102 protein-coding genes, 2 pseudogenes and 4 riboswitches (1 of these 108 only partly in view) are annotated in these 113907 nt (G+C 60.3%); of the genes and pseudogenes, 68 read left to right on the forward strand and 36 right to left on the reverse strand.

The annotated features are described in order from the left end of the window. Both AC06G8_RS01760 and AC06G8_RS01765 read left to right on the forward strand, forming a co-directional pair. Window positions 1-540, forward strand: partial view of a hypothetical protein gene (locus AC06G8_RS01760; RefSeq protein WP_480284222.1) — the 3' portion only. Its footprint begins 21 nt before the window's first position; only the last 540 of its 561 coding nucleotides appear in the window; the start codon falls outside the window, past its left edge; its stop codon occupies window positions 538-540. A 171-nt stretch (window positions 541-711) separates the two neighbouring features. Further along, complete coding sequence (locus AC06G8_RS01765) at window positions 712-2637, forward strand: M28 family metallopeptidase (protein WP_480284223.1); 1926 nt, start codon at window positions 712-714, stop codon at window positions 2635-2637. 258 nt (window positions 2638-2895) lie between these two features. Here the strand turns inward: AC06G8_RS01765 and AC06G8_RS01770 are convergent, their stop codons facing one another. From AC06G8_RS01770 to AC06G8_RS01780, 3 genes are read right to left on the reverse strand one after another with little or no spacing between them, the layout of a single operon-like run. Further along, window positions 2896-3684, reverse strand: a complete 789-nt coding sequence (locus AC06G8_RS01770) for an energy-coupling factor transporter transmembrane component T family protein (RefSeq protein WP_447663501.1) — start codon at window positions 3682-3684, stop codon at window positions 2896-2898. After that, complete coding sequence (locus AC06G8_RS01775; RefSeq protein WP_480284224.1) at window positions 3675-5360, reverse strand: ABC transporter ATP-binding protein; 1686 nt, start codon at window positions 5358-5360, stop codon at window positions 3675-3677. Before AC06G8_RS01775 ends, AC06G8_RS01770 begins: the two co-directional genes overlap by 10 nt. Window positions 5361-5364: 4 nt before the next feature. Next, entirely contained in the window at window positions 5365-5970 is a 606-nt protein-coding gene (locus tag AC06G8_RS01780) for an ECF transporter S component (RefSeq protein WP_447663503.1), read from the reverse strand. A gap of 154 nt (window positions 5971-6124) precedes the next feature. Then, a riboswitch (TPP riboswitch) is annotated at window positions 6125-6234 on the reverse strand. Window positions 6235-6383: 149 nt separating this feature from the next. Between AC06G8_RS01780 and AC06G8_RS01785 the strand changes: the two genes are divergently transcribed. Further along, the gene (locus AC06G8_RS01785) at window positions 6384-7313 is read left to right on the forward strand and encodes an aldo/keto reductase (protein ID WP_480284225.1); all 930 of its coding nucleotides are present in this window, start codon (window positions 6384-6386) and stop codon (window positions 7311-7313) included. A gap of 124 nt (window positions 7314-7437) precedes the next feature. Here the strand turns inward: AC06G8_RS01785 and AC06G8_RS01790 are convergent, their stop codons facing one another. Beyond that, window positions 7438-9927, reverse strand: coding sequence for a family 43 glycosylhydrolase (locus AC06G8_RS01790; RefSeq protein ID WP_480284226.1), 2490 nt, complete (start codon window positions 9925-9927; stop codon window positions 7438-7440). A 273-nt stretch (window positions 9928-10200) separates the two neighbouring features. Between AC06G8_RS01790 and AC06G8_RS01795 the strand changes: the two genes are divergently transcribed. The 6 genes from AC06G8_RS01795 to AC06G8_RS01820 all read left to right on the forward strand — a co-directional run bounded on the left by AC06G8_RS01795 (window position 10201) and on the right by AC06G8_RS01820 (window position 19011). Further along, entirely contained in the window at window positions 10201-11124 is a 924-nt protein-coding gene (locus AC06G8_RS01795) for an ArsR/SmtB family transcription factor (RefSeq protein ID WP_447663506.1), read from the forward strand. A gap of 300 nt (window positions 11125-11424) precedes the next feature. Then, window positions 11425-12807: an ABC transporter substrate-binding protein gene (locus tag AC06G8_RS01800; protein WP_447663507.1), complete on the forward strand. Its 1383-nt coding sequence runs from the start codon at window positions 11425-11427 to the stop codon at window positions 12805-12807. 179 nt (window positions 12808-12986) lie between these two features. Continuing rightward, entirely contained in the window at window positions 12987-13868 is an 882-nt protein-coding gene (locus AC06G8_RS01805) for a carbohydrate ABC transporter permease (RefSeq protein ID WP_447663508.1), read from the forward strand. A 24-nt stretch (window positions 13869-13892) separates the two neighbouring features. After that, window positions 13893-14732 carry a carbohydrate ABC transporter permease gene (locus tag AC06G8_RS01810; RefSeq protein ID WP_480284227.1) on the forward strand — a complete coding sequence of 280 codons (840 nt, stop codon included), beginning with the start codon at window positions 13893-13895 and terminating at the stop codon, window positions 14730-14732. 107 nt (window positions 14733-14839) lie between these two features. Next, window positions 14840-17203 (forward strand): glycoside hydrolase family 43 protein, encoded by a 2364-nt coding sequence (locus AC06G8_RS01815; protein ID WP_480284228.1) that lies wholly within the window; start codon window positions 14840-14842, stop codon window positions 17201-17203. A 47-nt stretch (window positions 17204-17250) separates the two neighbouring features. Next, entirely contained in the window at window positions 17251-19011 is a 1761-nt protein-coding gene (locus AC06G8_RS01820) for a glycoside hydrolase family 2 protein (RefSeq protein ID WP_480284229.1), read from the forward strand. A gap of 112 nt (window positions 19012-19123) precedes the next feature. On the opposite strand, the gene AC06G8_RS01825 is transcribed toward AC06G8_RS01820, so the two are convergent. Both AC06G8_RS01825 and AC06G8_RS01830 read right to left on the reverse strand, forming a co-directional pair. After that, window positions 19124-19336, reverse strand: a complete 213-nt coding sequence (locus tag AC06G8_RS01825) for a sensor histidine kinase (protein WP_447663512.1) — start codon at window positions 19334-19336, stop codon at window positions 19124-19126. A gap of 66 nt (window positions 19337-19402) precedes the next feature. Further along, window positions 19403-20605 (reverse strand): stalk domain-containing protein, encoded by a 1203-nt coding sequence (locus AC06G8_RS01830; RefSeq protein WP_480284230.1) that lies wholly within the window; start codon window positions 20603-20605, stop codon window positions 19403-19405. Window positions 20606-20780: 175 nt separating this feature from the next. On the opposite strand from AC06G8_RS01830, the gene AC06G8_RS01835 reads away from it, so the two are divergent. The 5 genes from AC06G8_RS01835 to AC06G8_RS01855 all read left to right on the forward strand — a co-directional run bounded on the left by AC06G8_RS01835 (window position 20781) and on the right by AC06G8_RS01855 (window position 25412). Continuing rightward, a complete protein-coding gene (locus tag AC06G8_RS01835; protein WP_480284231.1) occupies window positions 20781-21440 on the forward strand; it encodes a helix-turn-helix transcriptional regulator in 660 nt (219 codons plus the stop codon). After that, complete coding sequence (locus AC06G8_RS01840) at window positions 21440-22846, forward strand: alanine racemase (RefSeq protein WP_480284232.1); 1407 nt, start codon at window positions 21440-21442, stop codon at window positions 22844-22846. Before AC06G8_RS01835 ends, AC06G8_RS01840 begins: the two co-directional genes overlap by 1 nt. Window positions 22847-22864: 18 nt before the next feature. After that, a complete protein-coding gene (locus AC06G8_RS01845) occupies window positions 22865-24484 on the forward strand; it encodes an N-acyl-D-amino-acid deacylase family protein (protein WP_480284233.1) in 1620 nt (539 codons plus the stop codon). Between the two features lie 90 nt (window positions 24485-24574). Continuing rightward, window positions 24575-25039, forward strand: coding sequence for a RidA family protein (locus AC06G8_RS01850; RefSeq protein WP_480284234.1), 465 nt, complete (start codon window positions 24575-24577; stop codon window positions 25037-25039). A 199-nt stretch (window positions 25040-25238) separates the two neighbouring features. Beyond that, complete coding sequence (locus tag AC06G8_RS01855) at window positions 25239-25412, forward strand: hypothetical protein (RefSeq protein WP_447663518.1); 174 nt, start codon at window positions 25239-25241, stop codon at window positions 25410-25412. 403 nt (window positions 25413-25815) lie between these two features. On the opposite strand, the gene AC06G8_RS01860 is transcribed toward AC06G8_RS01855, so the two are convergent. Further along, window positions 25816-26259 carry a TetR-like C-terminal domain-containing protein gene (locus AC06G8_RS01860; RefSeq protein ID WP_480284235.1) on the reverse strand — a complete coding sequence of 148 codons (444 nt, stop codon included), beginning with the start codon at window positions 26257-26259 and terminating at the stop codon, window positions 25816-25818. Then, the gene (locus tag AC06G8_RS01865) at window positions 26249-26431 is read right to left on the reverse strand and encodes a TetR/AcrR family transcriptional regulator (RefSeq protein WP_480284236.1); all 183 of its coding nucleotides are present in this window, start codon (window positions 26429-26431) and stop codon (window positions 26249-26251) included. The genes AC06G8_RS01860 and AC06G8_RS01865 overlap by 11 nt, the downstream gene beginning before the upstream one ends. Window positions 26432-26842: 411 nt before the next feature. On the opposite strand from AC06G8_RS01865, the gene AC06G8_RS01870 reads away from it, so the two are divergent. After that, window positions 26843-27529 carry a response regulator transcription factor gene (locus AC06G8_RS01870; protein ID WP_480284237.1) on the forward strand — a complete coding sequence of 229 codons (687 nt, stop codon included), beginning with the start codon at window positions 26843-26845 and terminating at the stop codon, window positions 27527-27529. Further along, complete coding sequence (locus AC06G8_RS01875) at window positions 27526-28920, forward strand: sensor histidine kinase (RefSeq protein WP_480284238.1); 1395 nt, start codon at window positions 27526-27528, stop codon at window positions 28918-28920. Before AC06G8_RS01870 ends, AC06G8_RS01875 begins: the two co-directional genes overlap by 4 nt. 296 nt (window positions 28921-29216) lie before the next feature. Here AC06G8_RS01875 and AC06G8_RS01880 read toward each other — a convergent pair whose 3' ends face one another. After that, complete coding sequence (locus tag AC06G8_RS01880) at window positions 29217-31079, reverse strand: ABC transporter substrate-binding protein (protein ID WP_480284239.1); 1863 nt, start codon at window positions 31077-31079, stop codon at window positions 29217-29219. Between the two features lie 123 nt (window positions 31080-31202). Here AC06G8_RS01880 and AC06G8_RS01885 point away from each other — a divergent pair, with 123 nt between their 5' ends. The 3 genes from AC06G8_RS01885 to AC06G8_RS01895 all read left to right on the forward strand — a co-directional run bounded on the left by AC06G8_RS01885 (window position 31203) and on the right by AC06G8_RS01895 (window position 32303). Continuing rightward, window positions 31203-31379: a hypothetical protein gene (locus tag AC06G8_RS01885; protein ID WP_447663523.1), complete on the forward strand. Its 177-nt coding sequence runs from the start codon at window positions 31203-31205 to the stop codon at window positions 31377-31379. A 271-nt stretch (window positions 31380-31650) separates the two neighbouring features. Then, entirely contained in the window at window positions 31651-31773 is a 123-nt protein-coding gene (locus tag AC06G8_RS01890; RefSeq protein ID WP_480284240.1) for a hypothetical protein, read from the forward strand. Between the two features lie 80 nt (window positions 31774-31853). Beyond that, window positions 31854-32303: a DinB family protein gene (locus tag AC06G8_RS01895; RefSeq protein WP_480284241.1), complete on the forward strand. Its 450-nt coding sequence runs from the start codon at window positions 31854-31856 to the stop codon at window positions 32301-32303. 326 nt (window positions 32304-32629) lie between these two features. Here AC06G8_RS01895 and AC06G8_RS01900 read toward each other — a convergent pair whose 3' ends face one another. Both AC06G8_RS01900 and AC06G8_RS01905 read right to left on the reverse strand, forming a co-directional pair. Next, window positions 32630-33922, reverse strand: coding sequence for an MDR family MFS transporter (locus tag AC06G8_RS01900; RefSeq protein ID WP_480284242.1), 1293 nt, complete (start codon window positions 33920-33922; stop codon window positions 32630-32632). Between the two features lie 143 nt (window positions 33923-34065). After that, on the reverse strand, window positions 34066-35466 hold the full coding sequence (locus AC06G8_RS01905; protein WP_447663527.1) for an MDR family MFS transporter: 1401 nt from the start codon (window positions 35464-35466) through the stop codon (window positions 34066-34068). A 138-nt stretch (window positions 35467-35604) separates the two neighbouring features. Here AC06G8_RS01905 and AC06G8_RS01910 point away from each other — a divergent pair, with 138 nt between their 5' ends. Then, a complete protein-coding gene (locus AC06G8_RS01910) occupies window positions 35605-36300 on the forward strand; it encodes a helix-turn-helix transcriptional regulator (protein WP_447663528.1) in 696 nt (231 codons plus the stop codon). Window positions 36301-36539: 239 nt separating this feature from the next. Here the strand turns inward: AC06G8_RS01910 and AC06G8_RS01915 are convergent, their stop codons facing one another. Next, the gene (locus AC06G8_RS01915; protein WP_447663529.1) at window positions 36540-36956 is read right to left on the reverse strand and encodes an ImmA/IrrE family metallo-endopeptidase; all 417 of its coding nucleotides are present in this window, start codon (window positions 36954-36956) and stop codon (window positions 36540-36542) included. Window positions 36957-36975: 19 nt separating this feature from the next. Next, entirely contained in the window at window positions 36976-37404 is a 429-nt protein-coding gene (locus AC06G8_RS01920) for a helix-turn-helix domain-containing protein (RefSeq protein ID WP_480284243.1), read from the reverse strand. Window positions 37405-37676: 272 nt separating this feature from the next. On the opposite strand from AC06G8_RS01920, the gene AC06G8_RS01925 reads away from it, so the two are divergent. Both AC06G8_RS01925 and AC06G8_RS01930 read left to right on the forward strand, forming a co-directional pair. Further along, window positions 37677-37973, forward strand: a complete 297-nt coding sequence (locus AC06G8_RS01925) for a hypothetical protein (protein WP_447663531.1) — start codon at window positions 37677-37679, stop codon at window positions 37971-37973. Between the two features lie 5 nt (window positions 37974-37978). Further along, entirely contained in the window at window positions 37979-38386 is a 408-nt protein-coding gene (locus tag AC06G8_RS01930) for a hypothetical protein (protein ID WP_480284244.1), read from the forward strand. Between the two features lie 113 nt (window positions 38387-38499). Here the strand turns inward: AC06G8_RS01930 and AC06G8_RS01935 are convergent, their stop codons facing one another. Further along, on the reverse strand, window positions 38500-39231 hold the full coding sequence (locus tag AC06G8_RS01935) for an MBL fold metallo-hydrolase (protein ID WP_447663533.1): 732 nt from the start codon (window positions 39229-39231) through the stop codon (window positions 38500-38502). Between the two features lie 81 nt (window positions 39232-39312). Then, window positions 39313-39495, reverse strand: a complete 183-nt coding sequence (locus AC06G8_RS01940) for a hypothetical protein (protein WP_480284245.1) — start codon at window positions 39493-39495, stop codon at window positions 39313-39315. A gap of 230 nt (window positions 39496-39725) precedes the next feature. On the opposite strand from AC06G8_RS01940, the gene AC06G8_RS01945 reads away from it, so the two are divergent. The 4 genes from AC06G8_RS01945 (at window position 39726) to AC06G8_RS01960 (ending at window position 42953) form a co-directional block, all read left to right on the forward strand. Then, the gene (locus AC06G8_RS01945) at window positions 39726-40046 is read left to right on the forward strand and encodes a transcriptional repressor (protein ID WP_480284246.1); all 321 of its coding nucleotides are present in this window, start codon (window positions 39726-39728) and stop codon (window positions 40044-40046) included. A 351-nt stretch (window positions 40047-40397) separates the two neighbouring features. Then, a complete protein-coding gene (locus AC06G8_RS01950; protein WP_480284247.1) occupies window positions 40398-41183 on the forward strand; it encodes an AraC family transcriptional regulator in 786 nt (261 codons plus the stop codon). Between the two features lie 69 nt (window positions 41184-41252). Further along, window positions 41253-41528 carry a GNAT family N-acetyltransferase gene (locus AC06G8_RS01955; protein ID WP_447663536.1) on the forward strand — a complete coding sequence of 92 codons (276 nt, stop codon included), beginning with the start codon at window positions 41253-41255 and terminating at the stop codon, window positions 41526-41528. 294 nt (window positions 41529-41822) lie between these two features. Beyond that, on the forward strand, window positions 41823-42953 hold the full coding sequence (locus AC06G8_RS01960; RefSeq protein WP_447663537.1) for a tetratricopeptide repeat protein: 1131 nt from the start codon (window positions 41823-41825) through the stop codon (window positions 42951-42953). A gap of 107 nt (window positions 42954-43060) precedes the next feature. Here AC06G8_RS01960 and modB read toward each other — a convergent pair whose 3' ends face one another. Continuing rightward, window positions 43061-43738 (reverse strand): molybdate ABC transporter permease subunit, encoded by a 678-nt coding sequence (modB, locus tag AC06G8_RS01965; RefSeq protein WP_480284248.1) that lies wholly within the window; start codon window positions 43736-43738, stop codon window positions 43061-43063. Next, on the reverse strand, window positions 43738-44589 hold the full coding sequence (gene modA, locus AC06G8_RS01970) for a molybdate ABC transporter substrate-binding protein (protein WP_480284249.1): 852 nt from the start codon (window positions 44587-44589) through the stop codon (window positions 43738-43740). Before modA ends, modB begins: the two co-directional genes overlap by 1 nt. A 150-nt stretch (window positions 44590-44739) precedes the next feature. Here modA and AC06G8_RS01975 point away from each other — a divergent pair, with 150 nt between their 5' ends. The 3 genes from AC06G8_RS01975 to AC06G8_RS01985 all read left to right on the forward strand — a co-directional run bounded on the left by AC06G8_RS01975 (window position 44740) and on the right by AC06G8_RS01985 (window position 48228). Further along, window positions 44740-45822, forward strand: coding sequence for a substrate-binding domain-containing protein (locus tag AC06G8_RS01975; protein WP_480284250.1), 1083 nt, complete (start codon window positions 44740-44742; stop codon window positions 45820-45822). A 224-nt stretch (window positions 45823-46046) separates the two neighbouring features. Beyond that, entirely contained in the window at window positions 46047-46547 is a 501-nt protein-coding gene (locus tag AC06G8_RS01980; protein ID WP_480284251.1) for a DinB family protein, read from the forward strand. A 343-nt stretch (window positions 46548-46890) separates the two neighbouring features. Beyond that, complete coding sequence (locus AC06G8_RS01985; RefSeq protein ID WP_480284252.1) at window positions 46891-48228, forward strand: MFS transporter; 1338 nt, start codon at window positions 46891-46893, stop codon at window positions 48226-48228. Window positions 48229-48347: 119 nt separating this feature from the next. Here AC06G8_RS01985 and AC06G8_RS01990 read toward each other — a convergent pair whose 3' ends face one another. From AC06G8_RS01990 to AC06G8_RS02010, 5 genes are all read right to left on the reverse strand, one after another. Then, window positions 48348-49223: a hypothetical protein gene (locus tag AC06G8_RS01990; protein ID WP_480284253.1), complete on the reverse strand. Its 876-nt coding sequence runs from the start codon at window positions 49221-49223 to the stop codon at window positions 48348-48350. Between the two features lie 320 nt (window positions 49224-49543). After that, entirely contained in the window at window positions 49544-50158 is a 615-nt protein-coding gene (locus tag AC06G8_RS01995; RefSeq protein WP_480284254.1) for a DUF975 family protein, read from the reverse strand. A gap of 72 nt (window positions 50159-50230) precedes the next feature. Continuing rightward, the gene (locus AC06G8_RS02000) at window positions 50231-51124 is read right to left on the reverse strand and encodes a hypothetical protein (protein WP_480284255.1); all 894 of its coding nucleotides are present in this window, start codon (window positions 51122-51124) and stop codon (window positions 50231-50233) included. 84 nt (window positions 51125-51208) lie between these two features. After that, complete coding sequence (locus AC06G8_RS02005; RefSeq protein ID WP_480284256.1) at window positions 51209-52165, reverse strand: TRM11 family SAM-dependent methyltransferase; 957 nt, start codon at window positions 52163-52165, stop codon at window positions 51209-51211. Between the two features lie 55 nt (window positions 52166-52220). After that, a complete protein-coding gene (locus AC06G8_RS02010; RefSeq protein ID WP_480284257.1) occupies window positions 52221-53483 on the reverse strand; it encodes a WYL domain-containing transcriptional regulator in 1263 nt (420 codons plus the stop codon). Window positions 53484-53629: 146 nt separating this feature from the next. Here AC06G8_RS02010 and AC06G8_RS02015 point away from each other — a divergent pair, with 146 nt between their 5' ends. The 7 genes from AC06G8_RS02015 to AC06G8_RS02045 all read left to right on the forward strand — a co-directional run bounded on the left by AC06G8_RS02015 (window position 53630) and on the right by AC06G8_RS02045 (window position 64151). Further along, the gene (locus AC06G8_RS02015) at window positions 53630-58906 is read left to right on the forward strand and encodes an S-layer homology domain-containing protein (RefSeq protein ID WP_480284258.1); all 5277 of its coding nucleotides are present in this window, start codon (window positions 53630-53632) and stop codon (window positions 58904-58906) included. Between the two features lie 282 nt (window positions 58907-59188). After that, window positions 59189-59869 carry a response regulator transcription factor gene (locus tag AC06G8_RS02020; protein WP_480284259.1) on the forward strand — a complete coding sequence of 227 codons (681 nt, stop codon included), beginning with the start codon at window positions 59189-59191 and terminating at the stop codon, window positions 59867-59869. Then, the gene (locus AC06G8_RS02025) at window positions 59866-61287 is read left to right on the forward strand and encodes a sensor histidine kinase (RefSeq protein ID WP_480284260.1); all 1422 of its coding nucleotides are present in this window, start codon (window positions 59866-59868) and stop codon (window positions 61285-61287) included. The genes AC06G8_RS02020 and AC06G8_RS02025 overlap by 4 nt, the downstream gene beginning before the upstream one ends. 4 nt (window positions 61288-61291) lie before the next feature. Further along, window positions 61292-61633 (forward strand): hypothetical protein, encoded by a 342-nt coding sequence (locus tag AC06G8_RS02030; protein ID WP_447663552.1) that lies wholly within the window; start codon window positions 61292-61294, stop codon window positions 61631-61633. Window positions 61634-61775: 142 nt separating this feature from the next. After that, window positions 61776-62711 (forward strand): ABC transporter ATP-binding protein, encoded by a 936-nt coding sequence (locus AC06G8_RS02035; protein WP_480284261.1) that lies wholly within the window; start codon window positions 61776-61778, stop codon window positions 62709-62711. Beyond that, window positions 62708-63421, forward strand: a complete 714-nt coding sequence (locus tag AC06G8_RS02040) for an ABC transporter permease (protein ID WP_480284262.1) — start codon at window positions 62708-62710, stop codon at window positions 63419-63421. The genes AC06G8_RS02035 and AC06G8_RS02040 overlap by 4 nt, the downstream gene beginning before the upstream one ends. A 1-nt stretch (window position 63422) precedes the next feature. Then, on the forward strand, window positions 63423-64151 hold the full coding sequence (locus AC06G8_RS02045; RefSeq protein WP_480284263.1) for an ABC transporter permease: 729 nt from the start codon (window positions 63423-63425) through the stop codon (window positions 64149-64151). 220 nt (window positions 64152-64371) lie between these two features. Here the strand turns inward: AC06G8_RS02045 and AC06G8_RS02050 are convergent, their stop codons facing one another. After that, window positions 64372-65739, reverse strand: a complete 1368-nt coding sequence (locus AC06G8_RS02050; protein ID WP_480284264.1) for a carbohydrate-binding protein — start codon at window positions 65737-65739, stop codon at window positions 64372-64374. Between the two features lie 212 nt (window positions 65740-65951). Here AC06G8_RS02050 and AC06G8_RS02055 point away from each other — a divergent pair, with 212 nt between their 5' ends. Continuing rightward, on the forward strand, window positions 65952-66881 hold the full coding sequence (locus AC06G8_RS02055) for an aromatic acid exporter family protein (RefSeq protein WP_447663557.1): 930 nt from the start codon (window positions 65952-65954) through the stop codon (window positions 66879-66881). Between the two features lie 417 nt (window positions 66882-67298). On the opposite strand, the gene AC06G8_RS02060 is transcribed toward AC06G8_RS02055, so the two are convergent. Then, window positions 67299-68213: a LysR family transcriptional regulator gene (locus tag AC06G8_RS02060; protein WP_447663558.1), complete on the reverse strand. Its 915-nt coding sequence runs from the start codon at window positions 68211-68213 to the stop codon at window positions 67299-67301. Window positions 68214-68410: 197 nt separating this feature from the next. Here AC06G8_RS02060 and AC06G8_RS02065 point away from each other — a divergent pair, with 197 nt between their 5' ends. Beyond that, window positions 68411-69478, forward strand: coding sequence for a branched-chain amino acid aminotransferase (locus tag AC06G8_RS02065; protein ID WP_480284265.1), 1068 nt, complete (start codon window positions 68411-68413; stop codon window positions 69476-69478). A 444-nt stretch (window positions 69479-69922) separates the two neighbouring features. On the opposite strand, the gene AC06G8_RS02070 is transcribed toward AC06G8_RS02065, so the two are convergent. After that, window positions 69923-71167 (reverse strand): MFS transporter, encoded by a 1245-nt coding sequence (locus AC06G8_RS02070; protein WP_480284266.1) that lies wholly within the window; start codon window positions 71165-71167, stop codon window positions 69923-69925. Between the two features lie 331 nt (window positions 71168-71498). On the opposite strand from AC06G8_RS02070, the gene AC06G8_RS02075 reads away from it, so the two are divergent. The 11 genes from AC06G8_RS02075 (at window position 71499) to AC06G8_RS02125 (ending at window position 84302) form a co-directional block, all read left to right on the forward strand. Further along, the gene (locus AC06G8_RS02075) at window positions 71499-72395 is read left to right on the forward strand and encodes an ABC transporter ATP-binding protein (protein ID WP_480284267.1); all 897 of its coding nucleotides are present in this window, start codon (window positions 71499-71501) and stop codon (window positions 72393-72395) included. Window positions 72396-72432: 37 nt separating this feature from the next. Beyond that, the gene (locus AC06G8_RS02080; protein WP_480284268.1) at window positions 72433-73176 is read left to right on the forward strand and encodes an ABC transporter permease; all 744 of its coding nucleotides are present in this window, start codon (window positions 72433-72435) and stop codon (window positions 73174-73176) included. 1 nt (window position 73177) lies between these two features. Next, entirely contained in the window at window positions 73178-73594 is a 417-nt protein-coding gene (locus tag AC06G8_RS02085) for a hypothetical protein (protein WP_480284269.1), read from the forward strand. Further along, window positions 73510-74310: a sensor histidine kinase gene (locus AC06G8_RS02090; protein ID WP_480285368.1), complete on the forward strand. Its 801-nt coding sequence runs from the start codon at window positions 73510-73512 to the stop codon at window positions 74308-74310. Before AC06G8_RS02085 ends, AC06G8_RS02090 begins: the two co-directional genes overlap by 85 nt. Further along, the gene (locus AC06G8_RS02095; protein WP_480284270.1) at window positions 74307-74909 is read left to right on the forward strand and encodes a response regulator transcription factor; all 603 of its coding nucleotides are present in this window, start codon (window positions 74307-74309) and stop codon (window positions 74907-74909) included. Before AC06G8_RS02090 ends, AC06G8_RS02095 begins: the two co-directional genes overlap by 4 nt. A gap of 165 nt (window positions 74910-75074) precedes the next feature. Next, window positions 75075-80363, forward strand: coding sequence for a hemoblobin-interacting domain-containing protein (locus AC06G8_RS02100; RefSeq protein ID WP_480284271.1), 5289 nt, complete (start codon window positions 75075-75077; stop codon window positions 80361-80363). Between the two features lie 188 nt (window positions 80364-80551). Next, window positions 80552-81379 carry a cupin domain-containing protein gene (locus AC06G8_RS02105; RefSeq protein WP_480284272.1) on the forward strand — a complete coding sequence of 276 codons (828 nt, stop codon included), beginning with the start codon at window positions 80552-80554 and terminating at the stop codon, window positions 81377-81379. A 249-nt stretch (window positions 81380-81628) separates the two neighbouring features. Continuing rightward, the gene (locus tag AC06G8_RS02110) at window positions 81629-82720 is read left to right on the forward strand and encodes a hypothetical protein (protein ID WP_480284273.1); all 1092 of its coding nucleotides are present in this window, start codon (window positions 81629-81631) and stop codon (window positions 82718-82720) included. Window positions 82721-82796: 76 nt separating this feature from the next. Then, window positions 82797-82928 (forward strand): hypothetical protein, encoded by a 132-nt coding sequence (locus AC06G8_RS02115; RefSeq protein WP_480284274.1) that lies wholly within the window; start codon window positions 82797-82799, stop codon window positions 82926-82928. A gap of 89 nt (window positions 82929-83017) precedes the next feature. After that, a complete protein-coding gene (locus tag AC06G8_RS02120; RefSeq protein ID WP_480284275.1) occupies window positions 83018-83779 on the forward strand; it encodes an RNA polymerase sigma factor in 762 nt (253 codons plus the stop codon). Window positions 83780-83864: 85 nt separating this feature from the next. Beyond that, window positions 83865-84302 carry a VOC family protein gene (locus AC06G8_RS02125; protein ID WP_447663570.1) on the forward strand — a complete coding sequence of 146 codons (438 nt, stop codon included), beginning with the start codon at window positions 83865-83867 and terminating at the stop codon, window positions 84300-84302. 159 nt (window positions 84303-84461) lie between these two features. On the opposite strand, the gene AC06G8_RS02130 is transcribed toward AC06G8_RS02125, so the two are convergent. Together AC06G8_RS02130 and AC06G8_RS02135 are read right to left on the reverse strand one after the other, a co-directional pair. Further along, a complete protein-coding gene (locus AC06G8_RS02130; RefSeq protein ID WP_480284276.1) occupies window positions 84462-84776 on the reverse strand; it encodes a DMT family transporter in 315 nt (104 codons plus the stop codon). Between the two features lies 1 nt (window position 84777). After that, entirely contained in the window at window positions 84778-85122 is a 345-nt protein-coding gene (locus AC06G8_RS02135; RefSeq protein WP_480284277.1) for a DMT family transporter, read from the reverse strand. Window positions 85123-85250: 128 nt separating this feature from the next. Further along, window positions 85251-85359, reverse strand: a riboswitch (guanidine-I (ykkC/yxkD leader). A gap of 545 nt (window positions 85360-85904) precedes the next feature. Between AC06G8_RS02135 and AC06G8_RS02140 the strand changes: the two genes are divergently transcribed. Continuing rightward, window positions 85905-86378, forward strand: a complete 474-nt coding sequence (locus AC06G8_RS02140; RefSeq protein ID WP_480284278.1) for a hypothetical protein — start codon at window positions 85905-85907, stop codon at window positions 86376-86378. A 169-nt stretch (window positions 86379-86547) separates the two neighbouring features. Here AC06G8_RS02140 and AC06G8_RS02145 read toward each other — a convergent pair whose 3' ends face one another. Then, entirely contained in the window at window positions 86548-86790 is a 243-nt protein-coding gene (locus tag AC06G8_RS02145) for a hypothetical protein (protein ID WP_480284279.1), read from the reverse strand. A 65-nt stretch (window positions 86791-86855) separates the two neighbouring features. After that, window positions 86856-87443 carry an ATP-dependent Clp endopeptidase proteolytic subunit ClpP gene (clpP, locus tag AC06G8_RS02150; protein ID WP_480284280.1) on the reverse strand — a complete coding sequence of 196 codons (588 nt, stop codon included), beginning with the start codon at window positions 87441-87443 and terminating at the stop codon, window positions 86856-86858. A gap of 181 nt (window positions 87444-87624) precedes the next feature. Here clpP and AC06G8_RS02155 point away from each other — a divergent pair, with 181 nt between their 5' ends. The 8 genes and pseudogenes from AC06G8_RS02155 to AC06G8_RS02190 all read left to right on the forward strand — a co-directional run bounded on the left by AC06G8_RS02155 (window position 87625) and on the right by AC06G8_RS02190 (window position 96047). Then, entirely contained in the window at window positions 87625-88374 is a 750-nt protein-coding gene (locus tag AC06G8_RS02155) for an RNA polymerase sigma factor (protein ID WP_480284281.1), read from the forward strand. 1312 nt (window positions 88375-89686) lie between these two features. Beyond that, window positions 89687-89788, forward strand: a riboswitch (glycine riboswitch). Next, window positions 89789-89902, forward strand: a riboswitch (glycine riboswitch). A 98-nt stretch (window positions 89903-90000) separates the two neighbouring features. Continuing rightward, window positions 90001-90720 (forward strand): L-serine ammonia-lyase, iron-sulfur-dependent subunit beta, encoded by a 720-nt coding sequence (gene sdaAB, locus AC06G8_RS02160; protein ID WP_447671059.1) that lies wholly within the window; start codon window positions 90001-90003, stop codon window positions 90718-90720. Continuing rightward, window positions 90689-91612, forward strand: coding sequence for an L-serine ammonia-lyase, iron-sulfur-dependent, subunit alpha (sdaAA, locus tag AC06G8_RS02165; protein WP_480284282.1), 924 nt, complete (start codon window positions 90689-90691; stop codon window positions 91610-91612). The genes sdaAB and sdaAA overlap by 32 nt, the downstream gene beginning before the upstream one ends. Window positions 91613-91812: 200 nt before the next feature. Next, window positions 91813-93069: an ABC transporter substrate-binding protein gene (locus AC06G8_RS02170; protein WP_480284283.1), complete on the forward strand. Its 1257-nt coding sequence runs from the start codon at window positions 91813-91815 to the stop codon at window positions 93067-93069. A 60-nt stretch (window positions 93070-93129) separates the two neighbouring features. Continuing rightward, window positions 93130-94092 carry a carbohydrate ABC transporter permease gene (locus tag AC06G8_RS02175; RefSeq protein ID WP_447663579.1) on the forward strand — a complete coding sequence of 321 codons (963 nt, stop codon included), beginning with the start codon at window positions 93130-93132 and terminating at the stop codon, window positions 94090-94092. Then, a complete protein-coding gene (locus AC06G8_RS02180; RefSeq protein WP_447663580.1) occupies window positions 94089-94916 on the forward strand; it encodes a carbohydrate ABC transporter permease in 828 nt (275 codons plus the stop codon). The genes AC06G8_RS02175 and AC06G8_RS02180 overlap by 4 nt, the downstream gene beginning before the upstream one ends. A gap of 197 nt (window positions 94917-95113) precedes the next feature. Further along, window positions 95114-95320 (forward strand): annotated as a pseudogene (locus AC06G8_RS02185) (YrpD family protein); the annotation flags it as partial. Window positions 95321-95567: 247 nt separating this feature from the next. Further along, window positions 95568-96047, forward strand: coding sequence for a copper amine oxidase N-terminal domain-containing protein (locus AC06G8_RS02190; RefSeq protein ID WP_480284284.1), 480 nt, complete (start codon window positions 95568-95570; stop codon window positions 96045-96047). Between the two features lie 649 nt (window positions 96048-96696). On the opposite strand, the gene AC06G8_RS02195 is transcribed toward AC06G8_RS02190, so the two are convergent. Next, window positions 96697-96909: a hypothetical protein gene (locus AC06G8_RS02195; protein WP_021882376.1), complete on the reverse strand. Its 213-nt coding sequence runs from the start codon at window positions 96907-96909 to the stop codon at window positions 96697-96699. A 171-nt stretch (window positions 96910-97080) separates the two neighbouring features. On the opposite strand from AC06G8_RS02195, the gene AC06G8_RS02200 reads away from it, so the two are divergent. From AC06G8_RS02200 to AC06G8_RS02210, 3 genes are all read left to right on the forward strand, one after another. Beyond that, window positions 97081-98685 (forward strand): cell wall-binding repeat-containing protein, encoded by a 1605-nt coding sequence (locus tag AC06G8_RS02200; protein WP_480284285.1) that lies wholly within the window; start codon window positions 97081-97083, stop codon window positions 98683-98685. 572 nt (window positions 98686-99257) lie between these two features. Further along, on the forward strand, window positions 99258-99416 hold the full coding sequence (locus AC06G8_RS02205; RefSeq protein ID WP_447663583.1) for a hypothetical protein: 159 nt from the start codon (window positions 99258-99260) through the stop codon (window positions 99414-99416). Between the two features lie 637 nt (window positions 99417-100053). Next, window positions 100054-101655 carry a M4 family metallopeptidase gene (locus tag AC06G8_RS02210; protein WP_480284286.1) on the forward strand — a complete coding sequence of 534 codons (1602 nt, stop codon included), beginning with the start codon at window positions 100054-100056 and terminating at the stop codon, window positions 101653-101655. Between the two features lie 869 nt (window positions 101656-102524). Here AC06G8_RS02210 and AC06G8_RS02215 read toward each other — a convergent pair. The 3 genes from AC06G8_RS02215 to AC06G8_RS02225 all read right to left on the reverse strand — a co-directional run bounded on the left by AC06G8_RS02215 (window position 102525) and on the right by AC06G8_RS02225 (window position 105087). Continuing rightward, a complete protein-coding gene (locus AC06G8_RS02215; protein WP_480284287.1) occupies window positions 102525-103562 on the reverse strand; it encodes a 1,4-dihydroxy-6-naphtoate synthase in 1038 nt (345 codons plus the stop codon). Next, a complete protein-coding gene (locus AC06G8_RS02220) occupies window positions 103559-104290 on the reverse strand; it encodes a futalosine hydrolase (RefSeq protein WP_480284288.1) in 732 nt (243 codons plus the stop codon). Before AC06G8_RS02220 ends, AC06G8_RS02215 begins: the two co-directional genes overlap by 4 nt. Window positions 104291-104457: 167 nt before the next feature. Further along, window positions 104458-105087: a D-glycero-alpha-D-manno-heptose-1,7-bisphosphate 7-phosphatase gene (locus AC06G8_RS02225; RefSeq protein ID WP_480284289.1), complete on the reverse strand. Its 630-nt coding sequence runs from the start codon at window positions 105085-105087 to the stop codon at window positions 104458-104460. Between the two features lie 226 nt (window positions 105088-105313). On the opposite strand from AC06G8_RS02225, the gene ku reads away from it, so the two are divergent. From ku to AC06G8_RS02245, 4 genes are read left to right on the forward strand one after another with little or no spacing between them, the layout of a single operon-like run. Then, window positions 105314-106276 (forward strand): non-homologous end joining protein Ku, encoded by a 963-nt coding sequence (gene ku, locus AC06G8_RS02230; protein WP_480284290.1) that lies wholly within the window; start codon window positions 105314-105316, stop codon window positions 106274-106276. Window positions 106277-106279: 3 nt separating this feature from the next. Next, on the forward strand, window positions 106280-107200 hold the full coding sequence (locus AC06G8_RS02235; protein ID WP_480284291.1) for an ATP-dependent DNA ligase: 921 nt from the start codon (window positions 106280-106282) through the stop codon (window positions 107198-107200). Continuing rightward, complete coding sequence (gene ligD / locus AC06G8_RS02240) at window positions 107197-108087, forward strand: non-homologous end-joining DNA ligase (protein ID WP_480284292.1); 891 nt, start codon at window positions 107197-107199, stop codon at window positions 108085-108087. The genes AC06G8_RS02235 and ligD overlap by 4 nt, the downstream gene beginning before the upstream one ends. A 51-nt stretch (window positions 108088-108138) precedes the next feature. Next, entirely contained in the window at window positions 108139-108369 is a 231-nt protein-coding gene (locus AC06G8_RS02245; protein WP_480284293.1) for a DUF2188 domain-containing protein, read from the forward strand. 130 nt (window positions 108370-108499) lie between these two features. On the opposite strand, the gene AC06G8_RS02250 is transcribed toward AC06G8_RS02245, so the two are convergent. Genes AC06G8_RS02250 through AC06G8_RS02260 form a run of 3 tightly spaced genes read right to left on the reverse strand, consistent with a single transcriptional unit; the run spans window position 108500 to window position 110261 of the window. Then, the gene (locus tag AC06G8_RS02250) at window positions 108500-109387 is read right to left on the reverse strand and encodes a DUF4097 family beta strand repeat-containing protein (protein WP_480284294.1); all 888 of its coding nucleotides are present in this window, start codon (window positions 109385-109387) and stop codon (window positions 108500-108502) included. Continuing rightward, a complete protein-coding gene (locus tag AC06G8_RS02255) occupies window positions 109387-109944 on the reverse strand; it encodes an HAAS signaling domain-containing protein (protein ID WP_447663592.1) in 558 nt (185 codons plus the stop codon). The genes AC06G8_RS02250 and AC06G8_RS02255 overlap by 1 nt, the downstream gene beginning before the upstream one ends. Continuing rightward, window positions 109941-110261: a PadR family transcriptional regulator gene (locus tag AC06G8_RS02260; RefSeq protein ID WP_447663593.1), complete on the reverse strand. Its 321-nt coding sequence runs from the start codon at window positions 110259-110261 to the stop codon at window positions 109941-109943. Before AC06G8_RS02260 ends, AC06G8_RS02255 begins: the two co-directional genes overlap by 4 nt. 411 nt (window positions 110262-110672) lie before the next feature. On the opposite strand from AC06G8_RS02260, the pseudogene AC06G8_RS02265 reads away from it, so the two are divergent. The 3 genes and pseudogenes from AC06G8_RS02265 (at window position 110673) to AC06G8_RS02275 (ending at window position 113884) form a co-directional block, all read left to right on the forward strand. Further along, window positions 110673-112033: pseudogene (locus AC06G8_RS02265) on the forward strand (extracellular solute-binding protein). Between the two features lie 114 nt (window positions 112034-112147). Beyond that, window positions 112148-113041: a carbohydrate ABC transporter permease gene (locus AC06G8_RS02270; protein ID WP_447663595.1), complete on the forward strand. Its 894-nt coding sequence runs from the start codon at window positions 112148-112150 to the stop codon at window positions 113039-113041. Between the two features lie 15 nt (window positions 113042-113056). Beyond that, window positions 113057-113884: a carbohydrate ABC transporter permease gene (locus tag AC06G8_RS02275; RefSeq protein ID WP_447663596.1), complete on the forward strand. Its 828-nt coding sequence runs from the start codon at window positions 113057-113059 to the stop codon at window positions 113882-113884. The last annotated feature ends 23 nt before the right edge of the window (window positions 113885-113907 follow it).

The following is a 113907-nucleotide window of genomic DNA, read 5'->3' on the forward strand; positions in this document are numbered from 1 at the left end:
GCGGTACTCATGTGCGTGGTATTATTCACGGCGCTGCTTGCCGGATGCACCAACGATACGAATGCGCCGGAACCCGTCAACAATGCCATCAATAACACGCCTCAGCCGAGCGATGATTCGGTCCGCAAGCTTATCGAGGATAAAGTATCGTCTTATACGAAAAATACGTTCCGGTTCACCGAAGAGTTCAAGCTGGAAGAGAAGGGCGGCGGCGATGCCTATAGCCTTCACGTTTCCTTCGTGCCGGAGGTCGGCTCCGTGCCGATCAAGCAGGATATGTACCGCAGCGCCGCGCAGCATGCTTACGCGGTCTCGCAGTTCTTCCCGGAAATAAACAGCTATTCCTATTCGGTTCTATGGAATGAGAGCGAGAAGAAGGAAGTCATGAGGCTGGAATTGGACGAGGAAGCCGTCAAGCAGTTGAGCAGCCGATATCTGGAGGAGGCGATGAACGAGAAAAGCGGGCTGAAGGGCTCTTATCAATCGATCTTCTCGTCCGTCACGGTGACGGGAGCGGCGGAGAAATGGCATGATTCCTAGATTTGGAGCATTCACGGGGTTCCTTGGATTTTATCCGAGGAATCTTTTTTTAGATAAATGCTTCACATGGAATAATATAGAATTTAAATGGGGGGATTGGTAAAATGTCCTTGTCGCTGTAGCATGACCAAACAGAGGGGGCAAGGGAAGTTGTCGAAGAGGCTTGTCGCAATGTTTCTTATGGTTGTCATGTCTGTCTCATCACTGGCTGCCTGCGAATCGTCGCAGGGGAATTCTCTGGAAAGAATCGTCCAGCTGCTGACGGACGATCGAATGGAAGGAAGGCTCGCAGGAACGGCGGGCAACGAACAGGCCGTGCAAGCTATCGAGCGGGAATTCGCCCGGATCGGCCTCGACCGAGTGGAGGAAAGCGGTTATGCCGTTCCTTATCCTTACCAGTCCGTCGAGCGAAAGGAAATTTCCTTGAAGGTGAACATGAAGGACGGCAGCGTGAAGCAGCTCGTGTACGGCAAGCACTTCATGGAGCGTGTCATCCGGATGAATTTGGACGCTACAGCGGAGCTGAGGCTGGACTCGGCATCTCTCACCAACCAGATCGCATTCGCAGCCGGATCGGAGGAAGACTACGAGCTGGCGAAAAGCAAGAACCCTCGGTTCATCATGCTTCGCACCAAGGAATTCAAAAAATATCCCCTGAAGCGCACTCGGGATATCCCCGTCGTTCAACTCAACGAGGACACCTATGATTTCCTGAAGCGCAAGCAGGCGGATATCGAGAGCATTTCCTTGCACATGAGCTATGAAGACAAGGAGACGGAAATCTCCAACGTCATCGGCCGAATTCCGGGTACGTCGGCCGGCGGTCCGGACCATCATGCGATCGTCATCTCGGCCCACATCGATTCCATGGGGGAACTGAACGGCTCGATCTATGAAGGAGCCTCCCGCGCATCCGGCGTCAGCTCGCTCGTCATGCTGGCGGAATCGTTGAAGCAGGCGTCCGCTGCGAAGCCGTTCTATTCCGATCTTGTTTTCTGCGTGTTCAACGGGAGGGAGAACGGCCTGCAAGGCAGCGGAGCTTACGCAAACATGATGAATACGCGAACGGTCCACGTCTCCGACATGAATCTGGATACGGTCGGACTCAAGGGCGGCGAGGTCCTGCTTCTCTCCGAGGATACAGGGAAATCCATGGCCTCCGGACTGGCTGAGCATCTTCGCAGCAAGGGCATTGATGCACAGACGAAGCTGTCCTCCGACGGCAGCCATGCATCCTTCGCTGCGAGAGGCGTGCCGGCAGTTTCCCTCGGCGCTGCGGACGACTCCATCCTCCGAACGGTTAGGGACAAGGAGAGCGGAATCGACTACGGGAGGCTCTCGAAGCTGACCGATGCGCTCTTGTCGTACGTGATGGATCGCGATCAGGAGGCTCTCCAAAAGCATGATCACATGGAACCTGAAAACGGGGTGCCGTTCAGGGAAATGTCTGAGTTCGAGTATGTCGATTTGAAGCAGAGAATGATCTGGGGAGAGGAGGCCAAGCTTTCCTTCAAGCAGTACAAGTATTATGTGGACGAAGAGCAGGGCATCCGCACGCTGGTAGCAGGAACCTACCGATCGTTGAGCACGGAAGAGTTGAACATCATGTATCCAGGCAACTCCGTGCCGAGCGCCATGTCCGATTATGATCTTGTCAACATTGGGGTCAGAGTGGACAAGAAGTCGTTCTTGTCAGGAAACGTGGAGGAATTGACCCCTAATGAGATCTACACGGCGGAAAGGGATTTCGAGAAAAAGGATATCCGTTCTCTTAGCTTGATCTATCAGAAGAAGGACGAGTCGGTATTGCTCCTGGAAGTCCTGAACGGCGACGAGCTTCAGCAAGTTGTGGATCAATACGGCAAAGGGAGGGCGCTTGCAAGAAAGGTCGAGGAAAACGGGAAGGAATTCACGATATATGAGAATGGCGGAGTACCGTTTGTCGTCTCGTATCCGTTCCAATCCGGAGGTGTCCCGTACCTTGTGGAGATGAGGAGCTTTGTACCGAAACAAGGCGTCCTTTCTCCGGAATGGGCGTACAGCGATGCGGAAACATCTGCCTTGCTGGACCGAATCGCGTGGGAGCAGCTGAAATAGAGCGGGCCGAACAGCGGAAGGGAACGAACCGTAAGCGGAGAGCCTGGAAGAGGAAAGACCAATGCAGGAAGATGAAGGCCGGAGAGCAGGAAAGCTTTAAGCCCATGGCGAAAATCCCTGCCAACGAGAAAAGGCGAATAACGAATGCGGAACAGACCCTCCCTGGGAAATCCGGGGGAGGGTCTGTTCGTATGCGTGCAAGCGTCCGCTCGCCGGATGCATTCGCTCTTGCCATGCTGATCTTCCTGCCCTCGTCCGTCAACGGACATCGGTTGCGGCAAGCAGCGGATAATGAGTGCCGAGCAGCCATGCCAGCAGCCAGAGAGCGGCGAAGGAGACCGCATACAGGGCGTCGATGCGCGACCAGCCATAGACGTAATAGTACGTGCGCTTGCCGCTGCCGCTGTGGAAGCGTCTCGCCTCCATGGCGGCGGCCATCCGGTGGGCGCGCCGGATGCTCTGGGCCAGCAGCGGCAGGGCATACATGCGCAGGCGGCCGTAGATTCCTAGGCGTCCGGGGCCGGCTCCCCGGATCTGGAGCGCTTGGCGGAGCGTGAAGAATTCATCCGCCAGCAGCGGAACCATATTGAGCGCGGCCAGGAAGCTGTAGGCGTACTTGGGCGGCATCCGGAGCTGCTGCATCAGCGAGTAGAACAAGGCGACCGGACGGGTCGTCAGCGCGAAGGCGAGTCCGACCGCCGCGACCTGGAGCGAGCGGAGCCCCAGATGCAGCCCGCGATAGAAGCTTTCCTCCGTAATCCGGATCAGGCCGAGCTCGAACCAGAGCGTAGCGCCGGTGCCAAACATGATCATGCCGGAGGCCGACGAGACGAACACAAGCAGGAACGGAGAGGCATACAGCAGCACGCGCAAAGGTGGATGCCCGGTAGCGAGCAGCGGCAGCAGGGATGCGGCAACGAGCAGCGCCATGACATTGGGGTCGTGGACGAACAGGGCGGCGACGAACAGCAGCACGGACGCGGCGAGCTTCAGTGTCGGGTTGACGCGATGCAGCCAGGTTTCGCGATGGGAAAAGGTCAGATGCATGCCGTGCCGCCGCTCCTTTCCGTAACAAGCCCGCCGTCGACGAGCCACTGCCGGGTCGCGAAGCGCCGGACCAGCTCCGGATCGTGGGTGATCATGAGAATGGCGCAGCCGTCGGAGCGAAGCCGTTCCAGCTGCTCCATCATCCGCACCGTGCCGCTCGCGTCGAGGCCGAAGGTCGGCTCATCCAGCAGTAGCAAGCGCTGGCCGCCGACCATGGCCGTCGCGACACTGAGCCTGCGCTTCTGTCCCATCGACAGCTGATAGGGATGGCGGCTGCCAAGGCCGTCGAGCGCATAGTTCTCCATGAGCGTTCTTGCCCGGCTGCTTCGCTCGGGTTCCCGCAGCGACCGCGGCAAGGAGTAGGCGAGCTCGTCGAGGACGGAGTCCGTCACGAACTGGAACTCGGGATTCTGGAAGCTCAGCGCGGCATGCCTGGCCATATCCCTGGGCTTTTTCAGGCTTTGGACCGGAACGCCGGGAATGTGCAGGATTCCCTTGGTCTTGACCAGCTTCATGATGGCGAGCAGCAGCGTGCTCTTGCCGGCTCCGTTGACGCCGGTGACGGCGATCCAGTCGCCGGCGTTCACCGCGAGCAGGCCGGTCCGCACCTTGGGCCGGCCGCCGCGCCATCCTTCCAGGCCGTCCAGCTCGAGCAGCATTTCGGCGGAACGGACGGCAGACGACGGAGACATCGTTGACGGGCGGATTGCGGCAGTCTGATCGTAGTCCTCCCAGAAGCCTGGGTACCAGATGCCGTATTCCCGCAGCAGCTTCCGATGCTCCCGGAACACGAGGCGAGGAGACCCGTCGGCCTTGATGCTTCCGTCGGGTCCGAATACAATGACGCGGTCCATATCTTCGGCGATGCCGGCGATCTTGTGCTCGACGATGATGACGGTCCGCCCGCCCCAGACGGAGCGGAGCGAGCTCCATACCTGCCGTGTGCCCTCCTCGTCCAGGAGAGCGGTAGGCTCGTCGAGCAGCAGAGCATCGGGCTCCATGGCGATCATGGCCGCGATGGCAAGCCGCTGCTTCATTCCTTGGGACATGTCGGCTACCGGAAAATGGGGGTCTGCCAGACACAGGCCGACAACATCAAGACAGCGAGAGATGCGGTCCGGCATTTCCTCGCGCGAAATGCCCGAGTTCTCCAGCGCGAAGGCGATTTCTTCGTCGGCATGCGGCATGCAGAACTGGGAGTCCGGATCCTGGAACACATAGCCGGGCCGGGCCGGGACAAGGCAGCAGTCCGCTTTCATCGGGATGCGGATGGCCGACGGCACCAGGCCGCCGAGCACCTGCAGCAGCGTCGACTTCCCGCAGCCGCTCGGTCCGAGCAGCAGCACCTTCTGGCCGCGTTCGATGGTCAGGTTCAGCCCTTTGAAGAGCAGCGGAGAGTCTTCGCCGGGATATCGGAGCCGCAGGTTCTCCACGCGCGCCGCTGGCCCGGCATCTTGGACGGGCGGCAGCGGCCGCTTCGCTGCAGGCGCAGCCTCGCCGGCATGGCGCTGCCGTTCAGAGCCGATTGCGGAGGCATTCGTCGTAGAGGGCAGGCGGCCGCTCCCGATGGCGGGTGAGAGAGCTGCAAGCGGCGTCGAAGCCGCGCCGATTTCCCTGCCGTTCGCCGGAGTCTTGCTGCGCATGCGGCCTTTCAGGATGACGTCTGCAGCTTTCATCGCCTTACCCCAGCGCCTCGTAATCCTTGGCCGATGCGGGGCGGATGAGGCTCAGCACGCCGGTGCGCTCCAGCGCCTTGGCCAGCGCCCAGGCGAACAGTCCGGCGATGACGACGCTGCCGAGCAGACGCATGGAGACGAACAGGGTGTAGTTCCATGCGGTCATTTTATCGATGTAGCTGTAGTGGGCGTCGATGAAAATGGAGACGACGGCGGAGCCCAGAGACGCAAGGATCGTCACGATCGGACCTGCCTTCCGGTACAGGAAGGCGGCGAAGATGATTTCGGCGCCGAGGCCCTGCAGCACTCCGTAGACGATCGTCGAGGCGCCCCACGATCCGCCCATGAACGCTTCCAGCGCGGCCGCGGCCGTCTCGGCGAGCAGCGCCGCCCCGGGCTTGCGGATCAGGAGGAAGGCGAAGGTGCCGGCCATGAACCACATGCCGTAGCTGAGCTGCTCCGCATGCAGGCCGAGCGGCTTGAGAATGTCGTACATCGGATTCCAGATGCGGTAGATGATGCCGAAAACGACGGCTACGACAAGCGTGACGAGAATGTCGGCGAGCGTCAGTCCTTTTGGACGGTCGGCATTGGGCATGGCGGTGGACATAAGAATCAGACTCCCTCTCAAGGAAAAATGGAATGTTCCCCACAGATGGCTGCTGACCCGGCCCGACCTCCTCCGGGGGGCATGAGAAAAGCCCGCCGGAAGCCGGCGGGCAGAGGGAATAAAGGCATATCCGCGCAGGATGGGCATGAAGCCCGGCGGCGCGCTGCATTCTCTCTACGCTGGCATTACCCAGATCAGATCAATGGTCAGCGGCATAAGGCCGCAGTCTCAGCCCGACTTCATCGAGCCCCCATGCATGCTATGGAAATTGTCCTTACTATAACGTGAAAATCTGGAAGCGGCAAGAGGTATTATGGCCGCCGGTCAGCGGGGCCGAGGATTTGAAAGGCAAAAAGCGGAAAGTTGCTTGGGCATCCGTCCAGGAGGTAATCTGTGGATAAGGAGGGATGGACATGAAGTATCGCCGTTTAGGCAAAACAGAGCTGAACGTGTCGGTTGTCGGCATCGGCACCTGGCAGTTCGGCGGGGAATGGGGCATGGATTTCGCGCAGGACGAGGTCGACGCGATTTTGGACAAGGGCGCCGAGCTCGGCATCAACCTGATCGACACGGCCGAATGTTACGGAGATCATCTGTCGGAGGCTTTCATCGGAAACTACATCGGCAGGCGCAGGCGCGAGGACTGGATCATCGCGACGAAGTTCGGCCATCATTTCCACGAGCGGTTCAAGCGTACGGACGTATTCTCCGGAGACGAAGTCGTGAGGCAGCTCGACGCATCGCTTAAGGCTCTGCAGACCGACTATGTGGATCTGTATCAATTCCATTCCGGCCCGGATGCCGCCTTCGACAGCGACAAGCTGTGGACGGCGCTGGACAAGCAGGTGCAGGCCGGGAAGATCCGGCATCTGGGCACGTCGATCGGCAGCAACGACAACCTGCATCAGACGGCCGCCTCATCGAAGGTCGGCTCGCAGGCGATCCAGGTCGTGTACAACCGGCTCGACCGCAAGCCGGAGGAGCGGGTATTCCCTTCCTGCCTGGAGCAGGATCTCGGCGTGCTGGCGCGGGTTCCGCTGGCGAGCGGCTTCCTGAGCGGCAAGTACAAGCCCGGCACGGAATTCGGCGAGACGGACGTGCGCCATCGCCAGGATGCGGAGCAGGTGCGGCAGCGGCTGGAGGAGGTGCGCCGGATCGCGGAGGAGGAAGTGCCGGAGGGCGTCAATATGGCAGCCTGGGCGTTGGCCTGGTGCCTTCGCCATCCTCCCGTGACTTCCGTCATTCCCGGCTGCAAAAATCCGGAGCAGGTGCAGGGCAACGCAGACGCGGTGAAGCTTGTCACGGAGCCGCATCCGCAGGATGTGCCGAATATCGGCCGATAGCTCCCCTCGCTTGGCAGCGCCGCTGTCTTGTCGGCGAGCATGTCAAGGGAACCCAAAAAGCCCTGCCGGACTGCGCTTGAGCGCGGTCCGGCAGGGCTTGCTTGTTTAGCTGAGGCTTGCTTGTTCAGCTAGGGCTTGCGTAGACGGAGAAGTTGTCGAATCGGGTGGCGTTGTTCATGGAGCGGAGGCCGGCCTTGCCGTGCAGGAACGGAAGGGCGCTGTTGTCCGCATAACTCAGCTTGGGGGCATTCATATCGTCGACGTAGACGCGGATGGTGCTCCCCTCGGCGACGACCTTCATCCGGTGCCAGGCGCCGGCGGCGAGCGCGGCCGGCGTCGATGCCAGCGTTTGATAGCCGTAATTCATTTTGCCGAGATAGACCCCGTCAGGCTTGATGAACGCATAGTAGGCCTGGACGTAATCGGGATTGTTCGCGAGCACCTTGCCGTTCGACGGATTGTTGACCCGCACCAGCACGCCGGCGTCCCCGGTCGTCCCGACCAGCTTCACATCCGCCTCCACCGTATAATCGGACCATAGGCCGGAGCCGATGACCGTCTTGGCGGGACCGCCGGCAGCCGCGCTCAGCTCGCCGGAAGCGACGGACCAATCGCCTTCATACCGCGTCCAGCCGTTGTCGTTGCCGTCGTTGAAGTCGTCGGCCAGCGGCGAGGGCGCCTGTCCCCTCTCGAACGACAGGCTGCTGAAGTCGAACTCCCCCTGGACCGTCTCGAAGCGGAGCTCATGATAGCCGGCGGTCAGATAGAGGCCTTTCTTGGAGACGTTCACCCAGTTCTCCCAGCCGCCGCTTCCGGCCGACTGCACGACTCCGGTCAAATCCGCCGCCCCGTCCCACACGCGGAAGCTGACGTTCGGAAAGGTCGTGGCGAGCCGCGCGCTCATGTCATACATGCCGCTCTCGGCGACATTGACCCGGTAGATGAGCCATTCCCCCGTCTGGTTCCAGCCGACGACCTCCTTGCCCTCCGCCGCCGACGAGCGGATATCGACCGCATCGCTGCGATAGGAGCCGCCGATATTGGCAGGCGTCAGATCATGGTAGCCGGTCCCTTCCCCGCCTTTGCGGTAGTGGACGGCTTCGATCGTACCTGGAAGCGGCTTGTACGCATTCCAGGCGCTGCTGCCGCCGACATCGTTGCTGAACGCCGCATAGCCGAAGTCGGCGTGGGCGTCCTGGGTGGCATAGCCGATTTTCCCGCCGCCAAGGCCGCTTACGCTGCGGGACTGCTTCTTCATGCCGTCGAAGTAGACGGCGAAGGAGGCGCCGTTCTTCTCCACCCGGATCTGATGCCACTTGGTGTAGTCATAGCCTGCGGGGAGAGGGGAATACTCCCAGCCCTGACTGGCGCCGCCGACGACAAAATGGGTTTCGAGACGATTCAGCTTGCGGTTCAGGAGGGCCGTTCCGTAGTTGTTCTCATCCGTATAGGAAAATACGGCTCCATACAGCGGCGAAGAGCTTGTGCCCATCTTCATCTGCTTGGCATGGAACTCCGCGGTGTAATCGGAAGCTGTCGAGGCCGCCGTCACTTGCCGGTACCAGGCCGTCGTCCCGATCGTATCCTGCCACATCAGCTCCTGGTTGTAGATGCCCCAGGTTCCGCCGCCGACATTGGTCCAGCCGGAGCCGATCGCGTCGCGCGCGAAACGGTCCTCGAACGACGGCGCGGCCGGGTTCGGCTGGCTCGCCGTCGTCGGACCGAGGACGGACATCCGGTCTCCGTTCCAGACGATGCGGTCCAGATTCATTTTGCGGCCCGGATAGACGGCGTTGCCTTGGGAAGCGTGGCTGTGGTAGACGATGTAGTCCGAATCCAGATCCGGACCTTTGACGATGGAGTTGTGTCCGAGGCCTACGTTGGAGCCTTCCGTTGCGATCAGGATCGGGTTCTGGCTCTGGGCGGGCGCGAAGCCGGAGAGAGGAGAAGCTCCGGACGCATAGTTGACCCGATAGGCGGTGCTCCATACATGGTTGCCGGTATAGGTCATGAAATACTTGCCGTTGCGCTTGAACGTCGTGGAGCCTTCCGTCCATCCCGCCATCGAAAGGCCGGTCGAACCCGCCGCTCCGAAAGCGGTCGGCGAGGTCATCGGACGGGAATCGATCCGGTCCGCGCCGGTGGAATAAAAATACCATTTTCCGTCGTCGTCGATGAAGACGCTGCCGTCGATGCCCATGCCGAGATTGCCGGTCTGCGGCGTGAACGGACCGATGGGACTGCCGCTCGACAGGACGTAATGCCCGCCTCCTCCCGGAGAGGTGTACATATAGAACATTCCGTTCCAATAGACGACCTCGGGCGCATAGGCGGCCTTGGTTACGGGATCCGAAGCGCACAGCCCGCGGTAAGTCCAGGAAACGAGATCGGTGGAGGACCATACCTTCACGCCGATCTGGTCATCGACCGTGCTGACATAGAGGTAATAGACACCGTTGAATTTCAGGATGTAAGGATCGCCCTCGCCGTAGAAATCCCCGTTGGCCCACTTCCAGGAGGAGGAGAGGGTGTAAGGATTGCTGTAGGCATGAGCGGCGGAGGGGAGCAGGAGCAGGACTGCGGCGGCGGCAAGGAATGACTTCCATTTCTTCATGTGGCATTTCATCTCCTTTTCGATGGCGGATCGGAGAAACGCGGTGATACAAGAATGGAATCAGAGGGACGAGGCTTCACTTCTCCTCCTTTCTTCCGGTTGATTTGATAGCGCTTGCAGAACGGAGTATAGCAAATGCGGATATGAAGCGGAAGAGATAATTTCAAAATATATGTATTAAAACAATAATAAATGTTTATTCCAATAAAACTGGACATATGTGCCGATTAAGCCTTATATTATTGGAAGAATGTCAGGAAGGGAGTTTGGAACATGCTTGAGCTGTCTATTGAAGACCCGGACCGTCTGGTCAAGGTGGCGCATGCGCTCAGCACGCATACCCGGATCGGCATCATCCGGCTGCTGCTGTCCAAGCCGAACGTGAATATCATCGAGATTGCCGAAGCTCTGGATATTCCCGTATCGACGGCGGCTACGAACGTGAAGGTGCTGGAGGAGGCGGAGCTGATCCTCACCGAGCTGCAGCCGGCCAGTCGGGGGGCCATGAAGGTGTGCAGCCGGAACTTCGACGATGTGCGCATGATTCTGAATCCGATCGCGTTCTACCACAACACGAGCAAGCTCGTCGAGGTGGAGATGCCGATCGGCCACTTCATCCAGTTCGATATCCAGCCTACCTGCGGAATGGCGAACAGCGCCGGCATGCTGTTCGCCGAGGACGATCCCGACAACTTCTATCACCCGGACAGCCGCTCGGCGGAAATCATCTGGCTGCGCAAGGGCTGGGTCGAATACCGCTTTCCCAAAAAGCTGCCGCAGGGAGCCAAGGTCACATCCCTGGAGTTCTCCCTGGAGCTGTGCTCGGAGGCGCCGAATTACAACAACGACTGGCCTTCGGAAATCACGGCCTGGATCAACGGCAAGGAGATCGGCTCCTGGATTTCGCCGGGCGATTTCGGCGACCACAGGGGCAAGCTGAATCCGGCATGGTGGAACGACAACAGCACGCAGCACGGCCTGCTCAAGACATGGGGCGTCGATGAAGGGCGCAGCACGATCGACAACGAGCGCTGCTCATCCGTTACGCTGGACGACCTGGACCTGCAGGACAAGCCGTACATCAGCTTCCGCATCGGCCTGAGGCCGGACGCGAAGCATCAGGGAGGAATGAATCTGTTCGGCAAGGGCTTCGGCGACTATCCGCAAGGGATCGTCATGAGGCTGCAGCACGATTAAGATGGTCTTCCGCAAGGCCCGCCGTCCGGGAAAGGACAGCGGGCCTTTTCCGTTTGCGAGTCAAAGATAGAGACAGAGAAGCCATCCTTTCTGTTTAGAAACAAAAAAATGGAAAGAAAGCGTTGACATATTTGGATTGGAACCGTTATATTCTGGATATAAACAAATAAGTTGTAACAAAACAAATATTCGGAGTGGATGATCCGGCCCATTGCATTCGGCGCCCGATCCTTACGGAACCGCGGCTCCGGTGTTTGGCCTTATTTGTTTCAAGCCAATATTGTCAGGGGGAGCGTATCCATGGTTCTGAAAAGCAAATGGTCCGCCGTATCGCTTGCGCTTGTGCTGGTATCGGGATTGGGATTGTCGGCCTGCTCCGGCAACGGGGGAGACGCGCCGGCTTCGAGCGGAGAAGCGTCGTCTCCATCGCCGACATCGGGAGCGGCAAGCCCAAAGACGGACTCCAAGTCCGAGATCGAGTTCATGGGGTGGGGCGGGGACAGCGAAAAAGCCGTATTCCAGAAGCTGATCGATTCTTACATGAAAGAACACCCGGATAAGAAAGTAAAGTACACCGTCGTTCCATCGGGCGAGTATTACCAGAAGCTCGACACCCTGATCGCCGCCAAGAAAACGCCGGATGTGTTCTATGCGGGCGGCGCGCATTTCAACAAGCTCGCCAGCAGCGGCCTGCTGCTGAACATGGATCCCTACCTTGAAAACAACAAAACGGTCGATCCGAGCAATGTGTGGAAACAGGGGCTGGACCGTTACCGCTACGACGGCAAGACGGTCGGCCAAGGCAGCCTGTACGGCCTGCCGAAGGATGTCGGGCCTTGGGCTCTCGCCTACAACAAGGATTTGTTCGACAAGGCCGGCCTGCCTTATCCAAGCGCGAAGGCGGGAGAGTATACGTGGGACGACATGGTCGCCGACGCCAAAAAGCTGACGACGGCAAATGCCCGCGGGAAAATCGATACGTTCGGAATCGCCGCTTATTCGACGGAATCCGCCGTATGGGCCAACGGCGGAGATTGGATCGATTACAACACCGGCAAGGTGACGATCGATACGCCGGAATTCGCCCAGGCGATGCAGTTCGTGGCGGATCTCAGCCTCGTGCACAAGGTCAGCCCGTCCCCGGATGATGAGAAAGCCCAGAACGGCTATGCGCGGTTCGTCGCGGGCAAAGTGGCGATGTTCCCGATGGGGCCTTGGGATCAGCCCGGCTTCTGGAACGTTCCGTTCAAATGGGATATCGCCGCCTGGCCGGCAAGCCCGAATACGGGCAAAACCGCGACCTGGCTCGGCTCTCTCGGATTCGCCGTGTCCAAATCGACGGAGCATCCGGAGGATGCGTTCGCGCTGGCTTCCTATCTGAGCCTCGACCGGGAGTCGCAGAAGCAGAACTATGAGCTCGGCCAAGCGGTGCCGAACCTCATCGACATGGCCAAGGGCGAGTTCCTGCAGATGGACAAAGCGCCGCAGAGCCGCCAAGTGTTCCTCGATATCATTGAAGACTACGGACGTCCTCCGATCGAGGTGAACTCCAAGAGCGTGAAGTGGATCGATACGTTCTGGCAGGATGCCAGCCAGGTGTGGACCGGCAAGAAGACGGCTGCGGAGTTCGTCAAGGAAGAGCAGCCGAAGCTGCAGAAAATCTACGACGAAGACAACAAGTAACAGGCTTGGCTGGGAAGGAGAGCGGCGCTGATGGAGGCCGCTGAAAAAACAAGCGAAGGGCGCGGAATCGTTCTGGAGAAACGGCCGGAAGATTGATCCGCGCACGCAGCGACAGCTTTTTCAGCGGCCTCGCGCTTTTGCCGCCTCCCCTTCCGGCTTCGTGCCGGGGAGGAACGTTTATGACAGGCTATCGGCGAAAAGAAATGCTATGGTCCCTGCTGTTTGTAGCGCCGCCGGTTCTCGGCTTCCTCATCTTCGGGCTGGCCCCCCTTCTAACCTCGCTGGGCCTCAGCTTCATGTCCTGGGATATGATGTCTCCAGCCAAGTTCACCGGCCTGGACAACTTCGGGAAGCTGGCCCAGGACGAGAAATTCTACAAATCCATGTACAACACGTTTTATCTGCTGCTCGGAATTCCGCTGGGCATGGTCGTCGCCATGGCGCTGGCGCTCATGATGAACCGTCCGCTCAAGGGCGTAAGCCTCTTCCGGACGATCTATTATATCCCCGTCATCTCGCCGATCATCGCGGTCTCCCTGCTCTGGCAGTGGCTGCTCAACTACGATTACGGCATCATCAACGAATTCATCTGGCGAATCTTCGGCGTGCAGGGCCCGAACTGGCTGGGCGACCCGGACTGGGTCAAGCCTTCCTTCCTGCTGATGGGCTTATGGGGGGGAGTCGGCGGCACGATGGTTCTCTATCTGGCCGGACTGCAGGGGATATCCTCCAGCTATTACGAGGCGGCGGAGGTGGACGGCGCGAAGCGCTGGCATCAGTTCCGCTACATCACGCTGCCGCTGCTGTCTCCCATCCATTTCTTCGTCGTGGTGATGGGCGTCATCGGCACGTTCCAGTCGTTCAGCCAGATGTATATTCTCGCGGCGGACGGCGGGCCGGAGTACAGCGGAGCGACGATCGTGTACTACATTTTCCAGGAAGCGTTCAAGTACTTCAATATGGGCTTCGCCAGCTCGGTCGCCTGGGTGCTGGGAGTGATCATCTTCATTCTGACCCTGATCCAATTCCGCTTCTCCAAGCGTTGGGTCTACCAGGACTAGGCGTTCCCTAAGGAGGAGTAGACTATGGCCAGAGAAAGACGCTTGATGAACAGCTTGATCTATATGCTGCTGCTGGCCGGCTCGGTCGTCATGCTCGGGCCGCTGGCCTGGACGCTGTCGACCTCGCTCAAGACCCAGCAGCATGTGTTCGATGTTCCGCCCCAATGGATTCCGAAGCCGTCGACATGGAGCAACTATACGGATGTATGGTCCAAAGCTCCGCTGCTGTACGGCTTCCTGAACAGCGCCATCGTCGTGGTCGCCGTGCTGTCGGTCGGGCTGTTCGTGGCCTCCATGGCGGCTTATTCCTTTGCCAAATTCAATTTTCCGTTCAAGGAAGGAATCTTTCTCGCCCTGCTCGGGACGATGATGATTCCCTATTCGGTCGTCATGATTCCCCAGTACATCGGATTCTCCGAGCTGGGCTGGGTGGATACGCTGCTGCCGCTCATCGTTCCGGGACTGTTCGGGAATATCGTGACGATCTTCTTCTTCCGGCAATTCATGCAGGGCTCCATCCCGAACGATCTGATCGACGCGGCCAAAATCGACGGCTGCGGTTATTTCCGCACGTTCGCCACCGTCGCGCTGCCCATCGCCAAGCCGGCGATCGCGGCTCAGGCGGCTCTTGGCTTCATGGGCATCTGGAACGATTTCATGGGGCCGCTCATTTACTTGCATACGCCGGAGAGGCAGACGATCCAGGTGCTCATCGCCAGCATGCAGTCCAACTATATCTCGACGTCCAATTATCCCTCGCTCATGGCCGCTTCGCTCATCGCGCTCGTGCCCGTCATCATCGTGTTCTTCATGGCCCAGCGCTACTTCATCGAATCGCTCGCGATCAGCGGGATCAAAGGCTGAGCCGAGGGATGGAGCCGTCAGCAATCAAAAGAAGGAATCGGGTCGTGCTCCTTGCCGGCATGGCATGTGCCGCAGGAGCTGCCGCCATCCTTTGGGGAAGGGGAGAAATGGATATGAATCCGGCCGCGCGCAGCACGGTGCAGATGGGAGCTTCCTATCAAAATCCGATGACGCTCCCGCAGGAATGGGAGGATTACGGCATCGGCGATCCTTATGTCCTGCGCCATGACGGACAGTATTACCTGTATTGCAGCACGAAGGACGGGCGGATCGGCGTGAAAGCCTGGAGCTCGGCCGATCTGGCTAATTGGACCTATGAGGGCCTGGTCGCCGAGGAGCCGGTCACGGAAGGGGCGTATGCTCCCGAGGTCGTCTACTGGAACGGATCCTTCTATATGTACACCTCCCCGGCCGGCAAGGGGCATTACGTCCTGCGCAGCGATAAGCCGACCGGACCGTTCCTTGCGCAGACCGGCAATCTGGGCCTCACGATCGACGGGTCCGTGTTCATCGACGACGACGGCAGCTGGACGTTCACGCATGCCGAATTCGGCGGCATCATGGCTGCGCCGATGAGCGATCCCTATACGATCGGCGCGGGGGAGAAGCTTGGCGCGTCGCTCGGCCATTGGACCGAGGGGTCGATGATCGTCAAGCGCGGAGGCAAGTATTACATGACCTACACGGGCAACCATGTGTTCAGCCGGGGCTACCGGGTCAACTACGCCGTCTCCGACGAATCGCCGGCAGGTCCGTACCGGATTCCGGACAACAACCCGATCCTGCTGTCTACAGAGGAGGGGTTCAACGGCCTCGGCCACAGCTCCACCGTGCTTGGGCCCGATCTCGATTCCTACTATATCTTCTATCACAATCTGGAAGGCCGTTCGGCGGAAGGACCTCCCGTCCGCCATCTCAATATGGACCGGCTCGCCTTCAGCGGCGACAAGATGAGCGTGCTGGGCCCGACCTGGGGCATTCCGACGGAAGCTCCCAAGCTGCCCGTGTTTCATGACCGTCCGGGCTCGTCTCCATCGCCCGATAAGTGGGAGCAGGCAGCCATGCCTGCTTCCGGAAGCGGCCGATCCTGGGTAAGCAGGCAGAGCACGGACAACCGCTATACGGCCGAGTTCAATGTCGTTGTCCAGCCGGACGGCAAGGAGAATGGCATCGAAGCGGGCGGCGAGTCTGTTCTGGAAATGCTGCTCTCCTACCGGAACGAGCGCGACAGCCGCGTGCTGCGCATCGACGGCCGGCAGAATACGCTGATCATGGCGGAGCAGTCGGACGGGGCGGAAACCATCGTCTTCTCGGCCGATCTGCCTCAGGGGACGGAACTGAGCGTCCTCCACGCGCTGCGTGCCGAAGCGGATGGCGATGGGACGAGGATCTATTGGGACGGCCTGCTTCTCGCGGATGTGAAGGCGTGGAAGGGAATGTCCGGGAAGATCGGGTATCGGTGGCCGCAGGGAGCTGAGCCGGTGCTGTCTTACACCGCCTTCTCGAACGAAGCGGGGGGCAGCAGCGACCGAAGCGCGGTCAAGCCGTTGCCCGGGACGCTGGAGGCGGCCCAAGCCGTCGAAAATCCTTCCTTCCCGCTCAAGGTCGGCGCGGCCGGCACGCCGGACGGAAGCCTGGCGGCGGAGCTGGGCAGGAACGGAGAGTTGGCCTTTCCCGTTCAGGTGAAGAAGGACGGCCGCTACCGGATCGCCGTCATGGCGGAGCGCGGCTCGGAAGGAGCCGCTCTGGAGGTGGAGGCCTCGGGCCGGAAGCTCAAGTCGGAGCTTGATGCCGCCCTGTTCTCCTCGGAGTCGGAGTGGACGAAGGTGCCGCTCGGAGAGTTGGAGCTGAAGGGCGGCCTGCAGTGGTTGGCCGTCAAGCAGAAGTCTTCCGGCGTTTCCCGCATCCGTTACATCGAGGTGCTGGAATCGGCAGAGGTGGACGGTTCTGCGCAGGCTGAGCTGGAGAAGCAGGAGCTCTTCGGCAGCTGGGAACAGAGCGAGGCCGGCAGCCGGATCGCGGAAGCCGGGCGCGACAGCAAGCTGTTCGTGGGCGATGCCAGATGGGGCGACTATGAGGTCGGTTTCCGGCTGCAGGCGGACGGAGAGGATGCGGGAGAGGCGGCCGTGCTGCTGCGGACGAGCCGTGAATCGGATTATCCGGCTCAGGTGGCGGACTCGTTCATCGGGTATCAGCTCGTGTTCCGCAGCGGCAGGATCATCCTGGAGAAGATCGTGTACGAGAGGAAGGAAGAGCTCGATTCGGCGCTGCTGGAGCTGCGGCCCGGCCAGCCGTCCGAAGTATCCGTGAAGCTGGAAGGCGGCCGGATCCGGGTATTCCGGGAAGACGGGGAGCCGCTTCTGGATGTGCTGGACCCCGATGCGATCCTGCAAGGAAGAGTCGGCTTTCGCTCCTCGTCCCGTGACTGGATCATTTCCGGTCTTGAAGTGCGGCCGGTCGGCCATGAATGACAGAGAACGCTGCGACCAGGCGCGTTAATGGAACGGAGAGAAGACAGATGACAACGAAAAGATACATCAAGGACTACCCGAGGCCGCAGTTCGTGCGGGACAACTGGATCAATCTGAACGGAGCCTGGCAGTTCGGCTTCGACGACGGCAACGAAGGAGAGCGGCTGGGCTGGCCGGAGCGGTTCGGCGGAGATCGGACGATTCAAGTGCCCTTCACCTACGAGACCAAGGCGAGCGGCATCGGCGACGAGTCCCATCATGCCTATGTCTGGTACAGCCGCGAGCTGGACGTTCCTGCCGAGGCGGAGGGCAAGCTGGCCCTGCTCCACTTCCAGGCGGTGGATTACAAGGCCAAGCTGTGGATCAACGGAAGTTATGTGGGAAGCCATCAAGGCGGTTACGCAGAGTTCCATTTCGATATCGCTCCTTATCTGAAGTATGGACAGAGCAACGTGATCACGGTGAAGGCGGAGGACAGCCTCGACGCGACCCAGCCGCGCGGCAAGCAGCGCTGGGTGAAGGACAGCTTCGAGTGCTTCTATGTCCAGACGACCGGCATCTGGCAGACGGTCTGGCTCGAGTATGTGGAGCCATCCTATGTGGAGGCCGTCAAGATGACGCCGGATCTGGATGCGCGGTCCATCCGGTTCGAATACCAGGTGCAAGGGGCCGGAGCGGCGGACGATATCCGCCTCGAGACGCTCGTCAGCCTGAAAGGGAAGCCGGTCAAACAGGTGAGCCTCGCCATCGACCGTCCGTGGCTGCAGCTGGATGTCGACCTTGTCCATGAAGCCAACGGCCCGTGGAAGCACTGCCACTGGTCGCCGGCGCATCCGAATCTGTATGACGTCGAGTTCATCCTGTACAAAAACGGCGCCGAGGTCGACCATGTATACGCCTATTTCGGCATGAGGAAAATCTCGATCGAGAAGGATCGCATTCTGCTGAACAACGCCCCGATCTACCAGAAGCTGATTCTGGATCAAGGCTACTGGCCGGATACGCATCTGACGCCGCCCTCCGAGGAAGCCATTCTCGAGGATATCGACAAGCTGCTGGAAATGGGGTACAACGGCGTCCGGAAGCATATGAAGGTGGAGGATGCGCGCTTCCTGTACTGGTGCGATGTAAAGGGAGTGCTCGTATGGTCGGAGATGGCCGCCACCTTCGAATTCAACGACCGGGCCGTGGAGAGGTTCACCCGGGAATGGATGGAGGTCGTCCGGCAGCAGTACAATCATCCTTCCATCGTGACGTGGGTGCCGTTCAATGAATCGTGGGGCGTCATGAACATCGCCAAGGATGTCCGGCAGCAGAAGTTCACGGAAGCGATCTACCATCTGACGAAGGCTTTCGATCCGAATCGTCCGGTCGTGTCCAACGATGGCTGGGAGCATACCGTATCCGACATCCTCACGCTGCATGACTATGTCGAGAGCGGGGAGGAATTCCGCCGGCGGTATGCGGGCAAGGACGAGATCACCGGCAACATGCGCAGCTTCAACCACTGGAAATACGCGTTTGCGGACAGCTACGCCTACAAGGGGCAGCCGGTCATCGTCAGCGAATTCGGCGGCATCGCCTTCAAATCGGAGGAAGGCTGGGGCTACGGCAATCAGGTCGGCTCGGAGGAAAGCTTCCTGGAGCGGTTCCGCAGCATCCATGAGGCCATCCAGCAGACCGAATATATCTCGGGCTACTGCTACACCCAGATCACCGATGTGCAGCAGGAGGTCAACGGCCTGCTGACGGAGGACCGCAAGCCCAAGATTCCGCTGGAGAAGATCAGGGAAATCAACGGCTCGTAAAAGAGGGGATAACGAATCGAAGAGTACCAAAGAAGCCGTCCAATGGGACGGCTTCTTTGGTGTTTTTGGAACAGCTCGGAGGTTCAGGGCAATCGGGAACACGCTCATGATTTCAGGTGGACTTCACGATAATAAAACTCGCTTTGACGGTGGTGCCTGCACGTGGCTGACTGAATACTTCCAGTTCTCCTCCTGCCATTTCAGTCCGTTCTCGAATGCTGGTAAGGCCAATGGAGTATCGGCCGCTCTGCTTTTTATCATAATGGAAACCCATTCCCCGATCGCTGATTTCCATGGATGCTTTGCCGGTTTCAAGCTCCAGCAATAAAGAGGCCTCGCTTACCCGCGCATGCTTGCTGATATTGAGCAGGTTGGCTATTTGCGTACTGTGCTACCTTACCTCTATGATCACTTCGGCCCAGGACGTGGCGGCAGCGCCGCCCGGGGCGGGGATATAATTCGGGCTGATGACCGAGATCAGGTACAGTCCCGGCTCCTTCAGCGTCACGCTGCCGGCGAAGGCTTGCTTGGAGATCGCGACCGTTTTCGTTTCCGTTTCCGTGTAGATTTTCGTAACGTCCTTGGCGTCCTTGTTGAACTTGGCGACCGAGAGCTTCAGGCTGTCAAAGCCGTCGAGCTTCAGCAGCTTGCCGGAAATGGCGACCGGCTTGCCCGCCGCGGCCTTCACATAGCCGGAGGATGGCTCCGACAGCGACAGATTCGGCGTCCCTTCTTCCGTATAGGAGACCGGGACGGAGGCGGGATCGGAGACGCTCCGGACGACGGAGATGGGGACGCTGCCGGCCGAAATGGCTCCTACGGTAAACAGGTTGGCGCCGGGGCGCAGCTTGACGGTGAAGGAGGCTCGATCGTAGACGCGTCCGTCCAGCTGGATGTCCTTGCCCGCCGATTCTCCGGTCGATCCGCCGCCGCCGCCGGATCCTAGCGGTTGCATGACCTGCGGAGAATAAATGCCTTTCTCATAGAGGACGTTGAAGGTCGTCTCGGAAGAATCCGTACTCCAGGACGGCTTCAGCTTCTCCAGAATTTTACTGCTCCAGTTCAGCCGGACAATCCCTTCCGCATAGGAAGGACTGATGCCCATGTATTTGAGAGCGGCGACCGGAACGTAGGTGATGCCCTTGCTCAGAAATGGAGCCGGAGTCGCAGGGTCCGCGATGGTGTCGCCTTGCGGGCTGAATAGGCCTGCCTTGCCGATCCGGAAGACGAGCTCCTGCCAGTAGGACTGCAGCTCTTCCTTCATTTTGATCCGCACCTGCCCTTGCTTCGGCTCCCAGTCGACGGAAACCGCGGCGCCGGTCTGGCGCAGCGTTCTCAAAGGGATATAGATGCGGCCGTTTGTATGGATCGGTTTGTCCGTCTCGATTTTGTTGCCGTCCAGGACGGCTCTCGAGGCGGATGCGGCGAATGAGAATTCATGCTTGTTCTTGTAGATTTTGACGACGTCGGGGACGGGAGCGAGCGGAGAAGATGCGGCGGCTTGGCTTGGCGCGGATCCCGTGAAGGCCAGCACGGCGGCAAGCAGGGCGGCGGAGGAAGCGAGTCTCCGTTTTTTGGAGAAGAGTCGGTTCATGGATAATCCTCCCTTTTCTAGTACTTCCATTCTGATTATCCGACGGGTTGGATTTCAAATTGGTTGCAAATCACGACATGAATAAAAGTTAGGAAACAGAAAAAAAGTTTGCTGCGAAGAAGGAGCGGGTGTAGGATAAGAGGCAAGAGAATTCAAGCGGTGAGGAGCGGTGGAAATGGAATCGGTATCGAAAATGCTGCCGCTGCTGCGGGAGCTGGCGCAGGGCATCTCAGCCCAGTTCGGAGAGCGCTGCGAGGTCGTCGTCCACGACTGGTCGCAGCCTTATGAAAGCACGATCGTGCATATCGAGCACGGCCATGTGACGGGGCGGAAGATCGGCGATCCCGGCACGAACCTCGGACTCGAGGTGATGAGAGGCACGTCGGAGGGCGGCCATCGGCAGAATTACGTCACCCGGACCAAGGACGGCCGGCTGCTGAGATCCACTTCGATTTATTTGAAAAATGACGCAGGAACAGCGATCGGAGCCCTGTGCATCAACTTCGACATCTCGGAGCTGCTCGCCGCCGAGAAGGCGCTGCAGGGGCTGGTCGGCATGCAGGAGCTGCCGCCGGTGCAGGAGTCGTTCGTCAGCAACGTCAGCGATCTGCTGGATTCGCTGATCCAGGAGGCGGAGGACGCCGTCGGACGGCCGCCTTCGCTCATGAGCCGCGAGGAGAGGATCCGGTTCATCGCGCTGCTGGACCGCAAAGGCGCGTTTCTGGTCAAGAAGGCGGGCGAGAAGGTATGCGCGTATCTGGGCATCTCCAAGTACACGCTGTACAGCGATCTGGAGGAAGCCAAGGCGACGGATGCGGAAGGGGAGCAGAACTGATGGGCGAGAAGGAACGGGAAGGGATGGAAGCGGGCGCTCCTGAGCGGGAAGAGGAGCGGTCGGGGCAGGAGGCTGCCGCTCAGGCGGTGATCGAAGCGTCGGAGGGGCCGATAGGGACCGGCGGAGGACCGCCAGCGGCGGAGCGGCTGGATGGCGGCGATATGCCGGAGCAAGGAGCCGAGGCAGCGCCGAAGCGAATGGATGGCGGAAGGAAGGCGGCAACGGAGCGGCTGGATGGCGGCGATATGCCGGAGCAAGCCGCCAAGGCAGCGCCCGAGAGCGGCTGTCTGCCTGGCGGGGAATTCGGCGATGAAGGGCCGCAGACTCCCTTCATTCTTATCCGCAGCGTGCGCGTGGACGCCAATATCGCGTCCATGGCGGAAGCGGCGGCGAAGCGGGGCGTGAAGCTGCGCCCGCATGTGAAGACGCACAAGCTGCCGGAGCTCGCGGCCCGGCAGCTTGCTGCGGGAGCCGTCGGCATCACCGCCGCCAAGCTGTCGGAGGCGGAGGTGATGGCGGATGGCGGGATCGGCGATATCTTCATCGCCTATCCCGTCATGGGCGCCGCCAAGGCGCGCCGTGCCGCGAGCCTCGCGCAGCGGTGCCGGCTCGCCGTCGGCGTCGACAGCGCCGCGGGAGCGCGGCATTTGTCGGCGGCCGCCGAGGCCGCCGGCATCGCGCTCGAGGTCCGTCTCGAGATCGAGAGCGGCCTCCGGCGCACGGGGGTCGCCCCGGAGGCGGCGCTGCCGCTGGCGCGGGAGATCGCAGCGATGCCCGGCCTGGAGCTGACGGGCATCTTCACGTACCGCGGCGCGATGCTCGGCGGGGCTCCGACGATGGATCTGCGGGCGGCCGGACACGAGGAAGGCCGCATGATGGCTGCCGTCGCACAGGAGCTGCGCCGCGGAGGCGTGCCGATCCGCGACGTGAGCGTCGGTTCGACTCCGACGGCTGTCTATGCCGCCGAGATCGAGGGCGTCACGGAGATCCGGCCCGGCACGTACGTGTTCCATGACCGGATGCAGGCGGCCTTCGGCCTCTGCAAGCTGGACGATTGCGCGGCCGAAGTATGGGCGACGGTCGTCAGCCGGCCGGCGCCGGACCGCATCGTCATCGACGGAGGCAGCAAGACGTTCGCGACCGATGTGCAGCCGGGCAGCGCGCCGCTGCAGCTGCAGGGTTTCGGCCATGTCGTCGGCCTGCCGCATGCCGTGTTCGAGCGCATGAACGAGGAGCATGGCGTCATCCGGATTCGCCCGGAGGACGACTGCCAGCCGGGCGACCTGCTGCGCGTCGTCCCGAACCATATTTGCAGCACGGTGAATCTTCATTCCAGCGTGTACATCAGCGATAAGGACGGCGGGCTTCGGCAAGTTCCGGTCGTAGCGCGCGGCTGCATTCAATAGAAGGGAGCGAAAGGCGACATGCTGGATTTAGTGCTCAAAAACGGACGCATCGTGGACGGGAGCGGCAATCCGTGGTTCCGCGGCGACGTCGGCGTGAAGGATGGGATGATTGCCGCCGTCGGCCGCGTGGACGCGGAGGCGGCGCAGACGATCGACGTCCAGGGACGCGTCATTTCCCCCGGATTCATCGACGGCCACTGCCATTCGGATCTGATGATCCTCGACCATCCGCTCAGCGAGATCAAGCTCAGCCAGGGCGTCACAGCCGAGGTCGTCGGCAATTGCGGGCTCGCTCCGGCGCCGGTATTCCCGGACCGGGAGGAGCTGCTGCGCAGCTACATTTCCCCCGTCATCGGCAGTACCCGGCATGACTGGCAGTGGAATACGGTCGGCGAATATATGGACTACGTCGCCCGATCCGCTCCCGCCGAGCATATGGCGACCTATGTCGCCCACGGCGCCTTGCGGATCGCCGTCATGGGCTTCGACAACCGTCCGGCGACTGCCGCGGAGCTGCACCGGATGAAGGAGCTGCTGGAGGAAGGGCTGCGCGCTGGCGCCATCGGCTTGTCGATCGGCCTGCTCTACTCCCCCGGCAGCTATACGTCCAAGGAAGAGCTTGCGGAGCTGTGCACGGTGCTGCCCCGCTACGACGGCCTGCTGAGCACGCATATCCGCGGCGAGGGCAACAATCTGCTGCCTTCGGTGCGCGAGGTCATCTGGATCGCCGGGAAGGCGGGCATTCCGCTCCATATCAGCCATCTCAAGGCAGCCGGAAAAATTAACTGGGGCAAGGCTCTTGAAGCGATGGAGCTCGTGGAGGACGCCCGCGCTCAAGGCATGGATGTGACCGTGGACGTGTACCCTTATTCGGCGGGATCGACATCGCTGACGACGATTCTGCCTCCATGGGTGCTGGAGGGAGGCATCCCGGGAGCGCTGGAAGCGTTCCGCGACCCCGTCCTGCGCCGACGCATCCGCGAGGAGCTCGGCCGGGAGCAGGACGACTGGGACAACCTCGTCTGCTCCACCGGCTGGCAGAGCGTGTTCGTCGCCTCGGCCAGCGGCGCCAACGCTGCCTTGGAGGGCAAGCATATCGAGGAGATCGCCGTCATGCGCGGCGTCCATCCCGCCGACTGCATGATGGATCTGCTGCTGGAAGAGGACGGCCAGGTGCCGATCGTTTACTTCCACATGTCGGATGACGACGTCCGCCAGGTCATCACCTATCCCCGCTCCCTGATCGCCTCGGACAGCCTCACCTGCGAGACGGGCAAGCCGCATCCAAGGCTGTATGGAACGTTTCCCCGCGTTTTTGCCAAATACGTGCGCGAGGAGCGGGTGCTGACGCTGGAGGATGCGGTGCGCAAGCTGACCTCGTTCCCGGTGCAGCGCTTCCGTCTTGGCAAGCGGGGCCTGATCGTGCCCGATTATGCCGCCGACCTCGTCGTGTTCAATCCGGATACGATCCAGGATACCGCGACCTTTGCCGATCCCAAGCAGCAGCCGGAGGGCATCTCGCATGTCGTCGTCTCCGGGCGCGTCGCCATGCAGGACGGCGTGCATACCGGGGAGCGCGCCGGGGGCTTCCTCCGCGCAGCCTCATGCGCCTGCGGCAGCGGGCATGGAACGCGCTGAAATGCCGCGCATTTCATGCGGGAGCGCCTGAGATGCAGACAGCATCGCCGCCCTGCCTTAAACAATTCCCAATCGAAAGGATCGATGAACATGTCTAAAATCGACCAACGCCTCGCCGAGCTCGGCATAACGCTTCCGGAGGTTCAGGCTCCGAAATTCTCCTACATACCGGTCAACCAGACCGGCAACCTGATCTACACGTCCGGCTTCGACTGCCGCATCGACGGCGTCCTCATGCATGAGGGCAAGGTCGGCTCCGACCTGACGATCCAGCAGGGCCAGGAAGCCGCGCGCCAGATCGTCATCAACCTGCTCGCTGCGATGAAGGCTTACCTTGGCGACCTTGACCGCGTCGTCAAGATCGTCAAGCTGCTCGGCTTCGTGAACAGCGCTCCAGGCTTCGGCGACCAGCCTTACGTCATGAACGCCGCTTCCGATCTGCTCATCGAGGTGTTCGGCGAGAACGGCCGCCATGCCCGCAGCGCTATCGGCACAAGCGACCTGCCGTTCCATACGCCCGTCGAGATCGAGCTCATCGCCGAGATACGCGAATAGAGCTTATCGGGCAGGTCAGAAGGCCTGCTTGTCCGCATGCCGGTTGAAAGGTCAATGGGGATGTCCTATAAGTCATGAAATGACTTTGGGGCATTCCTTCGCTTGTTCGCCTCAAAATAATCGATGGGCTGAATAATTCGCTCCAGCAATCGGGGAACCTATAGGGCAATCATTATGATTCCTTTGGAGGGCGACAAATATGTCAGGACGAAATAGCAAGCCGAAAAATTCAGGTCCCGCAGGGCATCCCGGAAGGCTGGATCAGTTCGGAGCCAAGCTGGGCTCCAGCAACGAGGCCGAATTCGCCGAGGCTCTGGGACAAGCATGCAGCACAGGAGAGAAAAACGATAAAGCTGAGAAGCATACGAAATAATTCCTTCCAAAAGCGCGCCGCAGTCCATCTGCGCCGCGCTTTTTCTTAGCTTCAGCTGTGGTTCGCTCCATGATTGATGCGTTATTCACCCAAGCAGGGCAGTTTTAAGCGAGTCTAAGCTCAGACTTTCCCTTCCGAGCAAAAAGTCGATTTCCTGGGAAATGACAGACGGAATGTCGAAGGAAGGCGTCTGTGGGTGCGGCCGCCGCAGGACGAATCCGTTGCTTCATGACCGGCGCCGAGCGGTCATCGACGGCGGCTGGACGGCGCTCTAAGTCAAGGCAAAGAAAAAGGCTGGCCCCGGACGAACCGTGATCGGGGCCAGCCTTTTTCTTGCAGTTTTAGGTCTACATGTGAATAAGGAGGACCGATCCGGTTCTCCTTGTTTTTTTATTGCAGATAATCAGGCCCGGGGCTTCTGCTGAGGCAGGACCTTATAAGGACCGAGTATGGACAGATTCATCAGCTGGGCGGGGATATCCCTTTCCTCGTATGGCATCTGCTTCTCGATCCACCAGATGACGACCTCGAGAATGGCGGCTTCCGCGTATTTGACGGCAACCTCGCGCCTGGCCGTGAGCAGGCTGTCGTCAGGCTGGGCGAAGGCCATTCCGTCCGACACGAAGTCGTGGATGACATTCAGCATTCCCGAAGCAAGCTGGGGCACGCGGTTGCGGACGAGCATGGCATTGTAGACGGAATATTGCTCGGCTATATGATGGAACAGCTTCACGAAGCTTGGATGAGGCTCGCCCCGGAGATAATCGAACCCTTCGTCATCGGCCTCGGAGGTAGAGACGGCATCCCGGAGCTCCTGTAGAAGCTCGCCGATATATTCATCCAGCAAAGCCCTTGTCCACGTAATGCAAATAGAATGTGGCTCGTTTGATTGTCGCCTGATCCGCGAGCTCCTGGACGGAGAAATTATCCACTCCATGCTTTTCCATGAGCTGGACGAGAGCTTCCCGCAGCAGCCGGCGTGTCCGCAGCACGCGCGGATCGGTTTTGCTAGGTGTCATGGGCGGATTCCTTTCTGCCAGCATTAATCTCTTGCAAGTATAGTATTTTGGCAGGCAAAGAGGAAGGATTTCGGCTATCGCGACGGTAAAGCCCCCGATTACCACCTTTAGTTGTGTTGCAGGCTGATCTACGGTTCAGCTGAGTGCAGGCGGTATGCTGGGAGCGATTGTTCTGCAGAGCGGCCAAGGCGCCGCCTTGACTCTGATCAAGATCGACAGTTGAGAAAAAGGAGCTGCCGCTCCATCTTCTCATGATTCCTGCAGGAGGCATTCTCGTATGATCAGGTCAGCCGGAACCTCTGGCTGGCCTTGTTTTGATCGGTCTAACGCTGAAGTTGAAATGGGAGCGTTCATCCGTCATGATACCAACAGTTGATCAAGCGGATTTCATCCGTCAGGAGGGCATGACTCATGCGAATCCATATTCTCGTCGCCGACGACGATCCCCATATCCGAGAGCTGCTGAGGCTCGTGCTGACGAGGGAGGGCTACGCCGTGAGCGAAGCCGCGGACGGACAGCAAGCAGTGTCCGTGCTGGAGGCCGAACAGGTGCATCTGGCCGTCGTCGACGTCATGATGCCCCTTAAGGACGGGCTGGAGCTTACGGAAGAGATCCGCCGGCAGTACGACTTGCCGGTTATTCTGCTTACTGCCAAGGGAACGATGGCAGATAAGGAAAAGGGCTTCGAAGCCGGAACGGACGATTATCTCGTGAAGCCGTTCGAGCCGCAGGAGCTGATGTTCAGGATCAAGGCGCTGCTGCGCCGGTACCGGATGGCCAGCTCGGAGGTCATCCGGCTGGGGGGAGTAACGATTGACCGCGGGAGCTACGAGGTCAATGCCGCAGGGCAGAGCATCGTCCTGCCGCTGCGCGAATTCCAGCTGCTGGCCCAGCTGGCCAGCCAGCCGGGCCGCATCCATACCCGGGAGCAGCTCATCTCCATGATCTGGGGAACGGACTATGAGGGAGACAGCCGGACCGTGGACGTGCATGTGAAGCGTTTAAGGGAGAGATTCGAGCCTTATCGGGACGACTTCGTCATCACGACGATCCGCGGCCTCGGCTACAAGCTGGAGACCGGGGGCGACCCATCGTGAAGAGTCTGTATTTCCGCATTGTCCTTACCTTTGTCCTGATCGCCCTGCTCAGCAGCATCGGAGGCATGCTGCTCACCAGCCTCTACTACGATTACCGGCTCAACGCCAATAATGAAGACAACATGAAGCAGGCGGCGGATCAAGTCAAGGCCATGCATGACGGAGCGCCGCAGGAGGATCTGCCGACGCTGCTCGGAGGCATCGCAGGCCTTGGCTACCAGCTGTATATGGTCGGTCCCTCAGGTGACAAGCACGTCTATGGGACGGCTTTCCGCCACGAGCGGTTTCCTTCCGCAGGCCAGGTGGAGAAGGTTCGGGAGGGGGGCGCTTACCATGGCATGTCGGAGGAGAACAGGCGCTTCAAGCTGTTCGCTTACTTCGAGAACAGCGCCCGCAATACGTATGGCTTCCCGCTGAAGACGGCGGAAGGAACGGCTGCCGTCTTCATCCGTCCCGATCTGGAGCGCCAGATCGGGGAAGTGCGCGTAATCGTGGCGGTGCTGCTCGTCAGCACGTTCGGCATCAGCCTGCTGCTGATCGCCGCCTTGAGCAGCCTCATCGTGCAGCCGGTGAAACGGCTGACGAGAGCGGCGCAGCGCATCGCCGGAGGCGATTACGAGGTGAGCATCGACACGTCCCGGCGCGATGAGATCGGCGAGCTCGGCCGCCGCTTCTCTACGATGGCGCGGTCGATCCGCGATCTGGACCGGATGCGCCAGGAGTTCGTGGCGAATGTGTCCCATGAATTCCAGTCGCCGCTGACGTCCATCCGGGGTTTCATCCGTACCCTTCTCGACAGCAAGCCGGCCCCGGATGCGCTGGAGACCCGGCGTTACCTGGCCGTCATCGACGAGGAGAGCCGGAGGCTGTCCTCGCTCAGCCGCCAGCTGCTCATGCTTGCCGACGTGGACCGGCAGGAACGGGTGCTGGACCGGCAGCCGTACCGGCTGGATGAGCAGCTTCGCCAAGCGCTCCTCATGATGGAGTGGCAATGGACAGACAAGGAGCTCCAGCTGGAGCTGGAGCTGCCCGAGACGACCGCGACCGCCGACCAGAGCCTGATGTACGAGGTGTGGCTGAATCTGATCGGCAATGCCGTCAAATTCACGGGCCGGGGAGGCGTCCTGGGCATCGAGCTCAGGCAAGAGGACGGCTTCTGGAGCGTATCGATCCGCGATACGGGACCGGGCATCGCGCCGGATGAGCTTTCCCGCATCTTCGAGCGGTTCCACAAAGCGGACAAATCGCGCCGCCATGATGGAGAAGGGGGCAGCGGAAGCGGACTCGGACTGTCGATCGTACAGCGGATCGTCACTTTGCACGGGGGCTCCGTGGAGGCGCAAAGCGAGCTCGGGCGGGGGACGGTCATGACGGTGCGGCTGCCGCTCTAGCGTTGCGTACAGCAGCTTCGGGGCCGAATGATTTCTCCAATCGGATTCCTCCTTCGGCAGAATGATGCCGCTTGCGTACCGACTTTTGGCTTATGCACCGGCCCATAGGCTTGCGTACCGGCCCCATAAGTAGCATGCCGGCCCATAGGTTTGCGTACCGGCCCCATATATTGCGTACCGGCCATAGCTTGAGTGACGGGCCAATAGGTTTTGTACCGGCCTTGCGCACCGCCCATAGCAAAAGACCCGTTCGTCATGGCGAACGGGTCTTCTGCTATGGAATTCTCTTGTCCGTCTCAGCTCAGGGAGCCGGACAGCTGCTTCCCTGCTTCCCTGCCTCCGCCGACAGCCAGGCAGCTCTCGAGCCAGACTTCCTTGAAGTCGATCCACCCGAGCGTATTCAGCCTGGCGCCTTGAACGCTAGGGTGCAGATAGGTCTGGAGCTGCTGATGATGAAGGAAGATCAGCGAAGCCTCGTCGCGCAGCTGCTCCTCGATCTGCCGCATGATCTGGCTGCGCTTCTCCGGCAGAGATTCGGCTAGGGCAGCATCTACGCGCTCGCGGATCCAGGACCTTCTCTCATCGTCGAAGTAGTTCGACAAGACGCAGCTTCCGTGCTCGTAGGCTTCGATTTCATCGACCTCGTCATCGGCAAGGACAAGGCCGAAAACCGTGACATCGGCTTCCGTCGTCCCCGTATTCCGGCAGGAAGCAGTCGGGCTCAGCCGCAGTTCGATCTCGATGCCCCATTCCCGGAGCCGCTCCTGAATCCACTGGACATCTTCGCCGTACTTGGGGTTGGCAGTCAGCTGCAGAGGAGCTCCGTCATACTCCGAATCCCGCAAAGCCGTGCGAATGCGCTCGGTCCGCGGCGGCTCGGGCGTGCGCGCCATGCTGACCTCGGGCAGAAAGCTGTAAGCCGGCAGCGCGCGGTCGCCCCCCAGATCTGCGACCATCCGCACGGGATCCAAAATCATTCTTACCGCTCTGCGGAAGGCTTCGGACTGCTGAGGACCGCTGCGGCGCAGATTCCAGGACAGGAGGGTGCAGCCGCGGCACAGCCTTTGCAGCGCGAGCCAGTCGGCCGTGGCGGAGGCATGCTCCCGCGCCCAGCTTTTCCCCGATCCTTCCCGCGGCCGGAAGATTTCGGGCGTGCCTTCGATCCGGGGCCGGAAGTCCTTCGGCATGATGACGATGTCCACACCGTCGAGGTAGGGCCTGCCCAGATGATAGGACGGATGGGCAGCGAGCTCCACGCAGCTGTCGCTGGCCTGGGTCATGCGGAAAGGTCCGCTGCCAGACGGCAGCTTCCAGAATGCCTGCTCGCTTCGGCCCCCGAAGCCGGCAGGCAGCAGGGAAGCTGCCGCGGCGCAGACGAACCGGCTGAAGATATGGTTCGGCTTGCGGAGGTGGAAGCGGACGACGCGCGGGCCGATCGTCTCGATCTCGTGCACGCCTCTCATCAGCCAGCCGTTGTCCGCAGAGGCTCGAAGCCGGTCGAAGGTGAACTTCACGTCGGCGGAGGTCAACTCCGGCCCGTGATGGAAGCGGATGCCTTTCTTGAGAAAGAACGTCCACTCCCTGGCGTCGTCGCTGGAGGTCCAGTGATGGGCGGCTCCAGGCAGCATGACCTGCTCGAGATCGTCGAACTGGAGGAGGCGGTCGTAGATCTGGCGGGCCAGATGACCGTCCAGGGCATAGTTGATCCGGGCCGGATCGAAGGTCTCGAAGGACGATACGACGGGAAAGCGCAGCGTATCCGCCGCATAGGCTCCTCCCTCGTCCTGTTCCTTGCGGTACCCGAAGATGCCCTCCAGCCAGGCCATGAATTCGGCCTTCTCGACTTCGCTTCCGTATCCTTCCATCAGCTCGAAGGCTTGCTTGTAATCGCCTTTGCCTGCATGGCTTCGCAGCAGCTCCAGCAGATAATCGCGCTTGTCGGCCAAGAAGGTGATCCGGGAGCGGTGGCCGCGGCCGCGGCCCGGCAGCCACCGGATCAGCCCCTCGCCTTCCAGCTTGCGAAGAATATGCTTGGCGTTGCGAGGGGTACAGAACAGCGCCGCGGCAATATCCTCGAGCGTCGCTTCGACCGGCAGGGCCGAGTCCTTATCACCCAAAAAACGGCCAAGCAGGGTCAAGTAGCGTTCCTGAGCATGCATTGAGGTTGGCCTCCTCTGCGGTGTGGATGTTCAAAAGGGGAAAAGTATTGAGGTGATTATACGCTTTTTAACCCTTTTTGCACAGAGCATAATAAAAGCAAGGAAGCCAAGGAGGAATGATGGATGATGGAAGAATACTTCATGGAAAAAATGGCGGAGCTGAAACAGTCGGAGATGAGGGGGGAGAGCCCGCTCCTGATGTGGGAAAAGATTGAAAAAGGGCCGGCAGCGGTACGGCGGCGGCCGATCAAAAGGACATGGCATGCATTGGCGATTTTCGGCGCCTTGATCCGGAAATGAAGGCGGCTGCCGCATCTGCAGCGGGCTGGCGCGCCTTTGTCGGAAGTCAGCATAGAGAAATCGTAAGCAAGTCTTCAGCCCTCCTGCCGGGCACTCCGGTACAGGAGGGTTTTTGTCTGCTTGCAAAGGGGAAACGCCAAGGCGATCCTTTCCTCTTTTGGCGATCCGCATATTTAATAGATTCAAAGGCATCCATCCATGCCATGCTTCTCCGGCATCCATAGAGTAATAGAGCAGTCAAGGCTGCAACGTCGAAGGAGGCGTGATCGGAATGGATGTCATGACATGGCTGCCGCCGGCGCGTCTGCTGGCTTCGGCCGACCCCGTAGAGGGGACGGGCGTGTACTGGGCGCATGGGAGGGTGAATACGGATCGGGCGGCATCGGAGGGATAGGGAGCTTTGCGGAGTGAAGGGACTGATGCCAGGCTGCCGAAGGCATGGTAGGATGGATGGAAAATGCCGGAGGGATCAGCATGGAAAAAGCATTGAAAAGACTGGAGGAGAGAGTGCGGGTGGTGCCCGGCCGAATTCGGAATCTTCCGCTTCATCAGCTCGAGAACAGGCCGGGGGCGGGCAAATGGTCCGGCAAGGAAATTCTGGGCCATTTGTGCGATTCGGCGCTTGCCAATATCCAGCGTTTCGTTCGGGCGCAGTACGAGCCTCAGCCGCATGAAATCCTCAGGTATGAGCAGGACAAGTGGGTAGCCATCATGGATTATCGGAACCAGCCTGTCGAGGATATCCTGAACCTGTGGACTTCGCTCAACCGGCAGGCCGCCGTTGTCGTCGCGGGGCTCGCCGAGGAGGAGCTGGGCAAGGAATGCTCCAGGGGCCAGGAGGGAAATGTCACGCTGGCTTGGCTGGTCGACGATTATGTCGACCATCTGGATCATCATCTGGAGCAGATTTTTGCCCTCCATTGACTGCTTCAGGAGGCTTGTCCAACCATGAGACGCCAAAAAAACGGCCGCCGTTTTTAAGAGGCCACTGAAAAAGTAGCGTAAGGCGCGAAATCGTTCTGGAGAAACGGATGTGGTCGCCTTTGTCCCCGGATTTCTACCGTTAAAAGCGGCAGAAATCAGAGAAATCTGGGGACAACAGCGATCGGAAGAATGATTTTCGTCTGCAGCGACTCATTTTCAGTGGCCTCCGTTTTTAATGGAGCCGTTTTTTTTGGGCTTGCCGTCGGTGCCTTCAAGGCGCCTCGCCGGCTTGTTTCTCCCGAAGCTTGCTGACGGCGGACATGTTCCTAAGGGACGATCGTTTTGCCGCTGGCATGCACGTCCGGGGATGGAGCGGCGCCGTCATGCCAGTCGAACATGATCTTGTACAGGACAGCCGCCGCGACGGCCAGCAGCGCCAGCAGAGTGAACGTCCAATCGAAGCCGATCAAGCCGCAGAGAGGAATGGACAGCGGTGCAAGCGTGCGCCCGATCGTGAAGCGGAGGCTGGAGGCGGCGAAATACTGGCCTCTCATCCGTTCCGGCGCGAGCCTCGTCACGAACATCTGCTGCGGCCCTGCGCACATGAGCTCGGCCAGCGTGAAGACGACCATGACGCCGGCAAGGCTCCAGACGCTGCCAGCCTGGCTGAACAGCGCCATGGAGGCGGCGTAGCAGAGGGCGCCGCCGATGAAGATCCAGCGATCCTTCAGCAGCGAGGACCAGCGCGCGATGGCAACGGTGAAAAGGGCGACGAGAAGCCCGTTCTCCGAGACGAGCAGGCCGAACAGCCGCTCGCCGGTCAGCTTCAGATCCCAGCTGCTCCATACGCTTGCGGAATGGACGGTCTCTTCCAGATAGACCGGAAGCAGCAGGTCAAGCTGCATGAAGGTCTGCGACAGCAGGATTCCGGCCGCGATGAACAGCAGGAACACCCGGTCGGAGCCGATGATGCGGTAATTGCGAAGCTGCGCCCGCATCGCTTCTTTCCAGGAAGAGGCAGGAGTCCCTTCTTCGGATGCCTGGGTCGGATTCGTTTCGCGCAGCCTGGCCGACAGGAGGACAGCCATCGTGACGCAGACGGCGCTTGCGGCTGCGGGCATGGCGGCGGGATGGCCGACGTACAGCACGGAGCCGAGCAGCGGTCCGATGACGACGGCGATGTTGACGAACGTATAGAAGACGGCGAATACTTCCGAGCGGTGCTTCTCGGGCACGACGTCCGCCACCATCGCCTGGCTGGCCGGATAGTAGAACGAAGTGGCCACGCTGGCAATCGTGAAGCCGGCGAACGCCAGCGCCGGAACCGGCAGCCAGGAAGAGGAAGCTGCCGCGAAAATGACGTAGCCGATCGCCTGGCCGGAGGCGGCGAAGACCATCATCCGCTTGCGGCCGTAGCGGTCGGTGAAGTAGCCTCCGAGCAGGTTGGCTACGACGGCGAGAGACTGCGACAGCACCATCAGCAGGCCTGCCGTGCCTTTGCCGAAGGCGCGGGCGAATACGATGGAGAGGAACGGGAAGAACGTCCAGAAAACGATGTTCAGGACGAACTCTCCCCCGAGCCGCAGTTTCAGGTTGGAATCCCAGTCGCGAAGTTTCATGATCGGCCTCCCTTCAAGACAGGCATGGCGGAGCTCCCGTTATCGGGTGGCGGACGCCATGCGCAGATCAGCAGGAAGCTTCGCTAGGGCATGGTTCTAGGGCAAGTCGGCCGCAAATGTCGTCATATAGCCCGACGGGATGGTCAGCCTTCCGCAGCGATCCGCCGATCTGTCTTGCGCCCGTAAGGAAGCAGGAACAGCATGAGCAGGTTGACGGCGGCGAAGCCGAGCAGCAGGATGAAGATCATGTGCAATCCGTTCTCCAGCTGGAGCGCGGTGCCGCCTTCCCGGTAAAAGCGGTTGAATACGAGGCCGAAAATCGCGACGCTGATCGTCTGGCCGAGCGCGTTCATGAGCGCATTGGTCGAGGTGGCGACACCTCTCGATTCCCAGCCGACCGAGTTCTGGACCGTGACCAGAATCGGGGTGTTCACGCAGCCCATGCCGAAGCCCATGACGCATAGAATGAAGATGAGATAGGCGAGCGGCGATGACGGCTGCAGGGCAAGCAGCAGCAGCGATCCGGCGGCGATCAGGATGACGCCTCCCGTGATGAACGGACGGGGACCGAGCCGATGCAGATAGCGGCCCGACAGATTGGAGGCGAGCGGCCAGGCGATCGACATCGGCATGAGCGCCAGGCCGGAGAAGGTGGCGGATTTGCCCAGCAGCATTTGAATCCAGAGCGGCGCGTAGATCGTCAGCCCGGATGATACGCTGAACATGAAGAAGCCCATGGTATAAGGCACGGAGCGTTTGCGGTCGGCCAGCAGCGCCAGCGGAAGCATCGGCTCGGCGGCTTTTTTCTCTACCTGAATGAAGACGATCAGGAAGAATGCCGCGGCAGCGAACATGCCCAGAATGAGCGGGGAGTCCCACGCGTAAGTCTCGCCGCCCGTCAGGAGGGCGAAGAGCAGCGCCGAGATGCTGACGGTGAAGGCGGCGGCGCCGGCATAATCGATTTTTTTGCCGCTGCGGCTTACCGTCTCCTTGAGGAAGCCGAATACGAGCGCGAACGAGATGATGCCGATCGGAACATTAATGAAGAAGATCCAGCGCCAGCTGATCTGGTCCACGAAATAGCCGCCTACAAGAGGCCCCAGAAGAGCGGCTACCGACCACACGGAGGCGAAAACGCCCTGGATCTTGCCTCGTTCCTCGCCCGGATACAGGTCTCCGGCGATCGTGAAAGCGACGGGAGAGAGGGCGCCTGCTCCGATCCCCTGGATGGCGCGGAACACGATGAGCTGCTCCATGCTGCCGGCCGCTCCGCATAGGACAGAGCCGAGCACGAAGAGCAGCAGCCCGATGGCGAATATGCTCCTGCGGCCGAAAAGGTCGGCGAGCTTGCCGAAGATCGGCGTGGAGACGCATGTAGTGAGCGTGTAGATCGAGAAGATCCAGCTCAGCAGCGACAGGCCTTGCAGGTCGGCCGAGATGCTCTTGGTCGCGGTGCTGACGACGGTGGCGTCGAGCGCCCCGATGAACAGGCCGAGCAGCAAGCCTGCCGTCACGATTTTCCGATTCGTTTTGACGGGGGACACAGGCATCCCTCCTTAACGTAAGATGTCAGCTATGGAGCATCGTAACGGCTTTTCTTTGACTTTGTCAATGTATTTCTTTACTATATAAGTACTACGCTGGACGCACGGCAAGAAGACCGGCAAAAGGGGGAGAAGCAGATGTCACCGTCCGACAACAAGCAAGAAGGCGCGAGCGCCACCCGCACCCGCAGAACGATCATCAACCTGCTCAAGCAGCACGGGCCTCTGGACGCCGGCACGCTGGCAGGCATGCTCGGCGTCTCCGGCATGGCCGTGCGCCAGCATCTGTACGGATTGCAGAACGAGGCGTTGATCACCTTTGAGGAGGAGCCCCGCGCGATGGGACGGCCCGCCAAGCTGTGGAGCCTGACGGCGGAGGCCAACCGGCTCTTCCCGGCCGGATATGCGGAGCTGACCATCGGGCTTATGGATTCCGTTCGCGAGACATTCGGCGAGGAAGGGCTGGAGAAGCTGCTCTCCGTCCGCAACGGCAAGCAGATCGCCTTCTATTCCTTGCCTCCCGGCGAGGACGGAACGGAGCCGGCGCTTGAGGACAAGCTGCGGCGTCTGACCGAAGCCCGCACGGCCGAGGGTTATATGGCGGAATACGAACGGCAGGCGGACGGAACGTATCTGTTCACGGAGAAGCACTGTCCCATCTGCGACGCCGCCGCGGCCTGCGCCAGCCTGTGCCGTTACGAGACGGGCATGATCGGGAGCGTGCTCGGCGAGGGCGTCGAGGTCGAGCGTACGGAGCATATGCTCTCCGGGGGACGCCGCTGCGTCTACCGGATTGCGGACACGGGAAGAGCGGGCGGAGCAACCGCTCGTTAAGAATGAAACGATTGAAAAACACGAAACGCCTCTTGCGGGCGTGAAGGGCGTCCAAGAGGGACGGGCCTTTGCGGCGAGAGGCGTTTTTTTGTTTGCGTGCTCACCCTCTGCGGCGATGCTTGAAAGGGAGCAGGGGAGCAGGGGAGCAGGGGAGCAGGGGAGCAAGAGAGCAAGCAGGGACAGTGCTGCCCAATTCGCTATAATGCTCCGGTTCTGCTCCTTGTAAATGGAGTCGCCTGCTACCAGAAATGCTTGTCCATGCCGGAGGGAATGCCGCAGCGCCGCAAAAAAGATTCGAGCTGCTCTCCCTCCTCCGGACGTTCCCCGCAGGTCAGAAGCTTCACGGCGAACTCATTGGCTTCCCGTTCGTATCGGGACAGGACGAAGCGGGTGCGGAGCGTGATGAAGGAATGGCTGAAGCCCTTGTGAAGGAGCATATGGCCGAGTTCATGGGCGCAGACGAACACAGCCTCAGCTTCCGTCAGACGATCGGACAGCACGATGAACCGGCGTCGGAACGCATGCTGGCAAAAGCCTTTCATTCCGGAAGGAAGCGGATGCCGCAGAACGGAGATCCCCATTTCTTCGGACAGCCGGAAGGGGCAGGTCACGCCGTATGTGCGGTACAGGTTGCGCGTCCGCTGCCTTAAGTTCATTATGCGCGTGGCTCCTTTCTCAAGCTTGGTCTTGAGTACCCGGGCCGGCGCCGCCTGAGCCGGCTTTCCTCCGCGCCTCCTTGTTCAGCCGCTTGGCCTCCCAGGCGATCGATTCCATGAGCTCCAGCATCTTCTGCCGGTCATCTTCCGAGAATTCATGGCCGTCAAAATAGAGGACCTCGGGCATCTGGATGAATTTCTTGATGTCGCGGCGGTCTCTCATCGTCCCCCAGGAAGGAACCGGAGCCATGGCTTCCTGCTCCAGCAGGTAGTCGGGGCTGACCTCGAAAAAGCCGGACAGCTTGATCAGCATGTCCAGCCTGGGCTTCGCCAGTCCGTTCTCCCAGGCGTTATAGCGGGCCCGCTTGATGCCGAGGCGGGCTGCGAGCTCATATTGGGTCCATCCCCGCTCCTCGCGCAGCCGGAGCAGAATGCTTGCGATCGACATCGGAGGGAGCCTCCTTTCTGAAATTCCAAATCTTGACGGGAATACGAATGGCTGTCTATAATTAAAACACGAACACATGTTCTTGTAAAGTCGACATCAAAAGGAAGAGGACGATCCTTGCCGAATTGGATAAATTAATTATCTAAACAGCTTATCTCTATCGGGAAAGGGGGAGATGCCGCCTGACATTCGGAGAGAAAGAAGGGAAATGGGAGGAGGGAGAGTAGTTAATACAGAATTCCAATCCAGCCTTTTGAGGGAGGTAGACTCACATGGAAACGGGACAGCTGGAGATGTTGGAGCAGACAGCCCAAGTTGCGGATAAATACGGCCTTTCCGCCGTTTTGCTGCTGATTCTGCTTGGGACGGTATTCCATTTGGTGAAGCTTATCGTAACGGGAGCTCTTGTGCCGAGGGAAAGGCTGGACCGCGCCGAGGAGGAGCGGGACAGGCTCCAGGCGATATTGGACAAGGAAAGGGAGGGGATGATGAGGCCCTTGCTTGCGCAAGGCAGCAATGAAAGGACGGAGGGCGTCCTGGTATCTTCCATCAGCAAAGGAGAACGATGATGAAATTGTCAGATGCATGGCAGCACTGGGCCGGCTTCATGGCCGATCTGGCAGCAGTCTTGCTGTCGCTGACGGCGGCTGCGCTGATTCCCATCCTCAGCGTCAGGGCGCTCCTGTACTTGACCGCCAGACGCAACGATCACCAGCGGGAAACGCTGCATCGCATCGCATCCGAGGCGGCGGCTCTGGCTGAAGCGGCGTTTGCGGGCGGGAACGGTCCGCGCAAGCTGTCGCTCGCGATCGGCTACACCCAGGAACAATGCGCCGGAAGCGGCATAACGGCTTCAGCGGATACGATTCGCGCCGCTATTGAGAAGGCGGTCATGGATTACAACGCCATGGTGAAGCCTTGGTCGGGACTTCCGGCTCCCGGAACGATAGCCAAGCCCAAGGGGGAAAGCTACAGCCAGTAATAAGAAGCGGCTGCTTAGCAGGAGCTGTTTTGCATGCATATCCGAAAAGCATACCCGCAGAAGAAAAAGGGGCGGCGGCAGCGCATGAAGCGCTGCCGCCACCCCTTTTGCATTCAGTCGCGCAGCCCTTCCGCTGCTATTTCCGCGATCCGTGCGGGAATTCCTTCTTTCTCATACAAGCCGCCGTGATAACAAAGGACGCGCAGGACGGGCAGCTCCGCGAGCTTGAGCAAGGAGCGGAGCGCTTCAGGCATATCCGGCGTGACGGGCTCGCCCGGTCCGACCAGCTCCCCGTTCACGACTCGCAAGGCGTCGGCGGCGATGAGCAGCCCCTCTTTTTCCACGAAGAGGGAAATGTGTCCCGGCGTATGGCCCGGCGTGTGGATGATCCGAATCCCGCCCTGCAGAGGGAGCCTTTCGCCGTCGACGACGAGACGGTTGACGTGGCCGCGCGGAGGGTTCGCGAGCAGGGCCTCGAGCTGCTCCGGCGGCATCGCCTTGGACAGACGTTCGCGGTTGAGCTTGATGAGCGGCAGCTCGCCCTCGATATAAGGGCGCTCCTCGGCATGCGCGTATACTTCCAAATGCGGAGTGCATGTCTGAAGATCGTGCAGCGAGCCGATATGATCGATATCCTGATGGGTCACGATGACCCGCTTGACGTCGGATACGCTCAGCCCTTCGGCTTCGATGGCTCGGACCAGCAGCTCGTATTGTCCGATCATGCCGGTATCCATCAGCGTTGCGCCGTCCTCGTCCTGGAGCAGAACGGGGTGAATGGCGCTCTCGGGCTGGCCTTCCCGCATGGGAATGACCAGCGCCGAGATGCGGTCGGTCAGTTTCATTTCTACTCTCCTCTCGCGGGATGCGATCCTTCGGATCCTCTCCTGCCTATTATTTAGGACTAAACTATATCGCTATTACAGCTAGTGTAGCGTCAGGAACACCTCAAAATCAAGCGGCCTGCTCCTCGCGGACGGCTCTGGAGTCGAGGACAGCGTATAGCCGGAGACTGTAGGCGACAAGCCGATGACCAGGATGACGGCTGGCCCGCTGCCATATTTGTCATACGCGATTTTCGTGCCGACTTTTGAAGTCAGGGAAGGCATGGTCGTTCTCCCTTCGGTCTAAGCCGCGTATTGGTTTCCTTTGGGCTGACGGCTCCATTTCGGCCTCTATATGGACGACGAACGGTATGGCGGACAATCGACATCAGCAAGAACGTTTCATAAAAAAACTTTTGGCGTCTGTTATTTGCGCGGCAAGAGGTTGAAAATCATTCTCACTTATATTATAATTATTATAAATTAGTATTAATTATATTTAAGGAGTTGACCTGATGATGAAACGTCTGCCTGTCTCTTTGCTTGGAAATCCAGCCGTCATGCCGCCCGGATTTCAAGAAGCGCTGCGTCTGCTGGAGAGGAAGGGAATTGCACTGACGGCCGCCAGGTACGATCTCTTGCACTGCATATATAGCTCGGATGCCAGTGTCTCGGTGGAGGAGCTTGTGGATATTCTGTCCGGCAGCCACCGCATGCTTGGAGCGACGATGGTCTACAGCTATCTGCGCGTCTTCAAGCGGCTCGGTCTCGTGCGGGAGCTCGACGCCCGCTTCAGCGCCCGCCGCTACGAAGCCGTCAGGACTCTGGCGGTATAACGGCTCGGGAGTCTGAAGCTTGAGGAAATCGCTTCCTGCTCAAGAAGAATAAGGGCGGCCCCGGTGCGTGAAGCGCTCCCAACTGTGACAGCTGCGTGAAGCTTTTCGCTACCTGCAATCTTTCCCCGGCTACGGATCGTAAAGGAAAACAAGGCGCGTTCCTCTTGCAGGAAGACGCTGGAAAAGATCCTGTGACGGGGCTTTTCTCTAATTGACATTGAGAATCATTATCAATTATGATGAAAGAACAATCGGCATCGTCTTCCCGGACCGTCGCCCGGCGGAGATGAGCGCTGGGCTGCCCGGCGACTACGGGACGGCAGGAAAGGACGGTGGAGGCTCATGAGCGGAGTGGAGAGATATAGACTGGATGCGCAGGTGCCTCATACACTGGATGATTTGTGGTTCAAGCTGCGGGATGCCGCTCCATGCGGCATTGAAGTGGATAACGGCAGGCTGAAGCCGGAGTGGGAAGGAGACTTCAGGCTGATCGCCCTGACGGCGGGAGCCGGCAGGCTTGTAGCGGGGGAACGCAGCCTTCCGCTGCGCGCGGGATCGGTGTACATCAGCTTTCCGGGCGAGCCGCTCCGGGCAACGGCCGATTCGGCGCATCGGATGGAGATGTTCATCTTCCGGTTCACGGTCATGAAGGATTCCGCGGCAGACAGAAGAGCGACGGAGTCGGTGCAGGATCCCTTTCCCCGTGTAGAGGAAGTAGCTGCCTATCCTGCCGTGGCGCTCACCTCCCTGTGCAAGTCCATCTGCGCCTGCTGGGGCAGTCTGGACATGCTGGAGAGATTCCGCGGGCAATCGGTGTTCGTCGATCTGCTGCATCGCCTGTTCAAGGAAGCCCAGTCGGGAACGGACCAGGAGCTGGATGCGGCGCTGGAAGTCGTCCGCACCTATATCGAGCAGCATTACGAGCAGGAGCTGACCGTGAAGAAGCTCGCCGAAATGTCGAGAATCAGCCCGCGGCATTTGATGCGCTTGTTCAAGGAGAATTACGGCGTCAGCATCAGCGATTATATCAAGGCGCTGAAAAATCCAGGGAAGCAGGCTGCCCCGGTCATGCCGCGCAGTGCGATCAAAGAGAAATTCCGCAGGCCGGGACCGGCGAATTACCGCGCGGATGCTTAGTCCGGCCGATTCCGGGTAAAAATGAACGGGCAAGGCATTCTACGGTTACCCGGGAAGGGGGCGGCGCTCATGCCGCAGGATCAGCCGGTCAAGGAAGGCAACGGCTATGTCATTCGCCGCGAGGGCACGATCGCAGGAGAAATTACGTATATTCCGTCAGACGGAATATGGATCGTCAACCATACATTCGTGGATCCGGAATTCCGCGGGCAGCAGCTGGCTGGAAGCCTGCTTCAGGCTGTCGTCGACGACGCCAGAAAAGCCGGCGTCAAGATCGAGCCCGCATGCTCCTATGCCGCTGCGCAGTTCAAGCGCCGCAAGGATTACGCCGACGTCCGCGCCTAAGAGTCCGCGGCATCGGCGGTGGATTTGTTCTCTGAGCGTGTGAGGCTTGGAGGATAGGAACTATCTTCGTCCGTAGATCAGCCTCTGCCTCCGGGCAGAGGCTGGTTGCGCTTGCGGTGCAACCAATTGCCTGCTGAGGGCGTCAAATAGGAGAGTCTAGTTGATTCTGCCAGTATCCGCATCTCGGTCCGGCTATGGTATAATACTAGGGAATCTGCCCTTATCCCTATGGGGCAGCCCCTTACCCCGTTCAGCGAGGCTGCTTACGGGAAGCAGAGAGGAAGGAACCTTTACATGGAAAATCAAACTTCCCCGCAAACACAAGCAGGGACATTAGAGCCTGGAATCGCCAATCTGTTGGCGGCAATTTCCGGCGAACTGGATCGTGAAGTAGAGAACGGCCTTCCGGGAGAAGAGGCGGAAGCGCTGCTCGGCATGCTTGGCGAAGCGCGGCAGGCGCTGGAAGCCGGCGAGCATGCGGCGGCGGAAGGGTTCCTGTCCTCCATGAAGGAACGCAAACCGGAGATGGCTCCTTTGCAGGGAGCCCTTGTATACACGATTATCGCGCAGCAGCAGTGGGACCGCGCCAAGGAGCAGGAAGAAGTGCTGCTTCAGATGGCTGCAAATCCGGAGCAAGCAGGCGACTTCCAGGGCATGGTGGCGAGCCAGCTGAGCGCGCTCGGCCATGACGGCCGCGCTGCCGAGAAGCTGGAAGCTCTGATTGCGAAGCTTCCGGGACGCGAGGCCGACTTCGTTCCGCTTCTCTCAGCCGTCTATGTGAGATTGGGACGCCAGGAAGAATCGTGGAGCATCATCGAGAAGGCTTTGCCGGAAGAAGGCCAGGAATCGATTGTCCATCTTCCTCTGGTCGTATCGGCCGTCAATCGTGTCATCGACCTCAAGAAGTGGGATGTGTGGGCCAAGATCCAGCTTCGCGTCCGCCGTTATCTGAAGTCGCTGACCGATGAGAACGAGCAGCTCCGCGCCCGCGTCGTGCTTCTCTTGGAATGCCAGGCCTACATGCAGGCGGGACGCTTCCGCGAAGCGGAAATCTACGCCGAGCTGGCATACGGCATGGACAGCCATAACGAAGAGGTCCGCGAGCTGCGCAAGCAGATGCAGGAGATGCATGGACTCAGCAAAGAGCTGGAAAAAATGCGCAAGGATGCCGGAATCCATCCGGGAATCGCCATCCGCAACATGGAGTGGTATTATGCCGAATTCAACGAGGAGGCGGCCGTCAGCCTTCGCGCGAGCCTTCCGGAAGAAGTGCTTTCCCGCATCGATGCCGAGCCCGAGAAGCTGATGCACGGCATCCTGCAGCTCCGCTTCCGCTATCCGGCCTTCTACCGCCGCTACCAGGAAGAATGGCAGGAAGTATACAAGCAAAAGCAAGCCGAGCTGGGTCAGCCGGCTGGCAAATAACGGCAATCATTGCATAATCATGAACAGCAGCAATGAACGGCATTGAAGCCGTATGGAAAAGGCCGGGCAACGTCATGCGAATGACGTCGCCCGGCCTTTTTATGTGCCTATCGTTTCGCCGGCTTGCTGCCGGTGAAGAGCAGCAGCAGGAAGGAGATCAGGATGATGGCGGCGGTCCACGCCCATGCCATCGCGGTGCTGCCGGCGTCGACAGCTACGTAGATCGCAGTCGGCACGGTCTGCGTAATGCCGGGAATATTGCCTGCGATCATGAGCGTGGCGCCGAACTCGCCGAGGCTGCGCGCGAATCCGAGCAGGAGAGCGCTGAGCAGGGACCGGGCAGCCAGCGGGAGGGCGACATGGCGAAGCAGCTGCGCCTCGCTTGCTCCGGCGGACCGGGCAGCCTGCTCCAGCTCCGGCTCGATGCCGGCGAAGCCGGTCTTCATCGTCTGGTAGACCAGCGGGAAGGAGACCACGACGGCCGCGACGACCGCGGCCCATGGCGTAAAGACGAGCGGAGCGGAGAATAACGCTTCGATCGTCTTGCCAAGGAAGCTGCGGCGGCCGAGCGCAACGAGAAGCACGAAGCCTACGACCGTCGGGGGAAGCACGAGGGGGAGCAGGAACGCGGTTTCAAGCAGCAGCTTCCCCCGAAACCTGGATCTGCTCATGAGCCGAGCGGCAGCCGTGCCGGCAGCGAGGGCGACAACGCTCGCCAGCAGGGCTACTTTCAGGGAGAGGATGACCGGCGGCCAAAACTGCTGCCAGTCTATCGATGCCGGCATTATTTCGGATCCGTGAAGCCGTAGTTCTTGAACACGGCCATAGCATCTTCGGATTGAAGATACGTATAGAACCGCTCAGCCTCGGGCCGATGCTTCGTCGCTTTGACGATGGCGGCGGGATAACGGATGGACGGATAGGATGCTGGATCCACTTCGTAGGCGACGGCTGCTTTGGCGGAAGACAGCGCATCGGTCCGGTAGACGAAGCCTGCATCCGCGTTGCCGGTTTCCACCGTCTGCAGGACGGCTTTTACATCCTTGGCCTGGACGAGCTTGTCCTTCAGGGCGTCCCACTGACCGGCCTTGGCCAGTGCTTCCTGGGCGTATTGTCCGGCCGGGACGCTCTCCGGAATGCCGATGGCGATCTTGCTGAATGCCTGTCCGGCGAGCGCATCGAGGGAGGAGATGTTTGGGCTGGCCTCCTTCGGCACGATGACGACAAGCGAATTGCCGAGAAGATCGCGGGAATCCTCTGCGGCGACGAAATTTTGATCCACGAGCGCCTTCATGTTTTTGGACGAAGCGGACAGGAACAGGTCGGCGGGAGCCCCCTGTTCGATCTGTTTCTGCAGGGTGCCGGAAGCGCCGAGGTTGAAATGGAGGGAAATGCTTGGATTGGCGGCTTCGAAAGCGGTCTTGATCTCATCCAATGCTCCGGTCAGGCTGGCCGCCGCGGATACCGTCAGCTCGACGAGCGGGACGGAAGAAGCTGGCGGAGAGGCGGATGCGGAGGTGCCGCCGCTGCTGTCCGGCTGCGTATTGGTTTGCTTGCTGCCGCAAGCGGCGGCAACCAGCAGCATGAGGCCGGCAAGAAGGAACAGGATAGGTTTAATTTTTTTTGATCTCAGCATTTCCTCTCACTCCAAGTATGGTCTTATATGGTCTTGTTATAATTAGGATGATTATATATAGAGGCAGTGAAGCTGTAAATCCCTAAACCGGCTTCATCCGCTATAATAAACGGCATAGAGCGATAGCGGGACAAAAGAGGAGATCAAGTCATGAATCAGGAACCATCCTATACGGTCGAGGAAGTGGCCCAGCTGCTTCGCATCTCGAAGCTGACCGTCTACGACCTTGTCAAAAAAGGCCGGCTTCCCGCTTACCGGGTAGGGAAGCAGATGCGCGTGGACGCTTCCGATCTGGAGGCCTATAAGGCTAAATCCAAGAGCCAGACCGCCTTCCTGGGTCTCAAGGATACGGCGGGATTCGCTGGGGCGCAGGACGGTCCGGGCGGGGATGATACGGCGAGCGGGGCTTCGGGTGATCGCCGGTACGGGCCGGAAGACAGGAACGGTGGGATTCCCGGCGGAGATATCCGCTCCGGGCAAGGCTCTTCCTCTGTGAATGCGGTCAGAGCCTCTTATGCGGGGACTCCGCAGCATCAGCTCGTCATCACCGGACAGGACATCAGTCTCGATCTGCTGACTTCCTTCATGGAGAAGGCGACCGGATCCAGGCCGCTGCGCTCCCATGCCGGCAGCTTGGACAGCCTGATCCAAATGTACAAGGGAGACGCGGATATCGTGAGCACGCATCTATGGGATGGGGATACGGGACAGTACAATCTCCCGTATATCACCCGCATTCTTGCCGGGTTCCCGCTGCTTGTGGTGAACCTGCTCATTCGCCGCGCGGGCTTATACGTACAGCCGGGCAATCCGCTGGGCATTTCCGGATGGGCCGATCTGGCCAGGCCGGGAATCCGTTTCGTCAACCGGGAGCGCGGCTCGGGAGCCCGAGTGCTCGTCGATGAGCAGCTGCGCCTGCTCGGTATTCCTCCGCATAGCCTCGAGCAGGATGGAAGAGTCCAGAACAGCCATCTTGGAGTGGCGGCCAAGGTGGCATCCGGCGAGGCGGACGCGGGAGTCGGGATGGAGAAGGCGGCTTCGATGGTCGGGAACGTGGAATTCATCCCGCTGATCCGCGAGCGCTACGATCTGGTCGTGGTCAAAAAGCCGGAGAACGCTTCGTGGATCGGCAAGCTGATGGATATTCTTCAATCGGATGCGTTCCGAAGGGAACTGGGCGCCATTACGGGCTGCGACAGCTCAGAGACGGGCAAGGTGTGGCTCGATTCCTGAAACGGGATGCTCGTTCCGGCAGCCTTTGACGGTCAAAACGTCGCCGTCGGCAGCATCGGTGAATAGTGGCAGAGATGCTGGCTTCCATGCGGGAAGAGCCTATTTTCGAGGAAGAAGCTTCAGGCAAGCTTCCAGAAAGCTTCAAGAAAGCTTCAAGAAAGCTTCAAGAAAGCTTCAAGAAAGCTTCAGGAAAAAGATGGTCTTGAAGGGAGCGCCATAAGTCCATGACTTATTCGGATCTGATCAAGTCTTACATCCATGATCTGCAGAGATATACGACGGAGCAGCTGCGCTGTAAATCCGCGGAAGAGGTCTGGTCGCTCGGCCAGATGTACGATCATTTGATTGCTGCGGCTCTTGATTATATGGACCAAGTGGAGGAATGCGCTTCCGGAGGCGAGGAGGATACGGCAGGGAAGACGGAGGCAGGCGAGCGGCTGTTTGCGCTCGGAGGCTTCCCGCCGGTTAAAATCAAGCTGCCTGACGGGCCGTCCAACACGCCTGGCAATTCGGACAGCAAGGAAGAGCTGGCGCGCAGGCTGGAGCATGTTCTGGAACTGATGAAGGAATGGGAGAAGAAGCTGAATCGGATCAATCCGGACAGCAAAGTCAGACATGGCGGATTCGGCTGGCTGAACGCCCGGGAGTGGTTCGACCTGTCCGGCATGCACTTCCGTCATCATCGGGCCCAGCAGAGGGAGCTGGAACAAAGGCTTGGGCTGTAGGCCGAGCATAGAGCCGAAAGAAACGGAGCTTAAAGAAACGGATAGAGTAGATCTGCAGATCGCGAGGAAGTTGCAAAGCGGCAGTTCAGGGAGCGCAATCCCGGGCTGCCGCTTTTTTTATATGGACTAGCGCGCTAGACGGCTATGCCTTATCGCGCCAAACGGACCATGATCGAAGGCAAGCGTATATGCCATATCGAATACGTGGGCGCAGAAGCTCTCGCCGGAAATCGTTGACATTACATGGAGTGTACAGCTATGATGACTTTATAAAGTTATTTATTTCAAAAGTAGAGGATTTGTCTATTCGATCGTCCTCCGTCAACGAAAGAGAGGCAGGAAGATGCCCCATCCCAAACTATTCCGGCTGCTGTGGGCCGGACAAAGCCTCTCCAATCTTGCTGATGCGCTGTATCTGCTGTCGGTCGTCACGATGGTCTACAAACTGACCGGATCGGCGCTGTTCTCCGCATTCGTGCCGTTGTGCCGGGTTGCAGGCCAGCTGGCCTGCGGAATCATGGCACCGCTGATCATGGACCGGTTCAGGCTTACGTCGCTGATCAAGCTGTCCCAGCTGATGCAGGTCGCCTTGTTCGCCGTACTGGCTCTGGCGGCGGCGAATATGAGCGTCAGCGGAATACCGATTGCTCTGCTCCTCATTGCCCTGCTGTCGTTCACGGATGGCATTACGACGCCGGTCCGCAATTCGCTCGTCCCCCTGTATGCAGGCAAAAACGAGCTGATGAAAGCCAACGGGCTGATGTCCACGACCGACCAGACTGTCATGATGCTTGGCTGGGCAGGGGGCGGCATGCTTGTCACCTGGCTGGGAGGCGGCACCGTCATGGGCTTGACCCTTGCCATGTATGCCGGGGCGCTTGTGCTGACCTTGCAGCTCAAGGAGCCAGCAGTTCCTTCAGCTTCTTCGCCTGGCCAAAAGAAACCTGACCCGGCAGGGGTTTCAGACTTCGAGGCGGCGGCCGGCCTGCCGGAGCTTGGCGACAGCGGAGTCCGAAGCGGCGGCCAAAAGATCGGCGCCTGGGCGTCGGTCAAGGAAGGCTGGCAAAACATTTGGCGCAACAAGACCCTGCGGCTGCTCATTGTGATGGATACCATCGAAGGCACGGTCGGGGCGGCCTGGATCGGCGCGCTCATGCTCGTCTATGCGACAGAGCAGCTGGGCCGGGGGACCGAATGGTACGGAATCATCAACGGGGGGTATTTTGCCGGCTGCATCATCGGCGGACTGCTCGTCGTTGCCTTCACCAAACGCCTGATGCGAAGGCCGGCTCTGTCCATCATGGCCGGAGCGGGTCTGATGGGCCTGATGACGCTTGCTTATGCCGCGACGGAATCGCCATGGGTCGCGCTGCTGCTGGTCATCCTCATGGGGCCGCCTCAGCAGCTCCGCGAGGTGACGCGCAGAACCGTCTTCCAGAGCGCCTGCCCTCCGGAACAGCTCCCCAAAGTGATGAGCGCCGAAAATACGCTGGTGTACTCCCTGTTCGGCTTGTCGGTCGTTCTTCTGTCCTGGATGGCGGACCGATGGGGCATCGCGGCAGTCTATGCCATGACGGGAGCCTTCTATCTGCTGACGGCCTGCCTGGCCGGGCTCAACCGAAGCAGGCTCCACGGGCAGGCAGCTGCTCTGTACGGGGCATCCGACGCCGGACAAACATAGGAAATAACGGCTCAATCCGTAAAGCCTTCAGGCCATCGGGGAAGAACAATTCCGGGGCATTTCGGGTATGGCGCTGTCTTAATAAGGGCAGGAACAGTGATTCCTGTACTCCTCGGCTGTCAGGCCAGAACCTGGATGCCTTGGGCCGCAAGCTGTTTCTTCACGTCGGCAGCGACGGATGCGCTTCGAAGCTCCAGATCGACGATGGCCTGCTTGTGGGCGAGCAGCTGCTTGGCATAACCGTTCATCATCTCCAGCGATTTCTCCACGACGGCGGCATCGCTCTTGCGTGCGGCGGCTCCAAAATCCTTGAGGGCTGCTGCTGCGGCGGATTCGGGAACTTTGGCAGCGGATTGGCGGGATCGGATAGCGAGAGAGAATTCGTCCATTCCTCCCAATGTCTTGCGTGCGGCATTCATTTTGCGGGTACGCTCTGCACGGACGGCTTTCAGCTGATCCTCCTGGATCCGGATCTGCTGCCGGGCCAGCTGAACGGCGGCCTTCATCGTATCTGCCTGCATGCGGGCCAGCTTGGCCAATTCCTTGCTGCCGTACTTGGAGGCTGCGCTTGCTTGATGGTTCATGGCCGTATAAGCCGCGTACAAAGGCTCGTAAGCGGACCTCGCCTTCTTCACAGCGGCTTCTTGCCTGGCAACGCGGTCGGTGTCAATCGAAGGAATCGACTTGCGGATGGCGGCAGCGTCCTGGCCGTTGCGAAGATGGAGCTCGGCGGCACGCAGGCTTACTTCCTCCAACTGGGCGGTGAGCGAGACGTAAGCGCCGTAATGGGCATTCAATCTGGCTGCCGCAGGAGCTGCTGCGGCGGCAGCCGTCCGCTCGAAGGCGCTCTTGGCTGCGGAACTCACGGCGAGAGAAGCGGCAGCGGCCGGGGACGGGGCCGCAAGCAGCATGAGTGCAGCAACGAGGGCGGCGGCAGCCGAGCTTGCGCGCCGCCAGCCCGAAGCGCATAAAGACGGAAAAATGGTCGTTGACATTCCAATCTCCTCCTAATTCCGCACGAGTCATAGAACGCGAAAAAGCACCGCAGCAAGCAGCTCTCTAGGAGAGCCGCAGGCTGCGGTGCTTCCGCATGTTCCTACACATGTCGTACGATCGTATGTTCTAAATTTAAGGCTGAAAAACGGAAATGTCAAGCTAAATTCAAGAAATTGTGCACAGGCTTCTTCAACGGCTTGCGTCAGATGGAAGGAGTCTCCTCAGGTTTTCTCGTCGTTCACGCCTGTTCGGTCCTGTTCATGCCTGTGCATTCCTCATAACGGGATGGCCGGCTCAGGACGACGAGGGCAGGGACAGATCAAAAAGTGCCGGGCACAAGAGGCTCCCCGGTCAGCTGACGGTAAAATACCGCAGCAGAAGCCGAGACGTAAGGCATCAGCCACAACAGGCCGAGCCCGAACGGAATCACGGCCAGGATGGCCCAGCCGAGGAAGCTGAGCTGGAGCACGAAAAGCCGCCATTTTTGGCCAATCATCAGCTGCTTGCTGCGGTCCAGCGCCTCGAGCACTCCCGTCTCCGGATTGTCGGCTAGAATATAATAGGCCTGGGAGTAGCGGTATGCCGCGATAATACCGGGTATGACCAGAAGCAGCGTCCACAGAAACACGAACAACGCCATCAGCAGATAGAGCCCGAGCGCTTTGCCGTAGTAGCGAAAGCCGTCAAAGACCATTCCGACGGCGATTTCCCGCCTGCGTACGAGCGCAAGGTAAAAGAGAACCGAGCCGAGCGCGAGCGGACCGGCGACAAGCAGCTCGAGAAGCCCTCCGAACCTGCCGAACTCTTGCAGGATGAAGCTGACCAGCACCGGAATGGCGCTGACCGCGATCGCCCGGCCCCAGCTGCCGGACAGGGCGGAACGGGCCTCCGCGCGAATCTCCGCCCGGGACGGATAAGTGTGGGAAGAAGACATGGAATTCCCCCTTCGTGTAAGGTGAATGTCTTCCCCAGCTTATTCAACGCCGCCCGAGCTTAGAAGGCAATCTCACAGCCTGCCGTATGCGCGCAGCGTAAGCAGGCGCTGGAGCGTGACGAAGCCCCGCCATTCCATCTCCGCCGCCGGACTCAAGGCAGGGAAGGACATCGGCCAGCCGCCGTCCTCCTCCTGCTCTCTTTCCATCGCATCCAGATGCTCCTCCACGGCAACATCCTCGATGAATTTCCTCGCGTAAGCATTCGGCTCCGGCGCCCAGTCCAACACTTTGTGGACGTAGCCTTCGGCATGGAAGTCCAGGCCGATGACGCCCGGCTTCTGCAGCCAGGCATCCAGACGGCGCAGCAGCGGCTCGGCGCGTTCCCGGTCGGGAGCCGCGTTCAGGAAAGCGATCCAGTGGACGCCTTCGTGGTAGCCTTGCGGCTCCCGATCCGGATCCCTCTCCAGCATCCTCCACACCGACCGTTCGGCTGCCTGGAACCAGTCCTGTCGGGCAAGTTCTGTCCAGCCGCTGCGGTAGAAGAGCCCGAGCAGCGTGCCAGTCGGGTTGATGGAGGGGACGGAGGTATCCAGCCCTTGCCACCAGGGGGAGAGCGGCCAGCCGGCCGCATCGCCGCGAATGATGGGCCAACCTCCTTGGGGCAGTGAAGCGGCCTCCAGCCACCGCGTGATGCCGTCCTCCAGCTGCTTGTCCCTCAGACCGGTCTCGGCGATCACATCCAGGGCAGCCTCCAGCGGCACGGGCTGGCTATGCGGGCAGCGAATGTCAGGCTCAAGCGCATGGCCAAAGCCTCCATCCGGGTTCTGGTAGGCTTTCAGCGCCTGCAGGACGGCTTCGGCGGAGCCTTCCTCCCAGTGGAAGCGGAAGCGGAGGCGGTCGATCAGACGGGCGTTCAGAAGCAGAAAGGAACGGGCTTTTTCCAGCGATGCAAAATGGGGCGGCATACAGGAATCCTCCTCGCAAATTGAGTTCGGCCCCAGTATACCGCCTTCATCCTGACAGCATGGATGTCATGAATTTCTTGGCGATCAAACGCAAAGATGCAGAAAACGCACGAAGCTGCCTTTGGTCAGGCGGCAGGTCTCGCGGATGGAGAAGCCGGCCTCCCGGATGAGCGGCTCGATCGGCTCGGTCGTCAGGATGACGGCCCGTCCCGCCAGCCGGCGCAGGGAGGCAAGCATCTCCAGCTGCTCCTCCGGCGGCGACACGGAGCAGAGATTATAGGGCATGTCGAGCAGGGCGGCGTCGTAATGCCCTTCCAGGCTGCGCATGTCCGCGATCTGGACCAGCTCTTCGGGATAGCCGAAATGCCGCAGATTCTCGCGTGCCCCGACCGCCGCGAGCGGATTGAGGTCGCCGCCCCGGATGTCGATGTCCATCGAGAGAGCTTCCAGCAGCACGGTGCCGATGCCGCAGCAAGGATCGAGCGCGCGTGCGCCGGAGACTTCCGGCACCGCGATGTTGACGGCGGCCCGCGCCGCCCGGGCGGGCAGCGCCGTGGAATACTGGCGCGGCTTGGCGTTCTGCCGCAGCCAGACCGGCTCGGCGGAAGCCATCTCGCCGCACAGCCAGCGGCCGTCCAGCAGCGCGGCGCCGAACACGGTCTCCGGCCGGCGCAGGTCCGGCTCTCCATGGATGGCCAGCCCGAGCTGCCTCTCCAGAGCAAGGCGGCCTTCATTGTCGGGCTGGCCCGGCGCACCCGTCTTGGCGTAGCGCACGCGGAAGGTGCGTTCGCCGGCGGACAGGCCGGCCGCCCGCTCCAGCAGCTCCTCCGGGGAAGCAGCGTCGATCTCGACCGCGAGGCGCTGCTTCAGGAATGGACTGCGGCTCGGATCGAGCCGGCGGCTGTGGATGAAGGCATCCGCGTCGGACGGCAGAGTCAGTCCGGGGAAGAGACAGCGAAGCTCCAGGGAGCAGAGCTCGGCCTCGGATTCGTGGCAGGCATAAGTATAAAGATAACGAAGGATTTCGTCGCTAGCAGGCATAGAGTATCGGTTCCTTTTCGTCGTCAGGCATGAGGAAGGCGGAATCTCCCGTTTGTCAGGAGCATCCGCTATCGGAATCTTCATTGTACCTCTCCAGCACGGAGGCCGCCATAGAGGCGACAGCCGCCCTAAGCTCGGGGGGCGACAGCACCTCCGCATCCAGTCCCATTCCGTAGAAAAAGCGGATCGCCCATGTCCATTCGGTAGCCGGGCAATCGAAGCGGAGCTCCCATTCCTCATCGCCGACCTGCTCCACGAGCTCGCCGACATGCTCGTCCTGCTCGGCCAGCAGGGAGCCCCGGTAGGTGAGGCGGACCGCGACGGGAATGGCGCTGCCGACAGGGCATGCGGCAGCCGGCATGGAGGAGGGGGAGCGGGAGCATACGCTGTCCCCGGCAGGACCGCCGCTGCAACAGGCGGCGCCGTCTCCAGCGTTCCCATGCGCTGCAGCATGGCTGCCTGCGGGCGATGCGGGTACTTCAGCAGCGGGGGCCTCCGTCTCGTTGGCCGTCGCGCCGCCGCCGTCTGGCTCGCCGCCGGAAGCCGCGACGCCACCCGCGCAGGCTGGCTCGCCGCCGCAGGTCGCCCTGCCGACAGATGCCGTCGCACCGCCAGCCCCGGCTGCGTCCTCTATCGCGCCTCGAGGGGCCTCCCGGCAATCCGGCGCCCCCAATCCGGGGCTGCCGGCTTCACTGCCCTCCTCCAGCGGCTGCAGCTCGTCCATCCGGTCGACCCGGAACGTCCGGGCTTCGCCATGCAGAGGCGAGAACGCCTCGCAGTACCAGAACCCATGCGCCGCATACACCCGCATAGGATGCAGCTCCAGCCAGCGCCGGCTCGTCTGGGAGCGGTACAGCGTCCGCAGCCTCCGCGACTCGGCGAGCAGCTCCAGCAGGAGCGGGAGCATTGGGGAGCGGACGGTGCGCCGGGGCACCTCCAGATGCATTTTGCCCAGAATCGGCTCGACCTGCTTCAGCGTCTCCTCCGGCAGCAGAGCCCGGATCTTGTCCAGCACCGTCCAGCGCTCCCGGTTGAACGGGCTGTCGCCGAAGCAGGTAACGGCATGCAGCGCGAACAGCGCCGTCAACGCCTCCTGCGCGTCGAGCTGGAGCGGAGGCAGCCGGTAGCCGTCCATCAGGCGGAAGCCGCCGCCGGGGCCGGTGGCGGAATAGAGGGGAACGCCCATTTCAGACAGCGACTGCATGTCTCTCAGTATCGTCCGCACCGACACCTCGAACCGTTCCGCGAGCTGCGCGGCCGTATAGGAATTGCGCTGCAGCGCGATCAGCAGGGCGATCAGACGGTCACTGCGGTTCATAGGCTACCAGCTCCTTTACCGTTTCTACACTTCGGGTTGACGCCTGATTTACAAATCTTCGATACCCTAGTTCCATTATGGTTTTTGAGAGAGCAACTATTATTGAAGCCTGCGGCCATCAGCCGCCGGGGAATGGAGTGAAGGCGTTGACAGCAGCTAGAACAGGCAAGAGCGGAGACATCGGCAGATGGCTCAGGCGGGTATTCCGTCGAAATGGAAAGAGGGCGGGAGCGGCCGCGCTGGCGGTCAGCCTGTCGGCGGGCATCCTGCTTCCTCCGGCGGCTTACGTCGCGCACGCTGCCGCTGTTCCCGGAGTTCCTCCCGTCATCGTGACCGAAATCGTTCCGGATAATGTCGGCACCGACGACTACGAGTTTTTTGAGCTGCACAATACGACCGAGCTTTCCCAAATCGTAACCGATTCGGTCTATTACCGCTACACCGATTCCAGCGGCAAAGCCGACGTCAAGTTCACCATGCCTGCGGGGACGGCGCTCCTTCCCCATGAGACGAAAGTGTTCTGGTACAACAACAGCGGCAAGACGCTGGCGGACTTCAACGGACATTTCAAAACCTCCTTGAGCAGCAGCCAGGTTGTCGAGGTCGGAGGCTTCACCGGCTTCGCGAACGGCGGCCAGCGGGCCGTCGTCTTGAAGACGGACGGCGCCGACACCGCCTGGGCGGCCTATCTGGGAACGGATGTCGCGGCAGGGCTCGGCGTCCAATACCAGGCCGACTACAAGCCGGAGGAGATCAAGCTGGAGCTGAAGAGCCCGCCGACACCGGGGTCGGTGAAGCCGGAGCAGCTGTCTCCGCCAGGGCAGCCGCCGGTCGAGCCGCCGGTCCAGCCGGACAAGCCGGTCATCCGTCATCAGGCGCCCGCAGCTGCGGACGGCGGGGCTGATCTCAAGCTGACAGCCGCGGTGGAAAGCGCTGAAGGGACGGCGATGCCGACCGCAGCGGGAAGCGTCTATTACCGGACGGTCACCGACCAGGTCTACGCCAGCGTTCCGCTGACGGCGGAAGCCGGAGGAGCCTCGCTGTCGGGAACGGTTCCGAAGGATGCGCTGAAGGAGAGCAGCCTCGTGTACTACATCCAGGCGGACAGCGCGGCGGGAGCCGTCAGATCGGATACATACACCGTACCGGTGAACGAGCTGAAGCCTGACCCGCAGAAGCTGCCCGAGCTGCTCGTCACCGAGGTCGTGCCGGACAGCACCAACGTCGGAAGCAGCGACGGCTACGAGTTCGTGGAGATCTACAACAATACGGACCAGCCGCTGAGCTTCGACGACTACAAGCTGTATTACCGCTATACGGACAAAGGCCCTTCGGCCGACCTGACCTGGCCTTCCAAGCCGGAAAATATCGTTATTCCGGCCCGCGGCACGATCGTCCTCTGGGTGATCAACGGGCCGAACGCCGCCCTGACGGCGGCGGACTTCAATGCCAATTACGGAAGCTCCCTCGTCGAGGGCGTCAATCTGTTCCGCATGGAAAATTCCGGCATGGCCAACGGAGGTCTCAGAGGTCTTGTCGCGGGCACAAACACGCATGAGGATATATCGGCTGCCTACTATGTGAAGGAAGACGTGGCCGTCAACAAAGGCATCCTCTATCAATATCCCGGAGACGGCGGCACGGTCATGCGCAAAGGCTGGCCGGGACTCGAAGCCGCGACGCCGGGAAGGGTCAAGGACTGGCAGGTCCCGTCCGTGCCCGTCCATGTCGCCGCCGACGCCGAGCCGCCGGCCGTCCGCGATCTGACGGGCGCCGCCGAGGCGGATCAGGCCCGCGATCTGGACATCAAGCTGGAGGTCACGGACAACAACCGCGTCAAGTCGGTTCGCCTCTCCTTCCGGACGGACCGCCAGCAGACGCCGACGACCGTGTATTTGACGCAGGATTACAACGATACCCTTTATCATCATCTGATCTCCTCCGCCGAGCTGATCGGCAAGAAATACCTGGAATACTCGGCCGAAGTATCCGACGGGCAGAATGTGACGTCGCTGCCGGCGGTGCGGATTCCCGTCACCGGAGGAGCGGAGCAGGCCGCGCTGCGGCTGAACGTCAAGGACGGCCAGTTCGTGAAGGGCGTGCATACGCTCAAGGCAACGTCGGAGACCGACGCCCCCGAGCAGCTGCAGCTGTCCGTCGACGGGCAGACGGTGACCCAAGGAACCTATGCCGCGCTTGAGCATGACGCGTATTTCGCCTTCGAGGCGACTGCGGTGGACTATTATTTCAAAAATGCGGTTACGATCGGCGATGAGATCCTCTATACGTTCATGGATCCGATTCCGTCCTGGAAAACGCTCGTTTATCCGATCGACAGCTCCAGGCTGAAGGCGGGCGCGAACGGCATCTGGATCCGCGCCGGCTCCAAGTCGGGTCCGTTCGACGATCGTCCGGAAGAGAACAAGGACGACTTTCAGATCCGCAACGTCCGCCTGATTCTGGCCGACGGGACGGAGCTGTACGATCCGGCTTATGCCGACCGGAGCAAGGAAATCCTCATGGGCGATTCCGCCGGCAAGCATGTCGGGCTGGAATTCAAGTTCGCCCTGCAGCAGGAGCAGCTTCGCTCCAAGACGCTGCCTTGGGATACGACGCTGCTGAAGGACGGCAAGCATGTCGTGGCGGTCAAGGGAGCCTCGGGGCAGGCAGCCGCGAATGTGATGGTGGACAATACCGCTCCGAGCATCGTTCCTTCCATCCAGGAAGGCCAAGTGTACAGAGGAGCGTTCAAGCTGGATGCGGCCGTCACCGACGCCGGCTCCGGCATCCGGGCAGGCTCGGTCGAAGCGCTGCTGGACGGCAAGGCGATCGCCGTTCCGTACGAGACGTCCTCCGCCAAGCTGCAGGCGGGCGGCCATACGCTGCTGATCCGCGCCGAGGACAACGTCGGCAACAAGTCCGAGCAGCGGGTCGCTTTCTCCGTGCCGGCCGAAAACCCGCTGCTGCCGGAGCTGCTGGCTCCGCTGGACGGCTCCGTCGTGGAAGGAGCTTCCGCAGGGCTGAAGGTGCGCGCGTCTGATCCCGAGGGCGACAAGCTGACCGTAGGCTTCTACAAGGGCTTTGCGTACGGCGCTTCCGAGACGTCTTCGTTCCAGGCGTTCTCCGGCGCGGCCGACACCGAGCCGCCGCTCGTCCTGAAGCCGGAAGGCGAAAGGGAACTGACCAAGGAGGAATACGCCGCGATCGCCGGCGGCGAAGGGGACAAGCTGACCAATGATTCGACGCAGCAGTTTCCTTATCACCGCTTCGAGGTGAAGCTGGACGCCGCCGTCAAGGCTCAGGACGAGGTCGTCCTGGAGTGGAAGGGCAGCTCGCTGCCCGGCCGCAAGGTGTCGTTGTACGCCTGGAGTCCTTCCGGCAACGTCTGGAAGCGTCTCGACCAGGCCATCGCCGGCGGGGAGGACTTCTCCCTGCAGGCATCCGTTCCGGCGGGAGACTACGCTGCAGGCGGCATGCTGAACGTCCTTGTCCAGGACGAGCTGCCCGCCAAGCAGGATCCGTACGACTTCTCCTTCGTCTGGATGTCGGACACGCAGTATTACTCCGAGAGCTGGCCCGAAATCTACGAGGGCAACACGAAGTGGGTCATGGACAACAAGGATGCCATGAACATCAAGTACGTCATCCATACCGGCGATATCGTCGACAAGGCCGATAGGGAAGAGCAATGGACGAACGCGCAGAAGGCGATGAGAATGCTGGACGACGGCGGGATGCCTTACGGCGTGCTGGCGGGCAACCACGACGTCGGCCATCAGAACAACGACTACAGCAGCTACTGGAAGCATTACGGGGAGGACCGCTTCAAGGACCGTCCGTATTACGGGGGCTCGTACAAGAACAACCGGGGCCACTACGACCTCATCTCCGCCGAAGGCAATGATTTCATCATCGTCTACATGGGCTGGGGCATCGGCGAGGAGGATATCGCCTGGATCGACAGCGTGCTGCAGCAATATCCGGAGCGCAAGGCGATTCTGGCGTTCCATGAATACCTGCTCGTCTCCGGCAACCGGGCTCCGATCGCCGACGACATCTACGAGCATGTCGTGAAAAACAACAAGAACGTGTTCGCGGTGCTCTCCGGCCACTATCACGACGCCGAGACGCTGGTCGACGAGATCGACGACGACGGGGACGGCAAGCCCGACCGCAAGGTGTACCAGATGCTCGCCGATTATCAGGGAGCGGAGAAAGGCGGCCTCGGCTATATCCGCCTGATGCAGTTCGATCTGAAGAACAACCAGGTGCACATCAAGACTTACTCTCCTTATCTGGACGATTACAACTACTACGATCCGTCGGAATATCCGGGCAAGGATGAGCTCGATCTGGATGTCGATCTGACCCCGGTCGTGAAAAGGGTCGCCACCGATTCCATGTCCGTGAAGGTCTACACGGCGGATCGGATCGGCGAGGCGCAGGCAGCGAGCGGCGCCGAAGCTTCGGCGGCATGGAACGGGCTTGAGGCCGGCCGCAAGTATCAATGGTACGCGGCGGCAAGCGACGAGTACGGCGGCTACGCCCGCTCGGACATTTGGAGCTTCCGTGCGGCAGGAGACGCGGCAACGCCGATGCCTTCGGAGCCCCCGGTGACGGAGCCTTCGGAGCCTCCGGCGGCAACGCCGACACCGAAGCCTTCAGAGACTCCAGTCACGGAGCCTTCAGAGACTCCGGCGGCAACGCCAGAGCCGTCGCAGCCTCCTGCAGCGACGCCGACGCCTCCGGTGACGGCTTGGCCGACGCCAACGCCGACGCTGACGCCGACGCTGACGCCAACACCGACGCCAACGGGTTCCCCTTCGGCTTCGCCGACTCCGTCGGCAACGCCTGGCGCGACGCCGACTCCGAAGCCGGAAATGGAATTCAAGGATTTGCCGTCAACTCATTGGGCAGCCTCGGCCATTTCCCGGGCGGCAGTCCTCGGCATCGCGAGCGGCTACGGAGACGGCAGCTTCAAGCCTTCGGCGGGAGTATCGCGCGCCGAATTCGTGGTTATGCTAGGCCGGGCTCTCGGCTTGCAGGATGCAGCTGCAGCGAAGGGTCCGGGCTTCAAGGATCAGAAGGCGATTCCGTCGTGGGCTAGCGGCTACGTCGCCGCGGCCGTAGAAGCCGGCTGGCTGAGCGGCTACGAGGACGGCACCTTCGGGCCTGGACGTACGGTAAGCCGTGCCGAGATGGCCGTCATCGCGGCCAAGGCGATGGGACTCAAGGGCGCGGGCAAGCCAACCTTCGCCGACGCGGCCAAGCTGCCGGCGTGGGCGGCCGGTTCCGCAGCGGCGCTGCAGCAGGCAGGCCTGATTCAAGGGGTGGAAGGCAACCTCTTCACGCCGGGACAGAATGTAACCCGCGCTCAAGCGGTGACGCTGATCTTGAATATGCTGGACAGCGGCAAGCTTTAATCCGCTGACGGCAAACGATAGACAAAGACGATAGGTAAAGCGATAGATCTCGTTCATAAGTACAAGTGCAAGCCGGCTTCGTTGCGACGAAGCCGGCTTTTTTTTCATGGAAAGCTCCAATAGATCCATGCAAGCCGAATGGCGAAGCGGAAAAAAAGAACCTGTCGGCGGGACGGCTTTAAACGATTTTTAACTTTCCATGCGGCAAGGGCCGTTCTATCATGAAGGAATGGACTTGGAACGGGATGGGAACATGCTGAAGACGGACAGGAGGTGCGCCCGATGGCGGCACACGCAAGGATTCTCTACATCGAAGACGACGCCGAGATCGGCGCCTGGCTCGCGGACGATCTTGCCCGCAGAGGCTACGAGGTGACGTGGCTGCAGTCGGGCGAGATGGCGGAGGAGCATGCCGGAGCGGCCGACGTAGCCGTTCTGGACGTCATGCTGCCGGGCCTCGACGGCTTCTCGGTCGGCAGGAGGCTCAAGAAGCGGCGCCCCGAGCTGCCGATCCTGATGCTGTCCGCCCGCACGGCGGTCGAGGACAAGCTGCACGGCCTCGGCTTCGCGGACGATTACGTGACCAAGCCGTTCCATCCCGACGAGCTGGCCGCCAGGCTGGAGGTGCTGCTGCGCCGATCGGGGCAAGGCGGAGAAGAGGCGGTCCTCGTCGGCCATCTCGAGGTGCGCCCCCGGGAGCTGACGGTGACCGATTCCCGCAGCGGAGCAGAGATTGCTCTCACGCCCAAGCAGCTGCAGATTTTGCTGTACCTGCTTCGTCATGCCGGGCGCATCCTGACCAAGGAGCAGATCTACGAAGCGGTCTGGGGTGAGCCGTATATGGAGGGGGACAAAACCGTCATGGTGCATATCCGGTACCTGCGGGAGAGAATCGAGCTGGATCCGGCCCAGCCGCGGATCGTGGAGACGGTCCGCGGCATCGGATACCGGGTCAAGCCGTGAAAAGGCTGTTCGGGGCCGCGCGCCGGCCGTCCCTGCTGGCTCGTTATCTCCTGATCATTTTGTCGGCCCTTGTCGTGCTGCCTGTCGCCCTGCTCATGGCAGGAACGGGATCGGTCGTCATCTCCGGGCTTGTCTCCCCCAAGGAGAGGGACAATCCGTATGCGGACACGAGCAGGCTGATCGAAGAGTGGCGCCGGGAGGCGGCCTCGCTCCAGCATGCCGATCCGGAGACGATCGTCCGCAGCCTGGAGTCGTGGCGCAGCCGCTATCCCCGGTCCAGCGTCTTCTGGGTAGACGGCGAAAGCCGTCTGCGGGCAAGCCTGCCCTTCAACGAGAACCTGCCCCAGCTGTGGTCATCCGTCTACACGGTGGATTTCATGAAGGAAGCGGTCAACGGGACGAAGTATTCGGTCGTTGCTTTCATCGGCAAGGATGGCGAGCAGGGCTTCATGGCCATGCAGGTGCCGCGATATCTCACGCTGCCTTACGGACAGCGGCTGGGGATGCTCGGAGGAACCGCATATACGGCCGGAGCCATTGTCCTTCTGGGACTGTTCCTCACGGTCAGCTTCTTGTTCTTCAACCGCATCCGCAAGCGGCTGGTCAGGCTGCAGGCGGCGATGGAGCAGCCGTCGGGCAGCGGGCTGCCGCTGCCTGTGGAGGTGTCGGGAGCGGACGAGGTCGGCCGCCTGGAGGCAAGCTTCAACGGCATGGTTCGGGAGCTCGAGGCCGGACGCCGCCGCGAAGCCGAGGAGGAGTCGCTGCGGCGCGAGCTTGTCGCGCGGCTGTCGCATGATCTGCGGACCCCGCTCACCGTCGTGCGCAGCCATGCGTACTCTCTGGAGCGGGAGCCGCTGAGCGGCCAGGGCCGCAAGTCGGTGGCGCTGATCGGCGGCAAGCTGGATTACCTGTCGCAGCTGATCGAGAATCTGTTCTCCTACAGCCTGCTGTCCGCGGGCAAATATGCCTACCGGCCGGAGAAGACGGATATCGTGCGGCTGGCGAGAACGCAGCTGGCCGCCTGGTATCCCGCCTTCGAGCAGGCCGGCATGGAATTGGAGCCGGATCTTCCGGATGCTCCCGTCTATTGGCATGCCGATCCTCACTGGCTGGAGCGGGTGCTGGACAATCTGCTGCAGAACGCCCTCCGGCACGCCTCTTCAGGAGGCTGGACGGCTGTCCGCATCGTCGAGGACGGGGGAGGCGGACTCATCATCGAGGATAAAGGCCCGGGGCTTGGCGGCGTCTCGCCGAACAAGGGAAGCGGACTCGGCCTGTCCATCGTGCAGCTGATGCTGAAGGAGATGGGTCTTCGCAAGGAAGTGAGCTCCGGCGAAGGAGGAACGACGATTGCGGTCAAGCCGGAACAAGGCAGGGTGAAGGCTCTGGTTTCGGTTCCGACAAAAGGAGATGAGTAAGTCCATGTACGTCAAAGTCTATTCCTACCGGATCAAGCCGGATAAGCGGCATGAATTTTTGGAGCTGCAAAAAAAGGCTGGAGAAAGATACGGAAGGGAACTGGTTTTCCGCACGCATTACTTGAACAGCAGCAGCGATCCCGATTCATGGATGGAACTGACCTGGTACAAGGATGAAGAGACGTATCGGAAAGGGATGCGGCAGCTGGAAGGAGATGAGGAGCTTAGCGGGCTGTTCCGTTCCTTCGAGGAGCTGTTGGCCGAGGGGACGGCAGTAGCCGAAATGGATTATGAGGAAAGACTGGTGCTGGAGGTCGGCCGTGCCTTGGAAGACGAGGAGAGCTGATCGGCCCATAAAAGCTTGGAGGAGCCGAGGGCGGCGGGCCCTCGGTTCTTTTCTTTCACAGCGCTTTTTAACCGCTTTTTAACCTTGTCCCGCCCCGGATTTTAACCTCGGCCCGTTACGATGGAGGCAGAGGTGATTCGAGATGAAGATGATGAGGCAAGCAGGCGGCTCCTGGCTGCTGGAAACGAAAGGCTTGACCAAGAAGCTTGGCGGCAAAGCGGTGGTCCGCGATGTGGACCTGCGGATTGGGGAAGGAGACATCTACGGCTTCCTCGGTCCGAACGGAGCCGGCAAGACGACGACGATCCGCATGCTGCTCGGCCTCGCCAAGCCGACGAGAGGAAGCGTGACGGTATTCGGCAAAAGCTTGGCGGCAAACCGGATGGACATTCTCCGGCATGTCGGCTCGCTGGTGGAATACCCGTCGTATTACGGCCATCTGACCGGTACGGAAAATCTGGAGGTCATCCGCAGGCTGCTCGACGTGCCCAAGGAAAGAATCGCCGAGGCGCTCTCGATCGTGCGGCTGGAGAAGGATGCCCGGCGCGCCGTCAAAGGCTACTCGCTCGGCATGAAGCAGCGGCTCGGCATCGCGGCCGCGCTGCTCGGCAACCCGAGGCTGCTCATTCTCGACGAGCCGACCAACGGCCTCGATCCGGCGGGCATCCAGGAAATGCGGGAGCTGATCAAAAGCCTTCCCGGCGAGCGGGGGGTGACGATCCTGCTCTCCAGCCATCTGCTCTCGGAGGTCGAGCTGATGGCGACGAAGGTGGGCATCATCAGCAGCGGCAGCCTGATCTACGAGGACAGCATCGCCAGCCTCAAGGCCAGGACGGCAGGCAGGATCCGGTTTTCCGTCAGCGAGCCGGAAGCCGCGTGGCAGCGGCTGCTGGAGCTCGGCTTCGAAGCCGAGCGCGACCAGAGCAGGCTGACGGTAGGCGGCGCGGCGGACCGGACGGTGGCCTCGATCGTGGCGGAGCTGGTCCGGCGCGGCCACTCCGTGTATCGGGTGGAAGAAGAGAGGTCGTCCCTGGAGAGCGTCTTCCTGGAAATGACCGGGACTGGAGGCAGCCTGTGATCGGCCGCATGCTCTCGGTGGAGCTGCTCAAGATCCGCCGCAAGCTGCTTTGGCTGCTCGCCGCGCTCGGCCCCATCGGCGTCATCGGCCTGCAGGCCGTCAACTACGGCTTGCGCTACGACTATCTGATGAAGCTGTACGCCGACGATCCTTGGCGGGGGCTGCTGCTCCAGGCAGGCTCCTTGATGCTGCCGGCGCTGTTCATCGGCCTGGCGCTGGTCGCCTCCATGTCGGCGGGCATCGAGCATCATGCCGGCGCATGGAAGCAGCTGCTCGCTCTGCCGGTTACCCGGCTGCAGGTGTTCGCGGGCAAAGTGCTGCTGTCGCTCCTGCTGCTGCTGGCCTCCTGCACGCTGCTCCTGCTGCTGACTCTCGGAATGGGCTTGCTGCTCGGCTTCGACTCGCACGTTCCATGGGCAGACATCGTCCGCATGTCTTACCTGCCCTGCTTGGCCGCTCTCCCCTTCATCGCCCTGCAGAGCTGGCTGTCGATCATCATGGCGAATCAGGCGCTGCCTCTTACCGTCGGCACGCTCGGCATGGTGTTCTCCATGTTCAGCGTGCTGATGCCCGAATGGATGCCCTGGAGCTGGCCCGACCGGGCCGTACGCTCCGCCGACGCCCTGCAGGCCGCGGGCTCGGGCCTTGCCCTGGGCATGCTCGTGCTGCTGATCGGTTACGCCCATTTTGCCCGGAAGGACGTGAGCTGACATGGCGAGATTATTGGCATCCGAATGGATCAAGCTGAGACGCTCCATCATCTGGCTGCTGCTGCCGGCCAGCCCGCTGCTCGCATTCGTCGCAGGCTGGAGATCCGGTCTCAGCTACGAGGGAGCTGCGGCCTGGAGGGAGGTGCTCGCAGTCGGCGCGACGGTGCACGGGTACTTCTTTCTCCCGCTGCTGGTCGGCATCTTCGCCGCTCTGCTCTGCCGCTTCGAGCACGCTTCCGGCGGCTGGAAGCAGCTGCTCGCCCTTCCCGTCCGTCCTGCGGCTGTCTACGGAGCGAAGCTTGCGACGATCATGGCGCTGGTCGCCATCCTGCAGCTGCTGCTGTTCGCCGCCATCGTCTTGGCGGGGCTGCTGCGCGGGCTGGATGCTCCCGTTCCTTGGGGCATGGTCGGCATGTCGGCTTTCGGAGGCTGGCTCGCCTGCCTTCCTCTGGCCGCGCTCCAGCTGCTCGCGTCCACTGCTTTCCAGAGCTTCGCGGCGCCGCTCGCGGTCAACGTCGTATTCACGCTCCCCAACATGCTCGTCGCCAACTCGAAGGACTTCGCTCCCTGGTACCCTTGGGTGCAGCCGCTGCTGGCGATGGTGCCGCAGGATGCGTACGGCTTTGGCGCGTTCAACGTCTCTCTCGAGACTTTGCTCGCCGTCATCGGGGGCAGCTTCCTCGTCTTCCTCGGGTCCGGCTTGCTGTACTTCGTCCGGAGAGCGGTCTGATGGAGCCGGCGGACTTCCGTGGCGAAGAGCGGGGCGATAGGTACCTAGCCTTGAAGTGGTTGACGGATTGAAAGCCAGAGACCGGATTTCTAGACGCAAAAAAAAGCTGCTCCCGAACGCCAGTCAGGCGCTTTGGAGCAGCTTTTGCTTTTTTATCCGCATTCAGCTGATGCAGGCTTGTATCCCGGCATTCAGACGCAGCAGGCTTGCATCACGGCATTCAGCCGAAGTAGGCCTTCATCGCATTGGACCAGGCGTAGCCGGTCGTCGCGTCCCAGTTGATCGACCATGTCATGACGCCGCGGAAGCCCGCGTAGCCGGCCGGAGTCTGGAGCGTGTAGCCGCCGCCGAACGACTGGTCTTTGGTGATGTAGTTCAGCGCCTTCACGATGTCGGCCGGAGCGGTGTAGCCGCCGCCCGCAGCGGCCGGCGAGGACGGCAGCCCGATGGCGACTTGGTCCGCGCGCAGGGCGGGGAACATGTTGGCGGTGTTGCCGGCTACCGCGAAGCCTTTCAGCAGCACTTCGGCCATGGCGACCTGGAAGTCGGCCGTGCCCTGGGAATAGGACTTGCCGTCGAGCGCTTGCATGGAGCCGCTGTTGTAATGCTGGACATGGATGTAGTCGAGCTGGTCGCGGACGGCATAAATGACGGGCAGGTAAGCTCCCCAGGGTCCGCCGTAGGCGACCTGGCCGCCTTGGACGTAAGCCGTCTCGGGAGCCATCGTCAGGTCGAAGCCGGAGCCGTACGAGGCCATGATTTCCTTGATGGCCGCGATCAGATTGACGATCTTGGGCGTCGTCGGATTTTTGAAGTTGGAATCGCCGCCGTTCAGGGAGAGAGAGGCGCCTTCCAGGTCGATGTCGATGCCGTCGAAGCCGTAGGTGCCGATGATGGATTTAAGAGAGCTGACGAAGCTGGCCTTGTTCGCCGCGGTTTCCAGATCCACCGTGGCGTTGGCGCCGCCGATGGAGATGTGGACGCGCTTGCCTAGGCTTTGCAGGTAGGCGACATCGGCCTTGAACTGCGCCGGCGTCGTCTGGAACGGTGTGAACGTGAGCGTCGCGTGGTCGCTGAGCGTCTCGGCGAAGCTGACGTTGATGACGTTGAAGTTGTTCGAGACGTTGCGCAGCGGGATGACGCCGGAGCCGTTGTCGAAGTTATGCCAGTAGCCGACGACCACTTTGCCGGTGGACGGAGTCGCGGTCGGCTTCGGCGTCGGAGTCGGGGTCACGGTAGGAACCGGAGTCGCGGTCGGAGTTGCCGTCGGTTTCGGCGTAGGGGTCGGAGTTACGGTCGGTTTTGGAGTCGGGGTCGGCGTGACGGTCGGAGTCGGTGTGGCGCTAGGCGTCGGAGTCGGCGTCGTGCCGCCGGTCGGCGTCCACAGCGCCGGCACGTTCGGCGGCTCCCAGCCCGCAAGGGCGGTATGGGATTGCAGGCATTTGTAATCCTTGCCGCTGTACGTGACGACGTCTCCGGTCTTGTAGGCGGTTCCGGGTGTCCAGGCCGCGGCGCCGAATACGGTGGCCGGCAGCAGCGAGACGAGCAGCAGAAGGACGAGCGTCATGGCCAAGCCTTTGCTTTTCATAAGTACATCCCCTTTCGCAGCGGCTCCTTCCTGGAGTCCGCCTCTCTATTGGACCACGAAAGGACCGGGCGGATAAGGGATAAATTTCATAGGGGACAGGGCATATTTTCCTTTGCCGAAGATTTTCCGATTCGAAAAGGCCCGAGGGGGGATGGTATAATAGCTTATCTTATCGTTGAAGACGATTTCTTTATCTGACAAGGAGCCTCATCATGCGAATCGGATTTCGTACCTGGAAAACGGCCGTCGGAGTCAGCCTGTCCGTCCTCATCGCGCAGCAGCTCGGACTGCTCAACTTCGCATCGGCGGGCATTCTGACCCTGCTCTGCATTCAAAAGACCCGCAGGCAGAGCCTGTCGGCCATATTGGACCGGCTGTTCGCCTGTTTGATCGCCATCGCCATATCGGGGGCTTTCTTTGAATGGGCCGGCTATTACGCGCTTCTGTTCGTTCCCATCTATTTGATCCTGATTCCCCTCTGCGTGAAGCTCGGCATCCAGGGAGGCATCGCGAGCAGCTCCGTCATTATGATGCATGTCTATATCCATGAGGGCGTGACGCTGAAATTCATAGGCAACGAGCTTCTCCTCATCCTGATCGGGCTGGGGCTGGCGCTGATCGTCAACCTCTATATGCCTGGAATCGACCGCAAGGTGCGGGAGCTGAAGAACGGAATCGAGCAGCGCATGGAAAATATATTGCGCGAGCTGGCGCTGTATCTGAAGGAAGGAAGCACCCTCTGGGACGGACGCGAGGTGTTGGAGCTGGACAAGCTGCTGGACGAGGCGCGGAGCCTCGGAATCCAGGCGACCGAAAACGACTTCAGCGGGCGCCGCAGCTTGTTCTATGCCTATTACGAAACGCGCCGCAGGCAAGTGGAGATTCTGAAGATGCTCATTCCGCTCTGCTCGCAGGTCGACGGACGGCTGGAGCAGGGGGAGCGCATCGGCGGCTTCCTGCTGGATCTGGCCGACAACTGGAATTCCATTCCGGTCGGCCGGGATTACCATGCCAAGCTGCGCGCCATCCGCGACTATCACAAGGAGCTGCCGCTGCCGGAGACGCGCGAGGAGTTCGAGACGCGGGCCAGCCTGTACGGCCTTGCGAACGAGCTGGAACGGTTCATTCTGACGCTGGCGTAGGCCGGCGCAGAAGGAGCCGTTTTCTTCTTTTCATCAGGAGCCTGATTCCCAAAAGAAACATCGCGCTGCCGGCAGCTCGAGAAGCGCAGGCGCGGCGGAGGGAACGCCGGTGAAGCTCGTAGAAGGAAACAGCGCATGGAAGCACCTCGAGACTCATATCGATCAAGATAGCGTCTGGCGGAACATGTACAATGACATGTCCTGGTCCTGCGGCAGCGCGCTGCTAAGGCGCGAACGAGATCGCCGTCGAGGCGCATCAGCAGAGCAAGAGCAGGTGCAGGAGGGGAATTCCCGGCGGCCACCTCCGGGCAGCGGAATAAATGAAAAAACGCCAGCGAGGCGATCAGCTCCTGATCCCGGCGCTTGCGTTTTTTCTATGAAGAGAGGATAGCGTGGCCGGGAGGCGAAAAGGAGGCGTCAGCCGCTGTCCGCCGCGTCCTGCGTTTCGTTCAGCAGCGTCTCGATGAAGCGCTCGGAGCTCTTGGACAGGTAGCGGTCCCGCCGCCAGACGATGCCGACCTCGGAGTGGAAGCTTTCGCCGTCGAGCTCGCGCAGCTCGATGCCGGACATCTGGAACGAGGACAGCACGGAGCGCGGAAGGACGGTTGCTCCGATGCCTTCCGCGACAAGGGCCAGAATGACGGCGACGCTGGAGCATTCGCACAGGATATGCGGCTCGCAGCCGGCGCGGTGGAATTCCTCCAGCAGCTTCTCATGCATGGCGGTTGTCCGCTCGGTCTTCAAGGTGAGAAAAGGATGCTTGGCGAGCTCGGCAAGCGTAATCGGACCGGGACGCGCGAGCGGCCAGCCGGACGGCAGAATGGCAGCGAACGGATCGGAGGGCAGATAGGCGATCTGGTAAGCGGCCGGCTCGGCGTCGAACTCGAACGGCAGCCGGGTGACGATCAGCTCGATCTCTCCCGCGTCCAGCTCCTGTCCGAGCGAGAAGTGGTCGCCTTCATGAACCTTGAACGTCACCTCGGGATAGCGGGCATGGAACTGCCGGATCGGCTCCGGCAGCAGGGAGATGCAGGATACGACGGCTCCGACGGACAGCACGCCGCGGATGCCTTCCCCTTGCTCGCGCACCTGCTGGAGCGCATCGGAGAATTCCCGCATGAGCCGCTCCGCCCTTTCGAGCAGCAGCTTGCCGGCGGCGGTAAGCCTCAGGCTGCGGCCGGTGCGGTCGAACAGCCTGACGCCGAGCTCCTCCTCCATCTGCCTGAGCTGGCGGCTGAGCGGCGGCTGCTCCATATGCAGCGCGCGGGCGGCCCGCGTGATCTGGCCTTCCCGGGCGATCGTCGCGAAATAATTCAGCTGGCGCATATCCATATCGAAATCCTCCTATTTGGGGAACAATGGAAGAAAGGCCGCGAGCGGGCGCTCAGCGGCATCCATACCTGGAAGGTATGGGAAGCTGAATGAAACCGATCCTTTAACTATAGGGGATCAAGTGGTAGGATGACTAGTAGAAGAATGAACGGGACGCCCCCGGCGGGCAGACTCCCGGAGAGAGGAAGTTAAGAGTAATGGCATACGATTTCAAGCATGAGCGCACGGCTTCCCCGAGAACGAAGGAATCGCTTCAGGGCTCGGTATTCGGCACCCGCTTCACGGACCATATGTTTATTCTGGACTATGACAAAGGGCAGGGCTGGCATGACGGACGCATCGTTCCTTACCAGCCGATCTCGCTGGATCCGGCGGCCAAGGTGTTCCACTACGGCCAGACGATCTTCGAAGGGCTCAAGGCGTACCTGACCGCTGACGGCCGCGTCCTGCTGTTCCGTCCCCGCAGCAACATCAAGCGGATGAACCTGTCCAACGCCCGCCTCAGCATTCCGCAGCTCGACGAGGAGCTCGTGCTGGAGGCGCTGCGCCAGCTGATCCAGGCCGAGCGCGACTGGGTGCCGTCCGAGGAAGGGACCTCGCTGTACGTGCGTCCGTTCGTCATCGCGACGCAGCCGACGCTGGGCGTCGCTCCGTCCCATCAGTACAAATTCATGATCATCCTCTCGCCGGTCGGCGCCTACTACGCGGAGGGCGTGAATCCCGTCTCCATCTACGTGGAATCCAGCTACGTCCGCGCGGTGCCTGGCGGCGTCGGCGAAGCCAAGACGGCGGGCAACTATGCGGCCGGCCTGCAGGCGCAGGAGGAAGCGACGGCCAAGGGCTATTCGCAGGTGCTCTGGCTCGACGGCGTGCACCGCAAATACATCGAGGAAGTCGGCAGCATGAACGTGTTCTTCGTCATCGGCGAGAAGGTCGTGACGCCGGCGCTGAACGGCAGCATCCTGCACGGCATCACGCGCGACTCCGTCATTACGATGCTGAAGCACTGGGGCTACGACGTGGAGGAGCGCCAGCTCTCCATGCAGGAAGTCGCGGACGCCTACCATGACGGCACGCTGAAGGAAGCGTTCGGCACGGGCACCGCGGCCGTCATCTCGCCGATCGGCGAGCTGTACTGGCAGGGCGAGGCGATGCCGGTCAACGGCGGCAAGACGGGCGCTCTGTCCCAGCGTCTGTACGACGAGGTCACCGGACTGCAGCGCGGCGAGAAGGAAGATCCGTTCGGCTGGACGATGGAGCTGTAATCAGCAGCGGATCGCGAGATTTCGTCTCGCAGCCTTGTAATCGGACTCGCAGGCAACAAGACCCCTGGACACTCTTCAAGCGAAGAGATGTCCGGGGGTCTTTTTTTTTCGATCTTCGAGTTTGTGTGGAATTATGCGGAACGGCGGGGGCGGATTCCTTCTTGATCTCGCAGCGCCGATGGAAAGGGGTTGAACAACAATGCAAGGGACTGTCCCAAAAGCGGATGGCTTTGGGGGAGGCCGCTGAAAAACAAGCGAAGGGCGCGGAATCGTTCTGGAGAAACGAAAGTGGTCGCCTTTGTCACCGGATTTCAACCACAAAAACGGCAAGAATCAGAGGAATACGGGGACAACAGCGATCGGAAGAATGATCCGCGCACGCAACGGCACCTTTTTCAGTGCCCTCCTCTGGGGCAGCCCCTTTCTCCATCATCAAGCCAAGCTCTATAAAGCTGCCTGCGCCTGTTCGGGAGCTCGATGATTCAGGATCGGCATCATGACCATCGCTCCGAGGAGGAACAACAGCCCCGAGCCGCTGTAGATGGCTACGAGCGGGAACGCGCTCTTGAGCACGCCGGCGACGGACATGGATATGACCATCATGCCGATGAACATCGGATTCAGCACGCCGTTCACCCGGCCGACGATCGTTGGATGCGACCATTTCAGGATCATCGTGCTGATGCCGATGTGGATGCACGGGAACACGAGTCCGTTGACGAACTGGGTGACGAGCGTGAGCGGCACGCTCGTCGAGAAGCCGACGATGACGGTGCACACGGCTCCGACGAGCATGCCGGTCGCCAGCAGCAGCTGGGGAGAGACGCGCTTGGCGAACGTCGCCACGATTCCGCCCCCGATCAGCATGGCTACACCGCTCACCATGAGAAGATATTGGAGGAACTCCTTGTCCCGGCCGAGGCGCTCCGTCACAATGAACAGGTTGAGCGCCTGGGCGATGCCGACCGCGAGCCCGGCCAGGATGAAGGCCAGGCCCAGCATGCGGAGCACCTGGCTCTGCCAGACGTACCGGAACCCTTCCGCCAGCTCCCGGAAGAACTGCCCCTTCGCCGCAGCCGCGCGCGGCTGCGGGATATCCTTGGGCAGCCGGACGAGGACGAGCGCGGAGAGCAGGAAGGCGATGCCCATGACGGCGACCGACGTCTCCAGGCCGAAGCGGCTGTAGACGAACGTGCCGAGCATGGGGCCGAGCACCATGAACGTCGCCTGCAGAGATTGGAACAGAGCCATGCCCTGCTGCATCTGCGTCTCCGGCACATGCTGCTTGAACAGCCTCATTCCGGACGGCTGGGAGAACTGCGACAGAATGGCGGAGATGAAGGCGACGAGGTACACCGACTCCCAGGAGCCGAAATGGATGGCCAGCAGGACGACGAACACGGATACGGCGGACAGCAGGTCGCACCAGACCATGGTCCGTTTGGGCGGCCAGCGGTCGGCGAACGTTCCGCCGATGAACGAGAAGACGAATATGGGGGCGAATTCGGCTACGCTGATAAGCGATATGGCGTACGGATCGTTGTTCGTTTTCTCGGCGACAAAGAGGAGGATCGCGAAGTTCCGCACCCAGATGCCGATCTGCAGAAGCATGCTCGAGAGCAGGATCGTCTGCAGGAAACGGTTGCGGAAAAGGCTCGGAGGAGACTCCGCCGCGGATGGAATGCTCATGGTATCAACCACCTTTTTGGATGAAAAAAATTCGAGGCCCGGGCAGGCTTAATTGACCTCCGCATCCATTGTATGTGTATTCGGCTTCTAATTCAGGTCAAGTTTTCTTTTAATTGAATTTTCCGGAAAGTAAACGGACGGAAGTCAAGGAGCCGTGCCTGCATGATCGGCGAGGTCGGCCGGCCTCGTGAGCGGATGCCCTTATCCGGCGCATGACAACTGTCATGCGAAACGGATGATACGTTTGAATTCAAGTCCGTTCCCGCTTCCCTTAAGCTGAAAGCAGGTAGTCGAGCACGGCCGAACGAGGCCGAACGGGAGTGGAAACGAAATGAACCATGAGCCTGCCATCCAGATCGATGACGTGACGAAGCAATTCAAGGATAAAAAAGCCGTCGACCGCCTCAGCCTGAAGATCGAGAAAGGAAGCGTGACGGCGCTGCTCGGACCGAACGGAGCCGGCAAGACGACAACGGTCTCGATGATTCTCGGCTTGATGAAGCCGACGAGCGGCACGGTGAAGCTGCTCGGCGGAGATCCCCGCGATCGGGGGGCGCGAAGCCGGATCGGGGCGATGCTGCAGGACACGAGCGTCATCGATTGCCTCAAGGTCGGAGAGACGATCGACCTGTTCCGCAGCTACTACAGCCAGCCGCTCCCGCTGGAGCGGCTGCTGGAGATCTCCGGCCTCGGCGCGGAGCGGGGCAAGCTGGCGACGTCGCTGTCGGGAGGGCAGCAGAGGAGGCTGGGCTTCGCGCTGGCCGCGGCGGGAGACCCCGAGGTGCTGTTCCTCGACGAACCGACGGTCGGCATGGACGTCACGGCGCGCGCGCTGTTCTGGGATACCGTCCGGGCGATGGCGGGCAGGGGCAAGACCGTCCTGATGACGACCCATTACCTGGAGGAGGCGGATCAGATCGCCGATCGGGTGGCAGTCATCAGCCAGGGCAGGCTGATCGCCGACGGCACGCCGAGCAGCATCAAAGCCTCCGCGACGGGCCGCTGCATTTCGTTCACGGCCGGAGAAACGCTGACGCGCGACATGCTGCTCGCCGTTCCTGGAGTCGCGGATATCGACTGGAAGGGCAGCCGGGTGAAGCTGTACAGCGCCGACACGGACCGGCTGATCGGCGACCTGCTGGAGAGGAAGCTGCCGATGCGGGATATCGAGATCCAGAGCGGAGGCCTCGACGAGGCGTTCCAAAACCTGCTGAAGAAAGCCCAGTGACGAGGCAGCAAACCCCAATGCCAAGGAGAGATTCCCGATGAACCAAACCTATAGAGCGACATGGGCGCAGTGCCGCGCCGAAATGCTCCGCACGATCCGCAACCGCCGCTTCGTCTTTTTCTCGATCTTGATGCCGGCGGCTTTCTTCTTCATCTTCACCGGCACGATGGACGGAGGCGGAATACACAACTGGGCGGCGTATTACCTGATGTCGATGACCTCCTACGGCGTAGTCGGGGCGAGTCTGGTCACCTTCGCCCAGCGGGTGTCCAAGGAACGCGCCCAGGGCTGGATCCGGCTGCTCCGCATGACTCCGCTGCCTTCCGGCGCCTACGTCCTATCCAAGGCAGCCGCTCAAGGCGTCATCAATATCGGGCTTATTCTCGTCCTGTTCCTGACGGGCGGCTTGAGCAAGTCGATCGATCTGCCGGCGTCCGTCTGGATCGAGGCGGGCCTATGGATCTGGATAGGCGGGTTCGCCTTCATGGCGCTCGGCATGCTGCTCGGCACGATGAGGAACAGCGACGTCGTGCAGGTGCTGGCGACGATTCTCTATATGTCCCTCTCCATCGTCGGAGGCTTATGGATGCCCACCGCCACGATGCCGCAGATCATGCAGACGATCGCCAAGTTCACGCCGACGTATCGGATGGGCCAAGGGCCGTGGGCGCTCATCGGCGGGCAGCCGGTCGATTGGAGCGGGATCGGGGTGCTGGCTGTTTATATGATTTTGTTTATGGTAGTATCCGCTTATATCATGAAAAAACAGGAAGCGGTGTAGGATGGCCAAAAAAGGCAGGCGGCCCCGCTCGGGTCCGCCTATTTATTTCCCCCTCGTCTGGCTGGTCTACTTGACCTTTCCGGTCGCCAGCATCCTGCAGCTGCCGGCCGGGGAACGGGCGGCTTCGTTCGGGCTGCTCGGCGCGTTCAGCGCCGTGTATGTCTACAGCTTCCTCAAGCCGAAGCATCGTCTCGCGGGCATTTTGCTGCAGCAGGCGATCATCGCTTATTTCAGCGCGAGGCTCAGCATCAACTTTTTGTACATGGCGTTTTTCCCGTCCCCGATCATCGGCTTCCTGAAGTCGGGGCGCAGGCGGCGGCCGGATTGTCCGGCATGGCGCTCCTGTTCGCGGCCACGGTATGGCTGCAGAGAGATGATATCCAAGGCGGAGATCTGCTGCAGCTCGTCCCTGCGCTGATCATCATGCTCGTCATGCCGCTCGGCATCCGGATAGGGATGAGATCGCGCGAGCTGCGGGAACGATTGACCATGGCCGAGGAGGAGATCGCCCGCTTGTCCAAAAACGAAGAGAGGCAGCGAATCTCGAGAGACCTGCACGATACGCTGGGCCATACGCTGTCGCTCATTACGCTGAAGGGCGAGCTGGCCGAGCGGCTCGTGCGGGGAGACCCGGCGCGCGCCGAGCAGGAAGCCCGCGATATTCAAGCCGCCTCGCGGGCGGCCTTGAAGCAGGTGCGCGAGCTGGTGTCGGGGATGAACGGCGCGACGCTCCGGGATGAGCTGCTCCATACGCGGCAGATTCTGGCGGCGGCGGGCATCGCGCTGAACGCAGGGAGCATGCCGCCGGAGGGGATCGTGCCTGCGCTTGCGGACAATATCCTCGGCATGTGCCTGCGGGAGGCGGTCACGAACGCCGTCAAGCATAGCAAGGCTTCCGAGCTTGAGGTGCGCTGGTCGGCCGTTCCGGACCGGATGGAGCTGTCCATCCGGGACAACGGCAGAGGGATGGCGGAATGCCCGGCGGACGGACCCGGCACGGGCAGCGGGCTGGGGAGCATGAAGGAAAGGCTGAAGCTGATCGAGGGCAGCCTGGCGGTAAGCTCCGTTCCGGGAAAAGGGACGGAGCTGGTGCTGGCGGTGCCGCTCGTATCGAAAGGAGCCGTGAAGCGATGAAGGTCGTGCTGGCGGAGGATCAGGGCATGCTGAGAGGCGCGTTGGCGGCTCTGCTCGGCATGGAAGACGATATCGAGGTGGCGGGGCAGGCTGCGGACGGCCTGCAGGCATGGGAGCTGATCCAGTCGGTCAATCCGGATCTGTGCGTGCTGGACATCGAGATGCCGCTTATGACGGGACTGGATGTGGCGGAGAAGCTGAAGGAAAGCAGGCATCCGTGCAAGGTCGTCATCCTCACGACGTTCTCGCGGTCGGGGTACTTCCAGCGGGCCATGAAGGCCGGCGCGCGCGGCTTCCTGCTGAAGGATTCGCCCGTCAGCGAGCTGGCGGCGGCGCTGCGCACCGTGCATGCCGGAGGCCGCGCGGTGAGCCCGGAGCTCGCGCTCTCGTTCTGGGAGGCGGAAAATCCGCTGAACGAGCGCGAACGGGAAATTCTGAAGCTCGCCGGAGAAGGGCTGTCGGCCGGCGATATCGCCGGGAGGCTGTTCCTGTCGGCGGGCACGGTGCGCAATTACTTGTCGGAGGCGATCCAGAAGCTGGACGCCCGGAACCGGATCGACGCCTGCGCGATCGCGGAGAAGAACGGCTGGCTGGACTAGCCGTTCTTTTTTGCGTCCGCATGTGTCCGAATGGTCGCTGGGATAGAGGGTTAACCGAATTTCAGTAACCCCATCCGAAATTATGGGGATATTATCCATCCTTGTCATTCGTTATTATTAGGAGGATTCAGTTATGTAAGCGGTACCAATCAGGAGGGGAAGTCATTGGGAAAAGCAAAATCCGTTGCGGCGCTGCTCGGTGCGCTGCTGATCGCCGGCGGAGCCGTTCCGGTCTACGGAGCGGCTCCGGCCGCCAAGGAAACAAAAGCAGGTTGCAGCAGCCCGGTCATGGAAAGATGGGCGGCGCTCGGTCTGGCCAGCGGTTATCCGGGCGGAGCGTGCAAGCCGGATGCGGCGGTTACGCGCGCGGAGCTTGCCCAGCTGATGGCAAGGCTGTTCGGGCTGGCCGATGACGGCTCGGAGCTGGACAAGCCGTACAGCGATGTGGCGGCAGCCTCCTGGTACTCGCAGGCTGTGCGGGCAATCGGGAAAGCAGGCGTCGCGCAGGGCTTCCCGGACGGAAGCTTCCGTCCATCGGCAGCGGTGACGCGCCAGGAGGCCGCGGCCATGGCGGCCAAGCTGTTCAGGCTGCCGCTCGGAACAGGCAGCAGCCTGAACGGCTTTTCGGACGGAGCCGGCGCTGCGGCCTATGCCAAGCCTGCCCTTGAGGCGCTGCTTGCCGGAGGATATTTGAAGGGATACGAAGACGGCAGCCTGAAGCCGCAGCGGCCGATCACGCGCTCCGAGGCCGTCACGCTGCTGGACCGGCTGGCTCCTGCGATGGTGCTGAAGGACGGCAGGCAATCGAACGGCTCAGCGGGAAATATGCTGATCCGGGCCGGAAATACGGTCCTTGAGAATTCGCGCATCAAGGGCGACCTCTATATCGCTCCCGGCGTCGGCGAGGGCGATGTCACTCTGGAAGGAGTCACGGTGGAAGGACGGGTCCTCGTTCAGGGAGGCGGCGTCAACAGCATTCATTTCAAGCATTCGAGCGCCGGCTCTGTCGTGGTCGACAAGGCGGGCTCGCCGGTACGCGTCGTGCTTGAGGATGGCAGCCGGACCGGCAGGCTGTCGGTCGACAGTCCGGCGGCAGTCGAGATCGGCAGCGGCTCGACAGCTGACGAGGTCGAACTTGGCGAGCATGCGGGCAGCACGTCGCTGGACGTGCGAGGCTCGATCGGACGCCTGACAGCCAAGGCGGGAGGCGCCAGCCTGAACGGCAGCGCGTTGCAGCAGGGCCAGGCTGTCGGCGTGGTAGCGGGCGTCGTCGGCGCTCCCGGCGGCACGGGCTCGACAGCGTCGCCAAGCGCGTCGCCAAGCATGACGCCGGCGCCGTGGGCGGGCACGCCGGCGCCGAGCGCGACACCGACGCCGAGCGCGACACCGACGCCAAGCGCGACACCGGCGCCAAGCGCGACGCCGGCGCCAAGCGCGACGCCGACGCCAAGCGCGACGCCGACATCGAGCGCGACACCGACGCCGGGAACAGAGCTCAAGGCTCCGCCCGTGCTTCAGCCCGACGGCGACGACAACACTGCCGGACGCGCCATGGTGCTCTCTTTTGAGGAGGACAGCCTGTGGAGATCCGCCATTACGGCCGTGAGCGTGAACGGATCCTACCTGAATGCAGGAAGCTATCATGCGGATTCGCCAGGCATGCTGGAGATCGGTGCAGGAGCGTTCCCGGGCAAGGGCACATATACCGTGAACGTGGAAGCGAAGGGCTACCGGAACGTACAGGTCCGGCAGCAGGTCGGGGAGTGGATGTTGAGCTGGTCGGACGAGTTCAATGGAAACGCCGCGCAGCCGGACACGAACGGAGTCGACCTGTCCAAGTGGGGATACCAGCTTGGCAACGGCTCGGATTACGGCGTTTCCGACTGGGGGAACAACGAGCAGCAGTTTTACCGCAAGGAGAACTTGAAGGTGGAGAACGGCAGCCTCTTCATCGAAGCGCGCAAGGAAAGCGTGAACGGAAAGCCGTATACTTCGGGCCGGCTCTGGACGTCGCCGACCTTCAGCCAGGCTTACGGCAAGTTCGAGGCCCGCATGAAGCTGCCGGCCGGCCAAGGATTGTGGCCCGCCTTCTGGCTCATGCCGAAGGACAGCGTATACGGCACCTGGGCCGCCTCGGGAGAGATCGACATCATGGAGGCCCGCGGCCGCCTGCTCGACGAGGTCGGGGGCACGCTGCATTACGGAAAGCCTTCGCCCAACAACCGATATACCGGCAAGACGTACACCTTCCCGGAAGGGGAGGACATCACCGGCTTCCACACGTACGGCGTGGAGTGGGAGCCCGGCGAGATCCGCTGGTACGTAGACGGCAAGGTGTACCAGACCCAGAGCCGCTGGGACAGCCAAGGAGCGGGACAGCCGGACAAATACGCGTTCCCGGCGCCGTTCGACCAGCCGTTCTATATCATTCTGAACATGGCGGTCGGCGGCAACTATGACGGCAACCGCCTGCCGGACGACTCGGTTCTTCCGGCCCGCATGGAAGTCGACTATGTCCGCGCTTACGAGATCGACGGCCGGCCTTATCGCACGCCGCAGGAGCCGGCAGCCGAGCGCGAGCCTGTGCCTGCGGACGCCAAGCTCCCGGTGGACGGCAGCTGGATCTACGACGAGACGTATGAGCATGGCCTGAAGGACATCGCGGCATCGGGGACGGCGCTCGATCCTCTGTACTGGAACTTCCTGCATACGCCGGACTTCGGGGGAGCGGGCAGCGCTTCGATCGATACGGTGGACGGCAAGAAAATGGCGAAGATCGCCATCTCCTCCGGAGGCGTGCAAAACTATGCCCTGCAGCTGATCCAGTACGCGACCTTGGTCAAGGGCCACGCCTACAAGCTCAGCTTCGACGCCAAGGCGGCGGCGGATCGGACGATCGCCGTGAAGATGGGCGGAGACGAGGACAACGGATGGGCCGTCTATACGGACCAGTTCTCGCCCGCTCTCGGAACGAGCCTGCAGCATTACGAGTACCGCTTCCTTATGAACGGCGACACGGATCCTACCGCCCGGCTGGAGTTCAATGCCGGCTTGAATGCGAGCGCGGTATGGATCGGAGGCGTCAAGCTGGAGGAGATCGACAGCGTCGCCGATCCTTCCGCCGCCAAGGAACCTCTGGCGGACGGCAACCATGTCTACAACGGAGGCTTCGATCTCGGTACGATGGACCGGCTCGGCTATTGGACAGCCGCTCCTGCCGGCTCCGTCTCGGTTGACGCGGCAGCGCGCGAGGCGAGAATGCATGGTTCCGAAGGGACGCCGATTTCGCTGGAGCAGAGCGGCCTCAACCTGCTGCAGACTGACGATTACGAGCTGACCTTCCGCGCCCGTGCTTCTGCCGCGGGACGCTCCGTGACCGCATCGATAGGAAGCGGCAACGGCTCCGCCGTCTTCGGCTCGCAGGAGTTCGAGCTCGGCAGCGGAATGGACGAATACAAGCTTGCCTTCACGATGCCTGCAGGAGTTACGGATGTGCACGGCAAGCTCCGCTTCCTGGCGGAAGCCAGGGAGGGCGACATCCTGCTGGATTCGGTGCGTCTGGTGCGCACCTCCAACCGCAACGTCGATTACAGCGGAGTAGATCTGTTCCCGCTGAAGAACGGAGGCTTTGATGCAGGCTTCGATGGCTGGGAGCCGTTCCAGCAAGGAGCGCAGGCTTCCTTCGGCATGGATGGCGGAGCGGCGAAGATCGATATTGCGAATGCCGGCTCGGAAGCCTGGAACGTCATGCTCAATCAGGGAGGCATGAGCTTCGCCAAAGGTCTTACCTACCGGCTCGAGTTCGATGCCCGCGCAAGCGAAGCGCGCGGCATACTGACGACGCTGGAGAACGGAGCCTACACGCGGCGCTTCGATTCCGGCACGCTGGCTCTTTCGACGGATTGGCAGCATTTCAGCTATGACGTGAAGATTCCGGAGAAGGAAAGCCTGGCGCTGAAATTCCAGCTCGGCAAGCTGCCGGGAACGCCGGCGGGCTCCCATCAGGTATGGATCGACAATGTCGTGCTGGAGGTCGCGGATGCTCCGGTCAAGCGGCCGCCGCTGCTCATCGCGGACCAGACCGGCAATACGGCCGGCGCTACGCTGGAGCTGACCTTCGCCGACGATGCGGCTTGGCGTGCGGCGGCTGCAGGAGTTGCCGTGAACGGACGCTTGCTGGAAGCAAGCTTGTACGAGCTGCTGCCCGGCGTGCTGAAGCTGCTGCCCGGAGCGGTGACGGAAGGCGGGACGGCTGTTGTGACGGTCAAGGCGGCCGGTTACGGAGATGCGGCCGTACAGCAGCCGGTCAAGGAAGCGGACGGCAATCTGCTGGCCAACGGGTCGTTCAGCGCGGAGGATGCGGGCTGGACCTACTGGAAGGGTGAGGGCGGCGATTCCGAGTTCTCGATCCAGCAGGGCAGGGCCCAAGCCGTCATCCTCAACAACGGCGGGATTCATCCCGAGTGGAAGGTGCCCGTCAGCTGGTCGGCCCAGCTCATTCAGAATAATCTGCAGCTTAAGGCCGGCCGGAGCTACGAGCTCAGCTTCCGCGCCTGGTCCGATGCGGACCGGCCGATCGCGGTGGAATGGGATCCGAACAAGACGTTGACGCCGTCCGTATTCCGTATTACCGGCGACGACCAAGCGATCTACCGGACGGTGATCAAGCCCGGGGCGGATATCACGACGCCGCTGAAATTCCTGCTCGGCAATGTAATCGACGGCGACGCCGCGACTCCGGCCAGCCGCCACACGGTATGGCTGGACGATATCGCGGTGCGGGAGATCGGCTCCGCTCCGACGCTTGCGGTCCAGGGAAGCAGCCAGGCCGGCCAAGACGTGCTGCTCGTTTTCGCGGATGATCCGGCTTGGAGGCAGGCGGTTTCCGCCCTCGTGCTGAACGGCGCCCCCGTTCCGGCGGACGCCTGGACGCTGGAGCCGGGCAAGCTGACGCTGGCGGCTTCGCTCTTTCCGCAAGCCGGCTCTTACCGGCTGACGGTCGAAGCCGCGGGGCATGCTCCGGCGGGGATCGTTATCCAGGCTGCTTCGTCGGCTCCGAATGTTGCCGTAGGCAAGCAGGCATCGGCATCCTCCGCCAAGCAGGCTGATGCGAACGCCGTGGACGGGGATTCCGGCACCCGCTGGGAATCCGAATCCGCGGATCCCCAGTGGATCGCCGTCGACCTCGGCGGCTTGTACCGGCTGGACGAGGCTGTCCTGCACTGGGAAGGAGCCTTCGCCAAAAGCTACCGGATCCAAGTCTCCTCCGCCGAAACGCCGGGCGACGCAGACTGGACGGATGCTTACATGCAGCCAGCCGGAAGCGGCGGGATCGAGCGGATCGCCTTGAGCGGCGTCCAGGCCCGTCATATCCGCATGCTCGGCCTGCTTCGAGGCACGCAGTACGGCTACTCGCTATGGGAATTCGAAGTGTTCGGCAATCCGGCATCCTAGTGAAAAGGAAGGGCCGGCGCAGCGCGGAATCCGCGTCATGCGCCGGCTTTTTTCTCTTGCCTGTCCCCGTGCGTTACGAACGGACGAGCCGCCTGCTCCTCCTATAGTTTCAGTCATGTTGGAAAGGCGGCGTCCATATGTTCTACTAATCACGGCTTTCAGACATACGGACAGAAGGGAAGATGCGCATGGCCATTTCCTATATGGACTACACCTCGCCCGATCTGCAGTTTTTCTTCGACGTGAATAAAAGCAACGCGCTCTTCACCAACAGCAAAAACTACATCAACATTCTCGGCTACAAGCAGCTGAATACGCTCGGCAACGCCTCGATCCTCGATATTTTCATGAGCAAGGGCCATTATGTCGAGCCGCACTATCATCAGAACGCGACCGAGCTCGTATACTGCGTCTCCGGCAAGATTACCGTCTCGTTCATCAATCCGTTCACCAACAAGCTGTACAACATTCCGATCACGCCCGGCCAGGCGGCCAGCGTGCCTCAGGGGTGGTGGCACTACGAGATGGCGACCGAGGACAATACCCATGTCGTGGCGATTTTCGACGCTCCGATGCCGGAGGTCATTTTGGGCTCTGACATTTTGCGGCTGACTCCGCCGAAAGTTATGGCCGATGCGTATTGCCTCGACGAAGCCAAATGGAAGGAAACCGTGGCGCCGATTACGAAAACGGTCGGCATCGGACCGCTCGACAGCTGCGGCAAAACCCGCGCCGACGGCGACTTCGAGGCGCCGTATGCGGATGAGCCGGGGCAGAGCCCTTATCAAGGCTATGGCTCGCCGCCGATATCGGAGCCTTATCAGGCGCAGGCCGATGCATATGCCCAGCAGCAGCCGTACGTTTATCGGACGCCGCCGTTCCCTTATGCGTCCTATCCGGCTTCTCCGTACCAAGCCGGTCTTTATCAGGGAGGCGGCTATCCGCAGGCGCATCAGCCTCCCGGCCAGCCGTATCCGGCGTATCCCTACGCTTCTTACGGGTACCGGCAGCCCTGAAGCGCTTGATTCCCTTGCAGGTATTGGCCGTTCTATAAGATGCTCAAGTCCTCTGCATGCACCGGCTTCTCCGGCAACTGCCGGTCGGCAGAACCTCTTTTGCTCCTGAGCCATGCGGCTCGGGAGCTTTTTTAGTGCAGACCGGTTCTAGCCGATCTGATAGACTGGGAATTATTGGGGAGCGGAGGCGATCTCTTGGGCAAGGAAGGAACAGGAATAGGAGCAGGAAAAGGTAAAGGAAGAGGAGGGATGGGCAGAGCATGCCGGAGCCGTCTCCGGCTGGTTATCCTGCCCGTGCTTGCTTTGCTGGCCGTCATGTCAGCTCCTTGCGGGGCGGCGCTCGCCAACGGCGGGCCGGTCTACGAGCCGGCGGAAGGCTTCGGCCCGATGCGGCTGGAGCATTCGGAGAGCATACTTCTCATCCGGGAGAGGGTTTCCTACTTCATCCCGGATGACACTTCGGAACGCTACGGTCCATTTCCGGAGGTGACGGTCGACTACGAGCTGCATAACGGCGGCAAGGAGCAGCAGGTCGAGGTGCTGTTCCTGTACCCGGATGGGGACGGAATGGAAGGGCTGCGCGTGGAAGAGAACGGGGAAGCGCAGGTTCCCGTCACGCCGGCATCGGAAGATTCTCTTAAAGGCTTGATCGGGCGTCCGACGATCAGGCCGACGATCATGGAGCCATTCTCCGGCAGGCCTCTTGTGACCCGCACAAGCGAACATGCGGTCGGCGGAGGCCGCTTTCCGCTGGTATTCCGGGCCGGCGAAACGAAGCGGGTCCGCATTTTCTACCGGGACCCGGGAGGCTGGGAGGAATCGGCTGTCGTCAACCGGGTCGGATCCCATCTGTATTACTTGTCCCCGGCCTCCTATTGGGCCGGCAAGCCGAAGATCGAGCTGGAGGTCCGGCTTGCGGACCGCAGCTCGCGGCTCAGCTCCAATATCCCCATAAACAAAGAAGGACCGGGCTTGTACCGGGCCTTCCTGAGCAAGCTTCCGGAGGAGGAGTGGGTGTTCTCGCATGCTTCCGGGCATCGGCTGCTGCTTCCGCTTAACCGGCAGCCGGAATACAACCAGCTCGTCCTCCTGATTGCGGGCGTCGGAGGCATCCTGACCGCCATGCTGGCCGGCAGGCTGCGGCGGCTGTGGATCGCCTGGCTCGGAGCCGTCTTTTGGACCGCTCTCGTAATCGGGTCGATTGCCGATATGGGCGGTTATCCGTTCCAAGTCATTCTGATCCCGTTCGTGTACGGGGCGAATGCGGTGTTCCAGCTTGTCGTCGTGATTGCGGCAGGAAGACGGATAAGAAGGCGCAGAAGCAAAGAGGATACGGCTTGATGCGGGCAGGCTGACAGGCATGCCCGTATCAAGTCGCGCCTGCCTTCCGTGGTCACGATGTCCGCAGCCGGTCCAAATGCAGGCCGACAAGCTCGAGCAGCAAGGAATGATCGGAGCTGCCGGAGTTCAGCAAGGAATGTACGGCATGCCCGTGCAGACGTATGAAATGAGCGTTCCATGCATGGCCGTGATGATCGTTGCCCGCTGAGCGGATCGTCATTCCCAGCGACGCGCCGACGGGCTATAATGGACTTCATATTCCTTATTTATCCATATGGCTGGGAAGGAGGGAAGATCATGGAGGAGGCTGGAGTCCGGACGGTTCTGGAGGCGTACATCCCGGACCTGCGGCGACGCTGCCTGCGGCTGGCGGGAGCGGGGTGGGATGCCCAGGATCTGGAGCAGGAGGTGCTGGCCAAGCTGCACCGGCTGCTGCTGCGCGAGCCGGAGCGGAGCCTCACCCAGGCTTATGTGAACCGGATGGCGGCAAATGCCTGGATCGACATCTGCCGCAGCAGGAGGAGCCGCGGGGAACAAGCCGGCGTCGAATACGAGGAGGAGCTCCATGCTCCGCGCGCATCGGGAGGTCCGGACGAAGCGCTGCGCATCCGCGTGCTGCTGGAGCAGCTCGCCGGCCGCCTGAATCCGAGGCAGATGGCGATGATTCTGCTCATGGACGTCTTCCGCTTCACGGCAGGCGAGACTTCCCGCCTGCTTCGCCTGACGCCGGGGGCTGTCAGGGAAGGGCATAGGCGGGCGAGGCAGAGGCTGCAGGCGCTCGCCCGGGAGGAGCAGGAAGGGCAGGAGCAGGCAGCAGGGCAGGAGAGGGGCGGGCCGATCAGGCGCCAGAAATCTGTGGAACCTTTGCCGCCGCGCATTTTTGAGCGGTTCCTTGACGCTTTCCGACGAGGAGATGCCGAAGGCATATGCAGCGCCTATTTGTCCATAGCCTCGCATGGCGTGCAGGTGGACAAGGTCGAAGCCGGAGGAAGGCGGATTTCCTTCGCGTTCCGAGATCCGAGCGGGCATCTCATTCAATTATTTCAGGATTTGGATTAAAACCCGTGTATTTTCGAAGCAGGCTTCCGTTATAGAGGGCGAGAGCGCTCAACTATCCCATAAGATCCGAGGAGTGGATTTGAACATGGCCGTCAAAAACTATGCCGTCATCCAGCTGCCTGTCAGCAATCTGGAAGCATCGATTCATTGGTATCATCACGTTCTGGACATTCCGTTCACTTTTCCGTTCACGCCGGGCGATACCGAAGCCTGGCTGAACGTGGGCGGAGTCGGCCTCGGCCTCGTCAGCAGTCCGAACGTGCCCAAGCTGGAGTTCGAGAACATGCATGGCGTCGTGCAGCCGATCATCTCCTTGCAGGTCGACGATATTCATCAGGCGCATTCGAAGCTGCGCGAGCGCGGCGTGGAAGTGGGAGAGATGTCGTACAAGCCGGGCGGGGGTTACAGCTTCATCCTCCGCGACCCCGACGGCCATGTGTCCAATCTATGGGGGGGCTGGCCGAAGGAAGGCGACGAGGCTCCTGCCGATGCGGATGCTGAAGACGAGACGGCGAAAGCTTAACCCCGGGCTGGCAAGCCGCTGAGGCGGCAGATGCTTGAAGAAAGCAAAGAGGAGGCTCCGGCGGGGAGTCTCCTTCTTGGCATTCAGGCTTCGGGGCGGGACAGCCCTCCCGATGGAACCTGATATAAACTTCAGAGCAGCATGCTCTCTATGTGCGGCCTATCCCGCCGCCTTCAGCCCGACAGCTGCTCCGAGCACGAGCACGATGAACAGGATGCGCAGCGGGTTTTTCGACTCGCCGTAGAACAGCATGCCTACCAGCGCTCCGCCGGATGCGCCGATGCCGGTCCAGACCGCATAAGCGGTACCCATCGGAATCGTGCGCATGGCGAGGGACAGCAGCGAGAAGCTCAGAGCGAAGCCGGCGGCCAGCAGCAGCAGGGAGACGAAGTCGCGGCGGCGGGTCAGCCGGTTCATCATGGCGACGCCGAAGATTTCGCATAGTCCGGCTCCGATCAAATAGGCCCAAGCCATCTCAATGCACCTCCCCGGATGCCGGTTCCTTGTCGTGGCTGACGAGCTTCAGCCCGATGACGCCGACGAGCAGCACGCCGATCAGAATCAGCTTGAGGATCTTGGCGGGCTCGCCGAACAAAATCATATCCGCGAGCACGGTTCCGGCTGTGCCGAGGCCGACAAAGACGGCGTATACGGTGCCGACCGGGAGCGTGCGGCTCGCGCTGATAAGCGCATAAAAGCTCACGAGGATGCAGACAGCGGTCGCGATCCATTCCCAGGCCGTGTCGGCATGCTTGAGCCCGATGACCCAGCCGACCTCGAAGAAGGAGGCGCCGATGATTTTAAGCCAGTTCGCATTCATGATGATGACCCCTTTCGAGCCGCAGATCTTGTCGCCGGGACGGATGGTAAGCTGTATTCCAGCATGCCCCAAAAACGGGGCTGAGCATCAAATAAAGCCCGGAAGACAAACCGCTGCAAAAGCGGCTTATCTCCCGGGCTTTTATCCCTCCGTGTAAATGCGGATCCGTGCTCCGCATCGTTCCCTCTCGGACCAGACCGGCTGGACTTCAGCCGCGGAACCCTAGGCAACCTGAACTGCGCTATGGAATTCAGGCTATTGTATCAACAAGCGGCAGAGGAGGCAAGCACGTTTGCGGCTGGAACTTTTTTGCAGATGGAGACGTCATACGGTTGGATGGGGATAGGGAAGACGTCGTTGAGGTTGATCATTGGGAATAGGAAAGACGCTGTCGTTAGGATGCTTGGTCCGAATGGGGACGACTTCGTTACGATAAATAGTCATAAATGGTCATGGAAAGGAAAAGGCTTCATGCGATGGGATGATCTTGAGAAGGAAGGCGCAGCAAGGATATAAGCGAGCAGGGGAGAGGATTGAATGACTGTCACCGCGAGACGAATCCATAGGCTGCACGCCGTTTTCCTGTTGTTGTCGATTGGAGCTTTGTTGATCAGTGCGGGCATGTGGAGATATGGAGTCGTCCATCAGGCTTCGGGAGAAATGGATGAAGCGACGAGCCAGGCTATTTTCGGGATGCTTGGGGCCGTTTTTTTCGGCGGCAGCTCGGCAGGAATCGGGCTCCTTTGGCTGGCCGGCAGAGGAATAGGGAGGGGGGATTCAGCATGAAGGGAACCATGCTTGTGCGCTATCTTTTGCTATACGGCATTTTTGTTGCCTTGTTTCTGGGAGCATTGCTTGGCGTGGAGCGGATTGAAGGGTATAAGATCGCGACGACCGAGTATTACGGAATGATGAATATAGGCGGCATCTATATCGCGATGATGTTCATCCTGACGGTAGCTGTCTACCCTGTCCTGGCGCTTCCGCTGACGCTGCTGGCCAACCGCTGGCTGCGGCATCCTGCGCTGCAAGCCGTGCTGTTCACGGGATTGGCCTTGTGGGCCGGCCTGTATCATTATAACAGCTACGGGGATTATTTCATCGAAGGGTACGGGCTCACCCCCTGGAGCTCGATATGGATCTTCGCGGCCGCGGGCCTGCTGTACACGGCAGCCAATATCGGTCTTGGCAGGCTGGCGGATCGAGCGGGAGATTCGGCGATCCATCCGCCCCTAGATCGTCATGGACCCGCTTGAATCCGTGGGCCGGCCCGGTCAATGGCAAGCATAAGCATCGCCGTTATCCGTCCGGCAGCCCGCTCATCCGGGTGCAAAAGCTCCGTCGATATCCGGTGGGAAGCCGGTCATCCGACAACCAAAAAGCCCCGCCGCCCATCCAATGGATGAGCACGGGGCGCAAGTCAGGTCATGCAAACCCGACCTTAGACTTCTGGCGTTCCTTGAGGTTGACCGATACGGTGCGGATCGAGGAGACGGGAATATACAATTCCTGATACTCCGTCTTGTATTTCACGAACTTGTCGTCCACTTCTTCCAGAATGCCTTCCCCGATATGGGTTCCGTCGAGAAAATGAATCAGCACCTGCTTGCCTTTCAAATGCTCCAGCATAGCCATCACCTCTGCGGTTAAAGTTGGATTCCATTCCATTGTACACCTTCCGGGTGCCGGCTTGGCGAAAGTATTCGATAGCCGGACCGGGCGCGCTCTTGTTCTCAAGGCTGCATGCTCGTAATGATTTGGTCCACGATTCCATATTCCTGCGCCTCTTCGGCGGAAAGGAACGTGTCGCGGTCCGTATCCCGCTCGATGCGCTCCAGCGGCTGGCCGGTACGCTCCGCTGCGATCCGGTTCATCTTGTCCCTCAGCTTCAGGATGCGCGTTGCGGAGATGGCGATGTCGCTGGCCTGGCCCTGCGCTCCTCCTGAAGGCTGATGGAGCATGACCTCGCTGTTCGGCAGCGCTCCCCGCTTGCCCTTTGTACCTGCGAGCAGGAGCCAGGCTGCCATGGAAAAGGCCGTTCCGGTGCAGAGCGTCCGGACGTCCGGCTTCACGAACTGCATCGTGTCGTAGATGGCGAGGCCGGCGCTCGTGGAGCCGCCCGGGCTGTTGATGTACATATGAATGTCCTTGTCGGGGTCATCGGCGGCCAGGAACAGCAGCTGCGCGATGATCGCGTTGGCCATATTGTCCTCGATCGCCGTGCCGACGAATACGATACGGTCTTTCAGCAGCCGGGAATAAATATCATAGGAGCGTTCCCCCTTGTTGGTCTGCTCCACGACATAAGGGATATGGGTCACAGGTCGTCATCCTCCTTCGCTGGATGGGTCGGAATGGTTTTGCCACTGGTAAACGGATGCGGGGAAGGAAAGGATACGGCTTGAACGCGGAAAAGAAATTCCCCTGTCTTGAGTATCCTTTTGGCAGGATCATTCGTTTACCGGTCAGAATATCTATGCGTATTGAAAGGGGATGCCGCCGATGGAGACGGGGCTGGAGCTGGAGGAAGAGCGCGCGGCGCTGAGAAGATATTGCCTGGCGCTGACCCGCAGCGCCTGGGAAGCGGAGGATCTGGAGCAGTCGGCCTGGTGCAGGGCGCTGGCCGCCCCGATCTGGCGGGAGCATCCCAACCGCCAGGCGCTGCTGCTGCGCATCGCCCGGAACCTGTGGACGGACCATTTGCGCAGGGAAGCTCTCCGCCGCCGAACTTTGCCCGAGCTGGAGGAGGCGGGGGCCGTCCAGCCGGCGGCGAGCTGGGAGCTGGAGGAGCTGCTGCGCCCGCTGGAGCTCCGCCTGTCTCCGCTGCAGCTGTCGGTATGGCTGCTGCGCGAGGTCATGAACCGGTCGATCCGGGAGACGGCGGAGCTGCTTCTGACGACGGAAGGCGCGGTGAAAGCCGCCTTCCACCGAGCCCGGTGCGCGCTTGACGGCGTCAAGCGCGATCTGCAAGCAGGCGGCCTGAGGGAGCCGGCCGACGAAGCGCTCATGGCCCGGCTGCGCTGCCTGGCCGCCGCGGTGCGGACGGACGATGCGGCCGCCATCGCGGCGCTCGCCGAGCAGGACGTGCTGGAGCCGGCTGTGGCGGTCGGCATCATTGGCGCAAGCGCCCATGCCGCCGCAGCGCATCGGGGACCGCAGGCGATGCTTGCCGGAAGCGGGTTCTACGCCTCCGCCGGCGGCGGAGTGTTCGTCTCTGCCGGCGGCTGGGCGTCGTATGGCATGGCAGGCTGAGTCGTTCTTAGGTAATCGCCGAGTTCAACGAGCTGTGGGACATAGTTCAGCTAGTTGTAGCCGCTGCATTTGCCGGATTGGGATAGCGACAAAAACCTTGATCGGGCTGAAAAAGCGGCCGGTAAAAAAGGCATAAGCACGCAGGAGGCCGGAACCTGAGGAGGTTTCGGCCTGTTCATGCTGTGTATAGGCTTTATTTAGATTTAGATTTAGATTTAGATTTAAGCTTGGTCGTGGTCGTGGTCGTGGTCGTGGTCGTGGTCGTGGTCTTGATCTTGGTCTTGGTCTTGGTCTTGGTCTTGAGCGTGGTCTTGGCTTAGGTTTGAGCCTCATGCAGGAACGCTTTGTGCGGCAAATTGTTGCTGGGGTGGGAATTCGGGTGTCATTAGACGACGTATCGGACATACGATCTGTTATTTAGGGATTTTCATCGATTTCGCCGAGTTATCGGACATAGGTTCCGCTATTTGGGGTAAAACAGCCCGTTTTGAGTGGTTATCACAAAAATAAGGGATCCAATGTCCGTTAAATTTTTTTGAACGGAGATTTACGCTGAAATAGCGGATCGTATGTCCGATACGAGAGAAGTTTTGGTTTTGAATGACAGTCGGCACACCCCGGCACCATGCCCAGCATCGTAAACAATCTGCCCCGACCCCCGGCACCATGCCCAGCATCGTAAACAGTCTGCCTCGACCCCCGGCACCATGCCCAGCATCGCCCAATCCGCCCCCGAACCCCGGCACCATGCACCAGCATCGTCCAATCTGTCCCGACCCCCGGCATCATGCAGCCAGCATCGTACAATCTGTCCCGAACCCCGGCACCATGCAGCCAGCATCGTGCAGTCTGCCCCCGAACCCCGGCACCATGCAGCCAGCATCTTACAATCTGTCCCGAACCCCGGCACCATGCAGCCAGCATCGCACAATCTTCCCGCGAACGCCAGCATCGTACAATCTGCCCCGAATCCCGGCACCATGCACCAGCATCGCCCAATCTGCCCCCGACCTCCGGCACCAAGCAGCCAGCATCGTACAATCTGCCCCCGAACCCCGGCACCATGCACCAGCATCGTCCAATCTGCCCCGAAACCCCGGCACCATGAATTCACACAGCCGGCCCGCAGAGCCGGCCTCGTACGCCATGCACTCATAGCCCGTCCCGTGCAGCGCCATGACTGCCTTTTCGCGTATTCGCCGCCTCCAGTCATCCTGCCCGCGGACTGCGGGTTGAAGATGGCCGCGCTCCTGCATATAATGAATGTAGATAACGTTTGCAATCTGACGAAATCCTTAATTGAATAGAGCGGATGAAGGCAGCGGGAGAGACTACCTGTAACATGGGGCGGCGCCGAAGGAGTAAGCCCTGGGGACAGGGTGAATCTCTCAGGCAAAAGGACCTTTGCCGGACGCATCTCTGGAGAGAATTCCGTGGCCGCGCACAGGCGCGCATGGAATCACCCAAGGGGAAACTCGCGAAGCGGGAAGCGAGGCAACTCTCAGGTACAAAGGACAGAGCGGAAGAATCGCTGGGAACGGGCGGCACGCCCTTCTTTCGGCGCATTCTTCTGCTCTGTCCCTTTTTTCGGCCTCTACAACAACTCAAGACGAAGGAGAATTTGCTGTGCGGTTCAAAGACGTGTTTTCCATTATCGGTCCGGCCATGGTCGGACCTTCCAGCTCCCATACGGCGGGGGCGGCGCGAATCGGGCTTGCGGGGCGCAGGCTGCTGGGCGAAATGCCGCAGAAAGCGAAAATTTCCTTCTACGGCTCCTTCGCGGCCACCTATCAAGGACATGGCACGGATACAGCCGTCACAGGCGGACTCATGGGCTTTCATACGGATGACCCGCGCCTGCCCGATTCGGTGGAGCTGGCCGAGGAAGCGGGAATGGACCTGGTGTTCCAGGAGGGGAAAGGGCTGTTCCCCCATCCCAACACGGTCCGGCTCGATCTGACCGCTGCGGACGGAAGCCGCGAGCTGTCTCTGCTCGGCACTTCGATCGGTGGAGGCAACGTGGAGGTCGTGGAGGTGAACGGCTTCGCGGTGAAATTCAGCTGCTCGTACCCGACGCTGCTCATCCGGCACCGGGACCAGCCGGGCGTCATCGCGGCGCTCTCCGCGGCGCTGCAGGAGGAAGGGCTCAACATCGGCGGGCTGTCGCTCAGCCGCATGGAGCGCCAGGGGGAGGCGCTGGCCGTGGTGGAGCTGGACGCTCCGGTGCAAGCGGGTCTGATGGAGCGGATCGGCCGAATGCCGCATGTGCTTCAGACGGATTATATGGATTTGAACGATGACAGGGGGAACGACGATGAACTTCCGGACGCTGAAGGAACTGAGTGAGCGCTGCAGCGAAAGCGGCCTGAGCATCGGCCGTCTCATGCTGGAGCAGCAGTCGCGCGAATCGGGCCGCGAGCCCGAGGTGGAATTCACGGCGATGAAGGACTATTACGGCATCATGAAGGAAGCCGTCCATAACGGCCTGACGCGGGACACGACATCCCGCAGCGGCCTGACCGGGCTCGACGCCCAGCGGGTCGCGGCTTACAACGCGGCCGGGGAGCCGAGCCTCGGCGGCGATGCGGGGCGCGCCATGGCGTATGCGCTGGCCGTGTCGGAGGTGAATGCTTCCATGGGCCGCATCGTGGCGACGCCGACGGCAGGCTCCTGCGGCATTATTCCCGGCGTATTTGTCAGCACGCAGGAGCGCTTCGGCTGGAGCGAAGACGAGATGACCTACGGCCTGTTCGCGGCCGGGGCGATCGGTTATGTCATCGCGAACAACTCCTTCGTATCCGGAGCGGAGGGCGGCTGCCAGGCGGAGGTCGGCTCCGCGATCGGCATGGCCGCCGGAGCGCTTGCGGAGCTGCGCGGCGGCACGCCGGACCAGGCTGTACACGCGGTCGGGCTCGCACTGAAGAACTCGCTGGGCCTAATCTGCGATCCCGTCGGCGGGCTGGTGGAGATTCCGTGCATCGTGCGCAACGGCTTCGGCGCCGTCACGGCGCTTGCGGCTGCCGATATGGCGCTTGCCGGCGTGCGGAGCGTCATTCCTTCCGACGAGGTCGTGCAGGTGATGCTGGAGGTCGGCGCTGCAATGCCGGAGAAGCACCGAGAGACTGCGGGCGGCGGGCTGGCGCAGACACCGACCGGCAAGAAGCTCATGAGCGAGCTGCGCAAGAAAGGCCGCCCTCTGCGCAAAGCGGAGGATGAGGGCGGGAATACGGAAGGTTAGCAAAGCGGAAGGCCCCTTGCCGGGGCCTTTTTTGATTACAAGCGTTGTTTTCTGATCTTTCCCAATCTTTTTCCGCTGCCTGTTTCAAATCCCTCTGAACGGTTTATAGGTATTAAATCCTTTTTCAGCTGGAATACCAGCGGGACAACCGAATAGAATGGTACCATCATGCGCTTCAACATGTCAGGAGGAATGCGGAAGTGGTCAAAACCAGAATGGTTGGCTTATGCATGCTGATTCTTGCCATGATCGCCGCGGGCTGCGGCAGCACTTCATCAACCGAGAAAACGAAAACGCTTACACTCTGGTACTGGAACCGAAGCCTCGACGACGGCCTCATCAAGTCCGTCGAGCAGAAGTTCCCTGGCATCCGCATCAACGCGCAGAAAATCGGAGGCGACTTCAAGTCCAAGCTGAAAACGACGCTCGCCGCCGGCTCCGCAGGACCCGATATCGTCGCTTTCAACGATTGGGTGTCCGAGCTGTTCGTCAGCTCCGACCGCTTCTACGATCTGTACGACCTCGGAGCCAAGGAGATCGAGCCGGATTTCCTCGACTGGAAATGGAATTTCGGCGTAACGCCGGAAGGGACGATGATCGCCCTGCCGATCGATACGGGGCCGACCGCTCTGTTCTATCGGGCCGATCTGTTCCAGGAAGCCGGCCTACCGTCGGATCCGGAGGACGTGCACAAGCAGCTTGGAACGTGGGAGAGCTATCTCGACGCAGGCAAGAAGCTTCAGGATCATTTTGCCGGCAAGGTCAAGATGCTCGACAACGTCAACAACGTCTACACCCAGGTCAATGCCCAATCCGACCGCATCTATTTCTCCAAGGAAGACGAATTCATCGGCGATACGCCTGATTCCTCGATGAAGAACGCCTGGAACCTGGCCGTCAAGGCCGCCCAATTGAAGCTGGCTGGAAATGCAAACGCCTTCACGAGCGAATGGAGCGCAGCCATGAACAACAGCAGCATCGCGTCCTTCGTCGGGGCCGTCTGGATGAAAGAGGTTCTGGAGGAGGCCGCGCCGGATACGAGCGGCAAATGGAGAGTCGCCCGGGCTCCGGGCGGAGACGGCAACAACGGCGGCTCCTTCCTCGCCATCATGAAGACGAGCAAATACCCGCAAGAGGCCTTCGAAGTCATCCGCTATCTTCAAAATCCCGACAATCAGATTCAGTCCTATAAAAATCTCAATCTGTTCCCTTCCGCCGCCAAAGCGCTGGACGATCCCGTCATGAAGGAGAAGGAGCCCTTCTTCGGCAATCAGGCGACCGGCGAGATCTTCTCGGAATCCGCGCGGAACGTGAAGCCGGCCTACTTCGGAGGCAAGTATTCGAATGTGAACGGAATCGTCGGCCGCGAGCTGACCTCCGTCGCCCTGCAGGGCAAAAACCCCGACAAAGCCTGGAAAGACGCGATAAGCCGGATCAAAAAAGAGCTGCTGCGCTGACGCGAAAGCCGCTGCCCGCTGTGCATTCCTAAGATCAATGGCTGACAGGAGGTCACCCCAATGGGCAATCCCATGCTGAACGCGGAGCCTGCCCGCGCTCCCGTACCCCCGCGCATCAAAGGCAGCTTGGCTTCGAGACTTTGGAGGCATCGGAAGGAATACCTGGCCATATCGCCTTTTTACATCTTGTTCGCCATTTTCGGCTTGTTCCCGATCGCATTCTCCATGTACCTGTCCTTCCAGAAGTGGGATGGAATCGGAAGGATGAGCTACAACGGAGTGAACAATTACCGCTTCATGCTGACGGATCCCGAATTCTGGAAGGCGGTCGGCAACACGCTGCTCATCTGGATCTACTCGACGATTCCGATGCTGTTCATCGCGCTGGCCGTCGCGTTCCTGCTCAATTCCTCGTTCGTCCGGTTCCGGACCTTCTACCGGATCGGCTATTTCCTGCCGAACGTCACCTCGCTGGTGGCGGTGGCGATCGTGTTCGGCACGATTTTTTCCAACAACTACGGGCTGCTCAACTATGTGCTGAACTTGCTGGGCCTGAATTCGATCGAGTGGCTGAACAAAACCTGGGGCATCCAGCTCGCGGTGTCCGTCATGGTCATCTGGCGCTGGGCGGGCTACAACGCGATCATCTATCTGGCGGGCTTGCAAAGCATCCCGAGCGTTCTCTATGAAGCCGCCAAAATCGACGGGGCCTCGACGATCCAATCCTTTTTCCGGATCACGATCCCGAACCTGAGGCCGATTATCCTCTTCACGCTGATCACCTCGACCATCGGAGGCATGCAGATCTTCACCGAGCCGCAGGTGCTCGCGGGCAATGACGGAGGGGTCAGCGGCGGCGGCCTCACGATCGTGCTGTATCTCTACCGCGAAGCGTTCATCCATAACTACTTCGGCTTCGGCGCGGCCGTCGGCTGGGGGATGTTCGTCCTGATCGCGCTATTCTCGATCGTGAACTGGCTGTTCGTCCAAGGCGGGCCTACCCGCGGGCAGGGGGTGAAGTGATGGCGACGAGAACCAAATCGATCCTGCTCCATATCGGCCTCGCCATCGGGCTGCTGATTTCGATCTTCCCGTTCTATTGGCTGCTCGTCATGGCGACGCGCACGACATCGGATATTTACAGCTTCCCGCCGAAGCTGTGGTTCGGCACCCAACTGCTCGACAATATCGGCCGGGTGTTCGACAACGTCGATTTCTTAGGAGCATTCTGGAATACGTTGTTCGTCGCCTCCGCCTGCACCTTGCTGGTGCTGTTCTTCGATTCGCTGGCGGGATTCACGTTCGCCAAGTTCGATTTCCCGGGCAAAAAGATGCTGTTCGTCCTGCTGCTGGCGACCATGATGGCGCCGTCCCAGCTGTCGCTCGTGCCTTCCTTCGTCATCATGGCCAAATTCGGCTGGGTCGGCACGTTCAAGGCGCTGATCATCCCGGGAATGGCCAATGCGTTCGGGATCTTCTGGATCCGGCAGTACGCCCAGGAATCGGTGCCGTCCGAGCTGCTGGATGCCGGCCGCATCGACGGCTGCGGCTTTCTGCGTCTCTATTGGAACGTAGCCCTGCCGATTTTGCGACCCGCGCTTTCCTTCCTCGGCGCCTTTACCTTCATCGGAGCGTGGAACGACTACCTGTGGCCGCTGATCATCCTGACCGACGAGCGCAAATATACGCTGCAGGTGGCGTTGGCGTCGCTGAACGGGATCTACGTGACGGATTATTCGATGGTCATCGCCGGAACATTGCTTGCCGTCATTCCCCTTATCATCCTGTTCCTGTTCATCAGCAAGCAGTTCATCTCGGATATCGCAGCAGGCGCGATCAAGAGCTGACGCTTTCCTGACGAAGGGCATGGATGTATAAGTCGAGCCGATTGGCGCAAAAGGTCAAACGAAGCAAGCTGGCGCCGGTGAGCCTCCAAGCGTCAGCTTGCTTCTTTGCGTTTGGCCTGAACATATGGAATCCGGGACTATAGATTCAGAACGGACTAGCTGTTTACTCCTAAAAATCGGATAGAACGGCTTACAACGTTAATTTTGATTCGTCATACAGCCAGGTTCAGTATCGGAATGGATATGAGCCAGGCGCCAGCATCAACTACTACACCTATTACAATGCCAGCGGATACGTCCGCATGAAACTTACGGGCACTGCGCTTTGCGCCGATCTTAATTGCAATAATTCAACATCGACAATGCTTACGACAATCATGCAGACGGACCAAGCGGTTAATTAGAGCGCCGTCAACAACTACAAGCTCGTTACCAGCATCGTTACAAGCGCCACTTCCGGCAATAACGTTGGAGTGTTTTCCAGCATCAAAGTCGGCACGACTTCCGTCCCGTCTGCCAACTTCTCCGCACCTCTGGTGGATCATGCGACGATTACCCGGGATGCGAACAATACGGTGAGAATTGCTTGTGATTGACAAAGCAACTTTTCGAAGCGATCGCGTCTAATTATTTGAGAATATGATCCTTATCATGAAAGGGCTGAGAAAATTGTCTCGTCGTATACAAGTACTCTTTCTGGCATTGATCGTCGGAGTGTCTGTTTTTGGGGCCGGATTGGCAGGAGCTGCTAAAGCTCCGTCGAACAACGATGGAATCAATCGTCCAACGATTGTCATCAACGGCAAGGTTTCCGAGTTGAAGGCCGTAATCCCGCCAAGCGGATCGACTATGGTTCCGTTCCGATCCTTGTTTGAAGCCCTTGACCTGAATGCCGAGTTCGACAATAACACCAAAATGGTGACAGCCAAGAACGATACGACAACCGTTACTTTGACCGCCGGCAAAATGACCGGGACGATCAACGGCAAGGAAATCAAGCTCATTCAAGGACCGGGACTATCAGATGATGATGACTTGATGTATGTGAACTTGCGATTCATCGCCGAAGCATTTGGCGGAGTCGTCGGTTTTGACAAGAGCACGCTTACGGTAACCATTGATTTTAATTGAGATAACCTTGGGAAAAGGGACCCTTCCCGGTCATCAGGCACGGGCAGGTCCCTTTTCCTGTCGCAATAGTGCGGCCCGCAGGGCGATGTTGCCGAGGCGCGTTGCTTCGGTCTGAGCTCCGTTCAGCCCCCGCGCTGTTCCCGCTCCCGACAGCCTCTTTCTATCGCTTCGTCCAGCTTTCGCTGCGAATAGGGCTTGTCCTTGGGCATGCGCTCCCAGATCTGGAGCAGCACGACGAGGATGGCGAGCAAGAGATGTTGGTCATGGATTCTGCAACTCCCATTTCATTAACGCCCTCAAGGGCGAGTTCTATCATTTGAAACAGCTGCAGATGTAGCTCTGCAGGCTTATGCAGAGGGTGCAGCAGGCGCAGTGGAGCTGGAAAGATCTCCATGCCGTTTGACAGATGGTGCGCTGCAGCTTTTGGAGGCGGTCTTTCAATCGCGCCGCTCTGAATTATTTGTATGAACGATACCAGGAAAAAGAGGATACCCGCCGGGTTATCCTCTTTTTTCTTTTTATTTTTTGCATACTATAAACCTGTAATAACTCTCAGGAGCGTCAGAAAGACAGGAGGGTTGTTGAATCCTCTCATCCCGTCTGCCAGGACAATGAGATTTCCCCTTGCTGTCAAGGACGTCGAAGCGGATTACTTGCGCAGCTCGAAAAACTCGCAGCCGCTGCGGGAGTGATAGGCAAGGTCGGCGACGCCGGATTGGATGACGACCGTACGCTCGTCGAAGCGGACAATGCAGCTGCCGGATTCGATCATCTGGTCGTCGCGGAAGACGCGCACCCGAATGCTCTTGTCGAGCGCTTCCTGGAAGTCGGCATCGGTATGAAGCGGGCGTATGTGGGCCATGGCGGGAAGCTCCTTTGTCATAAGGTCGTGGACAGTCATTGAAAGCCATTATAGCATAAGCGCACAGCTCCGGGGCTCTGTCTGGAGGATGGACAGTCGGGCAGGTTTGGGGATGGGCGGCGGAGGAAACGATGATACGGAGATGGATCGGCGGAAGGGGGACTGAGGGCAATGGATAAGGGTCAGAGAGCGGATGGGATTCAGGGCAGCGAACGGGAAAGGAAGGGAGGGATCGAACTCGGCAAACCCCGAATCATAGCCCGCTTCGGGCATGTCCGTCAGGCAGCTTTGTTCGGGCTTATGCTTCTGTCCGCAGCGATGCTGGAGGGCTGCTTCTCCCATTCCGCTCTGCAGCAGCCTACCCGGACAGTGATGTCGGATGTGACGGGCGGAAGTCGGCAGGCAGACATTCCGATGCTGAAGCCGGAGACGCTGTCGCAGGCTGATGAGAGAGGCAATGCAGGCGGGGATCGCAAGCCTGAGGGCGGAGCGGCAGCTGGTTCGGCAGCCGAATCGCCAGGGAGCGATGCATCCGGGAAGCTTCCCGCGAACCCTGCTGCAGCCCCTTCGCCGTCTGCAATTCCATCGGAGTCTGCAGCCCCAGGCGAAGCCGACGCTTTTCGCGACAGCGCTCCCGAGGCGCTGGCCGTCCGTTCGTCCGAAGCGGCGATGCAAGCGGCTCCATGGATCGCTACGGCTCATACGACGCGAATCAACGCCGGCGATCCGTATGAAGCGGCTGTTCTGGCATCGCGAATGGCATGGCCGTCAACGGAAGGCGAGGAACGTCTGGGCGGGGTCGTAATCGTGCCCAGAGGGGACTGGATTGCAGCCGTGCTGGGAGCGGGCTTGATCGACGATGCCGCGGACGGTCCGCTGTTGTACGCAGATGCAGACGGGATTCCGGAGGCGACATTGCAGGAGCTTAAGCGTCTGCGGCCGATTGGCGCAGCCGAGAATGGAGGCGTGCAGGCCATACTGGTCGGAGCGCTGGGACCGCAGGTTCAGCGGCAGGCGGAGAAGCTCGGCCTGCGCGTCGAACGGATCGCAGCCCGCGGAGCCGCTGATCTGGCCCGCGCCGTGGACGCTTACGAAGCCGCGCAATTAGGCGAATATCCGGCTGATGTCCTCGTCGGATCTGGGGACGAGGAAGCCCGGCTGTACACGGCGCCCGCCGTGAGCCTGATCGCCAGCGGCGCAGAGCCGCTGCTGCTCGTCAGCCGCGCCGGCGTTCCGCTGGAGACGGCGCAGGCTCTGGAGCTGCGCGGGGGCAAAGCGCGCATCCACCTGATCGCGCCAGAGTCTATTGTGCCGTCCGAAGTAGCCGAAGCATTGGCTGAATACGGCCAAGTCACCCGTATTTCGGGCGAGGATCATTTTGCCCAATCGGTGGCTATGGCCCGGTACGGGGAAATTGCCCGGACAGGTGCAGAAGGAAGCGAGGCCGGGATATCGCGAAGCGTTTCGCTCGTGAGCTCGGAGTCGCCGTCGCTAGCTCCTGTCGCAGCGCTGCTGTCCCGAGCGGGCATGTCCGCTCCTCTCCTATGGACGGAGAAGGAGGCTATGCCGGAGACGGTCCTAGCTTATGTGAAATCGCGGCTGACAGAGGGACAGGATTCCTTGGCCTCCTTTCGCCATGCTTGGCTGATCGGAGAGCTTGGCAGCTTATCCATGCAGGCGCAAGGGGAAGTCGACGCGGTCGTTCAACGAGCCGCGGTTCCCGGGCTCGGGAAGGGTGAAGCGGCCGGAAGTTCGGGGGGCGGGCAGCGGGAGTAGGGACAGGAGGAATTGCAGAGGGATTTGAATAGGGAATGGAACAGAGATCGGAATAAGAATAAGAATAGGGATAGGAATAGGGATAGGAATAGGGATAGGAATTGGGATAGGGATTGGAATTGGAATATAGATCGGGATATATCGGAGCAGAGATCGGAAGATAGTCGGAGCAGAGAAGGAATATAGTCGGAGCAGAGAAGGAATATAGTCGGAACAGAGAAGGAATATAGTCGGAACAGATAACGGAACAGAGAACGGAGCCGAGTCGAAGGAGGAATAGGAGCAGTTAAGGAGCCGAGCAGGCTTCCCTGCCAAGAGGCTGGGGCTTTAAAGCATCATGGTGAGGCAATAGCAACGGACGAATTTGGATTCGCGATTAAGCGAGTCTTTTTGTCGTGTGAAAAGGTTATCAAGGACAATTAATATAGGATCAAAGTTTTCATTAAGCGTTAAACTATAATTTCAAAAGTTTAAATTATGCATGAAATGGAATGGGAATCACCCTCTTGCAATTTTGAATATTTGTGAAGAAAAAGAAACTTATGTAAGGTTTAATGGAGGGAGGGATAGACATGAGCAAGGATCAAGAGCTTGAAGAGGACGCCTTTACCGATGGAAGGAGCGCCGGGAAGGAAGAGCGGCAGAAGCTGGGTTTTCCGCATCGGAATCGGAATCGCCATCCTTGTGGTTTTACTCTTCATTTTAGGGGTCGTTCAGTTTATTTCCAGTAAAGACGCGGGTACGCCTCAACAGCAGGATGGCAAGGCCAGAGCCGGTCAAGGGGCAGGGACAATATTGGGGCCGACGGCTCGGCCGTACTGAAGGGACTGGAAGCAGGCATCGATTATTTCGGTATCAGCCGCAAAGAGGATGTTCGCTGACCGTTGCTTTTATAGGGACAAAGAATCTCTGTTCTGAAGGCGGAGGACAAGAAAGAAGGATGATGGAGTGAAGCCTGGACTCTCAGGTTTCTTGATGGTTTCCTTGTGGACGAGGGAAAAGAATAAGACCAACGACAAACACAAGGAGCTTAAGGCCTCATTCCCGATTAAATGAATCCGAACTGATTTTTCATAATCGGATCTGGGGAACCAGTTTCTCAGATTGAAATCGGGACCTAAAGCTTGGATTGCCGCGAAGAATCGATTTCTAATCGTACTAAAGAATCATTTCTTCTTTTGATTATTTTTCCATATTTACCGAATAGATTACGGTGTGGTACATTCATTGCCACCACCGCTAATCTATTTTTTTTCGTCAAAAGGCGGTTGTGAATATTCATACATAGAGCGGAGGCGATAGGTAACATTTATTTTCTGGATTTCTTTTTGGTTTTAAAAAAATTTATGACTGGAGTGAATTTGTGTAATGAAAAAAATGATTCCTACTCTGCTTGGTGCCGTATTGCTGCTCTCTTCCGCTTCCGCTGTTGCTGCTGAAACTCCAAGCCTCGGGACGGCCGGAACTCCCGACGTCAGCGTCGTGAACAATCAGCTCGTGACTCAATTCATCGACGCTGCCAAGGATGCCAAGATTGTGCCGGGCTCTTCCGAGGATAAGATCTGGGCTTTCCTGGAAGGCCAGCAAGCAAAGCTGGGCGTACCCGCAGCGGATGTGAAAACCTCGTTCCTGATTCAGAAGAAGGAAGTGGATCCAACTTCGGGCGTCGAGCATTTCCGCCTGCAGCAATATGTGAATGGCATCCCGGTATATGGCGGTGACCAAACCATTCACATCGACAAGGCCGGCCAGGTTACTTCGTTCGTTGGTGCCGTTCTGCCGGCTCAGAATCAAATCACGGCAAAATCCAGCGTACCAGCCATAAGCGCATCCGATGCTCTGGCCATCGCGGCGAAGGAAGCCAGTTCCCGCATCGGCGAGCTGGGAGCGCAGGAGAAGACTCCGTCGGCTCAGCTGTACGTCTATCCGGAAGGCAGCGGGTCCCGTCTCGTCTACCAGACGGAAGTGAATGTGCTTGAGCCGCAGCCGCTGCGCACCCGCTACCTCATCGATGCAGCCGACGGCCATATCGTGCAGCAGTACGATCTGATCGAGACAGCCACCGGTTCGGGCAAGGGCGTGCTCGGCGACAGCAAGACATTCCAGACGACCCTTTCCGGCAGCACGTACCAGCTGAAAGACACCACTCGCGGCAACGGCATCTATACCTACACGGCCAGCAATCGGACCACGATTCCGGGCACTCTGCTGACGGACGCCGACAACGCATGGACGGATGGAGCCGCCGTCGATGCCCATACTTATGCAGGCAAAGTATATGATTTCTACAAAACGAAGTTCGGACGCAACAGCCTCGACGGCAACGGCCTGCTGATCCGTTCCTCGGTCCACTACAGCAGCAGGTACAACAATGCTTTCTGGAACGGCACCCAGATCGTATTCGGCGACGGCGACGGCTCGACGTTCATTCCGCTGTCGGGCGATCTCGACGTTGTCGGCCATGAGCTGTCCCATGGAGTCATCGAGTACACGTCCAATCTCCAGTACCTCAATGAATCCGGCGCGCTGAACGAGTCCTATGCCGACGTCCTCGGCAACTCGATTCAGGCGAAAAACTGGCTTATCGGCGACGATGTCTATACGCCTGGCATCGCCGGCGACGCTCTCCGTTCCATGTCCAACCCGACGCTGTACGGCCAGCCGGACAACTATGCCAACCGCTACACGGGATCTTCCGACAACGGCGGCGTTCATACGAACAGCGGCATCACGAACAAAGCGTTCTACCTGCTCGCCCAAGGCGGCACCCAGAACGGCGTTTCCGTCACGGGCATCGGCCGCGACGCAGCCGTGAACATTTTCTACAACACCGTGGCCTATTACCTTACTTCCACTTCCAACTTCGCCGCGGCGAAGAACGCCTCGATCCAGGCGGCCAAAGACCTGTACGGAACGAGCTCCTCTTATGTCACCTCGGTGACCAATGCATTCAAGGCCGTAGGCCTGTAAGGCGGAGGATGGGTCTGTAAGCAGAAGATAGGTCTGTAAGGTGAAAGATAGGTCTGAAAGAACGGAGCAGCCGGGTTGCCGGCTGCTCTTTTTATTTGGGCAGGGACGAGTATTGTTGGCCGGGGGTAGCCATATTTACTCTCTTTCTTAGGCACATTCTTAGTTATCCTATTTTACCCACTTCGTCTTTCTATGCAGTTATATAGGAAGAACGCGGTTAGTCGAATGGAATTGGAGAGATGGAGGCGGCATCGATCGACAATGGAATTGGGGAGACGAGCAGAGCGGTACAAATGAACGGTGGAAATTGGAAAAGAGCGGGCATTAAGTGGGGATAGGAGAAGTGGACATGAATAGGCAGTTAAACTAGCAGAGGAAGTGGGCATCATGGAAATGGGCATTAGAAAAATACTGGGTGGCGGTTGGTCCTGCAAAATGGCGGGTTGTCCGCACTATCGGACATCAGATCCGCTATTTCGTTCAAAATGTCATATTCAAACGTTTAGCGGACATCAGATCCGTTATTTGTGAACAATTATCGGAATAGTAGTTAGTCGAAGAGAAATAGCGGAACGTATGTCCGATAGCGAGCAGAATAGCTCAAATTTCGTGAAATAGCGGAACGTATGTCCGATAGCGAGCAGAATAGCTCGAATTACGTGAAATAGCGGAACGTATGTCGGATAGCGATTCGTGAAATAGCGGAACGTATGTCCGATAGCGAGCAGAATGGCTCGAATTTCGAGAAATAGCGGAACGTATGTCCGATAGTTAGACGCCTGACCTGAAATGGGCCAGCCGGGAAAACCGGCTGGCCTGAATCAAGTCCGATGCAGTCCGATAGCTGCTTCGCGAGCCTGTGCCGGACATTATTTCCGCAGCAAAGCCAAGTCGAACTCCGGAACGAGGCCTTCCCTAGCCGCTCGTCCGAGCAAGGACTCGACGGCTTTGTAGCCGTCCTCGCCAAGCTCGCGGGTGAACTCGTTCACGTAGAGGGCGATGTGGGCGCTGGTGACCTCGGGCGACATTTCCTGGGCATGGGATCGTACGTAATCGGCGGATTGCGCGGGATGTTCCCAGGCGTATTCGACGGAAGAGCGCGCCCATGCCTCGATGGAGCTGCGGTCGAGGGAGCGCTTGGCAATGATGGCGCCCAGCGGGATCGGGAGGCCTGTGTCGGCTTCCCACCATGCGCCCATATCGGCCATCAGTGACAGGCCGTATTCGGGATAAGTGAATCGCGCTTCGTGAATGACGAGCCCGGCATCGATGCGGCCGTCGCGGACGGCGGGCATGATTTCGTGGAAAGGCATGACGACAATCTCGCCGACGCCTCCGGGAACATTCTGCGCCGCCCAGAGCCGGAACAGCAGGTAGGCGGTCGACCTTTCGCTCGGCACTGCGACCCGCTTGCCGCTCAGCCAGGAAGGATCCGCGCCGGGAGCGGCAGCTCCGCTGTGGGCATGGGCGGAGCCTGCAGCAGGAACGATATCCTGACCGGAGGCTTGATTTTGCTGCTCCGGGACTAGGAGGCCTGCAGAGACATCCGGTTTTGCAGCAGCATCCGTGCCGCCCGCAGCATCCGTGCCGCCAGCGGCGATCGGGGCTCCCGGCTTGGCGTCAGCATGGCTGCGCGAGGTTCCGCCGCCGGCGGTCAGCACGAGCGGACCGCAGCCGCGGCCGAGAGCGCCCCCGCAAGGGATGAGCGCATAGTCTTCCAGCACCCAAGGCAGGGCTGCATAAGAAATCTTCATAACCTCGGGCCCGATGCGGTCGGCTGCCCAGCCGTTGGTAAGGTCGATATCGGCATAAGTCACTTCCAGCTCAGGCGCGCCTTCGATAAGGCCGTGTGCCCAGGCGTGAAAGACAAAGGTATCGTTGGGACAAGGGGAAAAAGCGATTTTCATTGGATTCCAAGCACCTCCGGCAGTAAAAATCCCGTCTTTTCAAGCGCCTTGAGCGCGTCGCCGATGCGCCAGGCTTCCCGGTCGCGCGGACCGACCGAATTGGAGATCGCCCGGATCTCCAGCGCCTCGATGCCTTGCATAGCGGCGGCTATGGCGACGCCGTAGCCCTCCATCGCTTCGGCGGCAGCTCCCGGTACCCTGGCCTGAAGCACGGCTGCAGACTCCGCCGATCCCGTAACGGTGGACAGCGTCAGCACGGGGCCGGCGGCGGCTGCGACAGGTTCATCCGCCATGCGCAGAGCTTCGGCGAAGCGCTCCGCCAGCTCGCGATCGGTCGCAACGCGCCAGGAGCCGAAGCCGAGCTGATCCACGCTGGCGAAGCCGTCTGCCGTCTCGGCGCCCAAATCCGCCGCGATGATATCCGTCGCGATGACGACGGAGCCGACGGGCGCAATCGGGGAGAAGCCTCCGCCGATGCCTGCGCTGATGACATAGCGGAAGAAAGGGCCGCCAGCGATGGCGAGGGCGGCGCTGGCAGCGGCGGCAGCCGGACCTACGCCGCCGGCGAGCACGATATAGCGGCCGACCCGCCGCAGGGGACCTTCGACCTCGCCGCATACTTCGGCGGGACAGGCTTTGAGCAGGCCGCGGACGACGGCGTCCCGCTCGGCTTCCACAGCGGTGACGACCAGGACATAATGCGGCGTTGGATCAAGCTTTTTGATCATGAATAGTATCTCTCCCGGGGGCTTCTTCTCGTAGAAAGAGCCCATTAATGGTCAAGGGCATGCAGCCCGCAGGTGAAGGGCGAGAACTCGAATGCGCGTCGGCAGGAGCTCGTCCGGGTCCGTGATGGACGGTTCATCTCTAACCATACTCCTATGCGGGCGTCCGTTCAAGGAAGCCCCCGCTCTTCCGCCAGTCTCTGCACGATAAGGACCGCCGCTTCGAGCAGGGAGGAGACGTTCCAATCCGCCCGGGACGGCACGCCTCCATTACTTCGCGTCCTTCGCGCAGCGCCGGCTGCCTCTCGGCTGCCGCCTGCCTTCCCTTTGCTCCTGCCCGCCGCGCCGTCCACTCGAATTGTCCGCGTGCCGGCAGCCTGGCCGGCTGCGATATCGATCTCGCGGTCTCCGATCATGTAGCTCTCGCTCAGCGAGAGGCGATGCCGCTTCGCCAGCTCCAGCAGCATGCCGGGCCGCGGCTTGCGGCAGGCGCATCCGGCACTGGGCTTATGCGGGCAGAAGGCGATTCCGTCCAGCCGTGCCCCTTTTTCCGCCAGCAGCTCCTCCAGCCGTACATGTACCGCTTCCAGGTCCGCCAAGGACATGTACCCGAGGCCGACGCCGCCCTGATTGGTCACAACGTACACCCGGTAGCCCGCTTCCGCCAGCCCGCGGATCGCTTCGGCGGTTCCGGGCAATAGATGGAGATCGCCCGGACTGTTCACGTGGCGTACACGCGCGGTATTCATCTCGTTCACGACTCCGTCCCGGTCCAGAAAGACCGCTTTCGCTGTTTTCATTCCGCATCCTCCTCTGCCGGGTTTCCTCCCCGGCTATTTCAGGTTAAGCCCTGAGCGGAGCGAGAGCGTACCGGAGCCTTTCCTTCCGAATGGCTGTCCGCCCCTCATGCCTTGTCCGCTTCCTGTTTCCTTATCTTACCCCGCACCTCAGCCTCCCATCTTGATTGGCTGTTCCCGGACAGAGGGTAATAGAGACCAGACTATCCGGCAAGGAGGCATACCGTCCATGCAAACGATCTGGAAGGGAGCCGTCGGCTTCGGCCTCGTCAACGTTCCGGTGCGGCTATATGCGGCTACCGAGGACAACGACATTCCGATGCGGATGCTCCACAAGAAATACAACCAGCCGATCAAGTACCACCGGACCTGTCCCAAATGCGAGGAGGACGTTTCCTGGAGCGACATCGTCAAAGGCTACGAGTATGAGGATGGCCGCTTCGTCATCTTCGAGAAGGACGAGCTGGAGCAGCTCGCCTCGAAAACCTCGCGCGAGATCCGTATCCTCGATTTTGTGGATTTGGAGGAAATAGATCCGATCTATTTTCAGAAAACCTACTATCTCGCTCCGGAGGAAACCGGCAAGCACGCCTATCGGCTGCTCGTCGAGGCGCTGAAAAGCACCCGGAAAATCGGCGTCGCCAACGTGACGATCCGGCAGAAGAGCAGCCTTGCGGCTATCCGCGTCGTGGACGGAGTGCTTTCCCTCGTCACGATGTTTTATGAAGACGAGATCCGCGAGAAAAATCATATTCCGGGTCTGCCGGAGGAGGAGAAGGTCGACCGCCGGGAGCTGGACATGGCCAAGTCGCTGATCGAGCAGCTGACGGGAAGCTTCGAGCCGGAGAAATACAAGGACGAGTACCGGGAGAGGCTGCTGGAGGCGATCGAGGACAAGGTGGAAGGCAAGGAGGTCAAGGTCGCCGAAGAGGAGGCGGAGCCGAATGTCCTGGACTTGATGGACGCGCTGCAGAAGAGCCTGAAGCAGCTGAAGCCCGCAGGCGGCACGGATTCCGGGAACGCGGACAAGCCGTCCAAGCCGCGCAGGGGGGCTGCCTCCAAAGAAAAGCCGAAGTCATCCAAAGCCAGGTCCTCCTCTCCCAAAGCAAAGCCGTCGGAATCCAAGCCGAAGCCGGCTGCCGCCAAGCCGAAGCGCCGTTCGGGAACCCGCCCGAAAGAGACAGGATCATAAGGGATGAAGCCTTTCGTCCCGATGTCGCCGATTTTGACGGATTGTCTGCCTGCAGGCGGCGATTGGGTCTATCAGCTGAAGTGGGACGGCTTCCGCATCATCTCCGTCCTCCGCGGCGGGGAAGCGAGCTTATGGTCGAAGCGGATGCAGCCGAAGACCGAATCCTATCCCGATCTAGCCCATGCGCTCGAAGACCGCGCCGCCGAAGGCTTTCCGGATCTCATGCTGGACGGCGAGGCGTTCCTCCTCGATCCCGATACCGCCAAGCCCAGCTTTCAAATGATGCAGGGCCGGGACAAGCTGCGCGGCCGGGAACGGATCGAGCGGGCCTCGCGCCGCCAGCCGGTCGGCTATATGATTTTCGATCTGCTGCAGGAGGGGAGCCAGGATCTCCGCCGCTTGCCGTTCGAGGAGCGCGGCGCCCGGCTGCGAAAGCTATGCTCCGGCTGGAAGCCTCCCTTTTTCCTTGCGGATACGTATGAGGACGGCGAGCCGCTCTGGCGGTGGGCGGAGGAGAACGGCTGGGAAGGCGTTGTCGCCAAGCGGCGCGGCAGCCGGTATTCGGAGGGCAAGGAACACGGAGACTGGTACAAGCGGAAGACATTTTTTCACCGCGAAGTGGATATCGTGGCTGTTCTTTATAAGGAAGGGAAGCTGTCGAGCCTGGTCATGAGCCGGCAAGGCCGGTATATGGGGCGCATCTCTTCGGGCTTGAACGAAAGAGCCAAGCGGCAGCTTTCCCTGCAGAAGATGACGGCGGGGCGCCAGGGTGACTTCGGCGGCAGCCTGCCGGAAGGATTGCGGGGGACCGATATCCGCTGGCTGGCCAGCCCGATTGCGGCCGGCGTGAGCGGCCGGGAGCTGACGCAGTCGGGCTTGCTGCGGCATCCCAAGCTGGAGTGGCTGGAGGGGATACTGTTATGAGCCGGAGCATGCTGGAAGTAGAGGGCAACCGCATCGAGATCACCCATCCGGATAAAATGCTGTGGCCGGCGCCCGGCATCCGCAAAGCCGATTATTTGCAAAAGCTCGTCCAGCTCGCTCCATATCTTCTCCGCTATTGCAGCGGACGCCGGCTGACGGCGATCCGGTTTCCGGATGGCGTGGGCGGCAAGTCGTTCTACCAGAAGAACGCGCCTGAGCCGACGCCCGAATTCGTGGCCATCGCCGAAGTCGATGGAGTCCGCTACATCAATCTGAACTCCGTATCGACGCTGCTGTGGCTCGGCAATCTCGGAGTGCTGGAGTTCCATCCCTCCTTCGACAAGATCGAGGACGGGATGCCGGGCGAGTGGGTGCTCGACATCGACCCGTCGGAGGAAAGCCGCCCCCGCCTGATGGAGGCCGGGAGCCTGATCGGCGAGGCGCTGGACGGCATGGGCATCGCGGCCGTGCCCAAAACGTCGGGGGCGACGGGCATCCAGATCGTCACCCCGCTGGCCAAGCCGTATACGTTCGGGCAGCTTCGGAGCTTGGGGGCTTTTCTGGGGCATTATCTATCCGACAAATATCCGCGGCTGTTCACGGTCGAGCGTTCGATCCGGGCGCGCAGAGGAAGGATCTATATCGACTATGTCCAGCATGCGGCGGGCAAGAGCCTCTCGGCTCCCTACACGCCGAGAGGCCGGGCGGAAGCGACCGTAAGCACGCCGCTCACTTGGGACGAGGTGCGCGGAGAAGCCGATCCGAGAGCGTTCACCCTGCTTGCAATCGGGGAACGCCTCGAGCGGATGGGCGATCTGCTCGCCGCGGCGGAGCCTCAGAATCTCGACGCGGTGCTGGAGTTCACGGCCAAGCGGGCCGAAGCTTGAATGCAGCTTGTCCGCTGGTGCTGGAAATTAAAATCAAGGGAGGAACCTGCAATGGATGACCAACGCAAAGGAAATGTGCATGTTACGCCGGACGGCGACGAGGGATGGGTAACCCAGCGCGAAGGACGCGTGCTCAGCCGACACGATACGAAGGCGGAAGCCGAGGAGCGCGGCCGGGAAGAGGCGCGCCAAGCGAAGACGGAGCTGAAAATCCATAACAGGAATGGCCGAATAGGCGAATCCCACAGCTATGGCAACGACCCCTTTCCGCCGAGAGGCTGATGGGCGGCGCAGCTTGCCGAATGGTTTCGATCCGAGGCAGGCATTGATTTCCTTGAAAATGAATGTTAACCGCAAAAAAACCGGTCCGCCAGGCCTGATGGCCAGTTGGAGCCGGTTTTTGCGGTTTGACCTAACGCTGCTTGAGGGATATATTTCCTGAACCGGCCGATAGGTGGACCGGAATCTCGCCATTCCCGAACACGATCGTGTCGGTATCGGCATCGCCCTTTTTCTCTCCTCCGCTCCAGTCGTTGCGGAAGCTGCCGGATCCCGTGGAGTAGCTGACTGCAGCGGAATTCGGGGCTCTTTCCGTTAGGACAGTGACGTTGCCGCTGCCGGAGCGGGCCTCGAGCGGGTGGATAAGGGCATCGAGCTCGAGCCGGATGTTGCCGCTGCTGGTCTTCGCCTTGATCGCCCCCTCGACGTTGGTCAGGCGGATATTGCCGCTGCCGACGGTAGTCTCAAGCTCATTCATGCGGCTCTGTTCGATGGACAAATTCCCGGAACTGGTTCTGACTGTGACTCCGTCCGCTTCGACCTCGCTTATCTCTACGTTGCCGGAGCCGTTCTCAAGCTCGAGAATGGAGGTTTTCAGTCCTTCAAAGCTGACGTTGCCGCTGCCGGAATCCACAATGATGGAGTCATATTGACGCTCCGGCACTGTGATTTCCACGTTCACGTTGACGATGTTGAGGCCCATCGTGAAGCCGGTGTTGGCATCGCTCTTCAGGATGGCCGTATCGCCTTCCTTGACGAGATCGACGCGGATTTTTTTCAGAGCTTTTCCGTTCGCCTTGCCGGTTGCGGCCGCTTCGATGACATCCGCCTTTCCTTTGACCAAGGTAACGTCCATGCTGCCGGATTCGACTTTGAGCCGGGTGATGCCGGCAGCGGGGATTTCCTTGCGGATATCGACTTCCTTCAAGCCGAAGCTGAGGTCGGAACCTGCAAAGGTGAAGCCCCCTCCGACCAAGCCGGCCAGAAGCAGGATGAGGGCGAATACAACAAGATTGCGCATCAGGATTGCCTCCCTTTCATGACTCGGGTATTCATTTGAAGATACTTCAACGTCAGCCTCATGAAGCCTCGGGTCAGCTTGTAGGTGCCGGCGCCGGCGAGCAATCCGAGCGAGAGCAGGACCATGGCGGCAGAGATCGACTGCGGCCCGGTCAATGCGTCGCCGAACCAGCCTTCATAGAGAACGGGAACGACGGAGAGCGCGAGAGCGGCCGATACCGCCCAGAACGCGAACAGAATTCCCAGCAGGCCGATATAGGGGCCAAGCACGAAGACCAGGTTGAAGAATCCGAGGCCGACAGCGGCAAATACGGCTCTCGAAACGGAGGGCAGGCTTCCTCCCTTGCTCTCCGCTTCGGCTACCCGGTAACCGAGCAGCAGCTCCTTGGCGATCAGCTTCGGGTCCCCGAGCTCTGCGGCCGCTTCCTCCTCGAGGCGTCCGTGCTCGGCCGCCATCCGGAAATGCTCCTCGTAGTCGTACATCCATTCCTTGCGGGTCCGCTCCGGAGCCGGAGACAGCAGATTCCATAATTGCTGCAGATATTGCTCTCTGTTCATCGCTCGACACCTTCCTTGATCAATTCATCCACCGCGATCGAGAACGACCGCCATTCGCTGATGAGGGACATGAGATGGGAATGTCCCTGCGGGGTCAGCTTGTAGTACTTGCGGGGAGGACCCTCCGTCGATTCCCGGAGATAGGTCGTGAAGTAGCCTTCCTGCGTCAGGCGGTTGAGCAGCGGATAGACGCTTCCGACCGCCACCTCGAACTTCGCGGACATCGCGACGGCGAGCTCGTAGCCGTAGCGGTCCTCCCATGCCGTAAGCGCAAGCACGCATAAATCCAGCACGCCTTTCTTGAACTGTACATTCATATGCGCTGCTCCTAACTATAATAAGGTATTCAGTAATGTAGAATAGCTGGCTGTAGAGAATACCGTTCCATGGCTATACTATACCATTCACTATTCAGCTTTGCAATATAGTGTTGAAAATATTGGAAAATGCCCAGAGAAAAGGGGGCATGAGTTCTGTAAACGCCAAATGAGGCGGTAAAGCTCAGCCAGCATAACCTCGAAGCGGGCTGCCAGCTCCGAGCGTTCACCCGCGTCTGGTTGAGAAGCGTCATCTTAAAAAGCCTTCTTTACATTCAAAACCTTGAAAAAGCAAACCTCACACCTTGAGGATGCCTCATTGTTGAAAACGATTTCTTGACAGATAATTCGACTATAAACTTTGCAAGGGGGACACAACAGGTGGAAAACCAAGTAAAGAAAAACCACGCAATCAAAAAGACGGTCAGCGTCCTTACTATCGGCGCGCTTGCAGTCGGCCTCGCAGCCTGCGGCAGCAGCAACAACAACGGGGGCAACACCGGCGCGGCGAATACGTCGGCCAACACGGGACGACCGAGAATGCCGGCGCAGCCACGCCGACCGATTCCGGCAAGAAAGTCACCATCACGTTCCAGAACATCTGGCCGGATGAAACCTCTGTCGCCAACAAGATCATGAAGCAGCTCGTCGCCCAATACGAGCAGGAGCATCCCAACATCAAGATCGAGCTGGACTCCCTCAACACCGACAACCAGAAGACCAAGCTGAAGACGCAGGCGGCCAACAACCAGGTGCCGGACATCACGATCGTCAACCCTGCGGCTCAGATGAAGCCATACGTCGATGCGAAGCTGCTGGCTCCGCTGAACGACATGCTCGACCAGAACGGCCTCAAGGACACGTTCCAAAAAGGACTGCTCGACAATTACAGCACCGACGGCAACGTCTACGCGCTGCCGGACGGCAACAACATCGAGGTCGCCTACTACAACAAGGACCTGTTCGCACAGGCAGGCATCAAGGAAGCTCCGAAGACCTTCGACGAGCTGTTGGCTGACGTCAAGGCTCTCAAGGCCAAAGGAATCACTCCGATCGCCATCGGCGAGAAGGATACCTGGACCGGCTCCTTCCTGTTCATGAACATCCTGCTCCGCACGAACGGCGGCCCGGGCTTCCTGCAAGACGTCGTCGACGGCAAGAAGAAATTCGACGATCCGGCCTTCCTCCTGGCGGTCGACCGCTTCCAGGATCTCGTCGCAGCCGGCGCGTTCCCTGAGGGCGCTACTTCCATCGACTACAATGCAGGCGGCAACATCTTCAAGACAGGCAAGGCGGCCATGTTCATTATCGGCTCGTGGGAGACCGGCAACATCGATGCTTCCTCCGTCGCCGGCAAAGTCGCAGCCTTCCCGTTCCCTACGGTAGACGGCAAAGGCGACATCAACCAATACATGCTGGCTCCAGGCTCCGCATTCGCCATTGCGGCGAACAGCAAGCATCTGCAAGAGACGAAAGACTTCCTGAACTTCTTCATGACGAACTATCCGAAGAAGAAATTCGAGCTTAAAGACGCAGTCGGCCTTGGCCAGAACGTAGAAGGCGACTTCAAGACAGCCGGCTACTCCGACCTCGCCATCAGCGTGACGGATCTGTTCAAGACCGTATCCGGCGGCGACATCGCCTTCGACAACACGATGCCTCCAGCTGTCGCTCAGGCGCATCTGACCAGCATCCAGAACCTGTTCGTCCAGAAGGTTGACGCGAAGACGGTAGCCAAAGAACATCAGGACGCTTTCGACGCCAACAAATAAGAGATAGCAAGGCGCATGCCGGCGCCAGAAGCCGGCCCGGCGGTCAAGGGCGGTCTCCAGCGGAGCCCGTCCTTGTCTGCTTCATGCGAAAGATAGAAAAGGAGTGAGAAAACCATGAATGTACTCAAGGTGCCGGCGCGTACAATCGCCCTATTCGTGCTGCCTTGTCTGCTGCTGTATATCTGCATGGTATTCGTGCCGATCCTGTATTCCGTCTACAACAGCACGTTCCAGTGGGACGGAATCAATCCGGTGAAGACCTTCATCGGATTGGACAACTACCAGAAAATCCTGTTCGACGATCCCTATTTCTGGCCGTCCGTGCGCCGTACGCTGATGTATTCCGTCTTCTCCATGGCGGAGATTCCGGTCTGCCTGTTCGTCGCCATCCTCATCAACCGTTATGTCAAAAAAGGCAACTCGCTCGTATCCATCTACTTCCTGCCGGTCATCCTCTCGGTCGTCATCATCGGCCAGCTGTGGAAGACGATCTACAATCCGCTCGACATGGGCGGCATGGTCAACGGCATCCTGCATTCCATGGGCCTGGACTCCCATATGAAAGCCTGGCTGAGCGCGCCGAAGGTCGCCATGTACTGCCTGTACATCGTCTCCTTGTGGCAATATTTCGGCTACCATCTGCTCATCCAGTTCACGGGCGTGCAGAACATCCCGGACGACATCTACGAAGCGGCACGCATCGACGGAGCGGACGGCTTCAAGGCGGACCGCTACATCACGCTGCCGCTCATCATGCCGGTATTCAAAATCTCCATCGTACTGGCGTTCATCGGCTCGCTGCAGGCGTTCGACCTCATCATGGTCATGACGGGCGGAGGCCCGGCCCATGCGACCGACGTCATCTCCACGCTGATGTACAACAACACGTTCCTGTCCGGCAAATACGGGTATGGAAGCGCCCTGGCCATCATGCTGGTCGCGATTTGCCTGATCTTCACCGTCCTCATCAACATCATTTTCAAACGCATCGAGAATAAGGTAAGCTAGGGAGGAGAACCATCCATGAATGCCATCAAAAAATGGATCGTCTATCTTCTTCTGGCGGTCCTTGTCGTCACTCAAGTCTATCCTCTGCTCTGGCTGGTCTTGTATTCCTTCAAGACCAACGAGGAGATACTGGGAGGCAGCTTCTTCGCCCTTCCGCATTCTCCCCGCTTCGAGAACTACGCGGAAGCATTCCGCGCGGGACACTATTTGCGCTCGCTGGGCAACAGCGTTTTCGTCACCGTCGTGACGATGATTTGCGTCATCGTGCTGTCGTCGATGGTCGCTTACGCCATCTCCCGCTTCAAGTGGAAGCTGGCGCCGATCGCGCTGCTTGTATTCATGCTCGGCCTGATGATTCCGATGCAGGCGACGCTGCTGCCGCTGATGTCGATCTTCAAGCAGATTCCATTCATGGCCAACACGTTCTGGATGCTGATTCTGCCTTACATCGCGTTCCAGACGCCGATCGCCGTGTTCATCCTCAGCGGCTTCATGAAAGGCATCCCGCATGAAATCGAGGAGTCGGCGTTCATGGACGGCGCGAGCGTCCTGCGGATCTTCCGCAGCGTCATCCTGCCGATCTCAGTGCCTCCGATCATGACGGTCTGCATCCTGACGTTCATCAACATCTGGAACGAATACATCCTGGCCTTCACCTTCATCTCCAAAGAGAAGCTGCAGACGCTGCCGTTCGGCGTCAACAGCTTCGTGAGCCAATATTCCACCAACTACGGCAACATCGGCGCTTTCCTGGTAATGGGAGCCCTGCCGGTCATCCTGATCTACTTCATTCTTTCGGAGCGCATTACGAAGGGCATGGTGGCTGGGGCGGTCAAAGGGTAATTGGATGCGCCACTTGTTTGCAG

Source organism: Paenibacillus sp. SJS-P3 (assembly GCF_056711585.1).

Excerpts from the sequence above, each read along its gene's own strand:
- AC06G8_RS01985 (WP_480284252.1), top strand. The coding sequence starts at position 46,891 with ATGCCCCATCCCAAACTATTCCGGCTGCTGTGGGCCGGACAAAGCCTC.
- AC06G8_RS02255 (WP_447663592.1), bottom strand. The coding sequence starts at position 109,944 with ATGAACAGAGAGCAATATCTGCAGCAATTATGGAATCTGCTGTCTCCG.
- AC06G8_RS01975 (WP_480284250.1), top strand. The coding sequence starts at position 44,740 with ATGAATCAGGAACCATCCTATACGGTCGAGGAAGTGGCCCAGCTGCTT.
- AC06G8_RS01995 (WP_480284254.1), bottom strand. The coding sequence starts at position 50,158 with ATGTCTTCTTCCCACACTTATCCGTCCCGGGCGGAGATTCGCGCGGAG.
- AC06G8_RS01885 (WP_447663523.1), top strand. The coding sequence starts at position 31,203 with ATGATGGAAGAATACTTCATGGAAAAAATGGCGGAGCTGAAACAGTCG.
- AC06G8_RS02155 (WP_480284281.1), top strand. The coding sequence starts at position 87,625 with ATGGAGACGGGGCTGGAGCTGGAGGAAGAGCGCGCGGCGCTGAGAAGA.
- AC06G8_RS01935 (WP_447663533.1), bottom strand. The coding sequence starts at position 39,231 with ATGAAACTGACCGACCGCATCTCGGCGCTGGTCATTCCCATGCGGGAA.
- modA (WP_480284249.1), bottom strand. The coding sequence starts at position 44,589 with ATGCTGAGATCAAAAAAAATTAAACCTATCCTGTTCCTTCTTGCCGGC.
- AC06G8_RS01770 (WP_447663501.1), bottom strand. The coding sequence starts at position 3,684 with ATGCATCTGACCTTTTCCCATCGCGAAACCTGGCTGCATCGCGTCAAC.
- AC06G8_RS02245 (WP_480284293.1), top strand. The coding sequence starts at position 108,139 with ATGGATGACCAACGCAAAGGAAATGTGCATGTTACGCCGGACGGCGAC.
- AC06G8_RS02270 (WP_447663595.1), top strand. The coding sequence starts at position 112,148 with ATGAATGTACTCAAGGTGCCGGCGCGTACAATCGCCCTATTCGTGCTG.
- AC06G8_RS01795 (WP_447663506.1), top strand. The coding sequence starts at position 10,201 with ATGCTTGAGCTGTCTATTGAAGACCCGGACCGTCTGGTCAAGGTGGCG.
- AC06G8_RS02070 (WP_480284266.1), bottom strand. The coding sequence starts at position 71,167 with ATGAGCATTCCATCCGCGGCGGAGTCTCCTCCGAGCCTTTTCCGCAAC.
- AC06G8_RS02065 (WP_480284265.1), top strand. The coding sequence starts at position 68,411 with ATGGCATACGATTTCAAGCATGAGCGCACGGCTTCCCCGAGAACGAAG.
- AC06G8_RS02140 (WP_480284278.1), top strand. The coding sequence starts at position 85,905 with ATGAAGGGAACCATGCTTGTGCGCTATCTTTTGCTATACGGCATTTTT.
- AC06G8_RS02020 (WP_480284259.1), top strand. The coding sequence starts at position 59,189 with ATGGCGGCACACGCAAGGATTCTCTACATCGAAGACGACGCCGAGATC.
- AC06G8_RS02050 (WP_480284264.1), bottom strand. The coding sequence starts at position 65,739 with ATGAAAAGCAAAGGCTTGGCCATGACGCTCGTCCTTCTGCTGCTCGTC.
- AC06G8_RS02195 (WP_021882376.1), bottom strand. The coding sequence starts at position 96,909 with ATGGCCCACATACGCCCGCTTCATACCGATGCCGACTTCCAGGAAGCG.
- AC06G8_RS01820 (WP_480284229.1), top strand. The coding sequence starts at position 17,251 with ATGACAACGAAAAGATACATCAAGGACTACCCGAGGCCGCAGTTCGTG.
- AC06G8_RS01920 (WP_480284243.1), bottom strand. The coding sequence starts at position 37,404 with ATGTCGATCGCAAGCATTCTGCTCCGGCTGCGCGAGGAGCGGGGATGG.
- AC06G8_RS01800 (WP_447663507.1), top strand. The coding sequence starts at position 11,425 with ATGGTTCTGAAAAGCAAATGGTCCGCCGTATCGCTTGCGCTTGTGCTG.
- AC06G8_RS02005 (WP_480284256.1), bottom strand. The coding sequence starts at position 52,165 with ATGCCTGCTAGCGACGAAATCCTTCGTTATCTTTATACTTATGCCTGC.
- AC06G8_RS02000 (WP_480284255.1), bottom strand. The coding sequence starts at position 51,124 with ATGCCGCCCCATTTTGCATCGCTGGAAAAAGCCCGTTCCTTTCTGCTT.
- ligD (WP_480284292.1), top strand. The coding sequence starts at position 107,197 with ATGAGCCGGAGCATGCTGGAAGTAGAGGGCAACCGCATCGAGATCACC.
- AC06G8_RS02045 (WP_480284263.1), top strand. The coding sequence starts at position 63,423 with ATGGCGAGATTATTGGCATCCGAATGGATCAAGCTGAGACGCTCCATC.
- AC06G8_RS02260 (WP_447663593.1), bottom strand. The coding sequence starts at position 110,261 with ATGAATGTACAGTTCAAGAAAGGCGTGCTGGATTTATGCGTGCTTGCG.
- AC06G8_RS01785 (WP_480284225.1), top strand. The coding sequence starts at position 6,384 with ATGAAGTATCGCCGTTTAGGCAAAACAGAGCTGAACGTGTCGGTTGTC.
- AC06G8_RS02175 (WP_447663579.1), top strand. The coding sequence starts at position 93,130 with ATGGGCAATCCCATGCTGAACGCGGAGCCTGCCCGCGCTCCCGTACCC.
- AC06G8_RS02130 (WP_480284276.1), bottom strand. The coding sequence starts at position 84,776 with ATGGCTTGGGCCTATTTGATCGGAGCCGGACTATGCGAAATCTTCGGC.
- AC06G8_RS01810 (WP_480284227.1), top strand. The coding sequence starts at position 13,893 with ATGGCCAGAGAAAGACGCTTGATGAACAGCTTGATCTATATGCTGCTG.
- AC06G8_RS02095 (WP_480284270.1), top strand. The coding sequence starts at position 74,307 with ATGAAGGTCGTGCTGGCGGAGGATCAGGGCATGCTGAGAGGCGCGTTG.
- AC06G8_RS02080 (WP_480284268.1), top strand. The coding sequence starts at position 72,433 with ATGAACCAAACCTATAGAGCGACATGGGCGCAGTGCCGCGCCGAAATG.
- AC06G8_RS01900 (WP_480284242.1), bottom strand. The coding sequence starts at position 33,922 with ATGAAACTTCGCGACTGGGATTCCAACCTGAAACTGCGGCTCGGGGGA.
- AC06G8_RS01850 (WP_480284234.1), top strand. The coding sequence starts at position 24,575 with ATGTCTAAAATCGACCAACGCCTCGCCGAGCTCGGCATAACGCTTCCG.
- AC06G8_RS01960 (WP_447663537.1), top strand. The coding sequence starts at position 41,823 with ATGGAAAATCAAACTTCCCCGCAAACACAAGCAGGGACATTAGAGCCT.
- AC06G8_RS02275 (WP_447663596.1), top strand. The coding sequence starts at position 113,057 with ATGAATGCCATCAAAAAATGGATCGTCTATCTTCTTCTGGCGGTCCTT.
- AC06G8_RS01865 (WP_480284236.1), bottom strand. The coding sequence starts at position 26,431 with ATGACACCTAGCAAAACCGATCCGCGCGTGCTGCGGACACGCCGGCTG.
- AC06G8_RS02075 (WP_480284267.1), top strand. The coding sequence starts at position 71,499 with ATGAACCATGAGCCTGCCATCCAGATCGATGACGTGACGAAGCAATTC.
- AC06G8_RS01790 (WP_480284226.1), bottom strand. The coding sequence starts at position 9,927 with ATGAAGAAATGGAAGTCATTCCTTGCCGCCGCCGCAGTCCTGCTCCTG.
- modB (WP_480284248.1), bottom strand. The coding sequence starts at position 43,738 with ATGCCGGCATCGATAGACTGGCAGCAGTTTTGGCCGCCGGTCATCCTC.
- AC06G8_RS02030 (WP_447663552.1), top strand. The coding sequence starts at position 61,292 with ATGTACGTCAAAGTCTATTCCTACCGGATCAAGCCGGATAAGCGGCAT.
- sdaAA (WP_480284282.1), top strand. The coding sequence starts at position 90,689 with ATGAACTTCCGGACGCTGAAGGAACTGAGTGAGCGCTGCAGCGAAAGC.
- AC06G8_RS02135 (WP_480284277.1), bottom strand. The coding sequence starts at position 85,122 with ATGAATGCGAACTGGCTTAAAATCATCGGCGCCTCCTTCTTCGAGGTC.
- AC06G8_RS01815 (WP_480284228.1), top strand. The coding sequence starts at position 14,840 with ATGGATATGAATCCGGCCGCGCGCAGCACGGTGCAGATGGGAGCTTCC.
- AC06G8_RS01955 (WP_447663536.1), top strand. The coding sequence starts at position 41,253 with ATGCCGCAGGATCAGCCGGTCAAGGAAGGCAACGGCTATGTCATTCGC.
- AC06G8_RS02145 (WP_480284279.1), bottom strand. The coding sequence starts at position 86,790 with ATGGAATGGAATCCAACTTTAACCGCAGAGGTGATGGCTATGCTGGAG.
- AC06G8_RS01880 (WP_480284239.1), bottom strand. The coding sequence starts at position 31,079 with ATGCATGCTCAGGAACGCTACTTGACCCTGCTTGGCCGTTTTTTGGGT.
- AC06G8_RS02125 (WP_447663570.1), top strand. The coding sequence starts at position 83,865 with ATGGCCGTCAAAAACTATGCCGTCATCCAGCTGCCTGTCAGCAATCTG.
- AC06G8_RS02225 (WP_480284289.1), bottom strand. The coding sequence starts at position 105,087 with ATGAAAACAGCGAAAGCGGTCTTTCTGGACCGGGACGGAGTCGTGAAC.
- AC06G8_RS01830 (WP_480284230.1), bottom strand. The coding sequence starts at position 20,605 with ATGAACCGACTCTTCTCCAAAAAACGGAGACTCGCTTCCTCCGCCGCC.
- AC06G8_RS01765 (WP_480284223.1), top strand. The coding sequence starts at position 712 with ATGTTTCTTATGGTTGTCATGTCTGTCTCATCACTGGCTGCCTGCGAA.
- AC06G8_RS02235 (WP_480284291.1), top strand. The coding sequence starts at position 106,280 with ATGAAGCCTTTCGTCCCGATGTCGCCGATTTTGACGGATTGTCTGCCT.
- AC06G8_RS01990 (WP_480284253.1), bottom strand. The coding sequence starts at position 49,223 with ATGTCAACGACCATTTTTCCGTCTTTATGCGCTTCGGGCTGGCGGCGC.
- AC06G8_RS01780 (WP_447663503.1), bottom strand. The coding sequence starts at position 5,970 with ATGTCCACCGCCATGCCCAATGCCGACCGTCCAAAAGGACTGACGCTC.
- AC06G8_RS01925 (WP_447663531.1), top strand. The coding sequence starts at position 37,677 with ATGGAAACGGGACAGCTGGAGATGTTGGAGCAGACAGCCCAAGTTGCG.
- ku (WP_480284290.1), top strand. The coding sequence starts at position 105,314 with ATGCAAACGATCTGGAAGGGAGCCGTCGGCTTCGGCCTCGTCAACGTT.
- AC06G8_RS01915 (WP_447663529.1), bottom strand. The coding sequence starts at position 36,956 with ATGAACTTAAGGCAGCGGACGCGCAACCTGTACCGCACATACGGCGTG.
- AC06G8_RS02090 (WP_480285368.1), top strand. The coding sequence starts at position 73,510 with ATGGCGCTCCTGTTCGCGGCCACGGTATGGCTGCAGAGAGATGATATC.
- AC06G8_RS01870 (WP_480284237.1), top strand. The coding sequence starts at position 26,843 with ATGCGAATCCATATTCTCGTCGCCGACGACGATCCCCATATCCGAGAG.
- AC06G8_RS01980 (WP_480284251.1), top strand. The coding sequence starts at position 46,047 with ATGACTTATTCGGATCTGATCAAGTCTTACATCCATGATCTGCAGAGA.
- AC06G8_RS02210 (WP_480284286.1), top strand. The coding sequence starts at position 100,054 with ATGAAAAAAATGATTCCTACTCTGCTTGGTGCCGTATTGCTGCTCTCT.
- AC06G8_RS01895 (WP_480284241.1), top strand. The coding sequence starts at position 31,854 with ATGGAAAAAGCATTGAAAAGACTGGAGGAGAGAGTGCGGGTGGTGCCC.
- AC06G8_RS02200 (WP_480284285.1), top strand. The coding sequence starts at position 97,081 with ATGGATAAGGGTCAGAGAGCGGATGGGATTCAGGGCAGCGAACGGGAA.
- AC06G8_RS02085 (WP_480284269.1), top strand. The coding sequence starts at position 73,178 with ATGGCCAAAAAAGGCAGGCGGCCCCGCTCGGGTCCGCCTATTTATTTC.
- AC06G8_RS02205 (WP_447663583.1), top strand. The coding sequence starts at position 99,258 with ATGAGCAAGGATCAAGAGCTTGAAGAGGACGCCTTTACCGATGGAAGG.
- AC06G8_RS01855 (WP_447663518.1), top strand. The coding sequence starts at position 25,239 with ATGTCAGGACGAAATAGCAAGCCGAAAAATTCAGGTCCCGCAGGGCAT.
- AC06G8_RS01945 (WP_480284246.1), top strand. The coding sequence starts at position 39,726 with ATGATGAAACGTCTGCCTGTCTCTTTGCTTGGAAATCCAGCCGTCATG.
- AC06G8_RS02215 (WP_480284287.1), bottom strand. The coding sequence starts at position 103,562 with ATGAAAATCGCTTTTTCCCCTTGTCCCAACGATACCTTTGTCTTTCAC.
- AC06G8_RS01890 (WP_480284240.1), top strand. The coding sequence starts at position 31,651 with ATGGATGTCATGACATGGCTGCCGCCGGCGCGTCTGCTGGCTTCGGCC.
- AC06G8_RS02010 (WP_480284257.1), bottom strand. The coding sequence starts at position 53,483 with ATGAACCGCAGTGACCGTCTGATCGCCCTGCTGATCGCGCTGCAGCGC.
- AC06G8_RS02035 (WP_480284261.1), top strand. The coding sequence starts at position 61,776 with ATGAAGATGATGAGGCAAGCAGGCGGCTCCTGGCTGCTGGAAACGAAA.
- AC06G8_RS01835 (WP_480284231.1), top strand. The coding sequence starts at position 20,781 with ATGGAATCGGTATCGAAAATGCTGCCGCTGCTGCGGGAGCTGGCGCAG.
- AC06G8_RS01845 (WP_480284233.1), top strand. The coding sequence starts at position 22,865 with ATGCTGGATTTAGTGCTCAAAAACGGACGCATCGTGGACGGGAGCGGC.
- AC06G8_RS02060 (WP_447663558.1), bottom strand. The coding sequence starts at position 68,213 with ATGGATATGCGCCAGCTGAATTATTTCGCGACGATCGCCCGGGAAGGC.
- AC06G8_RS02220 (WP_480284288.1), bottom strand. The coding sequence starts at position 104,290 with ATGATCAAAAAGCTTGATCCAACGCCGCATTATGTCCTGGTCGTCACC.
- AC06G8_RS02110 (WP_480284273.1), top strand. The coding sequence starts at position 81,629 with ATGGGCAGAGCATGCCGGAGCCGTCTCCGGCTGGTTATCCTGCCCGTG.
- AC06G8_RS02190 (WP_480284284.1), top strand. The coding sequence starts at position 95,568 with ATGAAAGGGCTGAGAAAATTGTCTCGTCGTATACAAGTACTCTTTCTG.
- AC06G8_RS01775 (WP_480284224.1), bottom strand. The coding sequence starts at position 5,360 with ATGAAAGCTGCAGACGTCATCCTGAAAGGCCGCATGCGCAGCAAGACT.
- AC06G8_RS02250 (WP_480284294.1), bottom strand. The coding sequence starts at position 109,387 with ATGCGCAATCTTGTTGTATTCGCCCTCATCCTGCTTCTGGCCGGCTTG.
- AC06G8_RS01940 (WP_480284245.1), bottom strand. The coding sequence starts at position 39,495 with ATGCCTTCCCTGACTTCAAAAGTCGGCACGAAAATCGCGTATGACAAA.
- AC06G8_RS02115 (WP_480284274.1), top strand. The coding sequence starts at position 82,797 with ATGCAGGCCGACAAGCTCGAGCAGCAAGGAATGATCGGAGCTGCCGGA.
- AC06G8_RS02055 (WP_447663557.1), top strand. The coding sequence starts at position 65,952 with ATGCGAATCGGATTTCGTACCTGGAAAACGGCCGTCGGAGTCAGCCTG.
- AC06G8_RS01840 (WP_480284232.1), top strand. The coding sequence starts at position 21,440 with ATGGGCGAGAAGGAACGGGAAGGGATGGAAGCGGGCGCTCCTGAGCGG.
- AC06G8_RS02120 (WP_480284275.1), top strand. The coding sequence starts at position 83,018 with ATGGAGGAGGCTGGAGTCCGGACGGTTCTGGAGGCGTACATCCCGGAC.
- AC06G8_RS01910 (WP_447663528.1), top strand. The coding sequence starts at position 35,605 with ATGTCACCGTCCGACAACAAGCAAGAAGGCGCGAGCGCCACCCGCACC.
- AC06G8_RS01805 (WP_447663508.1), top strand. The coding sequence starts at position 12,987 with ATGACAGGCTATCGGCGAAAAGAAATGCTATGGTCCCTGCTGTTTGTA.
- AC06G8_RS02105 (WP_480284272.1), top strand. The coding sequence starts at position 80,552 with ATGGCCATTTCCTATATGGACTACACCTCGCCCGATCTGCAGTTTTTC.